Raw genomic sequence first — 115,343 nt, forward strand, 5'->3', positions numbered from 1 at the left:
ATTTGCCTTTATACTTTTTGGTAAGGCGACCGGATTTGGTTAAAATATCATCGCGGTAGCTGCCATCAATATCATTTAAAAAGTCGAGGTTTTTTTTGATGAACTCCATAAATACGGTTTGCTTATCGCCAATAAAATAGCCTCGCACCGCATCCAAGTAAGGTAGCTGTTTGCCCTTGCTATCCTTTTCCCAGTACTTTTCATTTTTCAGCAGTACAACCACTTCGCCTTCTTTCCAGTATTTAAACTTGAACGGACCGGTACCAACGGGGTGACTGCGAAAATCTTTCCCATAAAACTCAACCACTTCTTTAGGCACAACCGAGCAATAGGGCGCAGTTAGCATACTTAAAAACGGCGCAAAAGGTTGTTTAAGCTGTATCCGAAAAGTGCTATCATTAACCGCAATAAAATCCTGCTTTCCGTTTACTTTATCACTAAATATCCATGAGCCGGATGAGGCTACTTTAGGGTCGATCAGCCTGCCAAAACTATATACAAAATCACTTGCTACGGCTTTGCGGCCTATGCCGTTTTTAAAGTGCGCTTCGTCCTGGAAATAAACATCATTGCGTAAATGGAAAGTGTAGGTTCTTCCATCGGGGGATATATCCCAACTTTTAGCAACGCAAGGGATCACTTTCAGGCTATCATCAATCTGCACCAAACCGTTATAGATTTGATTATCCATCAGGATAGTATTTTTATTACGGCAAAATGCGGGATCAAGGGAGGTAAGGCCCTCATCGAGGTTTAAATTGAAGGTGGTTTTTTTGGAGGTAGATTTATCGGAATTGCAGGAAATGAATAAAGTAACACCAATTAAAAATAAGTAGCTGACCAGTTTATTCATCAACTAAATATAGCCAATTATTAAAATAGTAAATAAAAGTACTATTGAATATTGCGTTTGAATTATGTTTATTATATTGCCTTATAAACCAATGTCATGATTTCTAAAGAAAGTCTTCAAGAAAAATATTCAACAATGTCTGCCGAAGAACTGATGAATATTATAGATAATAAATTTGATTATACTGATCTTGCTGTTACTGTAGCGATTGAAGAACTCGCGAAAAGAAAACCTACTGAAGAAGACATTAAAAATTATAAGGATAATATAATAGCGACGGTTGACACATTTATTTCAAAAAACATTGAAGTTGATCTGAACAACTTCCAAAAGCTTTTATTTTACATTATTTGGATTCCGATAATAACCTATCCTTTCAAAGCAAATTATAGCGACGACGGTTACGAGTTAAAGCTAAGACAATCAAATTATTACTCATTAGCAGGATTTATCTTTTTTATGGTAGCAGGCATATTATCTGTACCGTTAGATGCTTCGAATTTGCTGAGTTTTATTATGTGGTTTGCCGGCTTTATTCCTGCTTATTTATTCGACGAATACTTTAACAGGCAGCGACAAATAACAAAACTCAGAAGATTATTTAATGTAGACGACGCCAATGAAGATGAACAGAATATGAATTAAAACCGCTCCTTCAAAAACTTACCGGTATAGCTATTCTTTTCTTTTATCAGATCTTCAGGCATGCCTTCAAATACTACTTTACCGCCCCTGTCGCCACCTTCGGGACCAATATCAATTACCCAGTCGGCACATTTGATGACGTCCATATTGTGTTCAATTACAATGATGGTATTGCCATGATCCAGTAGGGCCTCAAATGACTTTAACAGCTTTTTAATATCCGCAAAGTGCAGACCCGTTGTTGGCTCATCAAAAATAAACAGCGTTTTAGCCGTGTTATTCCCTTTAACCAGGAACGATGCCAGTTTGATACGCTGCGCCTCGCCACCGGATAAGGTGTTGGATGATTGCCCCAACTGCACATATCCCAACCCTACATCAACCAACGGTTTTATTTTGGCGATGATCTTAGGCTCTTTGGCAAAAAACTCCAGTGCTTCGTCAATAGTTAAATGCAATACCTCGGCTACGTTTTTTTCATTATAGGTTACATCCAGTATATGCTGTTTAAAGCGCTGGCCGTTACAAGCCTCGCAGGTCAAAAAGATATCTGCCATAAACTGCATTTCTATTTTCACTTCGCCCTCGCCCTGGCAAACATCGCAACGGCCACCCTCCACGTTAAACGAGAATGCCGATGGCTTTAATCCTGCCGCTTTTGATGCAGGTTGTGTTGCATACAGGTTACGTATCTCGTCCCAGGCTTTTACATAAGTAACCGGGTTGGAGCGTGACGAACGGCCAATAGGGTTTTGATCCACCATCTCTACCTGCTCAATTTTTTGATAATCGCCATCAATGCTATCGTAGCTGCCGGTTTGTTCGCCATTGTAGTTGCCCAACGCCTTTTGCAATGCCGGGGCCAGTATGCGTTTTACCAAACTGGTTTTTCCAGAACCCGACACCCCTGTAACTACGCTCAACACACCCAATGGGAACTTTGCCGTAACATGCTGCAGGTTATTTTCGCGCGCACCTTTAATTTCAATAAAGTCGTGCCATTTGCGGCGGGAGGTGGGTATAGCTATTTCTTCCTCGCCGCTTAAATATTTACCGGTAAGGCTGTTTTTATCTTTTATAATTTCGTTGTAGGTGCCAGAGAATATTAACTCACCCCCATGCGTACCTGCTGCCGGGCCAATATCAATAATATGATCGGCAGCTTTCATGATCTCTTCTTCGTGTTCCACCACCAAAACGGTATTGCCCACATCGCGTAATGATTTCAATACGCCAATTAAACGTTGCGTATCACGCGGGTGCAAACCAATGCTCGGCTCATCCAATACATAAATAGACCCCACTAAACTACTACCCAATGAAGTTGCCAAATTAATACGCTGCGACTCGCCACCTGATAGGGTGTTTGACAAACGGTTTAAGGTCAAATAACTTAACCCCACATCATTTAAAAACACTAAACGGTTGGTTATTTCCATCAGCAGGCGCTTGCCTACTTTGGTATCGTTTTCGTTTAGTTCAATGGTATTAAAAAACTCCAGCGCCTTATCTAATGGCATTAATACTACATCGGTGATTGACTTACCATCAATTTTAACATAGCTGGCATCCTGGCGCAGGCGGCTGCCTTTACAATCAGGACAAGTAGTTTTACCGCGGTAGCGGGACAGCATTACCCTGTATTGAATTTTATAGGTTTGCGCCTCCATCTCCTTAAAAAACTCATCCAGCCCGCGGAAGTATTTATTACCCGTCCATAATAAACGCTGCTCCTTTTCGGTCAGCTGGTTATATTGGCGATGTATAGGGAAATCAAATTTTAAGGAGTTTTTTACCAGTTCATCGTTCCATTCGCGCATTTTTTCGCCGCGCCATGGGGCAATGGCTCCCTCGTAAACGGTTTTACTTTTATCGGGGATAACCAGATCCTCGTCAATACCGATAACTTTTCCGTAGCCCTCACAGCGTTTACACGCACCGTACGGGTTATTAAAGCTGAAGAAATTAGGCGTGGGCTCTTCAAATTTGATATCATCTAACTCAAACCTATCGCAAAAAAAGTGCTCCTTTTCTTCTTCCCCGTCAATATAGCGCACATAGCAATCGCCTTTGCCTTCAAAAAATGCGGTTTGTATCGAGTCGCCTAAACGGCTTATGGTTTCGTCTTCGTTATTTTTCGTAACACGGTCAACCACAATTTTTATAGATTGATCTTCATTGGCCTTTTTGCTTTCGCCTTTAACCTTTAAGCTTTCATCTATACTCGCATCTTCCAATACAGATTCAATACGCTCAATTTTACCATGAAACTCAACCCTCACAAAACCTTTCTGCATTAATACCGCCAGCTCTTCTTTTAAACTACGGTCGTTATGCGGATGTAAAGGAGCTAATATGGTAACCTGTGTTTCGTCAGGCATAGCCATAATAAAATTGATCACATCGGTAACCGAATCTTTCTTCACCACGCCACCCGAAACCGGCGAATAGGTTTTGCCTATACGCGAGTAAAGCAGCTTCAGGTAATCATAAATTTCGGTTGAGGTGCCTACCGTGGAGCGCGGGTTGGATGTAATTACTTTTTGCTCGATAGCAATAGCGGGAGCAATACCTTTTATATAATCCACATCGGGCTTATTCATGCGGCCCAAAAACTGGCGTGCGTATGATGATAAACTTTCAACGTAGCGGCGCTGGCCCTCGGCATACAAAGTATCAAAAGCCAGGGATGATTTTCCTGAACCCGACATACCTGTAACTACAACCAACTGGTTTTTGGGGATGGCCACATCCATATTTTTTAGGTTGTGTACCCGGGCCCCTTTTATGATAATATTTTTTTGTGGATCTTTTTCTGATTCTGCGCTCATTCTTTAGCTAATGGTTGATAGATCATGGTTCATAGTAATAGCAAATTTTGCCATGAACTATGATCTATCAACCATGAACCGTTCCAAAATGCAAAAATCCTAAAATATTTAGCCTTATCCAAATGAGTTTTACATTTAGGCAGTTGGTTTTTACCAATAATTCAAGAGGTTACATTACACTGACGCAGCGCTGATTAAACCTTTAAATGTTTTAACACTCAAAATGTTAAAATAAGTTAAATTTAGGCATAGGACAAGCTAAAAGGGATAACAGAATTTGGTTATTCGCTTAAAATTCGCTTAATTTGAGTTATAACAATTATAAACCCAATAAGGAGACAGACTATAGATAAAACTCTACTTTAAAATAAATATTGTACTAACACAAATATTAACAAGTAGTTTCTATGGATTTTCAATTGCAAAGTGATCAGGATCTAATCCATCTATACATCAACGGTAATGAGGGCGGGCTTGTGGAGTTACTCCGCCGTTACCAGTCAAAAATTTACACTTCTATATACCTGTTGGTAAAGGATGAAGACCTGGCCGAAGATATTTTTCAGGATACTTTTATTAAAGTAATTAATACCCTTAAAGCAAAAAAGTATAACGAGGAGGGCAAGTTTTTACCCTGGGTTAGCCGTATTGCACACAATTTGGTGATTGACCATTTCCGCCGCGAAAAACGTGCGCCGATGATCAATAACGGCGACGATTTTGATATTTTTGAAGTGCTGGGTAACTATGATGAAAGCATGGAGGACCGCCTGGTAAGGGAACAAACCCATAAAGACCTTAAAATACTTATCCAGAAATTACCATCCGAGCAAAAAGAAGTATTGCTAATGCGCCACTTTGGCGACATGAGCTTTAAAGACATTGCAGATATTACCGGTGTAAGCATTAACACCGCACTGGGCCGCATGCGTTACGCCCTAAATAACCTGCGTAAAATGATGCAAAGCAAAGAACTGAGTTTGAAGAATTAGCTTTTACAACTGTTAACTTAAAGGTTATCGTCACTTAAAAATTTAGTTTTTACTTAAAATAAATTTCTTAATAAATAATTTGAAATTATTTTTAGTTTAATAAAATATTCTAAATTAGTGTGCGTTATTACTTTACAAATTAACTGAAAAAGCTTATGGGTGAAACCTCTACAAAAAATGAGCTCACTAACCCAAACGAAGTGATGAAACCAGATGTTGTACAAAATTTGGAAGGAGACGACTTGATATTTTATCATTCTCTCCGGGCAGAATTGGATTCTTTAACGAAAAAACCACAACTGCAAACCATACACGCTATTTTGGACCACTCTAAAAGTCTGCGTTAAGTAACGAGCTACAAAAAAGCCGGAGTAAGCAATTACCCCGGCTTTTTTATGTTTTATATCTTCTGTTAATTTCTAACCAATCCTTCTAAAGCATCTATAAACATGGGCGAATCGTTCAAACTTTCTACCAATTGAACATGCTCGCCGCCTAATTCGCGGAACTCGGCACCGTATTCTTCCGTTACTTCATAAACAGTTTCTAAACAATCTGCTACAAATGCAGGGCAAAATACCAGCAGGCGTTTTTTACCCTCGTGGGCCATTTTGGCTATAATTTCGCTGGTATAGGGCTGTACCCAGGGGTCGTTACCTAAACGCGATTGAAAGCAAACTGTATATTTTTCTTTAGGGATATCCAGCTTTTCGGCAATCAAGCTTGCGGTATCGTATGATTGTGCCGAGTAGCAAAATTTGTTGGTATCATTCAGTGTATTACAGCAGCCATCAACTTTTAGGCAATAGCTGTTAGTATGATCGCATTTAATTAACTGCCTTTGCGGCAAGCCGTGAAAGCTGAATAATATATGGTCATAAGTTTCGGGCTGATACTTTTTAGCGTTATCAGCAAAAGTTTGTATCATCAAATCGTTGTCATGAAACGAATTGATAAAAGAGATATTTGGCGGGGTTTGCCATTCTTTAACCAAAACCATCACCTTTTCGTAAACCGAGCCTGTACTGGCCGAGGCATATTGCGGAAACAAAGGGATAACTTTGATCTCGCTTACCAATGCATCCTTTAAACGCTGCAATGCCGATTCGATAGACGGGCTTTGATAGCGCATGGCCAGCTCTACCTGGTACTCATTGCCCAAACGTTGTTGCAATGCCTGGTGTTGTAACTTGCTGTAGTGCAATAGTGGCGACCCTGTTTCATCGCTCCATATTTTTTGATACAATTTAGCCGATTTGGGCGCTCGGAAAGGAACAATTATCCCCTTGACCAAAAGGGTGCGTAATACCGGGTTAACATCAATAACCCGCCCATCCATTAAAAACTCGTTCAAATACTTGCGTACATCAGCCGTTTGCGGGCTATCCGGTGTACCTAAGTTGACTAATAAAACACCTTTTTTTGCCATAATATAGGGCGCAAAAGTAATATAAAACCAGCTAATGCCCTAAAGGGGAAATACTTATTACATAAAAATTAGATTATTTGTCTGAACCATGATCTTTAGGACTTGATGATTGCCATGACCGGATAGGTAATCGGAGAATCCTTAAATCATGCGAATCATGGTTAAGCCTTCTTCCACAACAGCCACCAAGGTGTACCGGGCGAATCATGGTGCTCATAGTGATAGCCAAAAAAGTAACAGCTAAAAAAGGCTATTATATGGTTTTTGCTTTGACTGCGCGAATGGTGCAGATTATCATGCTCGCCTTTATGTGGCAGATAGGTGCCGAAATAAAATAATTGCAGCGTACTTAGTAACGATGGGGCTACCCAAAACAACAGCAGGTTAGCCTGCGGCAGCCATAATTTTAAAACATTAAACAATACGGCCATTGCTACTACCTGCCATATAGAAAGATAGTTGCGTATAAACCTGACATACCAGCTCCAAAAGCCTCCTTCATGATAATCAGGATCTTCAGCACTATGTACATGGTTGTGGTGCTGATGGTGTTTGGTATATAGTTTAGGATACCAAAACAAGGCGTAAAAAAACGTGCACACCTGACCTACAAAATTATTTATAAATCTATTGGATGATATGGTGCCGTGCATGGCATCGTGCGCGGTAATAAATAACCCGGTATACAAATGCATTTGTACCAATACCATTAAATAAACCAACGGATTTGTATAGTCAAATTGCCATTGCATCAACAAAATGGTTGATGTAACCCAGCAACCCAATACAATTAGGGCAATTAATAAGCCGATAGGGGATACTCTTTTTTGCATGATCACGGCTTTATATAGCAAATACCGTGCTGCTAATATTTTTCCAGCTCGGCTTTTACATTTTCCATTAGCCACATGGGGGTAGATGTGGCACCTGCTATACCTACGGTATCGCCCGGTGAAAACATTTCGGGCTTTAATTCGCCGGGCGAAGAAATAAAATAGGTATTGGGGTTATGCTTGCGGCAAACCTCAAATAAAACTTTCCCGTTAGATGATTTAATGCCTGATACAAATACTATTTTATCAAAGCGACGGGCAAACTCAGGCAAGTCCTTATCCCGGTTTGATACCTGGCGGCAAATAGTGTCATTAGCATCCAGTTCATAGCCACGGGCTATTAGTTCATCCTTTACACCATAAAACTTCTCCATGCTTTTGGTGGTCTGGCTGTAAAGTGTAATATTATGTGGCAACTCCACATTATCTAGCTCGGCTAGGTCCTGAAAAACGATAGCCTCACCATTGGTTTGCCCCTGTAAGCCAATCACCTCAGCGTGACCGTGTTTACCGAATATTAATATTTTTTCCTTTTTGTCGAAAGATGTCTTTATCCGGTTTTGTAGTTTTAATACCACCGGGCATGAAGCATCTATTAAAGTGATGTTATTTTCTAACGCAGTACGATAAGTTTCGGGGGCTTCGCCATGGGCACGTATTAATACCTTTTCGTTTTTTAACGTTTTCAACGCCTCATGCTCAATGATACGCAGGCCTTTGGCTTTTAATCGCTCTACCTCCTCATCGTTATGCACAATATCGCCCAGGCAATACAGGTAGCCATCATCCGCTAATATCTCTTCGGCCATATCAATAGCATATACTACTCCGAAGCAAAAGCCCGAATCCTTGTCAATAGTAACCTGTAACCGCTTTTCTCCCATTTCAACTACAAATTTACAGCAAAAAGATGAATAACAGACAAATAACCTAAAGGTTGGTTATTTCAACAAATGCAGCGCGGCAAAAAACATAAATTGTGCGGCCAGTAATACAATACCTACTATGCTTTGCTTTTTGAATCTGAAAATTTCAAATATGAACAGCATGAAAACACTAAGGAAAAACCAGCAGATGTAATTTTTATCGGGGATGATATTTTTAGCCCAGTGCCAGTAATCAAACCTAACCGCTATGGGTTCTATCAGTTTATCCAGTGCTACTAAGATTCCCGCTCCTAATATAACACGGATAAGCACATATTTAATACGGCTATACTGCATCAAAACACCGGTGCTATATATTAACAGGAACCAAACAACACCAATAGTTAAAGGAATGCCGTCTAATTTTGTGCCTAAAGTTTCGCCGTAAGTATAGCTGCCAAATAACCAGCCTTTATGCACCCCCACCCATTCGACGGCAAAGCCAATAATAAACATCATACCGGCAAAAACCCAAAAATCCTGGTTCATAGTACGGTGCGAATAACCAATAATAACCAACATTACTAATAAATGCCAGGGAACCAACTGGTAAAACAAGGGTTGTAACAATGGGCTATAAAAGCCTATTAGTCCTATTAAATGAAACAGAAAAACAAATAAAATCGCTTTACGAATGCGTGGATTTGCGTTTATATCTTTCGTCCTTTCCATATAGTGGTTTTGGTTAGGTGTTTTTGTATAGCTGTAAATGCAATTAATGTTAAGCTAAACATTTGTACCGGATGCAAAAATACATTATATAATGCATTTTGCATCGATGATAAAGATATCATAATACGGGTAAGAATTATTAACCCAATCATAAAAAATATCAATTGAAAATCAAATGTCATTATTACCAGCATAGGGCCTGATATAACCAGCAAAATATATATCAAAAAACCTATAACATTATAATTAAACGCGGCCAAAAAGTTTTTACCAAACCCATTTACCGCCTCGCTATAATTTTTATACATACGGCAGCTTACCATGCCATTGGCCAATAGCGCTTCGCCGTTATAGCCCGAACCCTTTACTGCCTTCATGATCTCCACATCCTCCACTATCTTATGTTTAACTTGTTCATGCCACTGGTTTTCCAGATAGTTTTCCCCGTCAAACAACATAAATTGCCCGCTGGCGGCTGCTACAGATGATTGTTTGACTAAGTACACCAGTTGAAGCGGCAATAGGTTTAATAGGATATAATGCATTAAAGGCACTACCAATTTTTCTCCTGCAGTTTGCATTTCCTGGTTGGCAAAAAGGCTTAACAAGCTTAGATTGCGCAAGTACATCCGATGCACGGCACTATTAATTAGCCCATTGTGCACTTTTTCATCAGCATCTAAAAATAAAAAAAAATCGCCTTTAGCCTGTTGGGCCAACTGGTAGCAGGCAAAGTTTTTCCCCAGCCAGCCTGCAGGCAGGTCATCGCCTTTTATTACTTTAAATTTGGAATGTTCTTTGGCAAAATCAGCGCATAGCTGGTAGGTATTGTCTGATGAGCCATCGTCTAAAACAATAACTTCATAATAAGGATAATCCTGTTGATGGATAGATTGCAGGAGCGTTAAAATGCTATCGCCTTCATCGCGCGCCGGAATTAATAGAGAAACCTTATCGGTGTATTGCCTGGCTATACGATGAAGCTTTGGGTTTGATATAAAGTTAAACAGCGTTACCGTGAAGCGAAGTATAATAAAAAAGAATATGATGGATAATATAATGATCACTTATAAAACTATTTGGGTTTGTTGTTGGTGCGCGGCATTATAATGCTGCTGATAAATATCATTTAATTCGGTTATATTTTCAAATTTAGTATGAGGTATGTTTTGTAAATAAATGTTGACACGGGGTTTTTGATGCTCAAAATTCTCAATAAAAGTAACTCCTGTTACCAATTGAAATTTATTATCTGCCTGTTTTATGATCTTTATCACCCCTTTTTCAAAATTTACTTTGGTAATAAAATTAGAGTACAATTTGCCTTGCGGAAATATCACCACCAAACTTTGGGGGTCATTTAAAAGTTGTGCGGCGTAAGTCAATGTCTGCATTACTGTGCGCGAGTTTTTAATGACAGAAAATGCCCCCAGGTATTTAAAAAATTTAACTTGCTGCATGGTTTCTTCTAAAACCATAATATGAAATTTCTTCTTTAACAATTTGGCATTAAGATAGTAGAGTATAAACCCGTCCCACCAACTAAAATGATTGGCCAACAGCAGTACTGATTTTTGTGGGTCTACTTCAATCCTGTTAAAATTTACAGCGTGAAAATTATGCCTGATAAGCCGTTTAATATACCGGCCAAAAAACCAGCGAAGAAACTTATTATTCCTGGGATAAGTCATTGCAAAAATTAATAATAGCAGCAGTAGCCCCCACATGCTGCTGTACATATACTTTTATTTGCTTACTGGCATAGGCATAAAGCTTTTCATCATGTACCAGGGCATCAACAGCACATTTTAGTTCTGTTGCATTGCTTATACTAAAGCCGGCTTTTATAGTTATGATATCCTTAGCCTCTCTAAATTTAGCATAATTGGGGCCAAATATTACCGGTAACCCAAACGCCGCAGCCTCTAAAGTATTATGTATGCCTGCACCAAACCCACCCCCAATATAAGCAATATGTCCATATTGGTATAATGAGGACAGCATGCCAATGTTGTCGATAATCAAGACATGAGAAGTGAGATTTGAGATTTGAGATGATAGTTGGGAATATCTAATAGCTGAATTTTCAGGCAGCAAATCAATCAGTTCATTTATTTTGGTCTCACTTATTTCATGTGGTGCAAAAATAAATTTCCAGTCGGTGTGATCTTTAACCAATTCGGCAAGCAGTTTTTCATCCTCGGGCCAGGTACTGCCGGCAATAAATGTTTTTTGGCCATTGGTGAAGGTTTCAATTTCCGGTAGTTGTTTTGGCTGCTGTGCATTGGCCCATACACGGTCAAACCGGGTATCGCCGCTAATAGTTATGTTGGTTATGCCAATATTGTAAAGCAGTTGTTTTGATTCTTCATCCTGCACAAAAAAATGCGAAACATAGGTTAACATTTTGCGGTGCAGGCTGCCATACCATTTAAAAAACACCTGCCGCGGCCTGAATATGCCTGATATGATATATAAAGGGATGCTTCGCTGATTTAGTTCATTAAAAAAATGATACCAATACTCATACTTGGTAAATATGGCCATAGTTGGGTTTATGGTTGCTATAAACCGGTGGGCATTTTTAGCAGTATCCAATGGCAAATAATAAACATAGTCAGCTAATGGAGTGCTTTTCCTGATCTCGTATCCCGAAGGAGAAAAAAAAGTAATTACAATTTTTAACGATGGGTGCAACTGCCGCATTTGCTCTAAAACCGGGCGGCCCTGCTCAAACTCGCCCAACGATGCAAAGTGGAACCAAATACTTTTACCGTTAACGGGCGTTATTGCTATTTTCCGGCCATTTATCCATAACCTTGCTTTGCTGTTAAAAAAAGAAGCGATATATATTGCCAGATAGTATAGAGTTACGCCGGCATTGTATAGTAACAGCATTTGGGATATAAATTATTATTATCTTCGTCGCTATAAAAGTAGTAACAATAATTATATAAATTATTTATGAAGATTGCCGTTGTTGGAACAGGATATGTGGGTTTGGTTACCGGAACTTGTTTAGCCGAAACCGGCAATCAGGTTACCTGTGTTGATATTAATGAACAAAAGGTAAAAATGATGCAGGATGGCCAATTGCCAATTTATGAGCCAGGGCTTGAATTACTTTTTCATCGAAATATTGATCAGGGCAGATTGCATTTTACCAGTAAACTGGCAGATGCGATTACGGATGCCAAGATCATATTCCTGGCATTGCCTACCCCGCCGGGTGGTGATGGTGCCGCCGACATGAGCTATGTTTTAGGTGCCGCAAAGGATATTGCCAAGATAATAACCGAATATAAGGTTATAGTAACCAAATCAACCGTGCCGGTAGGTACTGCTGATAAGATAACTGCCGTGCTTAATGAGCATACCAATGTTGAATTTGCCGTAGTATCAAACCCTGAGTTTTTACGTGAAGGCGTAGCGGTAGATGATTTTATGAAACCGGACCGTATTGTGGTAGGAACGCTTGACGAAAGAGCCCGTAAACTTATGGGCGAATTATATGCGCCTTATGTGCGCCAGGGTAATCCAATTATTTATATGGATCAACGCTCGTCTGAACTAACTAAATACGCGGCTAATTCATTTTTAGCTACCAAAATATCTTTCATGAACGAAATAGCCAACCTTTGCGAACTGGTTGATGCCGATGTAGATATGGTAAGGCGTGGTATTGGTGCCGATGAGCGTATCGGCAAGCGTTTCTTATTCTCTGGCATTGGTTACGGCGGTAGTTGTTTTCCAAAGGATGTACAGGCATTGGCCAGATCGGCTGGCGATTACAGCTATGACTTTAAGATACTAAATGCAGTAATGGATGTAAACTATATTCAGAAAAAAGTACTGGTTGAAAAAGTAAAAAAATATTATAAAGGAGATATTAAAGGTAAAAAGTTTGCTGTATGGGGATTAGCCTTTAAGCCCGAAACTGATGATATACGCGAAGCTCCCGCTTTATACATCATTGAAGATTTATTAGCTGCAGGGGCAACTATTACTGTGTTTGACCCTGAGGCAATTAATAATGTTAAAGGTGTTTTTGGCGATAAAATTGCTTATGCTGCTAATCAGTATGAAGCGCTAAAAGAGGCTGATGCTTTATTGATATTAACAGAATGGTCGGTATTCAGGACCCCTGATTTTGATCAGATGGAACAGTTATTAAAAGCTAAGGTGATTTTTGATGGGCGTAATTTATACGACCTGGAAAAAATGATAGATTGCGGCTACTACTACAATAGTATTGGAAGGAAACTGGTAAACTAATGGCGCGTAAACGTATATTGATAACCGGTGCTGCCGGATTTTTAGGATCGCATTTATGCGACAGGTTTATTAAAGAAGATTACCATGTAATTGGAATGGATAACCTGATAACCGGCGACCTGCGCAATATTGAACATTTATTTAAACTGGAAAATTTTGAGTTTTATAATCATGATGTTTCCAAGTTTGTGTATGTACCAGGCGAGTTAAATTATATACTGCACTTTGCATCACCGGCCAGCCCTATAGACTATTTAAAAATACCTATCCAAACCTTAAAAGTAGGCTCATTAGGTACACATAATTTATTAGGATTAGCGCGTTCAAAGAATGCCAGGATGCTTATAGCCTCTACCTCTGAAGTTTATGGCGACCCAAATGTTAACCCGCAACCAGAAGAGTACTGGGGCAACGTTAACCCTGTTGGCCCACGTGGGGTGTATGATGAAGCTAAACGTTTCCAGGAAGCTATAACTATGGCTTACCACACTTTTCATGGCCTGGAAACCCGTATAGTGCGCATATTTAACACTTATGGACCACGCATGAGGTTAAATGATGGCCGCGTACTACCGGCATTTATTGGCCAGGCCTTACGTGGCGAATCATTAACGATGTTTGGAGATGGTTCACAAACGCGCTCGTTTTGTTATGTAGATGATTTGATAGAAGGTATTTATAGATTACTACATAGTGATTATACCCAACCAATGAATATTGGCAATCCTGACGAGATCACCATTCGGCAGTTTGGCGAAGAGATCATCAAGTTAACAGGCACCGATCAGCAATTGATAAGCTTGCCATTGCCTACTGATGATCCGAAGCAACGCCGTCCGGATATTACCAAAGCTAAAGCAATTTTGGGTTGGGAGCCCAAAATATCGCGCAGCGAAGGTTTAAAAATCACTTACGAGTATTTTAAATCATTGCCCGAAAAAGAAATTCAGCATAAAGACTTTACCTATTATAATAAACATTAATGGCTAAAATATTAGTAACCGGGGGTTTAGGTTTTATTGGTTCGCACACCGTAGTTGAACTGGTAAATGCAGGTTATGAGCCAATTATTGTTGATGACCTATCAAACTCACACCCTAAAATATTAGACCAGCTTACTAAAATTATAGGCTACACCCCTCCTTTTTACCAGCTTGACCTTTCTGTTGAACAAGCAGTAAAAGATTTTGCGGCCAACGAGTCGGATATTGCGGGCATTATTCATTTCGCTGCATTTAAAGCCGTAGGCGAATCGGTACAGCAGCCATTAAAATATTATCGCAATAACTTTTACTCCTTATTTAATATTTTAAGTGCCTATGAAGGCAAGGCCGTTAACCTGGTTTTTTCATCAAGCTGTACGGTTTATGGGCAACCCGATGTTTTACCGGTAACAGAAAGCGCGCCGGTTAAACCTGCAGAATCACCTTATGGCAACACCAAACAAATTGCCGAAGAGGTATTGAAAGATATTATTGCAGCAGGCAGTAAATACAAAATAATATCGCTAAGATATTTTAATCCCGTTGGCGCGCATAAATCTGCTTTAATTGGCGAATTACCTATTGGCGTACCACAAAACCTGGTGCCTTTTATTACACAAACAGCCATTGGAAAACGCGAAAAAATAACTGTATTTGGTAATGATTATAACACGCCCGATGGTAGTTGCCTGCGCGATTATATTCACGTGGTTGACCTGGCCAAAGCACATGTAGCCGCGTTTAAGTTAATGGCTAATGATAATTTTACAGGGTATGATGTTTTTAACATTGGCACCGGCAATGCAAATTCAGTACTGGAAATTATTAATGCTTTTGAGCAAACAACGGGCGTTAAATTAAATTATGAAATAGGCCCGCGCCGGGCAGGAGATATAGAAAAAATTTGGGGCGATGTAACCAAATCAAAAAATAAATTGAACTGGCAAACAGAATTAGATATAAATACCATGATGGCCTCCGCCTGGGCATGGGAAAAATATATTGCCGAAAATCCGTTGTAATAACAATGAAAAAAATAATAATTACCGGTGGAGCAGGGTTTATAGGATCGCATGTAGTGCGCCGTTTTGTACGACACTATCCCGAATACGATATTATAAATTTAGATAAATTGACCTATGCAGGTAACCTGGCTAATTTAAAAGATATTGAAGACGCTCCAAACTATAAATTTATAAAGGGCGACATTGTTGATATGGCTTTTATAAACCGGCTTTTTGCTGATGAGCAGCCTGATGCCGTGATACATTTGGCGGCTGAATCGCACGTTGACCGTTCCATAACCAATCCGCTGGAATTTGTAATGACCAATGTGGTAGGAACGGTAAATTTATTAAATGCAGCCCGCGCCAATTGGAAGGGGAAATATGATAAAACCCGGTTTTATCATGTATCAACAGACGAGGTTTATGGTTCATTAGGCGAGGATGGTATGTTTACAGAAACAACTGCCTATGATCCTCATTCTCCTTACTCGGCATCAAAAGCTAGTTCTGATCATTTTGTAAGGGCATACCAGGATACTTATGGCATGGATACCGTAATTTCAAACTGTTCAAATAACTATGGTTCCTATCATTTTCCTGAAAAATTAATTCCATTAGCTATACATAATATACAACAAAATAAGCCGGTTCCCGTATACGGAAAGGGTGAAAATATTCGTGATTGGTTATGGGTAGAGGATCATGCACGTGCCATTGACCTGATATTTCATAAAGCTAAAGCCGGCACAACTTATAACATCGGTGGCCATAACGAATGGAAAAATATTGATCTAATTAAATTATTGTGTACTATATTAGATAAAAAATTAAACCGGCCGGAAGGCGAATCGGCCAAATTAATAACCTATGTTACTGATAGGGCCGGCCATGACCTGCGTTATGCTATTGATTCATCCAAACTGCAAAACGAGTTGGGTTGGGTACCAAGCATAACATTTGAACAAGGGTTAGAAAAAACGGTAGACTGGTACCTGGCTAATGAAGAATGGTTAAATGATGTAACATCGGGCCATTACCAGGAGTATTATACAAAACAATATAATGATCGATAAAATACTTTCTTTTTTTAAAGGAGAGCCTTCCAAACCGGCACTTAATTATAGTTCACTAGTGGTTGATATGCATTCGCATATTTTACCGGGGATAGACGATGGTGCAAAAACCCCCGCAGATTCCATTGCATTAATAAGAAGCATGATGGCACTGGGCATTAAAAAGATAATTGCCACACCTCATATAATGGCTGATTTTTATAAAAACACTCCCGAAACCATTAATGCATCATTAGAAATATTGAGGGCCGAATTAAAAAAGCAGGGAATTGATATTGTAGTAGAAGCTGCTGCCGAACATTACTTTGATGAAACCTTTGAACCTATGATCAATAAACGCAGTTTAATGACCATGGGCGATAATTACGCACTTTTTGAATACCCTTTTATGAGCCCACCGCCTAATGCTTTTACGGTGATTCAAAAAATGATAGAGTGGGGCGAATATAAACCCATACTGGCCCATCCTGAAAGGTATGGCTATATGAATTTGGAAGCTATTGCCGATGTGCGTAGCTGGGGTTGCAGCATACAAATGAATACCATAGCTTTAACAGGCTACTATGGCAATTCCATTAAAAAAAAGGCTGAAGCGATGATAGATGAAAGCCTGGTTGATTTTATCTCAAGCGATATGCACCACTTAAAACATGCGGCGGCTTTTCGCGATGCGTTAAAAACACCTTATATGGAGAAATTGCTTAGCGGCGAATATCCGTTGAAGAATATTATGCTGAAATAATGTGCAGATAGCTAAATTCGATCTCTAATAAATTTCATCCGCATATCTGCACATCAAAAATCTACTCGTATCTCAACGCCTCCACCGGATCAAGCTTCGATGCCTTTTTTGCGGGATAAAATCCTGATGCCAGCCCAATACCTGTACATAACACAATAGCACCAAATAACCATAGCCACGGTACTATAAATTGCCCGCTAATTTGTACAGCAATCAAATTACCAATAGCCATACCTAAAATAATACCACTAACCCCGCCTATTAAGCATATTACAATAGCCTCAATTAAAAATTGGCGCCGTATAACGGTAGGTGTAGCACCAATAGCTTTACGTATACCAATTTCGCGGGTACGCTCGGTAACTGATACCAGCATAATATTCATTAACCCTATAGCGGCGCCAATAAGGGTAATGGCCCCTATAGCAAATCCGGCAATTGTAATATTGGTTGATAGCTCTGCCAATTGCTGCTGTGCAGAATCACTTCGGGTAATTTCAAAATTATCATCCTTGCCAATTGGTAAACCACGTATGTTTCTCATTAAAGCTGTCGCTTCGCCGACACTGGCATCTAATATATTGGCGCCCCCTACCATTACGGTAATAGCAAAGGATGGATTTGAGGTGGTAGCAATTTGTTTGGCTTTAAGTATGGGTATTAAACAAAACCTGTCTCCGGCACCGGCACTTGAGCCTTTTGGAGCAAATACACCTATTATATTGTATTTATTATTTCCTATAAATATCGATTTATTAATAGGATCCTGGTTTTTAAATAGTTTGGTTTTAATTTCATTGCCTATAATTACTACCCCGGCACCATGTTCCAATTCGGAAGCAGAAAAATTACGGCCAAGCGCTATTTTGTACCCATTGGTAACCACGTAATTTTCATTACTGCCCGATATAGTAATATTTGGATTGGTTTTTTCGCTGGCATATTTGGCAACTGCGGTACCTGACACCCTTAAATTTATAGATATTAAAGCCGGTAGCTTAAATTTCTCTTTAAACCGCGCGGCTTGGTCATACCGTATTGGCGGGTATACTTTACGACGGCCGCCATTGCCAAAGTTTATACCGGTGCCCCGGTTTTGTATATTAAATGAGTTTGCCCCCAGGCTTGAAAAAGCTTCGTTTGTTGATTGCTTGATGCCTTCAATAGCTGTTAAAATGCCTACTAAAGCCATAATACCAATAGCAATAATTAATGCTGTAAGCGAAGTGCGCAGTTTATTTCCCCCTAATGATTGTAAGGCGATAGAGACATTCTCTTTTAAGGTGGTATTTATAGGCATGTATAAATATAATAAAACTTTAAAGGTAAGACTAAAAACCCTACCGGTTTGTTACAAGTACAATATATTGTCAAACCACTACAACAAAAAAGCCTCCAAAGGGAGGCTTATATAGTTTATCAAACTGTTTAGTTATACCGAAAATGAAGTACCGCAACCGCAGGTACTGGCCGCATTAGGATTGTTAAAAGTAAACCCGCGTGCATTTAACCCATCCTGGAAATTGATCTCCATTCCCATTAAATACAAGCCATGCGCTTTGTGCATAAATACCCTCAAGCCGTTTATTAAAAACTCCTGATCGCCATCTTTCTTTTGATCAAAACCCAGCACATAACTCATGCCCGAGCAGCCGCCGCCTTCAACGCCAATGCGCAAACCAAAATCATCACTTAACTCTTGCTGATCTCTTAATTTAAACAATTCTTTAACCGCTCCTTCTGTAAAGGTTACCGGTGCAGGTGCCGTATCAATAACAGTGCTCATCTTATTTTTAATTAACTACACAAATATAAGGTAAAATGCGGATTTTTGTTCAGAGGCAACTATTTATGACCTCTGTTTAACATTCTGAAACTATGAACCTTGATTATTTATTAGATATTTTAAAATACACCATTGCAGGCATTGGCGTAGTATATATAGCGTTTTATCTATTTAAGCCTTACCTGGATAGGTCAGAAAGCTTGCAGATGCTAGATTATAAAAAAGCTATAAGCAGCCAAACTTTGCCATTAAAGTTGCAGGCGTATGAACGTATTGTATTATTTATTGAGCGCATTAACCCGGCCAATATGCTTATTCGTTTAAATGGACCCGATTATACGGCAGCCGAATTACATAGCCTGATAGTTGCCGAGATACGTAATGAGTTTCAGCATAATATTTCACAACAAATTTATGTGAGCCATACCGCCTGGGATGTGGTAAGACGATTAAAAGACGATACGTTAAGTATTACTACCAACGCGATTAAAGCCTTGCCCGAAACCGCAACGGGTTTAGAGTTAAGCAAAACTATTTTGGCCCATTTAAGCAAGTTAAATGATAACCCTTATGATATGGGCACCACCCTTATCAGGAAGGACCTGGAGCAAATATTTTAATATCTCATCAGTTAAATTGGGATTTGGGCAGAATCAGAGCGTTTGAAGCTTTAAAACAGGATGCTACCTGTTCCGCTGCATAATAACAGTTGTAGTAAATGATGACAATTATTATAAATATGGTAAAAATTCATTCGATTTTTAATATTGATACCCTACCCCCTGATGCTACATTTTGTACCGGGTATGCTATATTATTTATAAATATCCATAAATTAATATAGATGCGGTCTTTTTAAAAATTCAGGAAAAATATTTACTGGCTTATATCAGCGAGTATTAAAGGCAATAAAAATGCCTCTACGTATTAAAAAAGCAATATTGGCACATCTTCATGCGAAATATAATATTTTACATTGAATTTATATAAACTTTACGTGTTTTTTTGATGAAATATATTTTCAGAAAAAGTGAAAAATTAATTTTTTAATTCGCTTTTTTTCTGAATATTCGATGTTCCGTAGCAGCCCCAAAAAATGCTTCTTTGGGGCTTGTAAATCAAGATACTATTAAAATAATATATGGAAAAAACTTGTACTACCGTTTGGAATAGCTGCCTTCAAATCATAAAAGACAATATCCCTGCACAAAGCTTTAAAACCTGGTTTGAACCAATAAAAGCATTGCGCATGGAAGGAAGCGTTTTGACGATACAAGTGCCAAGTTTATTTTTTTACGAATGGCTGGAAGAACATTATGTTGGCCTATTACGTAAAACCATAAAGAAACAATTGGGCGATGACGGACGTTTAGAATACAACATTGTTGTTGAACAAGCATCCAGCAAACCATACACTACTAATATGCCTTCAAACGGAAACGGCGCTGAGTCAAAAAATCAGTCAATGCCTATCCCTATTTCAATAAATAAGGATATTAAGAACCCGTTTGTAATTCCCGGCCTTAAAAAGCTGATTGTTGATCCACAGCTTAACCGTAACTATACTTTTGAAAACTTTGTAGAAGGTGATTGTAACCGTTTAGCCCGCTCGGCAGGATATGCTGTTGCTGCTAAACCCGGTGGCACGTCATTTAACCCGTTAATGATATATGGTGGCGTAGGCTTAGGTAAAACCCACCTGGCACAAGCCATTGGTAACGAAATCAAACGTTCATTACCTGATAAGCTGGTACTATATGTATCATGCGAGAAATTTACCCAACAGTTTGTTGACGCGTTAAAGCATAATAATATTAATGATTTTGTGAATTTTTACCAGGCTATTGATGTGCTGATCATGGATGATGTGCACAACTTTGCCGGTAAAGAAAAAACACAGGATTTCTTTTTCCATATCTTCAATCACCTGCACCAGTCTGGTAAGCAGTTGATCATTACCTCTGATAAAGCGCCAAAGGATCTGGCCGGTTTAGAGGAGCGTTTACTATCACGATTTAAATGGGGCCTTTCTGCCGATCTGCAAATACCTGATCTGGAAACCAGGATGGCTATCCTTAAAAATAAAACTTACCAGGATGGTATAGACCTTGGTGACGATGTTATTGAGTATGTTGCGCACAACATTGATAATAACGTACGTGAGCTGGAAGGTGCCATGGTTTCATTATTGGCACAGTCAACCTTAAACCGTAAGGAGATCGATCTTAACCTGGCTAAGCAAATGCTGAAGAATTTTGTAAAAAATTCTTCAAAAGAAATTTCAATGGAATATATTCAAAACCTGGTTTGCGAATATTTTGAAGTACCTATTGAAATGGTAAAATCACAAACCCGCAAACGCGAGATTGTACAGGCCCGTCAAATATCTATGTACCTGGCCAAGGCACATACCAAAAGCTCATTAAAATCAATAGGCCATTTCTTTGGCGGCCGTGATCACTCTACCGTGATATATGCCTGCCAAACTGTTGAGGACCTCATTGATACCGATAAAAAATTCAAAGGCTATGTTGCCGATATTCAGAAGAAGCTGAAGATGTCGTAATTGACATAAGCTTAAAACAAAGAAAGCCTTGCATTTATGCAGGGCTTTCTTTTTACATCCTTATCACCACTACGTCATTGCGAGCGCTAGCGTGGCAATCTCTACATAGGACAGAGGATGCTTTTCTTAACGTAAATTCAAACAACATTTTTCTTTTGATTTGCATTTGAAGAGATTGCTTCGTTCCTCGCAATGACGCTTTTATAATAAAAAAGGCTCACCAAATTGGTGAGCCTTTTTACTATATAATCAATTAACTTAACTTTCTATTCTTCAACTTCGGCTAAATGCTCGCCGGTAACGTTTTCTTTTATCTTGGCTTCCAGTTCGTCCATTAATTCCGGGTTATCCAAAATTAATTGTTTAACCGCATCGCGACCCTGGCCCAAACGGGTATCGCCATAGCTAAACCATGATCCTGCTTTTTTAATGATGTTGTGTTCAACACCCAGGTCAATGATCTCGCCTGCTTTTGAAATACCTTCGCCAAACATAATGTCAAACTCGGCAATACGGAACGGCGGGGCCACTTTATTTTTAACGATCTTAACCTTTACACGGTTACCTGATACTTCGTCGGTATCTTTTATTTGTGATATACGGCGCACATCTAAACGTACCGAGGCGTAAAACTTCAAGGCATTACCACCGGTAGTAGTTTCGGGGTTACCAAACATAACACCAATTTTATCGCGCAGCTGATTAATAAATATACAGCAACAACCTGTTTTGCTAATAGTACCGGTTAGCTTACGCAAGGCCTGCGACATTAAACGGGCGTGTAATCCCATTTTTGAATCGCCCATTTCGCCTTCTATCTCTGCCTTTGGCACTAATGCCGCAACCGAGTCAATAACCAATATATCAATAGCGCCTGAACGGATCAGGTTATCAGCGATCTCTAAAGCCTGCTCTCCATTATCAGGTTGTGATATCAAAAGGTTCTCTACATCAACGCCTAATTTTTTGGCGTAAAAACGATCGAACGCGTGCTCGGCATCAATAAATGCGGCAATGCCACCTTTCTTTTGCGACTCGGCAATGGCATGAATAGCCAAAGTAGTTTTACCTGATGATTCCGGGCCATATATTTCAATAACACGTCCTTTAGGCAAACCACCAACACCCAGGGCAATATCCAACCCTAATGACCCGGTTGATATAACTTCGGTTTGTTCAATTACAGAATCGCCCAACTTCATGATGGTACCTTTTCCGTATGATTTTTCCAACTTATCCAGTGTAAGTTGTAGTGCCTTTAATTTTTCTGCGTTGCTCATCTTAAAAATATCTTACAACAAATATAAATATAGTTTTTATAATTACTAATTTTTTTAGCAATTTATTTTTGATTCCCATTGTCATCTCGAACGGCAGTGAGAGATTTATACATATTCTAGAAGTACATGTGTATAGATTTCTCGCTAAACTCGAAATGACAATTGAAGATAATCAAGTAGTTAACAACAATCAAATATTCTTATCCACACTCCTCTTTTTCAGTTCTTTACTGATGTTATTCAATGCCTTTTTCTTTTTGGCATCTTTAGCTTTTTTAATTTTTGCGGCTTCAGCTTTCAGCAAAGCCGTTTCTGTATTAGCCTGCTCATAGTAGCGGCAAAACCAGGTAAGCGGGCAAATCTCGCACTTAGGGCTGCGGGCCACACAAATGTATCGGCCATGTAATATGAGCCAATGGTGGGCAATAGCGAGGGTATCTTGGGGCAGGTGCTGTACTAATTGTTTTTCAACCGCCAGCGGAGTACGTGCGTTATTGGTTAACCCAATTCGGTTTGCTACCCTAAACACGTGCGTATCTACAGCTATGGCCGGTGCATCAAACACTACCGATGCAATTACATTGGCGGTTTTACGGCCCACGCCGGGCATTTTTTGCAGGTCGTTGATATCTGACGGCACTTCGCCGTTAAAAACATTAACCAGTATCTGCGCCATACCCACCAAATGTTTGGCTTTATTGTTTGGGTAGCTCACACTGCGTATATAGGTAAAAACTTCTTCGGGGGTAGATGCCGCCAAACTCTCGGGAGTTGGGAAGCGCTCAAAAAGTGCCGGGGTAATTTGGTTGATGCGCTTATCGGTACATTGTGCCGATAGGATAACCGCTATCAGTAATTCAAACGGAGACCCATAATTTAACTCGGTAACGGCGTTAGGCTGCTGCTTTGAAAAATATTCAACAAAGTGGCGGTAACGGTCTTTTTTAAGCATGGCTAAAAATAGCAAGTCTTTAGGCGGAAAACAATATGGCGGGTTATATCAAAGTAAACAAAACCAACTGCCATTTGTAATTTAATTATGAAAGTTATAACCCTGCATACCCCCATCATACCCGACGAATTGCTACAGCATTTGCGTAACCGTTTGAATACCCTATTCCGCGAGCAGCGACAGGTAGACTTTGATCTGACCATTGAAAAAAATGGCAACGCGGTTGAAATAGCACAACCGCAAATGTACGAGGGCGTTTTATTTAAACTGGAACCAAAAGGATCTGAACTTTACATAACCCGCAATGAACATTATGTAGATGATGTAAACTCGCTAACCATAGAGTCGATATTAAATAGCTTGTTTGAGGACCTGACCGATGATATCCGCGGAGTTGATTTGGTGACAGAGGGATAATGCTTACACCGCCGCTTTGCGGGATATCTTTTTCGACACTAAAGTCAAAAACGCCAAAACGACCAATACCAAAACGATCCATTTGGTATAATCGGCAGCATCAAGTACAAATGCACTTATCATATTGGGCTTTGAGGTGACGCGTTCAGCTATCCATCCTATCGCTGCAACACCCGCTAATACCGCGCCTACTATACGCACATAAGTGTAAATAGCGATCGACCTGCTCAAAATAATTAACCACGGAATAGTTACCGCAACTACCAATAACTGCATTAACTCAATCCCCAGGTTAAAGCCAAATATACTTAGCGCCATTCGCCCGGCATCTAAATTCAAATCAACTAAGGTGGTGGCAAAAGCCATCCCGTGTATTAACCCAAAACCTGCTGCAATAAACATTTCCCTGCCGGGGAAAATGGGTTTAATGGCATGTATGGCTGAAATCAAAATACTTACCGCTATTAATACCTCAATCGGCTGCGCCGGAAAATCAGTTATACCCGTAGCACCCAATAATAAAGTAATAGAATGCCCGATAGTAAAAGCTGTTACAATTTTGATGATACGGACCAAACTGTAACGGGTGGTTCCCGCTTCGGCCCAGCGCTTGCGATTAACTAAAAGCGGCGCGGGTAATAATAAGGCAAGCAGGAATAGCAAATGGTCGGTGCCCGCAGCAATATGTTCAACCCCCAAATCCACCATGCTGGTAAATCCCCGCCATAAACCGCCCTCTTGTATATTAATAGCTAATGGTGGTATAGTATTACTTTTTACATCCAGGCCAATAACGCCAACTTCGTAAGGATGCTCCGGGTTTAAACCGTTATCCCAATCCTGTCTGACAGATACCAGCGCATAATGCGACACCACCTGGTGGATGATAGCATCATAATTTAAATTAAACTGTCGAGTATTAGCATTTACCGGAGGCACCATACTTATATGCACTGTTAATTCCTGGTATGGGCCGCTTGCGCTTTCCTGTACGGGCTGTACTATCATATTGTCTATAGCTACCACCCAAGGCTTTCCGTCTGGCGCAAATATTTTTATATGCTCTAATAGATATGCTGTGAGTTGCGGACCAAGCCTTTTTATTAAATTATTTGAATTACGATTGACATCATGCCCAAAAGCCAATTCCAGTTCATTTAATGGCAGTTGTATTTCTGCAGAAACCTTATCAGATCTGATATCCAATAAAATTAGGGTATTAGGCATAGGGTGCGCTTCTACCCTTGAAATATCAGCAAAAACAAAAATCAGGAACAAAAAAAACAGCCGCCCATACAACATGAAACGGCTATTAATTTTTTTAGAACGATGAGGCATTAATTTTAGAAAGTAAAGTTATTGCCGTAATCTTTTTTATGGTCGCGCCATACAGTATGGTAGTGTACTTGCCCGGTACCAACAACAGCTGCCTGGCAGGCAAACTCCAGCCAGATGCCCGGGCCGTCAATACGCGCATAATCGGCAGGCCGGTCAAATTTGCCTGAGCCCGAAAAGGCTATGTAGGTATTATTTAATTCTTTAGTATAAGCGGCTATAATATCTGCTGCTGTTACATCATCTACATCCAAAACCCAGCGTTTAATGGCGTTCATTATTAACGTTTTTTGCTTAGCGTTTAATGAACTAACGGGTAAACCCACTTTGGTATCAGGGAACTGCCCATTAGCACGCGGACCCATTATTACATCATTAAACCTTCTGGGTAATTTAGCTGCAGTTAATTGCGCGGTGTCTAACCCACCTATCATTGCCGCAATAGCAATTTGCTCGTCTCCTATCGGAGTTAATGTTTTTCCTTCTGATACGAATGATTGCGGTTCTACTCCTTCAAAATAAGGGGTTGAACCGGTTACTTTTCCACCGTTATACGTTTGATTGACCGCTAAATGGTGCCCTCCAAACTGTAATTGCCAGGTATCAGTGGCACTTGGTATGCCTAAAAACGCTATGTAATAATTACCCGATGAATAAGAATTACGGGCAGCAGCAGGCGTAGTTTTCATGATATCATCAGCAGCCATAATTTGAGTTATTTCGCTAAAGCCCTCATTTGCGGTTTTACCGGAAGCAATGGCTACTAAAGCCAACGCAGCGGCACGTTGCTTATCCGTAAGCGAACTAAATTTAAGTCCAATATGGCAAGCATCCACACAAGGCAGGTTTGACCATTTTATAGCACTTTCTTTTTCGTATTTGAATTGTACTGCGGCCAGTTGCTCGGGCGTTAAGGTTGCCTCAAAATCCTGCACCGCGCATAATATTTTACCCACAGGTGTTTTTGCGGTACTACAACCCGCAAATTTTACACGCGTAACATTTGCTATGGGTTTTATTTCGGTTGATGCACTAATAACTGTTTGCTTTTTGGCAGCTATAAAGCTTACGGCGCCTACGGCTATCACGATAGCATATAAGCTTAACATCCATTTTTTCATAATTGGTTATTGGTTGCGCCCTTGCGGGCATAGCATAAAGATACACAAAGTGTTGGTATTCAAATAATATGTAGCAATGATGTGGCAAAAGCAACTTTGACAAACCGTAGCAGTGGGCAGCACCTAGGGAGCTGGAACAAAACTTTACTTTTTCTACAAATAGGTAGCCCCGATGGGGCATCAGTTTTTATTAAAACACCCTGATCATGTGCCGTAGGTACAAAACCTTTGTAGAAAATATACAAAATAACAACGCATGCCGTAGGTACGCAACATAGTTAAATAGTTATTTTATATTGATCGCTATCTTGTCAGCCTTTAATCCATCGCCACGCGCTTGCAAAACAACCTGTCCAGCTTTTCCGTTCGGCCTGATCACTACCAGGCATTTGCCCCTGAATGTACGGTGTTCGGGCTTTTTAAAACTTTGCATATCCTTAGGGTCGGCGCTGGCAACAGCGGTAATTTCGCCATCGCCGGTAACATCAAATTGCAGTGTAGCGTTAGCATCGCTCACCAAACGGCCCTGCTCATCAACAATCTCGGCAGTTATATAACTAAGGTCATTAGTGCTTTTTTTTATGCTACTGCGATCCGCAGTTAATCTGATTTTATAGGCTTTACCGGGTGTGGTCAGTATTTGGGTGTCTGCAACTTTACCATTGTCATCTAAAGCAACTGCTTTTAATGTACCCGGTTGATACTCCAACTCAAAGTTTGCGGTCAGGTTATCTGCTGTTACCTTTTTCTGGCCAATTACTTTACCGTTAAGTTCAAGGCGCACTTCGGGATAGCGCGTATATACATTTACAGTTATAATTTTTCCTTCACTACCAGGCAAATTATAATAGGGCAGTTCATCGGGCCAGCCCCATTGACTCACCGTTTCTTTACTACCGGCAGGTATTGGCGAATGTACCAACACGTTCATTTTGCTATTGCGCCAAACCACATCGCGGTAATACATCTGTGGCTTTTTATCGCCTATCAGGTCAATATCACCACACCATCCGTTAAACCATGGGTATGGCATCAACTGTGGCGACCTTGCCTGTAAACTGGTATGGCCAAGCCCTGTCTCGCCCAGGTAATCCATCGCGGTCCATACAAAATCGCCTATAACATAAGGGTGTTTCTCTACCAGGTCCCAGTTGGTCAACGCCTCGCGCGGGTATGATTCTGTACCCATCATTATCCTGTCAGGATGTTTTACATGGTCCGATTCATATTCCTTGCGCATATAATTATATGAGCCTACATCAAGCATGGCAAAAGCTGCAGCAGTAGTATCCCACTTAAAGCCTGGATGATCATAAAAGCTGCAAATAGCTTCAGTTACCGGGCGTGTTTTATCTAACCGTTTTACCTCGTCAATTAATTTTCTTTCTATAGCTAAGCCTGATGGTTCAACACGTTCATTAATTTCATTGCCAATGCTCCAGAAAACTATTGAAGGATGGTTACGGTCGCGGTTAATTATGGCATCCAAATCTTTTTTCCACCAGTCATTAAAATACAAATGGTAATCCTGCGCATTTTTTTGCCGCTCCCACATATCAAAGGCTTCGTCAATAACAACAAGACCCAATCTATCGCAAGCGTCTAAAAACTGTTCTGATGGCGGGTTGTGCGATGTGCGCACAGCATTAAAGCCATTCTTTTTAAGTAGTTCAACCTTACGTTCCTCGGCACGGTCAACGGTAGACCCTCCAAGCGGACCATTATCATTATGTACGCATCCGCCTTTTAACAACGTTTTTTTGCCGTTTAACAGGAAACCTTTTTCGGCACTAAATTCAATCGATCTTATACCAAATGTATTAGTTACATGGTCAATAACTTTATTCCCTTTTTTAACTTCAGAAACTGCACGATATAGATAAGGAGAAGAAGGCGACCACAACATAGGCGAATTGATAGTAATATTTTGGCCTGTACTATTACCTGTAACCGTTTTTTCTGTTTTGGCTACCACACGGTTTTTAGCATCCAATATGGTAGTTGACACTTTAATTGGCGTATTACCAATGTTGGCAACCAAATTGGTTTGAACATTTACTGTGGCAGATTTTGTAGTCACACGGGGAGTAGTTATAGTTATGCCCCATTGGTCAATGTGGGTATCATCGGTAATGATCAATTTTACATGCCTGTAAATACCCGACCCACTGTACCAGCGGGAGGTTTTGCCCTCATTACGTACGCGCACTGCAATCACATTTTTTTTAGCAGATGATACATACGGCGTTATATCATAAAAAAACGGGCTATAACCATAGGGGTGATTACCCAAATGCTGTCCGTTTACCCAAACATCACTGTTCATGTACACACCATCAAAGTAGATAGCTACTTTTTTACCGGCAGTGTTATTCAAATTAAAGCCCTTACGATACCAGCCTGTTCCGCCAATAGTATAACCTGTAGCAGTGCCACCAATACTTTTTCTGTAAAAGGGCCCTATAATGGTATCCGATTGGCCGGGCAGGTCTTCTATACTCCAATCGTGAGGCGCGGTTACTGTCCGCCAGTCCTTATCATTAAATGAAGGTTCTTCTGCTCCTTTAACATCACCCCGATTAAAAGTCCAGCCGGCATCAAATGTCATCACGTTACGGCTTTGAGCGCTGCCTTGCGTTATGACCGCAATAAGGATCAATAATGTAAATAAAGTCTTTCTCATTGGTGTATAGCGTTCAGGAAACATTATAACTGGTTCAAAACAAATATATAAAGCAGAAGCGATACATTAACAAATGTTTTAACCAATAAAAAAGCCCCTTAAATTTAAGGGGCTTTAAATTTTTAGACAGATTATTGCTTACCCGTGTATCCAACTGAATTTATATTCCAATGACGGGTTTTGCATCCTTTCGGCAACACGTAATAAACGGTTAGGCAGCGCCATTATATAATCGCGCGCTTTCTCGCCCGACTCGTTAAGGCCGCCCATATTGCCAATATGCCAATCTTCTATCAGTTCCTTTAATATATCTACGTAATCAATAGCAGTATAAACTCCAAGGCGTTGTGCCGCATCGGTAAAATGCCCAAAAGTTTGGCCTATTTTTAGGCCCACCTCGCGTAAAAAGTGTGCAGGCATTACAATTTTTTTGCGCATCATGTCCTCAAAAGCCAACATAGCTTCGTTAGGATCAACTTCAAAAATTTTCTCTATAAAGTATTTGTAGGCTTTTGCGTGGCGCATCTCGTCTGACGCGATAACACCACACATTTTTGATAACAAGTTATCACCATCCTTTTTAGCTAACGATGCCACCCTGCGGTGCGATACATTAGTTGCCAATTCCTGGAAAGAGGTATATATAAAGTTACGGTATGGGTCATGGCCGGTACCAATATCAAAACCATCGGCAATTAAATACTGGGTTGATACTTCCATCATACGCATATTTACACGGCCAGATAGATATAGGTATTTGTTAAGCAGGTCGCCATGACGGTTTTCCTCGGCTGTCCATTGCCTGGTCCATTTCATCCATCCACCTTCTTCGTTTCTTGATACACCCTCAACCATGGTTAACCATGATTCGTAAGTAGGTAATGCTTCCTCGGTAATGGTATCGCCAATTAAAACCGCAACAAGGTCGTATGATAAACCCTGTGCGCTTTCCTGCATATCCTTAATATCATTATGAAAAGTATCTTTTGAAGAATCAGGCAAAAAGTCTGACGGCTGCCAAATGGTATCTATAGGTTTTAAATACTCGGTCATCTTTTCCAACATAAATTTCTCAATGTGGCTCATCACCTCTTTACGTTTCTCTTCAAAAAAATGCATCTGTATTTAGTTTAATAAGTAAGTATAACTACTATAAGCAGCGTTTGTTGCAAATGTAATGAATTAAATAGAAAATAATATTGACCTATAGGCTTAATAGATAGTGATTGTTATCACATTTTTATTCAAAAAAAAACATCCGCCAAGTACTTGACGGATGTTTTCACACGATATTATAAGTATAGTTTATTAGCTTACTTTAACATTTACCGCATTTAAACCTTTTTTGCCTTGCTCTACTTCGTAGGTAACGCTATCGTTTTCACGAATAGTGTCAATTAGGCCTGAGGCGTGTACAAATACTTCGCTGCTACCATCTGCTGGTATAATGAATCCGAAGCCTTTGCTTTCATTGAAAAATTTTACTGTTCCTTGCATTATATTAATTATTAATTTCATAAAGATAGTTAAATATTCATAAATGCATTATTTATCAAAAAATAAATTTTTATACGCATTTAACTATTAACCTGCAATTAAGCGCTATAGCCCTGTTTTTTTGCCATAAGCAATACAGCATACATTGCAATAATTGCAAATTTCGCAATAATTTGATGTTTTACCTTTACGCTATTTTATCTGGGTAGCGGTGGTGGCACCGGACGGGGCGGCAAGGTTACCCGAACAGCCGCACGGCGTTTTACAACCCTTTTACGGGCACGCACAACAGGCACCGGCGGTTTTTTTAAATGCAATGGGTTAGGTGGGCGCGGTGGAGGCGGCGGTAATTTGACTTGAGCACTTGCCTCTGCAAAGGTGCAGGCAGCAACGGCGGCAATTAATAATACTTTAATGGTTTTCATTGTAGTTGGTTTTAATTATATACGTATAACTCAAATTGCGCCTAAGAGTTTAATCTATAATGGTTTATTTTATAATTAAAACTACCAGACGTTTATATACGTTAGTGATATACATACTTATTAATATCCTATGAAGATAATTTGGTGTTGTTTATTATTGTTTAGCGCGTCATCCGTTATGGCACAATCGCAACAGAAAAGAGAAGAGATTATTATTGACGGCATGGAGCGTGCGTTTGTAAGCTATGTGCCTGCGGGAGTAAAAGAAAAAATGCCGGTGGTGATATCCTTACATGGCGGTTTTGCCAGCCCGAAAGGAATGTTGCGCCTGGCAGACTTCAGGCCATTAGCTGATCAGGATAAATTTATTTTGGTTTGCCCGGCATCAAAAAAGCTTTGGCATGACGGGGCAGATAATAAAGGTATTGATGATGTGAAGTTTATTGATGAGCTCATCACCTATATATTAAAAACTTATAACGGCGATGCCTCAATGGTATATGTTACCGGGGTATCTAATGGTGGTTTTATGACCTCGCGACTGGCGGCTCAACTACATACACGCATTGCCGCAATTGCTGTTGTTGCTGCTACTTTAAATATCAATGAGGGTTACGATTTGGAAAAGCCGATGCCCGTAATGTATATTCATGGCACTAAAGATCCTATTATACCCTACAATGGCGGCAAAAAATTTGGCCGGGAAATGTACTCGCATGACGAGATCATCAAAAAATGGGTAACACTAAATGATTGCAACCCGATACCGGTAGTTACCCAAATCCCCGATAATGCCGACGACGGTACTACAGTAATTAAAGAAGAATACAGCAATCCAAACGGTTTAAAGGTAGTGGGCTATACCATAAATAACGGCGGGCATACCTGGCCGGGCGGCAGGCAATACCTGCCTGCGTTTATTATAGGCAAAACCACGCATAACCTAAATGCCTGCCAGGTAATTTGGGACTTTTTTAAATCCTATCAATTAAAAGCAGCTATTTAAAGGCTGTAGCTTATATTCGTACCTTAAATGAGTTTAACCGCATCTACCATACCCAATACCATTAAATTAATGCAGGAACAAAAACTGCAGGAACTATTGGTACATATCAATACAAATTCGCCGTTTTACAAAGAGCTTTTCGGTAAAAACGGAGTGGATATCGCTTCTATAAAAACATTAGAAGATCTGACCAAACTGCCCGCTACTACCAAAGAGGACCTGCAGCAACGTAATGATGATTTTTTATGTGTGCCTAAAAATCAAATTATTGAATATGCCTCCACATCAGGAACTTTAGGCAGCCCGGTTACTATAGCCTTGACCGATAATGATATGAACCGCTTAACTATAAACGAGTACAATTCTTTTTTATGTGCCGATGGTTCGCCGGAAGATATTTACCAGTTGATGCTGACATTGGACAGGCAGTTTATGGCGGGGATAGCCTATTATTCGGGTTTGCGTAAATTGGGTGCAGGCATCATCAGGTTGGGCCCGGGTGTGCCGGCTATGCAGTTAGAAACTATTTTGCGTTTAAAGCCAACAGCTATAGTTGCCGTACCATCGTTTATTTTAAAGCTGATACAGGCCGCCAATGATGCGGGCATCGACCTAAATAAAACCTCTGTAAAAAAAGCAGTGTGCATTGGTGAAAATATTAGAAATACTGATTTTTCATTAAATATATTAGGACGTAAGATTACCGAGAATTGGGATATACAATTGTACTCTACTTACGCATCTACTGAAATGCAAACCGCTTTTACAGAGTGCGCTGTAGGCAGGGGCGGGCACTTGCAGCCGGAGTTGGTTATAGTTGAATTATTAGATGAAAACAACCAACCCGTAGCACCACATGAACCGGGCGAAGTTACCATCACTACTTTAGGCGTAGAAGGCATGCCGTTACTGCGCTATAAAACCGGGGATATTTGCCAGTTTGATGACGCGCCCTGTGCCTGCGGAAGAACAAGTTTGCGCCTATCACCTATCATTGGTCGTAAAAAGCAAATGATCAAGTTTAAAGGGACCACGCTTTACCCGCCTGCCTTATTTGATCTGCTGAATGAAATGGATGAGGTGTTGGATTTTGTGGTGGAGGTATATAGCAATGAAATTGGCATGGACGAGGTATTATTACACCTGCTGCCTGCCGACGATAGCAAGGCTTGCGACAATAAAATACGCGCCTATTTACAGGCCAGACTAAGGGTTAGTCCGCATGTTAAATATATATCTGCCGAAGAAATTAAAAAGATTCAATTCCCCGAAGCCAGTAGGAAAGCTATTAAGTTTATTGATAGAAGAGTTTAAAGATTAGTTATGATTAAAGATTGGTTGGTTCCATATTACACTAATCTTCAATCTCTAATACCTAAATCCTATATTTGGCAATTAAGCTATAAAAAACACAAGATGAAATGCGCATTGGTAACCGGCGGATCAAGAGGGATAGGCAGAGCAATTTGCGCTAAGCTTTCGGCTATGGGGTATTATGTGCTCATTAATTATAAAAGCAATACCGAAGAAGCCAACAACACCCTACAACAAATAGGTGGCAATGGTGAGTTACTGCAATTTGATGTGGCCGATAAAAAAGACATCAATAAAGTCCTAGGCGATTGGATATCTGCAAACGAAGATAAAGTTATTGAAGTGCTGGTTAACAATGCCGGCATCCGCGAGGATAGCTTAATGGCCTGGCTGAAAGATGAGCAATGGGAAAGCGTAATAAAAACGAGTTTAGACAGTTTCTTTTATGTTACCCGTTTGGTTTTAGAGGGTATGATGATGAACCGTTATGGCCGTATAGTGAATATTGTTTCATTATCAGGCTTAAAAGGGCATGCCGGGCAAACCAATTACTCGGCGGCAAAAGCCGGAGTTATCGGCGCGACAAAAGCATTAGCGCAAGAAGTTGGCCGCAGTGGCATAACTGTTAACGCGGTAGCTCCGGGTTTTATAAAATCTGATATGACCGAGGGTTTGGACGAAAAGGAATTAAAAAAACAAATACCTGTAAACCGTTTTGGTTTATCCGAGGAGGTGGCACACGCGGTAGGCTTTTTAGCCTCAAAAGAAGCGGGCTATATTACTGCCGAGGTGTTGTCCATAAACGGCGGGTTGTATTCATAGTTGACTCACCCCGACATCGTTTCACTCGTCGACCCTCTCTTCCGCATGCGGTAAATAGGGTTGTAAAAATAGAAAAATAAAACCCCTCTTTCCGCCGAAGGCGAAGAGAGGGTGGTCAAGCGAAGCGCCGACCGGGTGAGTTGATAGCCCCGCTGAATTATTTGAAGATTATATGTTCACAGAAGATATTTTATCCTTAATTCCACAAAAACCACCATTTGTTATGGTTGATGAGTTATTGTTTTCTGACGATGACCATACTAAAACAAGCTTTACCGTTACTGAAGGCAATGTTTTTGTAATTAACGGCGTTTTTACCGAAGCCGGGTTAATGGAAAACATGGCGCAAACCTCCGCTGCTGGCGCAGGTAATATGGCCCGCATTGAAAACCGCCCTATTGATATTGGCTACATTGGCGCGGTAAAAAATTTAGAAATTTTTGAGCTGCCAGTAATTGGCGATGAATTAATTACAGAAGTTAAAGTAGAAACCCGCCTGTTAAACATTGCTGTAGTTACCGGCAAAGTGTGGCGCAAGGATACGTTTATAGCACAGTGCGAAATGAAAATATTTATTAATAAAATTAATGAGTAACGTTTTTATTGCCGCTGATAATATCATCTCTCCCATCGGCTTTACTACAGCGGATAATTTTGCGCAGCTAAAAAAAGGAGTTTCGGGCATTAAACAACATACGGATAAAGCCATAACTGACGAGCCATTTTACGCCGCTTTATTTAGCCCGAGCCAATTTATTACCAATAACCAACAAACCAAGTATGAGCAATTGCTGATAGCTTCTATTACCGATGCTTTAGCTAATTGCCATATTGATCCAACGGATAAAAAAACCGGGTTAATTGTATCTACCACCAAGGGCAACATAAGCCTGCTGGAGACCGAAGAGAATAATGAAGCGTTGCAAAAACGTATTGCTTTACCAACATCGGCTAAGTTAGTGGCTAACCATTTTGGGTTTGTAAATGAGCCAATCACGGTATCTAATGCCTGTATCTCGGGCATTATGGCTGTATTGACCGGGATGCGGTTAATACAATCCGGACAATATGAAAATGTGGTTGTTGCCGGGGCCGATGTGATAACCAAATTTGTGTTATCAGGTTTTCAATCGTTCCAGGCTATAAGTGCCGAGCCCTGCAAACCTTTTGATGCGGATAGAACGGGCATCACTTTAGGTGAAGGTGCGGCAACAGTTATTTTATCATCCAATACCAAGTATCCAGATAAAGTTCAAGTGCTAAGCGGCGCGGTCAGCAATGATGCCAACCATATTTCTGCACCATCACGTACCGGGGAAGAATTGGCGTTCGCCATCAACAAAACTTTAAAACAAGCCGGGCTTGGTACTAAAGATGTAGATTTTATATCAGCCCACGGCACCGCAACCAGTTATAATGATGAGATGGAAGCCAAAGCCATTAACCTGGCGGGATTGCAAAATATTCCGGCCAACAGTTTAAAAGGTTTTTATGGCCATACTTTAGGTGCGGCCGGATTGATTGAGTCGATAGTGTCTATCCAATCATTAAAAGAAAATGTAGTTTTGCCCACCATCGGTTTTGCCAATATGGGGGTAAGTACACCCATAAATATTTGTACACGTTTACTGCCGGGGAATTATAAAACCTTCCTGAAAACCGCTTCAGGTTTTGGGGGTTGTAACGCGGCGGTTTTGTTTAGAAAATAATAAATTATTCCTCCTGTCATTTCGACGAGGAACGAGGAGAAATCCATACATAGATAGTTTGATATCTGAATATGTATAGATTTCTCACTATGTTCGAAATGACAAATGGTTTTTTAATAAAAATTGAGCACCAACAACTATATAACATCCAGCTGCGTCATCAGCAATAACACCGTGTATAAAAACGGGGCGGTTGTCTTTGAAAATAAGTCGACAGATCTGTCGACTTTTCTATTATCGGTATACCAGCATTTTCAGCTCAACTATTCGCGGTTTTATAAGATGGATAATCTGAGCAAACTGGGTTGGTTAACCTCTGAAATCTTATTAAAGGATATTTTTCAAAAAGAAAAATATCAACCCGAAGATGTAGGGCTAATATTAGCCAATTCTAATGCCAGTTTAGACAGCGACCAGAAGTATTTAAAAAGTGTGGAGGACATTGCCAGTCCGGCGCTGTTTGTATACACACTGCCCAACATCATGACGGGCGAGATTTGTATCCGTAACAATTTTAAAGGCGAGGACGCGTTTTTTGTAGCTGATAAATTTGATGTTAATTTTACGGCTAATTACGTTAACAATTTATTAAACGATAATACCCTGCAAGCATGTATTTGCGGATGGGTTGATGTACTTGACGAGGACTATAAAGCGGCCCTGTTTTTAGTTGAAAAACAACCCGGCACAAACGCTACCCTTTTTAATGCGGACAATATGAATGAGCTTTTTAAAAGCGAGATAAAACATACAAAACCTACTGCCCCCGATGTATTTATAGCGGGAATTGGCGCTATTACAGCTATTGGCAACAATGTGGCCGAATGCCTGGCCTCATTTGAAAAAGAGCAGGCAGGTATGGGCGAGATCACCCACATGCAAACTATTCACCAAAACGTATTGCCTGTTGCCGAAGTGAAACTCACTAACGAAGAACTGGCAGGGATGACAGGGCTTTCTGTTGATGTAAGCCGCACTGCCATGTTAAGTTTAGCGGCGGCGAGAGAAGCGTTAAAGGATGCTGATATTCCCAATCTATCAGAATTACGCACCGGTTTTGTTTCTGCAAACTCGGTAGGCGGTATGGATAAAAGCGAGGATTTCTTCGTTGAGTTTTTAAAGGACAACAGCAAGGGCAAGCTAAAAAACGTGTTCGATCACGAATGCGGAAGTGTTACTGAAGTAGTTGCAGACAAACTGGGCATTACTGATTACATGACCACTATTAGTACGGCTTGTTCATCATCGGCTAACGCTATATTTTATGGGGCACGGTTAATTAAAAATGGGTTGCTGGATGTAGTTGTAGTGGGCGGAACAGATGCCCTAACCAAATTTACTCTAAATGGATTTAATACCCTGATGATCGTCGACCAGGAGTATTGCAAACCGTTTGACGAGAACCGTAAAGGATTGAATTTGGGCGAGGGTGCGGGCTATGTGGTGCTGGTATCGGCCGAGGTTGAAAAAGTGCTTCATAAGCCTTTATATTGCAAATTAAGCGGATATAATAACAGTAATGATGCCTACCATCAAACAGCCTCATCGCCTGATGGCACAGGATCATATATGGCTATGCAAGGTGCGTTGGCCAAAGCCGGATTAAGCACAACCGACATTAGTTATATCAACCTGCATGGTACCGGCACACCCAATAATGACAGCGCCGAAGGCACAGCTATTAAACGTTTGTTCGAAAAAAATTTCCCGCCAATGAGTTCTACTAAATCATTTACCGGGCATACTTTAGGAGCAAGCGGGGCAATTGAGGCGGTATTTTCTGTATTAGCTATAAGTAAAAGGATCATTTACCCTAACCTGCGGTTTGAAACACCAATGAGCGAAGTGCCTTTTACACCCGAAACCAAATTTTTAACCGGGCAAAATATTAAGCACGTCATGTCCAACTCTTTTGGGTTTGGTGGTAATTGCACATCTTTAATATTTTCGGAGATATAACATGAGGACCTATATACGCGCTGCATCCAGTATATCGCCGCAAAATACTTTTGGGGACAATGGTTTCTTGACCGAAGTTGTCGAATCTACCGGCACACGCTTAAAAGCTATTGAGCCGGATTATAAACAATATATCGACCCAAAGTTAATACGCCGCATGAGCCATGTGATCAAGATGGGCGTATCAGCAGCTAAAGATTGTTTGAATCGCGCTAATGTGGAAATGCCGGGCGCTATAATTACCGGAACCGCTTTTGGGTGCATGGAAGATACCGTGGCTTTTTTAACCCGCATTGTGGAATTAAACGAGGAGATGCTACCGCCAACATCGTTTATACAGTCTACCCATAATACCGTAGCCGCGCAGATCGCACTCATGCTGCAATGCCATAGCTATAACAATACGTTTGTACATAAAGGCCTGTCGTTTGAGCATGCTTTGATTGATGCCTTAATGCTTTTAAAAGAAGGCGAAGCAAATGATATTTTAGTCGGCGGCACGGAGGAAATGATCGATGTAAGCTTTATCGTTTTAACCCGCTTAGGTTTATATAAACGCCGGCCCATATCCAATCTGGATCTATATAAAGAAGAATCCAAAGGCACCATCGGCGGCGAAGGCGCTTCATTTTTCTTGCTAAACGACAAACCCTCCGCAGATAATTTAGCGGAACTGATAGGGCTAAAAACGCTTTATAAACCCAATGATATTGAGCAAAATATAACCACCTTTTTAAAGGGGCATGATTTAAATATTGGCGATATCGACCTGGTGATTACCGGGCGCAACGGCGATATTAAAAATGATAAGATATATAATGATTTAGGGCAGTCGCTTTTTACAAATAGTACATTAGTTAACTACAAACACTTGTGTGGTGAATATCCAACCTCTTCATCATTCGCGTTATGGCTGGCAGCTAATATCATTAAAACGGGTACAGTTCCGGCCATAGTGGCTGATGTAACCATCGCACCTAAAAAAGTATTAATTTACAATCATTACCAGGGCAATTATCATTCTTTAATGTTGTTATCCGCATGCTAACCGATCCTATTTTTAAAATCCTATCTATCAACAGTACCGAAGGGTTAATTAGTGCTGCTTTAGAAGTAAACGTTAACCATGAGATATTTAATGGACACTTCCCTGAGCAACCCGTAGTGCCCGGGGCCTGCATGGTGCAATTGGTAAAGGATGTTTTAGAGAAAAGATTAAACGCAACTCTACAATTAAAAATTGCCAATAATTTAAAATTCCTGGAATTAATTGCCCCCCAACTAACAACCCATTTACAACTGAAATTAGCCTATACCATAGAAGATGAATTGGTAAAAGTACACGGCGATTTAGTGGCCGAGGATGTGATTTATTTTAAGTTTCAGGGGATGTATAGCCTGCTATCATTGTAAAAAAACGGCTACAAAGACTACTATTTTAAACCACAGCGAAAAAACTTGTCTAACAGCTATCTACTTAATTACAAAAATTTTATAATTTTAGTTAGTTAAACCTATTACAATGATGCCCCTAAAATCAACCACTATGAAAACTGCTTTTGTTTTAATGCTTGCAGGTTTAAGCATATCTGCTTATGCACAAAAATTAACCAATGTACAGGAAGCCGCTGTTTGGGCACCTGAAAACATTAAAATTGATGGTAAACTAACTGAATGGAACGATACTTTCCAGTCAATGAATAAAACCACGCAGCTTTATTATACTTTGTCGAACGATGACAAGTACCTATACCTGGTTATTAAGTCTGCAAAAAGCTTTTCGGCCAATAAATTGGTGGCAGGCGGGCTTAATTTAACTATTAACGCTACCGGTAAAAAAAATGAAGACAACGCAGTAGTAATTACTTTCCCAACTTCAAACATCGCCAGCTTAAGTAGTTTGGTAGCACCAACGGTTAGGCAAGAGGGGTATAACGGCCGACCACAAGAAGAGCTTGACCCCGCGCTGGTTGCTGAAGTACACCGAACAGCCATAGAAGCCGCTAAAGAGATCAAATTAAAGGGTATAAAGGAAGTAAAGGATAGTGTAATTTCTATTTATAATGAGTATGGCTTTAAAGGGCTTATCAATTATGATGATAAAGGCAATTTAACTTATGAGCTGGCTGTGCCATTAAAATATTTGCACCTTACGGATGGAACTGCATTTGCCTATAATGTTAAACTCAATGGCATCGGAGGCAATAGCCTTAATCCAATACCAACTCCGCTTGGAGGCGGCGGTAGTGGAATACCTCAACCAACGCCAAATGAATATACAAGGGATGCCCGGGTTGTTTCCGTAGCCGGTAATATTGGTGGAAGCGGCGGTTTTTCTGCCGGCCCAGGCAGCACCAGGCCTGCTGATGCGATCAATTTGCAGGACATGATGTTCCCAACCGATTTTTGGGGTAAGTATACGCTTGCTAAGAAATAATTACTTCCTATTTGCTTCAATATAAGCAGCCATTGTATTTACGTCTGTTAAGGCTTTGCGGCCCTCTTTAGGGTCGTTAATGCTAATGCCGTATTCCTTTTTTAGCAATACGATCAATTCTAATGAGTCAATAGAATCCAGCCCTAAGCCATCGCCAAATAATGGCTCATCATCTTTTATATCAGCAGGGGTTAAATCAGTAAGGTTTAAAAACTGTATGATCTGCTTTTTCAGTTGCTCTTTTAATTCGGCTGTTTCCATTTTATATTAAATTCTTTCTTTTTAGTCCTAACCAGGTAATAAATTGTATCACTAAAGTAATAGCAAACAAAGGTATCAAGTTGTTCATAACATCGGCTAATTTTCCGCCCTGTAAAAACAACGAGTAATAAGCCTCCAAACACCAATGCATTGGCGACAGGTTTGCTGCTGATCTGAATGTTCCCTGCATGGCAAAACTCGGCACCATTAAACCACCCACAGCTGCCAGTATCACTATAGATACCGCACCAAAGCCATTGGCCTGCTCCTGCGTTTGCGAAAATACGCCTACACAAATAGCATAACTTACCGCGCACCAGCCACAAATTATGGTGGTTATTATCAATGCCGATAGATCAGCAGGTAAATTTAACGCGGGTAACCCCAAAAAAGGGAACAGCCAAATACCTATACCAAATATTACCAGTGCCTGTAGCATGGTTACGCCCAAATACGTTAGCTGTTTGGATAATAAACCCACGGCGTAATTAGTGGGTAATGTTTTTAAACGGATAAAACTGCCGCTCACTTTTTCCCTTACCACGCTACCACCTAACGACATAATGACGAAGAACATGGCAAATATGGTCCATGCAGGTACATTGTGTTGGGTAGCATTTGGTGTTTGGAGTGTGCCATCTTTTGATACCGGTTCTTCATTAATAACCGTGCGGTTATCCAGCATATCTTTTTCCATATCCGCCGGTAATTCTGTTTCATTCAGCGCGAAGTATAGGGTACGTAAAGTTTCGCGGCTCTCCACCATTTGTAAGGCACTTTGCAACGCTCCTTTAACTGATAAGCGTAATGATTCCTGTAAAATTGGGTTATAATATAATGTCAATGGCTCAACATTGCCTACGGTCTTTTTAGTCGTATCTCCCTCTAATCCAAAACTGGTTAATGCCCTACCCGATACATTGTCTGCCTTCTCCTTTACTTTTGCCGAAAAATTAGCCGGGATAGTAATACCCAGCATAGCATCCTGCCTATGCATGGCATCTGCAATTGCTTTTGGGTTGCTATTTTTAGGTAGCTCCGTTACTTTAAACATACCTATTTCGCCAATAGCAGTTAGCAGTTGTTTGCTTGATTGGCCGGTATCCTGGTTAGCTATTAATATGGGCAGCCTGTTTTTATTTACTAACTGAAAAGTGCTGTTTTGTATGCTCGTTACTACTACCACCAAAATAATAGGCATCACAAACATTAATGATATTCCTACCTTATCACGTAGCAATATCCTAACATCCTTTTTTATGGTGGCCCAAAGTTTAAACATTAGTCGCGGTAGGCTTTGCCTGTTAGGTTGATAAATAGTTGCTCTAACGATTCCTGGCTATGCTCCTTTAATACGTCATCAATATTCCCCTGGGTGATGATCTGCCCGTCATCTATCATAGCTATGTGCTCGCACAGGTCCTCCGCCTCACTTAACTGGTGCGAAGTATATATTAGTGTAGTGCCGTTATCGTTCAGCATGCGCAGGTAATTCATTATAGCATGTCGGGTTTGTACATCTACCCCAACAGTAGGCTCGTCTAAAAATAAAACCTGTGGATTATGTATTACGCCAATAGCTAAATTAACCCGGCGTTTCATCCCACCCGAAAATTTTTCTACCGCTTTATCCCGCACATCTGCCAAACCTAAAATGGTCAACAATTCATCTGTACGTTGCTGTATTTGTTGCTGATCCATTCCGGCCCAGGCACCAAAAAATTCCAGGTTCTCCGCAGGAGATAGTTCCTGGTAAAATGAAAAATCCTGCGGTACAAATCCGAAAAGCTTATTCACTTCCTTTTTTTGATGACCGACCTGATGACTCAACAAAGTTATACTGCCTTCGTCAGCCTGCAATACCCCGGTCATTAAATTCATTAGCGTGGTTTTACCCGCGCCGTTGGGACCAAACAGCCCAAAGCGTTCGCCCTTTTTTACTTGAAGATTAAGCTTAGTAAAAGACACCTCCGCGTTACCGGGATAACGGAAACCCAAATTTTGTATGTCAACAGCAAAGGTATCTATTACCGCCATTTTAAGTTTTTTAACTGAGTGAACGCGTTTTTCTCAATTTCGGCAATTTCCAGCAAATAATCGCCCATTTGGTTAAAATCTTCCTGGCTGCCTAAACGGCCCTTATAAATACCTGCGGCTTGTACTGCGGATGTTCGCCATAAGTCGCCCGACTGTGTAAACAAGTTTGACACCTCTAATAACTCGTCCATTTGACAATAAGTATGCGCCTCCTGCAAAAACGCGCCATAAATATAACGGAAGCCACCGCCACCTGTGCCAATTTCTTCCTGCATACGTACCAGTTGGGCGAGGTATAAACCGGCTTCTTTTAAGCCCAGTTTATCACGCCATTTTTTTATTCTGCCGGCCGTAAACCTGATACCGCTTACTCCAGTAATTGGCCCTGCAAAGGTTAACATGCTTCGTACATTTTTTTCAATGCCGTCTTTTATGCCTCGTTTAATTTGCTCGTCAGTTACCGGGCGGCCCTCTAACGGGTAATATAATTGCCCTTTTGGAGCTAATGCCCCTTTGGCAAAACGTACGCGCTCCAATTCGTAACTGGTTAGCGTAGTTGGTGTTTCCATCACCGGGTCGCTTATCAGGTAGTTATCTTCCTCTTTGCCGTATACGATAAGGTTATGCGCGTTAAAATGAAAGCGATATTCTTTTGGGAAATAGGTTAAATAATAAACCCCAACCTGGCAGCCCACCGGGCGGCCCTCTTTCAACTGCTCCTGTAAAAAAGCTTCCGCCTTTTCGCGCGAGCTAAACTTTTTGCGCACCACCGGTATACCCAATGCTTTGCAGGTACGGTTAAATATATTCCCCGGCAGCGTGCGGAACGCAATTACAGGCCCGTTATTTATTTTAATGATAGGGATATAAACAAAGAATAAACCAGCCCCAATACCAAAGGCCAGTGGCTCGGTAATTTGATGAACACCAATATTTTTTAACAAGCTGGTAGTAACACCATTTTCGCAGTGCGCGGCTTGTATATGGTTAAAATTAAGCTCCATTAAATAAATACGACGCCTCCTAATCGCTCGCATATTTTACTCACCCGGTCTTTGCTTCGCTCGACCACCCTCTCTTCGCCTTTGGCGTAAAGAGGGGATTTAAATACGCTAAAGTTATCTACCATTGAAACACCCTCTTTCCGCGCAGCGAAGAGAGGGTCGACGAGCGTCTTAGCGATGTCGGGGTGAGTCACCCCGACGCAAAGAAGGGATTTATATGTATTAAGCTCCATTCACCTTCATGTTTTTCAGATCATCCACACTTACGTTAAACACCTCGGCGTAACGCTGCAGCTTTTTATCAGATAGTTTATTGAATACACTCGGCTTTAAATGGCGTTTAATTTGCCATCGCCAAAACCCGGTATAATCTGCCAAAAGGCTAATATCCATTATCCCCTGTTCAATAAAAAACAATAGCGGACTAGCTTCTCCTTTTAACACTTTTTGACGGGCTGCTTCAATGCGCTGATCAATATCTTCCCATGCTTTATCCAACGCGGTAATTTTAACATCCCAGCCTTTACTCAATTCGGTAACGTATTTTCCCTCACTATCCGTAGCATAGCAAACCTCTTTGGTAATTTTACCCAAGGCGCTTACATCCTGCGGAACATCTTCCTTTTTCATTTTTACGGGGATGGATTAACAAACCGTCAGCAACGCGTACATGTACGAGAAGCGCGAGCTTTCAGGAACCAGCAATAATATTTTCTCGCCTTTTTTCAAGCGGCCGCTATGGAACAGTTCATCTATCATTAAATAAACAGATGCCGCGCCTACGTTACCTACAGTATACAGGTTAATAAACCATTTATCGTAAGGTATGCCACCACCGTATATCTCAACCAGCTCGTAAATTTTACTGCGGAAGAAGTCGCTGGATATATGCGGTAAAAAGTGGTCAATATCTTTTGCTGTAAGCCCTTTGCGGTCAAATATTTCTTTTATTTTTTTTCCGCCAAGCGGGACGATGTTATCGCTTAATAAACCAATATCCTGCTTAACGCTAAATATGGATCTGGTCATCACCTCTTCAGGTGTATAATCCATAAATCCTTTTAAGGTACCGTCTTTTTGTTTATCGGCTCCCATATACATGCAGGCTTCCATCTCGTTGGCGTAGGATACGCCTTCTATCCATTCCAACCGCAAACTTATACCATCGGTATTGGGTTGGTCAGAAAGTAAAAAAGCCGAAGCTCCGTCGCTCAACATCCACCTTAAAAAATCTTTGTGAAAAGCTATGTAGGGGTTTTCTGTAAGCTCTTTTAGTTTTTGAGCTTCTTCTTCAAAAACATCTGATACCAGTAAACCCGAAAACCTTTCAGAGCCGGTAGCTACTGCCAGTTTAGCATCTCCGGTTTTAATGGCCATGTAGGCATATTTTAAAGCATGCATTCCTGCACAGCATACGCCCGATGGTGATACTACTTCAATAGCTTCTGCCTCGGTCAGCCAGCCGTGGGTCATTACCCCATGCGATGGCATCATTTGGTCGGGCGATGAAGTTCCGCATGATAACAGGTCAATTGTTTTTATTTGCTCCGGATCGTCCTTAAATAAATTGCGTACTGCTTCGGCAGTCATTTGCGCATTAGTATGCGTAGGCTTGCCACCTTTGGTTAAAGCATAATAGCGTTGCTTTATGGCATTATTACGCAGTACAATATTTTTTGATTTGGATGGCTTATCGTTTATATAGCCCAGGTAAAGTTCCATATCATCATTAGGAACCGGCTCATTAGGTAAAAATTTCGATGTCTTGTTAATATAAACAGGCATACTTAGTTTAAATTTAAAAAATGTTGTTTACGCGCCTTAATTCGTTTTGGCGAAGTAAACCTGAACAATATCGCATCAATTGTAACCACAATAGGGGCGCCTACAAAAAAAGCAATTAATAAATAATATTTAAATGCCCTTATCCAGGGTAATTTATTTTTCTTTTTAGATATAATATTGGCCCAAACCCTGAATATCTTACTCGCTACGCCTTCAATCACCATCAGGTTATAATTTAGCACGACCGCTTTCTGGCTATCCAGTTTATCCTGCAAACCTTGCCAGTTATTACTTTGCAAATGCGGTACTACGGTTTCGCCAAATACTTTGGTATTCTTAACATCCGAATCAGCAACACCCGGAGGGGGGAAAATGTTTAGATATCTGTCTTTTTTTCCGTGCAGCATCCAATGAAATATGGTAACAAAGCTAACCGGGTTAGGGTGTTTATCTACCAAAGCAATATTTCCTACGTGATTTGCCCCTGCATTTTGTATCAGTTTTTTAACGCGTACAAAGGCGTTTAGCCACATATTGCGGGCGCCGGTTGCGGTAATTACAGGCGTGTCCTTTAATACAGTTTTTAGTTCCTCGTTTTGCATTAAAGAGTTAAAAGGTATACTCGGCGACAGGAACCAGGCCTGGTAACCCAGTACCACCAGGTCGTATTTTTTTTCCTTTAGTTCAAAGGGCTGTAGTTCGGCAGGCACATCCAACTGGCAATCGGGCATCACACTAAAAAAAGTATCTGCTGTCCATGGAAAGTTGGGTTCATTTACCAACCGCACGCGCACTTTTTCTACCGTTGCTCCGGCGGCCTCCAGTGGCGCGGTAAAATTGTCAATGATCTCGCCCAACTGGCCCGACTGGGAATAGTAAATGGCTAATACTTTCTTATTCATCGGGGTGTTAAAAATCCTGCGATTTTAAAATTTTTGAACTTTTTGCATAGTCAGCAATGGCGTTCTGTACCACTGCAGGCAGGTTTTTATATTCTTTGGCAACTATTTGCCTGTCGGCTTCCAGATCTTTATTATACTTTACAATTTTAGGTGCCTTTTCCTCAATGATCAATCTTAAAAAATGATACTCGGCATTGGTGTTATCATGTAACAAAGCGGTTTCCAGTTTAATGCGCCCTGCTTTAAAAAGCTTTAACTTTTCTGCGGGACGGGCGGTAATGCCTGCTTTTCGCATCAATAAAAAACCCTCATAAGCCGTTTTCTCTAAGATATCTGACGAAGCTAATAATGCCAATTGTTCATCAATACCTTCCTTGTCACCACTTTTGACAACCTCATAAAACCGTGCCTTGTCAAACCTGGCAGCCATTTTACCAAAAGCAACCATCCCAGACAAGAAAAGCACAAGGGCGAAAAATATTTTTATTCTCATAGTAGCTTCAAATGGTATGTACACAAATATAAATATTTATAGCGAGCAGCCTAATTTTGCCCGCTAACTGTTGGACAGGAAAGTATAGCAGTGGTTTATTCCATAGTGATAGGTTTAAAATCCATTACGATGTATGAATGAGTAAATCCCCAACATTTCGTTTACTTTTGCCGCTATAGTTTTATATAAACAATATGTTTTTTTATATATTACCTGATAAATAATATCGAGTGCAAAATAACAAACAAATGTTCTCTGGCCAATGGGCCATTATTTTAGGCGGGTCAAGCGGGTTTGGCCTGGCAACAGCCGAAAAACTGGCGGCCCACGGGATGAATATAGCGGTACTTTACCGGGAAACTGCAACAGCCGAAAGATCGCTTAAAGAACAGCTTTCGCAATTGGCTAAAACCAATAATGTAATTATTGAACCTTATAATATTAACGCGCTGGATGCCACGGCGCGAGCCTCATTTATCGAGCACTTTGCCAAAGGGAAAAGCAATAGCGTAAAGCTACTATTACACTCCATAGCCCGGGGAAACCTGAAGCCTTTAGCTCCAACCGAAAACAATAATGATACTTTAAGTGTTGCGGATATTCAGCTAACTACCTATGCCATGGCTACCAGTTTACTGGATTGGACAAGGGAATTGTTGGCAGCAGGTGTTTTTGGCAAAGACGCCCGTATAATAGGGCTAACCAGCGAAGGATCGCACAAGTATTGGGATGGCTATGCGGCAGTATCTATTGCCAAGGCATCTTTGGAGAGTTTGGTTACTTACATGGCGGTTGAACTGGCTAAATATGGCTTGAAAACTAATTTAATACAGGCAGGTATAACGGCTACACCATCATTAAAGCGGATACCCGGCAGTGAAAAATTGTTAGCAGTTACCGCCGACAGAAATCCACTGGGCCGTATGACCGAACCAAAGGATGTAGCTAACGTGATATACTTGTTATGCACACCGGAAGCCGCGTGGATAAACGGCACGGTGATACATGTAGATGGCGGGGAGCATTGTAGGTAGGTTAGTGATTGGTGATTAGAGAATAGTGATTAGTAATCTGATGAACGACATATTAAACTATTTACCCTATAAATCGTCTTTCCTGTTTGTTGATAACATCATCGAACTAAATGGAGATGGCGTAGTTGGCGATTATACCCTTAAAAAGGAATCCTTTTTTTACGAGGACCATTTTCCGGGTAACCCGGTTACACCGGGGGTAATAATTACCGAAATAATGGCACAGATTGGTTTGGTAGTTTTGGGTATACATTTAATGTTAAACAATAGACATGAGGGTGCCGTTATGGATGAGGGATCATTCCCCTTATTAACCTCAACCAATGTTGAGTTTTATAAGATGGTATTACCCGAAGAAAAAGTTATAGTAAGTTCAAAAAAACAATATTTTCGTTTTGGAAAATTGAAATGTTTGGTACAAATGCACAATACGGAAGGCGAATTAATAGCCAAAGGCACATTTGCAGGTGTTATCAAAAACGCCGTTTTAATGGAGAAGGGAACAAATGGGTAACCGTGTTGTAATTACAGGAATAGGCGTAGTTGCCCCTAACGGCATTGGTGTGCCCGATTTTTTAAATGCTATACAAAACGGCGTATCGGGTATAAGGTTTGTCCCTGAATTTGAGGAACTAAAATTTAATTGCCAGGTAGGCGGTTTCCCTGAGTTTGAGATAGCCCAGCTAAGCGGTTACATTACCGAAACATCATTATATGGTTTAAAAGGTAAAGGAATTGCCTTTGGTATACGCGCTGCTTTAGATGCCTGGGTTGATGCCGGTAACGAAATAGCAGGCGAAGATACCCTTTGGGATACCGGCTGTGTTTTTGGCAGCAGTGTTGCCGATACTGATGTAATAAAAATGGCCATTACCCGTGTGGATGCTAAAGAGTCGAAAAAACTGGGCTCGCGCGTGGTGGAACAGATCATGAACAGCGGTATTACAGCATACATATCCGGCCGTTTAGGGTTGGGTAATAAGATCATTAATAACTCGGCCGCTTGTGCCACAGGTACACAATCCATTTTAATGGGTTATGAATACATTAAATACGGCATGGCCAAACGCATGGTAGTTGGCAGCTGCGAGTTTGTTGACCGTTATGTTTTTGGCGGGTTCGACTCTATGCGGGTGTTATCACGTAAATATAATGATGAGCCCGAGCGCGCTTCGCGTCCAATGAGCGCCAGCGCTGGTGGCTTTGTACCGGGATCGGGCGCGGGTGCTTTAATTTTAGAGGACCTGGATTATGCTTTAGCCCGTGGAGCTAAAATATATGGCGAGGTGCTGGGCGGATCGACCAACTCGGGCGGACAACGTAATGGCGGCAGCATGACGGCACCCGGAGAAGAAGGCGTGGTTAGATGTATACAGGATGCTATTGCTGATGCAGGGATCACACCGGATGCTATTGACCTGGTAAGCGGACATTTAACCGCTACCATTGCTGACAGGCTGGAAATTCAAAACTGGGTAACGGCTTTGGGCCGGAAAGGCGACGACTTCCCGCTGGTTAATTCATTAAAGTCAATGGTGGGCCATTCGCTAAGCGCGGCAGGCTCCATTGAAATGGTTGCTGCAGTATTGCAACTAAAATATAACTTTGCGCACGCTAATTTAAACCTGGAAGATCCGATACCGGAGATCGTGGATATGATTGGTGCAAACAATTTGCCAACAAAAAAGGTAGACAGAGAGATTAATACCATTGCAAAAGCTAACTTTGGCTTTGGCGATGTTAACAGCTGTTTAATAATTTCAAAATACAACGCATAACAATGGATAGAATAGCTATATTAAATGAGCTGAAAAAGGTACTTGCCCCATACACGGAAGATAAAGCGATTTTAGAGCGTATAAATGAAGATACGGACTTAATAAAGGATCTGAAAATAAACTCGGCTAACCTGGTTGACATTATTATTGATGCCGAATCGCAATATAATATTGAGATAGATTTTGATGCCGCGGAGAAGATGTATAACGTGGGCAACTGTATTGATGTAATTGCCGAAAAATTAAACTCGGCCGCGTGAAAAGCGCGGGTAACGATATTGTAGCCTTAAACGCTATTGATATCCAACGTACCCGCGACGCCCGATTTTACTCCAAATTTATTACCGATAGCGAGCTGGCTATTTATCAGCACCTATCACTACCCTTACCTTTCGAAATTTTTGTTTGGTTGCTATGGTCGGTTAAAGAGTCGGCTTATAAATACTTGCAACGGCACGATGCCGGGTTACAATTTTCTCCCATCAAATTTATTGTTGAGCAGTTAAACATCCCTGCTGATTTTAATTTAAACCCATTTACCGGCATTGATTGGGATAACGAAGAAACTCCTGCCAACTATCTAACAGGATCGGTTTCTTGTGGTAATACTCATCTATACTTCCGTTCGCATATAACTCATGATTTTATCACCTCAGTTGTTGATGCCAACGAACAATTTGAAAATGTTTATTGGGGAATTAAGTCCATTGAACACGCGGACCATCAACACCAATCACAAGAGGTGCGGAATTTTGTCCTTATCAAAATAAAAGCACTATTGGCTATTGAAGACCTCCGTATAGTAAAAAGCGAGATTGGTTACCCTGTGGTAATGGAAGGCGGCACTCCATTGGAAGTCGACCTGTCCTTTACACATCATGATAGGTGGGTGGGGTACTCGTTCGTATTGTAAAATCATGGTTTACACAACTTAACACATTTTGACTTGTTTTTTACACAACTATCTGAAAATCAAACAATTATAATTTTTGAAGTCAAAAAAGTGTAAACCATGATTTATGCACTAAATCAGGCCATCCAAATTACTTTTATAATTATCTCCAACCGGAATATCTTCATCACCAATTTTTATGGCAGACCGGTGTATTGCGTCTATATAGTTTTTATTGACCAAGTATGATCTATGCACCCGGATAAAGGTATCAGCTGGTAATAATTCGCACAGGAACTTCATGGTCATGTGGGTAAGGTGATTTTTCTGGCGGGTACAAAGCTGTATATAGTCTTTTACAGAATGCGCATACAACAAATCAGCATGCAATATTTTTATCAACTTTCCAGATACCTTAAAATAGCTGTAATTCCTGTTATGCTGCTGCTCTATTGTTTGGATCTTTAAAAACTTATTGATGCTTTTTTGAAAACGCTCAAAAGTTATCGGCTTTAAAAGATAATCTACAGCATCCAATTCAAATCCCTCAATAGCGTGGTTAGCAAATGCAGTAGTAAAAATTACTGCCGGTGGGTTTTTTAATGCCCGCAGAAAATCAAGCCCGTTTACACCCGGCATTTTTATATCTAAAAACATCAAATCAATTTGTTCCTGTTGTAATATAGTAAAGGCATCTAAAGCATTTTTGCAAGCTCCAACATACTCCAATTCCGTAAACCGATCAATATAATTGATCAGCACTTCCTGCGCTAATGGTTCATCGTCTATCACTAAACAGCGTATCATGCTAATTGCAGGGTTAAAGTTACTTGGTAGGTGTCAGGTTCATTCTTCACCTCTAACTGATGCTTATCTGGATATAACAATTCTAATCGTTTTGATACATTTTGCAATCCAATTCCGGTTACCAAATTTTGCTGTTGCGGCTTGCTATTGGTTATTTCCAGGGTGAGTTCGTTATCAATAACGCAAAGTATAATGATTACAAAACCTTTCTCCGTTTCCTGTTCCAGGCCATGCTTAAAAGCATTTTCAATAAATGGCAGCATTAACAATGGCTCAATATATAAAGCTTCATTAACCCCTTGCACATCAAATTTTATGGTGTTTTGCTGATGTCTTATCTGCTCTACTTCTACATAATTGCTTAAAAAGCCTATCTCTTTTTTTAACGAAACTTTGGGTTGATCGGCCTCATATAAAATATACCGCATCATATCAGCCAGTTTGGCCACCACCGGTGCCGTATCTTTTGATTGCTTTAGCGCCAGCGAATAAATATTATTCATCGTATTAAAAAAGAAATGCGGATGTAATTGAGCCTTCAAATAATTAAGTTCTGACAGTAGCTGCTGCTCTTTTAATACCTTCATTTGGTCCTCCAGCTGTAATGAACGGATAAGGAAAGTAAATCCAATAAGAGGTACGGCGTCGCGTGTCAGTGGATAATTTATAGTAAACCACAAATGGGCGTCCTTCAAAATACGTACAGCGTTCGCTTTAACATCTGTTGAAAATATCGGCAGTGAAATTATTACCCAGTTAGCGAGATATGCTGTTAGTAAATGTTGCAAAAAGAGAAAGACTGCCATACCCAATACAACGGATACTGTCTTTTTATTAAACACAGCAGTTTTAAAAAAAACCCAGTAAAAAATACTATAAGCTACTAAATGAAAAGTGCCAAATGTTGTATAGTACTCAATGTTTTTAGTGAAGTTGGCAGTACCGTGTTCCATATAATAATTATATTCCAAATCACCTATAAACGAAATGCCGTACGACAAGTAAATAAAAAAACACAATTCTATACGAAAGTATTTCCATTCTATTTTGTTGCGCTTTCCAAACATACTGCAAGGTAATATATTTTGTAGCAGGCGCTTTTCAGGGCAGCGGATTTTCGACAAAACAGCTTGTTTTTTAGACTAAAGCGGTTTAAGGCAGATTGGTCTAATTAAACCAACGATCGGTCTAATTGGAGTTTCATGAAGCACTTAGACATCCTACCTTCACTGCATAAAACAACCCACAATTATGAAAAAAATCATTTTATATTCATTTTTCTTCGGCTATTTCATTACCGCCGCAAATGCCCAAACCCCCCAAGTGCCCGATGCCTGGAAGGCAATGACAGATAAATTAGCTTCCTTAAAATATGTTACATACAATTATGAAGGCGCGATAAATAACAGCAAAAACAACTACAAATATTATTTAGCTTTCAACTTTGATGACAAACAAACAGTATCGCAATTCAGATTGGAATCAGATAATTATATATCTATTTATAACGGTACAGAATTTTTTGCTTTGAACAAGGCGGACAAAACTTACACCTTAACTGAGCAAGCCAGCCAAAAAAAGTTCTCAAATTATACCCCCTTTCTTAATTCTTTACAAACGCTACGGTACGCCTCAAAGGAAATATCGGCTAACGACAGCATTCTTAAGCACCAGCGAGATACCCTTATTGGAGGGAAAACTTATAAGCTGGTACAACTTGACATGTTCAAAAAAACACTTTACTACGCTGAAAATTACATGCATTTTACAAAATATATAACCGCTTACTACAAGGTAATTATTGATCCGGCTACATGGTTACCTTACCAGGTTTTGGCAAGTAATAGTTTAGATAAGGAATACAGCGAAAGAGCCGTCTTTACTGATATAAACACCGATCCGGTTAAACCTGACGAGTATTCCTGGTTTTACAGTACGTATCAAAACGAATATAAACCAGAGAAGAAGGAAGTACACAACCCTTTAATTGCACCCGGCGCATTTATGCCTTTTGATTGGAGTTTACCGGAGTATAGTGCAAAAGATAGCCCCACTTTTCAAAGCAACGGCATAAAGGGTAAATTAATACTGCTTGATTTTTGGATAAATAACTGCGGATGGTGCAGGGAATCTTTGCCGGCACTTAAACAATTGCAAGCCAAATACGGCAGCGATAAATTTCAGTTGATTAGTATAAATGCCTACGACAAAAAGCCCGAAATAGAGTCTTTTTACAAGCGTGAAAAACCTAATTATAAGGTGCTGTATAACGGAGCCACATTTGCTAAAAGTTTAGGAATATATGCCTATCCAACCGTAATCCTAATTGATGGCACAGGTAAGGTTTTATACTCACACGATAGTTTTGATCACGCAAAGATTGAAAGCCTGATAAAAGCTAATCTTTAACTGACGCTAATTGCCCTTAAACTCGTCATCGCTAAAAACGTTCGAGGTAAAGCTTTGGAAGACAAGTTAAAGGAGTTATTTCCTTAAGAGGTTTGGCTAAAGCCCTTGATTTACTTCTTTATTATTCGCCCCTTAAAAGGGACGGCAATGAAAAGTGCCAATCATAAAGATCCAGATGGCCAAAAGAAATATTCATTGCCGTTGGCTTCAGCCAACGGATAGTAAGTTAAGCAGGAATAGCTTTAGGCAAATTCACCACCACAAAATCCTCCTTCGGTGAATCACAGGTTGGGCAGCAATATTCTGTCAAACTTTCAAACGGTGTACCCGGGGCAATGCCATTGAAATCATCACCATAAACATCATCATAAATACCCAGGCAATTTTTGCATTGGTAAACTTCGTGTGTGGCAATACTTTGCTCAACTACTTCCGGCTCATCTGCGCTGGCAATGGTAACATTGCTTTTTTGGCTATAAAACCAGTTACAAAGCTCTATCAGGTGTTTACTCAGGTCGCTTTTAGCAATATCCTGGCGGTAAACAATGTAGTCTTTAGAGTTAGGGTTAAAATCGCGGGTATGCAGTATTTCAAAAAACTCGCCTTCCTGCTTCTTCAAAACTATTGAACCACATAAGCCTGTTTTGGGTTGTTTTTTTATAGCGAATGATAAGCGGTAGGTGCGCAGGTCGGCATCTTCAAAATCACGAACCAATTGCTTTTTAAGGTCCAGGCAGTAATCGCAGGCATCTTCTATCTGCCAGTTCAATTCGTTAGCAGCATGGCGCACGTTGATGCGGTATTTATTCAGGATAATTCCCCAATGGTCCCTATCCGTATGTTCAATACCTTTTATTAATAATGATTTCCAGGGGGTAGTGTACAATTGCCCTACCCTTGTTTGCATACACAACGCGCAAATATCTTTCAAAAAATCAATCGCATACAATTCTTCCCTGCGGTAAATACCCAGCCATTGCTTGTTACCGTAGCGGTTAAAGCCTTCATAATAGGGTAGCTGAAAATCGGGTACTTTTAGCGGCTGTACAATAGGCTGCATTACAAAATTACCCTTGCTGGTAACCAGCTTGTGCAAAAACGCCGAGTTTATTTTAGGCTGATCGTAAAAGAATTCCTTATTGGCAAATATGGTTTCCTCAATGGCTTTACTTATTCCGCCAATATCATCTGTATAAACCAAAGTTGGCCAGCAATACAAAACATTAGTTTTAGGGAAACGGATATACAAGTACCAGTAATTGCTGATATCCGAAGAGATAAAATTCAAATTACCGGTAAAGAATGGCGCAAAAGTTTGGTTACTATCCACCACATTTATTTTAAGGGTAGGCTTATGGTTAAAACCATCAAAAACATCTTTATAAACACCCTCCTTTACCCAGTTATCGTAATTAAAAACGGTATCGGTAACGTACGAGCTTAATATATTGGGATAATTATCTGCATCCACCTCGTAGGCTATTTCGGCGCTTAGCATATCATTTTCCAGGTCCTCCAGAAACTCGGCGCCTATGGTAAAATACATTTGCTGGCGGTTGCCTAAGCGGATATGTTTGGCTTCGGCTTTTTCGGCAATGATCAAAATCTCGTACAAGTCACCCGCGGATATTACACCGCCGGGCAGGTTGATCTTGATCAGATGTTGGCTCTTGTTTCCCATCGCTTCCCTAATTTACCTTTTCTAATAATACTTTGGTTAATGCTTCGTCCAGCAGGCGTTTAACTTCGGGTTTGCATGAACCGCACCCTGTACCGGCCCCGGTAGTATTGCACACATCATTTAATGTGGTGCAACCCTCGGCTACCTTTTTGCGGATATTATCGGCACCAACATTATTACAGCTGCATACCAATTTACCCAATACAGGCTCGGCTTGTTTGCCACTGCGTAATAACGACAAGCGTTTTTCGCTTAACTCAGTTTTATTGGCTATCAGTTCCCTAAACTCCTGGAACTCGCTTTTATCGCCAATTAAAATGGTACCCACCAGCCTGTCCTGGTGAATGATACATTTTTTATAGTAACGTTTGGCTTTATCAATAAAAACAATCTCTTCGTAATTTGTATCATCCGGACTTTCAGACAAGCCGATGCTACACAGATCAAACCCATGAATTTTAATGATATTCATAAACAGGCTGCCTTTATAGTAGCTGGCAATATCGCCGCTGATGTAGCGGGCCATTACTTCGGCTTGTTGCTCGGCAGCGGCGGTTATACCATATAGCGTGCCCTGAAACTCGGCTATCTCGCCAATCGCGAAAATATCCGGGTCGCTGGTTTGCATACGTTCGTTTACAATAACACCACGTTTACATACCAATCCGCAATCGCGGGCTATCTCTAAATTAGGCGTGGTACCAATAGCCAATATCATGGCATCGCAATTAATTTTGCGACCACTCTTCAGTCCTACCCCTGTTAGTTTTGATCTGCCATAAAATAACTGCACTTCGTCGTCATAATAAATATCACAGCCCTGGTCAACCATTTCTTCGTGCAGCAGGCGGCTTCCCAACTCATCTAACTGGCGGTTTAAAAAGCGCGAAACCCGTTGTACAATAGTGATCTTGATGCCAATTTCGCGTAGCGAAGCGGCCATCTCCAATCCCAGCAAACCACCGCCTACTATAACCACATGCCCGTTTGGCGAGATATGCTTTTTAAAGTTATCGGCATCGGCACGGTTACGCATGGTAAAAATGCCCGGCAAAGCAGGTACATTTTTAGGCACCGATGCACGGCTGCCCGTTGCCATCAGCAATACATCATAAGTGGTTTTTATCCCCCTTGAGTCGATAACAAATTTATTTTCACGGTCAATTTTATCAACCGTAACCCCACGATACATTTTGATGTTGTACTCTGGCTCTTCCTCGTCGGTCATTTTTACCAACTGCTCCCATTTTTGCTCACCGCTAATATAATCGGGCAGCATAACACGGTTGTAGAATGGGTAGTTTTCTTTGCTGAAGATGATGATCTCATCGTCTTTATTCAACTCGCGGTAGCTTTTTACAAAGCCGAATGCGCCGGCGCCTGCACCTACCACCACTACACGTTGAGCAGGCTTTTTATATTTAACCACACTAACCGCGCAGAATTTAAAATCAGGCTCTTTGGATAACGGGTCCAACCTATCGCTGGTTACGTTATTAGCACGGTTCAGGTCGTTGTTTAATATCTTGCTCCAGTGCATGGGCAAAAACACCACGCCCTTTTTTATAGTGGCTGATATTTTAGCTTTAACCCTTACATCACCCCTGCGCGAAGAGATAACCGCCAAATCGCCCTCATTTAGGTTAAGGCTTTGCGCGTCCTCAGGATTTATCTCTAAAAACGCTTCCTTTATGTGCTGGTTCAGCTTGTTTACCTTTCCCGTTTTACTCATGGTATGCCAATGGTCGCGGATGCGGCCGGTGGTTAGTATGAACGGAAAATCTTTGCTCGGCAACTCGCTGGTCAGCGTATCCGCAACCGGACTGATGATAGCTTTTTGCGATGGCGTATAAAACTGCTTGTCGGTAAACAAACGCGGCGTACCTTTAACCGGACCACGTTTTCTATACGGCCATTGTACCGTTTTTAATTCTTTAAGTATATCATAATTTAAGCCGCTAATGTCGATATTGGTTTTGGCGGTCAATTTAGCGTGCTCGGCATATATCTCTGCCGGTCCTTCAAAATCAAACCCTTTATAACCCATTTTTTGCGCAAAGCGACAAATAATTTCGGCATCAGGTAAGGCCTCGCCGGGAGGTTCAATTATTTTATTGAGATAGCTTATACGACGCTCGGAATTGGTCATGGTGCCTTCTTTTTCGGCCCATCCTGCGGCAGGTAATATCACATCCGCATAAGGCAAAGTTTCCGACTTATTGCTTATCTCCTGCACAACAACAAATTTGGCTTTCTTTAACCCTTCCTCCACCAGTCTTGAATTTGGCAAGCTGGTTACCGGGTTGGTGCATAGTATCCATATAGCTTTTAAACGGCCATCATTTAATGCCTCAAACATTTCGGTAGCTGTTAAGCCCGGTTTGGGGTTAATGGTGGTGCCGCCCCAAAATTTTTCTACTTCGGCACGGTGGTCCGGGTTGGCCAGGTTGCGATGTGCCGGTAATAAGTTCGATAATCCTCCAACCTCGCGGCCACCCATAGCGTTGGGTTGACCTGTTAATGAAAAAGGACCCGAACCCGGTTTGCCTATATGCCCGGTAATTAAATTCAGGTTGATCAAACTCAGGTTTTTATTTACACCGATGCTGCTTTGGTTCAACCCCATCGTCCACATGCTAATAAATCCTTTGGCATCGCCGATATATTTTGCCGCCAGGCGGATATCAGCCTCGCTTACGCCACAGATCTCTGCCGAATCGGTTAACGTTCTTTCAAAAACCAATTTGCTGTAGGCATCAAAACCTTCGGCATGGTTGGATACAAAATCAAGGTCAATATCACCGTTCTCTATCAGCACACGGCCAATAGCATGGTTCAAGGTAATATCTGTACCCGGGTTTAATTGCAGGTGCAGGTCGGCTATGGAGCAGCTATCCGTAACCCGTGGATCAACTATAATTATTTTGGTGTCGGGATTGGCTGCCTTATGCGCCTCTACCCTGCGCCATAAAATAGGATGGCACCAGGCGGGGTTGGCCCCGGTAACATAAAAACAATCTGCCAGTTCAATATCATCATAGCACCCGGGTACGCTGTCTTCGCCCAATGCCATTTTATAGCCCACAACCGCGCTGCTCATGCAAAGGCGCGAGTTGGTATCAATATTATTGCTGCCGATAAACCCTTTTATCAGCTTATTAATTACATAATACTCCTCGGTTAAGCATTGGCCCGAAGCATAAAACGCCACCGAATCGGGACCGTATTTATTGATGAATGTTTTAAAAACAGCGGCAGCCCTATCCAAAGCCTCATCCCAGCCTACACGCTGCATGGGCATGCTTTTATTATAACGCATTTGCGGGTACAGCAGCCTGTCGCTTTTATCATTAACGGTATAATGCAGGTTCATGCCCTTACTGCAAAGCATGCCTTTATTTACAGGGTGGTCCTTATCCCCCTCAAGGGTGATGGTATCATTTTTATCGGGACCAATAAGCACACCACAACCAACCCCGCAGTAACTGCAGGTGCTGGTTTTTTGAGTGGACGAATGCTTAGATACAGACATAGCTATAGGTATTTAATTAGCTGCAACAGCTACGCTTGTGTCAGTTTGCTCTTCTGTTTCTGATTTGCTTACAAAGCGGGTTATCAATACAATTACCGATACCGCTATAACCGTATAACCGATATAGGTAAATGCCTCTACATAGGTGATGGTTGTTGATTTAAACAGGAAGCCAAATAGCATCCCGCCCAGGTTACCACCAGCCCCAACTATGCCGCTTACCAGGCCTACATTTTTGGTGTTCACAAAAGGCACTATACCATAGGTTGCCCCGTTAGACATTTTAAGGAACAGCGCGAATGTTAGCATAGATATGATGGCGATGAATAACGAACCGGCTTGCGCAAATAATAACAAGCCACAGCCTTCTAATAATAAAACACCGGCCAGTAATAAACCTTTGCCCTTCATGCCGAATTTAACACCTACTTTATCAGAAGCTATGCCCCCTAATGCACGGGCAAAAATATTCATCATGCCAAATATACCCGCCCAAAACCCGGCCGAGCTTTGCGATAGATGGAAAGTGTCTACAAAGTGTAGAGAGGCTACGTTATCAAAAGTAAGCTCCATACCAAAGCACATGGCATAAGCTATGGTAAGCGCCCAAATTCTCCAGTCTGCTAAAACCGACCAATCTGTTTTGCCGCCGGCTTTAGCCTTATGGCCAATTTCATCAAAGTTCCCGTTGGGCGTATCTTTAGTGTATTTACTGTATAAATAAGCCATACCCAACATCATCAGGCCCGGTACTATCATGGCATAGCGCCATGCTTCGGCTTTGGTATAGCCAAAACCAACAATGGCTGCAAATATCAATGGCATTATAATATTGGTAACACCTCCGCCCAAATTACCCCAGCCGCCTGTTACCGCGTTTGCTGTACCTTTAATATTAGGCGCAAACATTTGCGAAGTGTGGAACTGTGTAATAACAAACGATGCACCTATAACGCCAATAGCTAAGCGGAACAATAAAAACGTTGTATAATCATGCGCCAGACCTACCAAAAACACCGGGATACAGCCCACCAGCAATAACCTTACCGCTGCCTTACGCGGGCCCCAGGTATCGCATAAGCGGCCTATAAATAAACGGGCTATAATAGTTGCCGCAACCGATGCGATGATGGTGTTACCTACCTGGGCCTTGCTTAATCCCAGATCTTCACGAATGGTAGGCATTAGCGGGGCTAATCCAAACCATCCAAAAAAACACACAAAAAACATCATCCAGGTAATGTGGAAAGTTTTCATTTGTATGCCCTGCAGGCTAAAAATTTTTAACTGTTTTAATTGTTTTCCTTGGTTGCTCATATCGTATTGGTTTATATTTATTTAATGTTCGTCATTAATTGAAAATTTGTCTATCAACAAGCCCAAAAGCCTGTCGTGTATCTCCATGTATTTAGGATCATGCACTATATCCTTTTTATTCCGTGGGCGGGCTAATGGCACATCCACAATTTCTTTAATAGTTGCAGCAGGGCCATTATTCATCACTACTACCCTGTCTGACAAAAAGATGGCTTCTTCAATATCATGCGTTACCATTACAATTGTTTTTTCGCGGTTATCCAGATTCCACAATTTAAGCAACTCAATATGCATGTAGCTTTTGGTTAGCGCGTCTAAAGCGCCAAATGGCTCATCAAGCAATAATATTTTGGGATTGATAGAAAACGCGCGTGCAATAGCTACCCGTTGTTTCATACCGCCCGATAGGTGGCCGGGCAGCTTGTCTTTATGCTCCCACAGGTTTACCATTTTCAGGTTTTTCTCTACCAGCGCTATTTTCTCTGCCGTAGTTAATTCCGGCAAAGCCGAATCAACTGCTACCAATATGTTTTTATAAACCGTAAGCCATGGTAGCAATGAATAGTTTTGAAAAACAATACCCCTATCCGGTCCGGGTGCGGTTATTTTTTTGCCATTGGCAATTACTTCGCCCTGTGTAGCCTTAACCATGCCACTTATAGTACCCATCAAGGTTGATTTGCCGCAACCCGAATGCCCAATTAATGCTACAATTTCGCCTTTTTGAACGGTTAAATTAATATCCTTAATAGCGGTATAAGTACCCGTTGGCGTTTTAAAGCTTACCGTTATATTATTAACATCAATACTTACATCCTCGGCGGCTTGTTTTAAAAGCGCTTCGGCCGCAGCTTCCACTTTCTCGTCTTTTGTTATGGTTGATACACTCATGATCGATAAAATTTGAGGTTAGGCCGCGTATGAAAAGCGTTGCTGTAACCAGGTGAAACATTTGTCCAATAAAGAACCTACTAAACCAATTATGATAATGGCTACTAATATTTTTGCGGTACTGCCACCGTTAAAGCCTTCTTCCCAAACAAAATTGCCCAGGCCTGTGCCGCCTGACAGCATTTCGCCGGCAACAATTACCATCCAGGCAACCCCAATAGAAAGGCGCAGGCCGGTTATAATATGTGGCAAGCTATAGGGCAATAATACTTTGGTAAAATATTTCCAGGTTGAGAAGCCAAATGCACGGCTCACGTTTTTATGATCCTGCGGTACATTGCCAGCCCCAAATGCCGCGTTAATTAATGTTGGCCATAGGCAGCAAATAAATATCATAAATACACTTGCCTTTGGCGAATCCTGGAAAATAGCCAGCCCCAACGGGAACCAAGCTAAGGGTGATACCGGGCGTAGTATTTGCACTATGGGATTGGTTATTTTAGTAACTATTTTACTGCTGCCCATTAATAAGCCAATAGGTATGGCCACTAAACTCCCCAAACCAAATCCTATTGCAACCCGGCCTAATGAGCTTAATAATTTAATGCCGATACCTTTATAATCAGGATCGTTTAGGAATGGCTGATCCATTACTTCCTTAAAAACTCCCCAGGTATCTCCGGGGCTTGGTATTTCGTTTTTGGTAAGCAGGGATATACCTTGCCATATACCGCCCATTATAAACATCCCCGCACAGAAGTACAGTATGGAGTATGCTGTTTTTACTGAAAAGAGATTTTTCATAATTGTATCTTTTTAATGTTTAAATAAGTCCCCGGCAACTTGCGCCACCGGGAACCCCACTTATCAATCAATTTACTTTTTAGCAGCGGCTATATATGCCGCCGGATTTGCCGGGTCAAATGTTACCGTTTCCAAATTCGTTTTAAATGGTTTCATGTCCGGCTGTATGGGCACATTCATGCTTTTAGCAACCTCTTCATATAAGTCGCTCATGATCAATTTATCGGCAACAGCTTTATAGTTTGGCGCGCTGTTAAGCATACCAAAACGCATATACTGCGCCATGAACCATATACCATATGATATTTTTGGTGTGTTTACCGCGCCATTGTTATAAAACAACATGTAATCGTCTTTATATTTTTTCACGCCAAGGTCACACCCAATATCTGTTGAGCCCATTATGCGGGCCTCAATAACCTGCACCGCGGCATTCACATAATTGGGTTTGCTTAAAAACAAGGCTGCTTTTTTACGGTTACCCATCACATCCAACCATTTGCAGGCTTCAATAATGGCCTTCATAACGTTTTTCAGGTCTTCTTTATCGGTCTCAGAAAATGCTTTGTTTACAACCAATGCTTTTTCGGGGTGATCTTTCCAGATATCCTGGCTGGCAATATGGGTAAAGCCAATGTTTTGCGACGCCGCAACACCATTCCATGGCTCACCAACAGAAAAGCCTTCCATGTTATCTACCTTCATGTTGGCTACCATTTGCGGCGGCGGGATAGTGATTATACCCACTGATTTTGAATTAACACCTGCTGCCGCTAACCAGTTGCGCAGCCATATATCATGGGTACCGCCGGGGAAGGTCATGGCAAAGGTTACTTCTTTTTTGGTCTGAACCTGTTTAATTGCAGCCGCTACGCGCTTTAGGTCATTATACCCAACAATTCCGCAAAAGTCTTTTGACAGCGTGATGCCCTGCCCGTTGTTACTAATGGTCATGGCTATACGCATTTCTGACCCGGCTTTTCCGCCTACGCCTGTGTAAACAGAGAATGGCATGGAGAACAGGCAATGTGCGCCATCAAGTTCGCCGTTTAGTATTTTGTCGCGAACGACGGCCCATGAGGTTTCTTTTGATAATTGTACGTCTACGCCGTACTTTGCGAAAAAGCCCATTTCCTTTGCTATTACCAGAGGGGCACAATCCGTTAAGGGTATAAACCCCAGTTTAATTACCCTTTTTGGCGGATTACCCGCTATTGAGCTAAAAAAGGTAAACAGTAATACTACTGCTAAAAATGCTTTTGATTTTCTGTTGATATGTCGAGTCATGATCTTTAGTTTTAGGGTGATTATTTAAGTGCAACCGGTTTAGCATAAAAGAAATCAGGCGTAAACTTTAACATTACGTATGCCCAGCTGGCTGTTTTATTAAATGTAGCCGCTGCCACATCGGTAGTAGCCTGGCCTTTGGCAAAAGGCATACTATCGGTAGCTTTCATCATAGATAGGCCCATCTCAATATTGGTAAACTTGTTCATGTTGTAGTTCATCTGCAAGTCAACCTCGGTTCCCAGGCGCTTGTTAATTAATGTCCCATCTGCTTTTTTCATATCCTTATCTAAAGCAAATGAGTGTACATCCAACCCTAATGAAACTATGCTGGTTGCGTATTTAAATTTCAAGTAGGAGTTAGCCAAGCCCCCGGCCGGCGAACTTGTACCCGCGTAGAAATAATCCATATACCCCCAAAACTTATGCGGTGTGCCATATAGCGGATCAAAACGGTTGTCTTTGCCCGATGGGCTTACCGCATTATTACCTGATAGTAAGTCATAACCCGGTGTAATGCTGAAGTTTCCTTTTTGATAAGTTAAAGCAACAGTATAATGGTAAGCATCTAAAGCTACATTATCACGGCTGGCACCAGATTGTTTGTAATAAGCAGCCTGCAAGGCAAACTTGCCAAAGTCAGACGCGTTCCCCATAGTGTGATTAACCATTGCACCATAGGTATAACGGTGAATGGGTGAGTAATCAAAATTATCGGCTGCCCCTGCACTAACAAAACGGCGGCCATATACATAGCCCGTAGCTAAAGTACCTACCGAGTCAATTTTGTATTTGCCAAAGTTGTCGTTAAAAAACAAACCTGACACTTTGGTCTGGTTGAATTTTTTGCTGATATATAAGCTGGTGAATGATTTATAGTTCTGTGTAGCTGCATTGGTGCCTGGCGGGTTAGCAAAAACAGGCGTACCGGTTTTTGAACTATTATTTGCAGCGCTACCACCCGGCGCCAATGGAACAAACCCGGCCGGAACAGGCATTACAGCCCCCAATGAGTTTTTAACAGTTAAAGGCACATTGGCGGGTACGTAACTGGTATTGGTATAACCAAAGGCGTCCGTATTTTGATTATAAGCAAACCCCAGATCAACTTGCCAGCCATGATGTACAGCCTTTAATAAAGCCATGTCATGACGGCGGCCCTGTTGTAGCCAATCTAAATTGCCTATTAGCCTTGAGTCGTCATATATTAACTCTTGCCTGCCTATTTTAAAGGTTAACATATCTAATAGCTTAAACTTTAAGGTAGTATCTGTTTTATTGGCAAGGGTTAATTCGGCCCATGCTTCATGTAGCTGTAACCGGTTATCGGCATTTGATATGGTTGATGCATCGGCACCCCAAACACGTACATCCTGTATGCTTGTACCTATGGTTAACCTATCCCATTTATAACCAAATATTAACCGGGTACGTTGTGATATGAAATCTGCATTTTTAGTGCCGGTGGGAACCAGGTTGCCAACTCCGTTCCTGCTTTCGAACCGTGGGCGTATTTGACCGGTTAGTGTTATCTGAGCCATACTATTTAAAGTTTGGCAACAGGCTGTTATTACTATTATTGTGAAAAGCCTGTAATGTTTGAGTACATTTTTATACATTTGATATGGTTTTTAAGTTGTTAAAGCTGAGAACTATTTGCCCTGTCCGGGAATGCGACCTCCCGACAGGGTTTTTTTATATATTAGTATTTTTTTTCTCCATATTATTCCTTTTTTTAAGTAAATACTCATTTTGTTGTTATAAATATATCCAGTTTAAGGATATAAACCTAACTTTTTGCTCATTTTGCTAATTTTTATAACTTAAATCACATTTGTTATTGAATTTTATAAATATTTTAAATTGATATTAAGATTTTTAGGTCAAAATATTAATTTGATAAAAAAATTATCTCTAATTATTTCAAATTCATTTAAAAAATTGACAATAATTTCAATAATTAAGTCAAATTATGCGCAAAATCATCTAATTGTTAGATAAATTTTACAAAAAGCGTCGCTTTTCATTGCATTTGTTGTCAAATTTTGGTTATTATTGTGAAAAAGTAATATATTTTACAATGAAACTTAAAAAAAGTGCCTCATTACTCAATCCGAATGATTGTTATTTATGCAAAAACTGTATAAAAGAGTGGATTCCGGCCATCTTAGCCAACAAAAAAACCTTTAAAGTAAAAAAAGGCGAAACCATTTTAAAAGAAGGCGATCCCGTTAAAGGAATATTCGTAATTGATTCGGGTTATGTAAAAGTTCATAAAAGATGGGATGCAGATAAGGAACTAATTGTTCGTTTTGCAAAAGCGGGCTCCATATTAGGCCATAGGGGTATGGGTACAAAAGCTATTTACCCGATATCGGCAACTGCTTTACAACCGGGTATAGTAGGTTTTTTTGATACGGAGTTTTTTGAAGCAACACTAAAAGTAAATCCTGACTTCATGTACAGGCTGTTGATATTTTTTGCCGATGAGCTACGCGAATCAGAAAGAAAAATGCGCAACCTGGCACACATGTCGGTAAAAGGCCGCGTTGCCGAATCGCTTATTATATTAATGGAGCAATTTGGTGTTACCGAAGAAGGGAATATTAATATAGAACTGAGCCGCCAGGATCTGGCATCGTTTGCAGGGGCAACTTACGAAACTGTATTTAGGGTGATCAACGAGCTGGTAAATGATAAAATGCTGGTACTGACAGGAAAAAGCATTTCGATAGCGAACTATGAAATGCTTGTTAAATTAACACAAGATTAAAAACACACATTACCGGCAGCTTAAGCGCCGGTAATACCTACATATACTTTCCCGTCTTCTACCTTTACAGGGTAAGTTTTAATTTTATAATCTTCGCCGCTTAAACATTCGCCGCTTAATAGCGAAAATGTCTTTTTATGGAACGGGCAGGCTACCTTAGGCTCGCAGTCGGTCCCCGCGCTACCAATCATCCCTCTTGATAATGCCATTTGCTGTTTATGCGGGCATAGGTTTTGTGTGGCATACCATTCGCTACGGCGCTTAAAATTATATATGGCAATTTGCTCATGCTCATGCTTCATGCAAACACCACCATTTTCGGGCACATCATCGGTATAGCAAGCCAGTACCCATTTAATTGTTTCAACTGTTGTTTCCATAATTTCTAATGTTTTAGTGTTTTATACTCCTTGTCATTTCGAACGTAGTGAGAAATCTATACATAGGTTCGATTAGCTTGTGTATAGATTTCTCCTCGTTCCTCGTCGAAATGACATTCCTATTTTATAATATTTTCCTTACCAACTTGCTTTAACCTGCTCGCGCATGGGTTGAAACTTAATATTCGGGTCCTTTTCTTGGGGCGCGTTTACAAAATGCGAGAAACGTTTACGCAATTCAGGACTTTCCACTACCTCTTTCCACTCACAGTGGTAGGTATCAACCAATGCCTGCATTTCTTCATCTAACTGTTCGGCAATACCCAGGCTATCATTGATCACTACATTTTTAAGGTAGTCAATACCGCCTTCCATTTTATTTAACCAGGTTGCAGTACGTGTAAGCGGGTCGGCGGTTTTGATATAAAACATCAGGAACCTGTCTATATATTTTATACAAGTAGCGCTGTCAATATCAGTAGCCAGCACTTGTGCATGCTGTGGTTTTGAACCACCGTTACCGCATACATATAAGTTCCAGCCTTTTTCGGTAGCTATAACTCCAAAATCTTTGGCCTGTGCTTCGGCACACTCGCGTATGCAACCGCTAACGCCGCCTTTTAATTTATGCGGAGAGCGTATGCCTTTATATCTTTCTTCAATTTCAATAGCAAATGATACACTATCATGCAAGCCAAACCTGCACCAGGTACTGCCAACACAACTTTTTACTGTACGTAATGATTTACCGTAAGCGTGCCCGCTTTCAAAACCGGCATCAATTAACTCTTCCCAAATATTTGGCAGGTCGCTCACATGCGCGCCAAATAGATCAATACGTTGACCACCGGTAATTTTGGTGTACAAACCATACTTTTTGGCAACATGCCCCAGTATGATCAATTTATCAGGAGTAATTTCGCCGCCCGGTATACGCGGAACAACAGAATATGTCCCGCCTTTTTGTATGTTGGCCAGGTAACGGTCGTTACTATCCTGTATGGTATCTTGTTTTACTATAAGGTCATTCCAAAGACTTGATAGGATGCTGGCCACTACCGGCTTACACACTTCGCAGCCATCGCCCTTACCGTAATGATCTAATACCAGGTCGTAATTTTTTAATTTATTGATCTTAACCAGATCAAACAGCTCCTGGCGCGAGTAGTCAAAATGCTCGCATATCACATTTTTAATATACTGACCATTGGCTTTCATGGTGCCATTTACCAGATCTTTCACCAACGGAACACAACCACCGCACCCCGTACCGGCTTTGGTGCATTTTTTAACACCATCCAGGTCTGTACATCCGCCATCGGTAACTGCAGAACATATATCAGCTTTACTTACCGCCTCGCATGAACATATTAAGGCATCATCCGGCAAACTCATTACACCGGCACCGGCGTTACTTTCGCCACCGCGAGAACCTAATATTAAATCCTCCGGATCGGGCGGAAGTACTATTTTATTATTAACCGTTTGCAGTAATATATTATATGCTGCAGCGTCGCCAATTAAAATACCGCCCAATAAGTATTTACCATCGTTGGTGATATTGATGCGTTTATAGGTTCCCTTGTGGGTATCTTCAAAAACAATGGTGCGGCAATCAGGCTCGGTAATAAAGGCATCGCCAAAGCTAGCTACATCAACACCTATCAGCTTCAACTTGGTGCTCATGTCAAATCCGTAGAAAGATTTATCACCTTCGGTAATACAAGCCACAACCGTATCAGCCATTTCATAACCCGGCGCTACCAGGCCATATATCATATTATCATATAAAGCGCACTCGCCAATGGCAAAAATGCTGGCATCGCTGGTTTGCATTTTTTCGTTAACTACAATGCCTCCGCGCGTACCCACTTCCAGTCCCGATAATTTAGCCAGCTCGTCGCGCGGGCGGATACCTGCAGATATGACCATCATATCAACCGGCAGCGTAGTATCATCATTAAAGCGTAGCGCTTCAATTTTATGTTCGCCTTCAAAGCAGGCGGTACTTTTATTTAAATGGATATTTAATCCTAATGCTTTTAATTTGCTTTGCAGCATGGCGCTACCTGCCGAATCAATTTGCCTTGGCATTAAGCGCGGGGCAAACTCAATTACATGGGTTTCCTGAATGCCTAGATCCATTAACGCCTTGGCTGCTTCTAATCCTAATAAGCCCCCGCCCATAACCGCGCCTACTTTTGCGGTAGCAGCATAGCTTTTAATAAGTTCAAGGTCCTCAATGGTACGATATACAAACACCCCCTCTTTTTCAACACCCGGAATATCAGGCACAAAAGCTGACGAACCGGTGGCTAAAACCAGGTAATCATATTTTAATTTTAGGCCGCTTAAAGCATGAACGGTTTTTTCGGTGCGGTTTATTTCCTGTATCGGATCGCCAAGATGTAGCGTGATGTTGTTTTCGGCATACCATTCCTGTGTTGACATGGAAAGATCGTCGGCAGATTTGCCATTAAAATATTCGCTTAAATGCACACGATCGTATGCCCTGCGGGGTTCTTCCCCAAAAACAACTATATTGAACCGGGATGATTTAGATACAAGTTTTTCGCAAAACTTGTATCCTACCATTCCATTGCCAACTACTATAATGTTTAGTTGCGACATATTTATAATTTTTAAGTGTTAAAGCCAATTGAACAAGTAAAATGCTACCTAATTGCGACCTGGTTACATTTACTTTAACAATATTAAAGATTAAATCAATTTGTTGCAATTTTTTGAGCAATTTTTTAATAAAAAATGGTAATTTTTATTAAATTGGATATAAAAATGAGTATTTTTGAACATTGTTTTAATAAAATGCATGATATTAATTAAAAAATTATGCAATTATTAATTTAATAATCTAAAATTTAATTAAATAGATCAAATTTTAGTCTGTGTTTAGCATTATATTAGATTAAATGACAAAAAAAGAAGTAAATTTTCCAGAATTGTACGTAATTGGTGCCGGACCGGGCGATCCTGAACTAATAACAGTAAAGGCTTATAAGGTTTTACAGGCTGCCGACGTGATTTTGTATGATAATTTGGCAAATAAAGAGTTATTAAGCCTTGCAAAGCCCGAATGTGATCAAATTTATGTGGGTAAACAGCCTTATGGTGACTATACCTCGCAGGAAAAGATATTGGAAATGATAAAACACTTTGCTTTTACCAAAGGCACGGTGGTACGCCTTAAAGGCGGCGACCCATTTATTTTTGGGCGCGGTTTTGAAGAAATTTTATTTGCCCGCGAAAACGGTATAAAAACACATTTTATCCCCGGTATATCAAGCATGCAGGCGGTGGGGCTGGAAGACATTCCATTAACGCACCGTTCGGTAAGCGAAGGTATTTGGGTGGTTACCGGTACCAAAAAGGACGGCACCCTATCCGGCGATTTACGGCTGGCTATGCAAAGCAACTCGACCGTGGTTATATATATGGGTATGAAACAACTTGACTCGATTGCGGCTACCTATATAGAAGCAGGGAATGGCGATATGCCCGCGGCAATTATTCAACACGCATCATTGCCCAAACAAAAAATGGTAAAGGGTTTAGTGAAAGACCTGGCCCAACTGGCTCAAAGCAAACAGTTAACCCACCCGGCTATTATTATAATAGGCCCGGTTGTTGATTTATATCATAATCTATAAAAGAGCATATTATGAAGATCAGGATAAAAGGCAACTCGCTGCGTTACAGGTTAACCCGTACCGATGTGGATACATTTACCAAAACCGGTTACCTGGAAGAGCAAACCAACTTTGGCGGCAATACCTTAGTATATGCTATACAAAGCAGCGATGCCGATACCTTAACATCGACCTTTAAAAACAATAAGATCGCCGTGCTGATGCCGACAGCAATGGTTAAGGAGTGGGCCGAAACCGAGCGCGTAGGATTTGAAAACCGAACAACTGACTTTTTCCTGCTGGTTGAAAAGGATTTTAAATGTTTGGATAATGTAGAGGAGGACCAAAGCGATAATTACCCTAATCCGCTGGCGAAGAAATAACCTATTAATGGGTAGGTGTATCCGGGCCTGTAAGGTTAAAAAAAAACTTTGCAGGCTTTCTGTTTTAAAAAAAAGTGAAAATAATCCTTGACTCTTACCTTACGTCATAGCCTACCTTTGCATCATGAATACAAATTATACAGTTAAGCAACTGGCAAAAATGGCGGGCATTAGTGTGCGCACATTGCATTTGTACGACAAGATGAAGCTGCTGCGCCCGGCAATACGCACCCGTGCAGGCTACCGCCTATATAGCGAAGCTGAACTGCTGCGATTGCAACAGATACTATTTTACAAGGAGCTTGATTTTGCTTTAAAAGATATTAAGCAGATTTTAGATGAACCTGATTTTGATGTTAGTAAAGCATTGGAAAGCCATAAAAAAGCACTCGGCCTAAAAAAATCCCGAATTAACACCTTGTTAAAAACTATAGATAATACATTACACAACCTAAAAAATAAAACCATGATGAACGCAGATGAATTATATGATGGACTATCGCCACAACAAGCTGCCGCATACCGCAAGGAAGCAATTGAAACTTACGGAAAAGAGGTGGTTGAACATGCCGAAACCCATTTAAAAAAGTTGGACAAGGCTGCCATGCAGGCATTAGTTGCTAAACAAAAAGACCTTGCCCAAGCTCTTTATTTACTATATGAACAAGATCCAACATCACCACAGGTGCAAGAATTGATCAGCCGGCATTATATGAATACCCGCAAACTTTGGGGAACAGAACATGCCGCCGATAAACAGGCCGAAGCCTATAAGGGATTGGGCAATTTATACTTAACCGACGAGCGCTTTAATTTAACCGGCGATGAAAATTACTTAAAATTTGCAGCATTTATTAAAGCAGGAATGGCGTATTTTGCAGATCATCAGTTAAGTTGATATTAGCCTGGCAGGTTATAAAAAAACTCTTCGGCAACAATTTTACCATCCTTTACTTCATATACGCATAGTTCAGTAAAAGCAACCCGTCCATGTTCTTTATATGTTGCGTCAAAATACATGCTAACGCTAAAAAAATTACCGGCTATTAAGGGGTCGGATATTTCCTCGCTATGTATTTCTTGTAGTGAATTAACCCATTCCTCATTCTTAGAGATTACGTCCGCCTTCCCATTGGTTAGTTCCCTGTGACTGCCCTTGGGCTCCTTGCTTACAATATCATCGCTGTAAAGTTCATTAACAGCATCTATATTTTTGTTTTCGCGGCATAATTGTACCAGCCTGGTAGCTATTTGCAGTGTTTCCATAATGGTCTACTATTAAGTTAATGACGTATAATATTTATTAATAATCATTAACTTTTAAAATTGTTTAACCAAATTAATATATGTTATTATTTAAAAAAAATATAGCTATTAAGAATATGGCCTAAATTATTGGGTTACATATATGTTACAAGTTATAATATATACTTATATTTGTTTGGCGTAGTATATAACATAGGCAAACTATGTATAGGTATTATGCGTTAAAAAAATACTAATTGATTAAAGTGAACCCAATACATACATTTAAAATAATATTTTCAGGTGTTATTATTTTAATGCTTTGCAGCAAAGTTGGTTTTGGTCAAAATGCTTTTGAATATTTATTAGAAAAAAAATTGGATTCGCTGGCTAAAGCCAAACCATCAAATTTAACCAATGAACTATCACCAAATGATGCAATGAAAAGCGTAATGACACCTACAGGATTTGGCGGATTTGGCACCTATGTATTTGGTGGTATAGGCGGGGTATATCCTGCTGTTTATACCAATAGGGGCGATATGATCAGCTCGGTGGGTTTTTGCATAGGCAATTCTGAAAAGATAGTGAATTTTGCTACCAGCGCAAATATTACCAAGGTTACCAGCTTAAGTGATGTGTCGGCGAATTTTATTTTAAGCAAAAAAATATTTACAGGAACAAGCATAGCAGTTGGTGCATTGCAAATATTTGCACATTCTGTACAATCTGATGCACCGGGAGGCACCTATTATGCAGCTATTAGTCATGCGGTACAAACAGTTCGGTCAAAAACCCAGGGATATTCGGCACTTACCTATACCATAGGATATGGCAATGGTCGTTTTATACAGAAAAGCCCTTTTGATGTTGCCGCAGGCAGGGGATCAAAAGGCACGGGGATATTTGGTAATATATCATACGAGTTATTTAAACGTGTAAACATAATGGCTGAATGGACGGGCTTAAATTTAGGGTTTTCAACCGGGCTGCGCCCTTTAAAAAATAGTCCTTTTTCAATAGGAATAGGTGTTTCAGACTTAACAAGATTTTCGTCTGATAAGCCTTCAATGATGTTTTCAATGGGGTATCCACTTTCATTAACCAGAAGAATATGAAGAAATTAATTTATATATTATTAATGGGCATTGCGGTGTTTGCCGCTAAACCGGCTAGTGCACAAAGTGGCGTAAACAACAATTCAGATTTTCACGTACCACCGCAAGTACCGGCTATTCCGCCTGCGCCAACTGTGGCTACCATTGTAGCGCCTGTTGCTGCACCGGCAGTAACCGTATCGCCTGTTACTACCGTAGCCAACACCAGTTTATTACCTACTACAGTAAATACACCTGCTATGCCTGCTGTACCGGCACAAATAATAGCCACTAATAATGTTGCGGCTGCGCCTGCAACCGCGCCTGCAACCGCACCGGCAGCAGCACCGGCAGCAGCAACAAACACAACAGCCCCAGCTGGAAATACAGTAGCTGAAGTGGCAGCTCCTGCCGCTGCCCCGGCAGCAACAAATACACCCACAACTGCACCAGCGGGAGGTGTTAATAATAATACAACAGTGGCCGCACCAACAGTAAATGCTATTACCGTAACACAACCAATACCTACACTGCCACCAGTGCCACCGGTACCACCGATACCTGAATTGCAACTAAATTTATAACATTCATCATTATCAACCACCAAAAATGAACTCTATACAAAAGCAAGGGTTTATGCTTAATAAAAGATCGATCGTCTTAACTACGCTCCTTCTTTTGGGTGGTTATATATGCAGCGCGCAAAAGCGTGTTTTCACATTTACACCGGGTGATGAGTTTGAAAAACAAAGCGTTTTAAAGTCAACATCCAACATTCAACGGGGCGATCAAAGACTTACTGTAAGTTCATCCTCAAATATCACTAAGTTATTTAAAGTAACAGATGTAGATACTGCTGCAAAATTTGATGTCACCATCACAAAAATGGATAATATAATAAGTGCGCTTGGGCAGTTATTGCATTATGATTCAGAAAAAGGTGCCGATACTACTTCTAAAATACAGAAATCGCTCAGTTCAATGTTGAACAAGCCGGTAACTGTATTCGTTAATAAAAATGGCAAAATTATATCATCTGATGAGTCTGCTTTACAAACCATTAATGATAGTTTGATTGTTTTTGCAGGCATACAGTCTGAACCTTTTACCAAAGGAACCCAATTTAGTTTAACGCCAAATTTTACGGTAAACGACGACCGTATTAAACCCGGCTACACCTGGATGGATACCCTAAAAAGCGATCAGCAGCAAATGGTAACCAGGTTTTGGATAGACGATATTACTTTTGACAATACCGTTATAAAGTTTCAAAGCAAACTTACCGGCACTTACATGAATAGTAATACTACCGGAACTTATGTATTAGACAATTATTCGGGAATGGTAATACAACGTTTGGTACAAAGCATTTCTAACGGCTACCAGGTTATGAATTCATTGGTATATGTTACAAGCCGAAGTATCAGTTTGTCCGAAGAGGTAGCTATGCGGCCCGTTAAGGGCCGCGGACCCACGCCAATAGACCCGAACATGACCGTTAAAGCAAATTAGTTGCTCTACAATTAGCGTGTCGCAGCCAATGCGTTTTCGCTTATTAAACCATCTTTAACCATTTGGTCCTGTATTGATTTTACGTAGCCTTTTAAAAAACTCTCCAAGTTAACCGGGTCATATGTTTTTGACTGTGCGGCCCATATCAACTGCTCGGTACGCGCATCAAACAAGTTAGTTTCAAGGTAATACACTTTTTGCTCATCATAGTACCCGGGCGAGTAAATATAGGGGTACCAGTTATTATAGTATCCCCAAAAAGTACCGTAGTAACCGTAACTCATAGGGTTCCACATACCCGCGCGGCTGCCTACAAAGTGCGTCTCTGTATCTTCCTTTAACAATGCTATAGTTAATATCCCGTCGGCACCGGTGCCTTTTATTTTATCAATTATCAATTCGTGCCGCTGCCCGGTTACTGTACTAAACTCAGGCGGAAAAACATCTGTACTTTTTGATACGGTTAACCCTTTTTCTTGTAATAGTTGTTTAAGGCCCTCTTCTACCCTTTGTTTAACCGGTATATTATTACTAATGGCTGCTATAAAAATATTACGATAGCCGCTGGCTGTAGCATTGGGCTTGCGCCACGAACTGGTGATCATGGTGCTGGTGCCGCAAGCCGCCATTAAAAACAGCAATCCGGCACACAAGTATTTAATTTGATTTTTCATGGTGTTGTTTTTTTATTATCTCATTCATTGCCACCATTTTAATGATGGTATTAAATATTACATTTCCCATTCAGAAATGTTTTTCATAATTAATTATAAATTACAATTAATTACTTAAACAACTTATTGATAACTCCCTTGAAAGTTTAGCATTTGTTGCTAAAAGCAGTTCCTTATAATTCATGATTGATTATTATGAGTAAATCACTAATTTTATAAAAACCCTTTATTATGAGCCAGATAAAAAAAGAAGATATTAAACAGGAAGTATTTGACCTGTATGATGATTATGCCCATAACCGATTAGACAGGCGCGATTTTGTGCAAAAACTATCGCTTTACGCTGTTGGTGGCCTAACTGTACCCTCGTTAATGAGCTTTTTAATGCCCGATTATAAAGAGAAGATACAAGTAAAGGCAGATGATCCGCGGTTGCAGTCGGGGTATATCAATTATTCGTCGCCAAAAGGTGGTGGCAACATTAAGGGTTTGCTGTCAAAACCTATAGATGCCAAAGGCAAATTGGGTGGCATTATTGTAGTGCATGAAAACCGCGGACTAAACCCTTATATTGAAGATGTGGGCCGCCGTGCGGCATTGGCTGGTTTTATATCATTAGCGCCCGATGCTTTAACGCCTCTTGGTGGTTACCCCGGCAATGACGACGAGGGCCGTACCATGCAAAGCAAACGCAACCCTAAAGAAATGGAGGAGGACTTTATAGCCGCTTATGAGTACCTTAAAAACCATAAAGATTGCAATGGCAAAGTTGGCGTAGTTGGTTTTTGTTATGGCGGAGGAATAGCTAATACCTTAGCCGTACGCATACCTGATTTAAAGGCAGCAGTACCTTTTTACGGCAGCCAGCCGGCTGCTGCAGATGTGCCTAAAATAAACGCGCCATTAATGATACATAATGCTTCGTTAGATACCCGCATAATGGCCGGCTCGGCTGCTTACGAAGCGGCACTAAAAGAGAACGGTAAAAAATACCAGGCATTTGTATATGAAGGCGTCAACCATGGTTTTCATAATGATACCACACCACGTTATGATAAAACCGCTGCCGAACTGGCCTGGAAACGTACGGTTGATTTTTTTAAGGAGAATTTGAAGTAGTATAGATAAACTGAATATAACCGACTATTTTATCGCAACATGTATTACTTGCACCCTTAAACCGGGAATGTTACAATTAGCTGGTTGGTATTTTTATCAATTATGTTAAATACCACTTGTGATTTATGATAGTCAAGCACACGCTTTACTATGCTTAATCCAACGCCACTACCCTGTGTTTGAGCCGCGTTACTTCCTCTTGTAAAAGTGGTAAATAACGTGGCTGTATCATCTACTTCAGGGGTGCTGCCTGTATTGGTTATAAATAACTGTATTTGTTGTTCCTGTTGTCGTATCAGGCACTCAAATAATTGATTATCTGAATATATGTAAGCGTTTTTAAATAGATTTAACAGGGCTATTTTTAATAAGGTTTCGTCTCCTGATATTTCAAGTTCGGTTTCTTTTGATGTGGTGTTTTCAATTTCAAACTTTAATTTAAAATCAGGATATATTTTTACCAATGCCGCGGCAGTACTAAAAACAAGTTCGTCCAATCGTAGTTTTTCAAAAGAAAAATTATGCTCCCTGTTATTAATATCTGCAAGCAAAACCAGCGAACTGATAACATCCGAAAGCTTAAAAGCATCGTCAAAAATGCTTTTTAAATTGGCTTTTATCTGCAGATCAACCCCTTCCCGATGCAACAAATTTTCCAGTTGGGCAGTTATTCGTGCAACCGGCGTACGTAGTTCATGCGATGCATTTCCGGTAAATTCCTTTTGACGGTTGTAGGCATTGTCAATCCTGTCCATCATTTGATTAAAAGAGCCTGCCAGGGCATTTATTTCATCTTCCCCACCTGCTGTAGCCAATCGTATTTTTAAATTACTATCCGTTATCTCCTGAATATTTTTCCTGAAATTATCTAATGGCTCAAGCGCTTTTTTACTTAAACTAAATGATAGTACCCATACCACTATAGTTCCTGCTACAAATACTATTAATAAAATATATTTTAAGCTGGTTAGCTTACTATTGTCATAAGTTTTATCTGCAGAAATCAGTATGTAATATGGTTCGTTATCAATAATATTATATAAGCCTAACACTACGTATTGATCTTCCTTTTTAAATACTTGACGGTCTTTTTTTAAACGCCCAAATTCAGCGTTCGTCCATTGTATGGTAGGTGTATCTGTGCTGCTATAAATTAATTTTTTATTGGCGTTATAAATTTGGGCCTTTTCATAATACAGTTTATTAAAGCTGTTCTTGTCAATGATCTTTTGCATATCATAGTCAATCTCTTTAACCTGTATAAGCAACCTTGCTGTTGTTTGCGCCTTTTCTGTTAATTCTTCTATTAATTCTGTTTGCCTTAAGCCGGCAAATACATAATATATAGTTAGCATAACCGTAGCCAAAACCACAGAAAAAAGGCAACTGAAAATAAAAGAAAAGCGCTGTTTTAAATTCATTTGAGGTAATATCCAAATCCGGCGCGGGTGTGTACCAGTGCCCTTTGGTGGCCTTTGTCTATTTTATTACGTAAATAGTTTATGTATACTTCAATGGTGTTAGTGCCTGTTTCAAAATTTATTCCCCAAACTTTAACAGCTATGGTTTGCTTTGAAACGGGCTTTCCCTCCTCGGTTGCCAGTAATTCAATTAGTTTGTATTCTTTGGGGGTAAGTGCAATTTCTTTGCCGGCACGAATCACCCTCATATCTTCGGTATATATTACCAGGTCATCAACCGTAATAATGCGCCTGCTTTTTTCAGGGCCCGGATAGCCCCTTCTAAGCAATGCTTTTATACGTATCTCCAGTTCCTCCAAATGGAAAGGCTTTACCAGGTAATCATCTGCACCGCAATCAAACGCTATAACCTTGTTTTCTATGTCGCTATAAGCCGTTAGCATCAATATGGGCTTTGATTTATCGGTAAGCCGTATTTTTTTACATACCTCTATCCCGTTAAAAAGCGGCACATTAATATCCAGTATATACAGATGATAATTTTCTAATTGAAGCTGCTTAAAAAACAGCGCGCCATCATATACTACATCACATAAAAGCTCATGACTTTGCAAGAATATCTTTATTTCGTTGGATACCTTGTAGTCATCTTCTAAAAGCAGAATTTTATACATTGTAATGTGATGAATAAATATTAGTAAATTTAAACAATAAAGCCCCTACTTTTATCAAGCAGAGGCTCTCTGAGATGCGTAAAATCGTACCAAGGAAAAAAAGCTTCTCAAAGGTTTTTAAGATGTTTATCTTGTTTTAATATTACCGCTGCTTAAGCAAGCGGTAATATTAAAAGGCATCAAATTAATCAACGTATCCAACTACCCCCATTTCAGGCATATCCAAACCGGCCACTTCATCCTCAGTTTTAACCCTGATAGGTGTAATTTTATTGGATACTTTAAAGAATATGTACATTACTACAAATACAAACACAAAGCAGGTTAATACGCCTATGCATTGCGCGCCCAACTGGCTGGCATCACCGTAAAAAGCACCTTTTACCGTACCTGTTACACCATTCCATCCGTCGCCGTATGAGCCATCGGCAAATAAACCTAACGCAATTACGCCCCATGCACCATTAACGCCATGTACCGCAAATGCACCAACCGGATCGTCAATTTTTAATTTGTAATCCATAATGTAAATGGTAAATACAACCAATAAACCGGCAATGGCACCAATTATTACTGATGAGATTGAGTTTACAAAAGCGCAAGGGGCAGTAATGGCAACCAAACCGGCTAACATGCCGTTTGCCAACATGCCCGGATCAGGTTTTTTACCTTGTATATAAAGTATGATCAATACGGCCAGTGTCCCGGCAGTACCGGCCATCATGGTATTTACAGCAACTATTGCTATGCGGAAATCGCCGCCGGCTAATGTTGAACCGGGGTTAAAACCAAACCAGCCCAAAGCAAGAATAAAAGTACCTAATAACGCCATTGGTATGTTATGGCCGGGGATGGTGTTAGGAGAGCCGTCGGCATTAAATTTGCCAATACGCGGACCAATAACAATAGCACCTGCCAAAGCAGCAGCACCACCTACTAAATGCACCACAGACGAACCTGCAAAATCAACCACACCATGACCTAAACCAAAGTTAGCGCCTAACTGTGATAACCAGCCACCGCCCCAAACCCAATTACCATATAATGGGTAAACAAACATGGAAATAAAGAATCCAAATATCAGGAATGATTTAAATGACCATCTTTCGGCCATTGAACCGGTAGGTATAGTGGCGGTAGTATCCATAAATACCATTTGAAACAGGAATAAAGTAAATACGCCTACATCATAAACATCGCTGTTTAAGAAGAACCCTACCGAACCTGCTAAACCAAAATCATGGCCAAACATATGTACAATATATTCGTGGCTTGCTACACCGGGAGCACCACCAATTGTTGCCATATTTAACGCCCCGCCAAACATAAAAGCAAAACCGCAAACCCAAAACCCAAACATACCAACCGCATATACCATAAAATTCATTCCCATGGTGTGGGCCACGTTTTTCTTTTGTGTAAAACCGGTTTCAACCAATGCAAAACCTGCCTGCATAAACATAACCAGGAAACCGGCAAGCAGTGTCCACATAATGTTAATGGCTATTTTGTTGTGACCAACCGCATCGCCAATTTCGCCCATTGTAGGTGCACCGGCCTTAGCAGCAGTTACATCGCTAATGGTTCCGGTTTTTGCCCCGGTTGGGTCTTGTGCCAATGATCGCAATGGCTCAAACAACACCAGTGCCGTTAATAAAATCATACCTAACACCAGGTATGAAGGGATTTTTTTGTGTAAAATTTTGATCTTCATGTTGATTTGGATAAGTGAGTTATAAATTTTGATTTTTAAGATTATTATTGAGTAAATAACTTTCCTTTTTTAATTTACAATCCAAAACTACCCATACGAAGAGATAAAAAGATTAAAAAAACCTTAGAATTTGATTAATACATCAAATTTTTATCGATTTAAATAATAATTTCACAATTAAATTTCATTTTTTGTATAAAATATACAATAAAATACACCAAAACGATCTAAAATGCGCATTTTAAATAAAAAACTTATCCTAAATAGAATTTATTTTATAAATAATTTAATAAACATTACCAATTTCATTAAATATCTCCCCATTTAGATAAAATTTTTATTGTTTAATGCAATTATGGCATTTTTTGAACCCAATTAATATAATTGCACCAATGGAAGCTGAATCACAGAGGATATAGCGTTTATTAATCGTTGTGATGGTGCCTATGAAATAAACTGAAAAACACTGACAAATTACCGCCACCATTCTTCAATTTATAAATCCCGACATTTGATGGTACCGCAGGTTTGGATGGATATTCAAATGCTTTAAAGGTTGCCTGCGCGATAAGTTTTTGAAATTTTAAATTTTAACCCCCGCTATTCGAAGCCTCTGACTTCGAACTAATAGGCTGCATTTTGCAACTACAGTAACCTGCTGAACGATTTTATTTTTTGCTCTTATTAATGATCTTATAAATATCCAATCTCCTGTCTTTAAGGTTGCGTACGGCACCAAAGCTGTGCAGTTCTTTTAGCAGATCCAGATCAACATCGGCAATTAAGGTGGTTTCGGTATTGGGAGTGGCTTCCGCTTTTATGCCGTTAGTTGGAAATGAAAAATCTGAAGGTGTAAATACCGCGGATTGCGCGTACTGAATATCCATGTTGTGTACTTTGGGCAGGTTGCCCACGCTGCCGGCTATGGCTACATAGCATTCGTTTTCAATGGCCCTGGCCTGTGCACAGCTACGCACCCTGGTATAGCCATTTTGCGTATCGGTCATGAAAGGTACAAACAAAATGGACATACCCTGCTCGGCCAATAAACGTGGTAATTCGGGGAACTCTACATCGTAACATATCAGGATGCCTATCTTGCCGCAATCCGTATCAAAAGTGGTAATTTGATCGCCCCCCGTCATACCCCAGTCGCTTTGTTCGGCAGGTGTTAAGTGAATTTTGCGGTACATTTCAAAGCTGCCATCGCGCCGGCAAAGGTAGCCTATGTTTTGCAGCACTCCGTCCTCTAAAAACGGCATACTGCCGGTAATGATGTTAATATTATAACTAATGGCGTACTCTATAAATTTATCCCTAAGTGGTACAGTGTACTTGGCAATTTCGCGAATGGCCCCGGCGCCACTCATGTGGTTATAGGCCGTCATTAATGGGGCGTTAAACAACTCGGGGAACAAAACAAAATCGCTTTGATAATCGCTTATTACATCAACAAAAAATTCAATTTGCTCGCATAACGATTCCATACTTTCAAACGGACGCATTTGCCATTGTACTAACCCAATGCGTACAACGGATTTATTGGAATTGATGTGTGTGGCTTCTTCATTATAATATATATTGTTCCACTCCAAAAGCGAAGCATATTCCAACGATTGTGTATCTCCGGGCAAATAGCCTTTTAATATCTTCCTTACGTGAAAATCATTAGATAATTGAAAAGATAGGGTAGGGTCATGAATTTCTTTACCTTTTACTTTTTCCAGGTAGGCTTTAGGGGTTAGCCGGTCCGCATAATCTTTATATTTTGGTATGCGCCCCCCGGCAATAATTGCCCTCAGGTTATGCCGTTCACAAATTTCTTTACGGGCATCATATAATCTTCTTCCAATTCGCATCCCACGATGATCCGGGTGCACAAAAAAGTCAATACCATAAAGCACATCGCCATCCTCGTCATGGGTATTGAAGGTATAATTGCCGGTGATTTGTGTATAAGTATGATTGTCGCCAAATTTGTCATAATCAACTATTAATGATAAGGCACAACCCGCAATGGCGCCGTTTACCAGGATACATATCTGCCCTTCAGGAAATATTTTAACCAGTTTGGTGATGTGCGTTTCATCCCAATAGGATGCGCCTTCCCACTCAGCATAAGCTTCAATCATTGATGATTTTAAACCCAAATAATCATCCTTGGTAAGCGTGCGTAATTCTATAATATGGTCTTCGTTCTTTGTTTCTTTTTCCGGCTTCATAGTATATCAACAAATTTTTAAGAGCGATGTTCTGAGTTTCAGATCAGTCGTTATGGAAGTGTCTTAGTAAAAATACAATTAAATTGCAGGCTCTTGCTTAAATATCTGGCTTAATTGCTCGTATAACTCCGGGTGTTTTTCCTGGAATTTTTCGGGCTTTTCAAAAAAGTATTCGGCCGCTACGGCAAAAAATTCGGCTTCGTTGGTGAGGGCGTAGGGGTTAATATCCGAATGGCCCTCTTGTATGCGGTGCATTTCGCGGTGCATCAGGCTTAACCAGGGTTGGGCATAGTCGGGTGGTACCAAATGTTCCGGCACGCCATCGGTAGCCCCGTCAGCGCCATCCAGCAGGTGCACAAACTCATGTATAGCTACATTGCTTTTACCAGATTCAGAAGAAAATCCTTTCATTAAAGCTGATCGTGATAGTAACATTTGCCCGGTAAGGTGCCTGTTACCCACCATCCCAAAAAAACCGCGGTTCTCGCCCTCATATTGGTATTCCTCGTTAAACGCATCGGGGTATAGTATTACATTGGTAAGGTTGTTGTATTGCCAGTCGCCCAGACCAAAAATGGGTATAATGGCGCTGCTGGCTATCAATACGCGGTCAAGGTCGGTAATTTCAGTTCCCACTCCCTCAATGTTGGTGTTTTGCAAAAACCGATTTACCTGCGCTTCAAAACGCTTGCGAGCCTTTTTATCCAGGTTATGGTAATAATCTACGTGGGCGTCTAACAATAGGCGGTAGGCGGCATTAACATCCACCTCGTCAACAACAACAGGTGCGACAGCGGTTGGCTTTACAGGTTTACGAAACAGGTACCAGGCCAGTAAAACAATCAGTATAGCACAAACTACAAAATACATAGGGTTTGGATTAGTGTAGTAATATAAGAGTAAATGGGGCAAAATGTTCTTAGGATTTGGAAGCTACTTGCATTTATTAAATAAAATAAATAGTTTTAGTAACCAAATCTCATCACTATTTTCATGAAAAACCTATACGTATTACTTGTTACTTTATTAATATTAACTTCCTGTACAGTAACCAAGCCTTTAACATCATCAGTTAGTGTTGCTGACGTAACTGATATACAGCTTTTTGAACCTGTATCTATGATTTCATTGATTGAAACCGGCAATAAAGGCAAATACAATGATTCTACTTCGCAGATTTCAAAAGCATTACTTACTACTACTTTAAAGTCCTTTCCTCAAAACATACCTATTACCGGCGAAATAACATCGACAGATAACGCAGTCAAAATAAAGCTGACAAATGATATAGAATATTTGTGTGGATCGGCCGATAAAGAAAAGAGTATAAGCAATTTAAAAATCACACCTACTCTTGATTCGTTGCTAGAAGCCACGGGTAAACGCTTTGGGCTTATCGCTGTATCCACTGGTTTTACCCGTCGTAAAGGCAATTATGGCGGGCAAATTGCTAAAGGTATCCTTACAGGTGTATTAACTATGGGTATGTATTATACAACGCCTGTAAAATCATATTCGACGGTATACGTAATGATAGTTGATGCCAAAGAAAACAATATCGCTTTTTTCAGAAAATCATTCCTGCAGGATAAGGACCCATTGGACGAAGGCGTGTTGAGTAAACAGGTCCAAAAAGCATTTGAAGGTTATTTCTGGGCAGCGGGAAGTATGTAAATTTTATGGGATATCACAAAGGTCTTTTATGTTTTTTTACATTACTGCAAGGCAATCTATTATTTGCCCAACATATCCCGTTTGAAAAAGGATATTGGATGCCTGAAAAATTCGTCAAAGAATGGAAAAGTAACAAAAATCATAATTTACAAACAAATCAAATACTCAAAGCTGCGTTAAAACCAATTGAACTGATTTATGTAGGTAAAAACGAAATAAAAGTTCACGGCTATAGAGGTAAATATACAAGCGGATATAGAAGTATAAATAAAGAATCAGTTGAATTAATAAGTGTAATGATCAATTTTGCAGCAAATGGGAAGATCAACTCGGATAAAAGTCTTTCAAAATATCGAGAGGATGTAAGATATTTTTTGCATCATCATGACCCCAACACCATGTATTTGATTGTCAAAAGTAAATTATCATTGGATACCATATCATTTACCCAAGTGCCTAAACCCTTAATAAATATAGGCGGGTAAAATACCCCTAGATAAACCACCAATCGCAATAAAAAAAGGCCCGAGAGAAAACTCCCCGGGCCTGATTCCAATTGTTCTTTATTTCGAAAGATCTTATTCGCCGCCGCTGGTGCCGTGGTCGTGCACTTTTTCCTCGCGGAAAAGTTTGGCACTAAAAAAGTCGTTATTCATGCGCGATATGTTCATCAGGCTGATCTCTTTAGGGCATTCTGCTTCGCAGGCACCGGTATTGGTACAGTTACCAAAGCCTTCTTCGTCCATTTGGGCAACCATGGCTTGTACACGGCTCCAACGCTCGGGCTGACCCTGCGGCAACATACCTAATTGCGATACTTTAGCCGATACAAACAACATAGCCGAAGCATTTTTACAAGCCGCAACACAAGCACCGCAACCAATACAGGTGGCAGAGTTGAAAGCCTCATCAGCAATTACTTTTGGTATTGGGGTGCTGTTAGCATCGGGCACGCCACCGGTATTTACCGATACGAAACCACCTGATTGCTGTATACGGTCAAACGCCGAACGATCAACCGCCAGGTCCTTTATAACCGGGAATGCACCCGCGCGCCAAGGCTCAATAGTAATGGTCTCGCCATCGTTAAAGCTGCGCATGTGCAACTGGCAGGTAGTAATGGCGCGTTTTGGTCCGTGCGGGCGGCCATTAATATATAATGAACACATACCGCAAATACCCTCGCGGCAATCATGGTCAAAATGTATTGGCTCGTCGCCTTTATGGATTAAAGTTTCATTTACTACGTCAAGCATTTCCAAAAATGACATATCAGGCGAAATATTATTTGCCGGATAACTTACCATTTTACCGCTGCTATTTGCGTCTTTTTGTCTCCACACCTTAAGTGTAAGATTCATATTTCCGTCGCTCATCTTTCTTTATTTTGAGATGTGTGATTTTAATTATTTATAACTACGCTGAGACGGATGAACAAATTCAAAGTTCAACGCTTCTTTATGTAATTCTTCCGGTTGATTATCGCCTTTATACTCCCATGCGCCCACGAACGAGAAGTTTGCATCGTCACGCATAGCTTCACCTTCCGGAGTTTGTGATTCCAAACGGAAGTGGCCGCCGCATGATTCGGCACGCATTAAAGCATCATCAACCATTAATTCCCCAAGTTCTAAAAAGTCAGCCACACGGCCGGCTCTTTCTAAACAGGCGTTAACCTCTTCGTTTTGGCCAACTACAATAGCGTTTTTCCAGAAATCGGCACGTAACTCCTGTATCATACCTTTTGCCTTAGTTAACCCTTCGGCAGTACGGGCCATACCGCAATATTCCCACATAATGTGGCCCAAATCGCGGTGATATTCGTTAACGGTTTTGGTTCCCTTTAGCGACAATAATTTGTTTACACGATCCACAACCTCTTGTTTGGTTTGCGCAAACGCCGGGTGGTTTGTATCTACCGGTTTTGGGCCAATGGTAGCCAGGTAATCGCCTAAAGTGTACGGTATTACAAAGTAACCATCAGATAAACCCTGCATTAATGCAGATGCACCTAAACGGTTTGCACCGTGGTCGCTAAAGTTACACTCGCCCAACGCATATAGCCCCGGCACATTGGTACTTAAATTATAATCAACCCAAAGGCCACCCATGGTATAGTGTACCGCAGGGTAAATACGCATTGGTTGGGTGTAAGGGTCCTCGTTGGTAATTTGATAGTACATATCAAACAGGTTACCATATTTAGCCGATACAGCATCTTTGCCTAAGCGTTTAATAGCATCAGCAAAATCAAGGAACACGGCAATGCCCGATCCGCCTACACCGCGGCCATCATCAACCATTTCCTTAGCGTTACGTGAAGCCACGTCGCGCGGAACAAGGTTACCAAATGATGGATATTTTCTTTCCAGGAAGTAATCGCGGTCCTCTTCGGCCACTTGCGCGGCTGTTATTTGTTTGGTGCGCAACTTCTCGGCAGTTTCCTGTGTTTTTGGTGCCCAAACACGTCCGTCGTTACGTAACGACTCAGACATCAATGTTAGTTTTGATTGATGATCGCCACTTACCGGGATACAAGTTGGGTGAATTTGTGTATAGCAAGGGTTAGCAAATAATGCCCCTCTTTTATGCGCTCTCCACGCAGCAGTAACGTTTGAGCCAATAGCATTGGTTGACAAGTAAAATACATTACCATAACCACCGGTACATAATAATACCGCGTGTCCGCTATGGGTTTCAATGTTACCGTTTATCAGGTTACGGGTTACAATACCTTTGGTATGGCCGTCAATATTAACCACGTCCAGCATTTCGGTACGGGTATACATTTTAACTTTGCCCAGGTGTATTTGGCGGTTTAAAGCCGAATAAGCACCTAATAATAATTGTTGCCCTGTTTGGCCACGTGCATAAAACGTACGTGATACCTGTGAACCACCGAATGAACGGTTATCCAGCAAACCACCGTACTCGCGGGCAAAAGGTACACCCTGCGCCACACACTGGTCAATAATATTTACTGATACTTCGGCTAAGCGATAAACGTTGCCTTCGCGGGCACGGTAATCGCCACCTTTAATGGTATCATAAAACAAGCGATAAACGCTATCGCCATCATTTTGATAATTTTTGGCCGCATTAATACCACCTTGCGCAGCAATGGAGTGCGCACGGCGCGGGCTATCCTGGAAACAAAATGCCTTAACATTATAACCTAACTCGGCCAATGATGCCGCGGCTGATGCGCCAGCCAAACCTGTACCTACAACTATTATATCGTACTTACGTTTGTTGGCCGGGTTAACCAGCTTTAAGTTAAATTTATGCTTGCTCCATTTTTCGGCTAATGGGCCCTGCGGAATTTTAGCATCTAAATTCATATATACTATTTAGCTAAACTCTTTAAATAATAAACTATCGGCATCAGGGCAAAACCTAATGGAATGATCACCCCAAAAAACCAGGTGCCAATAAACTTAACAATAGGGGTGTATTTGCGGTGGCGCCATCCCAATGTTTGGAAAGCACTTTGAAAACCATGCAATAAGTGAAAGGCAACCGCGCCCATGGCAATAACATAAATTGCATCATACCATAACAGGCCAAAGCTTTCTTGCACTTTTGCATGCAGATCTTTAACCCTTACAATCTCTATATCACCTTCGCTGGTAGCTGAGTGTTCAAAAGCAGGATCAGCAGGAACAAAATCAGCTACTGTAGTTTCGTTAGTTAATACATTGGTGCGGTACTCTTTATAGCCTACAGTATGGGTAAATTTGTATTTATACCAAAAATCGCCCATGTGTATCACAATAAACAATAAAAGTATAGAACCCAGCAACCCCATGTTTTTTGATGACCATGAAGCAGGCGCGTCATTATGTGCAGCATAAGCTACGGGGCGAGCTTTTTTATTGTTAATAGTTAAAATTAGCGCATATAAAGCATGCACTATGATAGACAGGTACAGAATATATGCTATTACTTCAATAGGCGGAAAGTGCGTTAAGAAGTTGGCATATAGGTTAAAGCTGTATCCTTGGTCGTCACAAAACAACAGGAGGTTACCACCTAAGTGTACAATTAAAAACGTACACAAAAACAACCCTGTTAAAGCCATTATAAGCTTTTTGCCCAGCGATGAGTTAAAGGTTTGTTTGATTTCGCTCATTATAATGTAAAAATTTATTTTGGCAAAAGTATTTATTAAATGCCAAAAGATAGAAATGGAAACGGCTTATTATGGCCCAAATAGTTATTTAGAAACAATCTAAAATGGATAAATTATGATTTAAATAATATAACTATTAAATTAGTGCACCAATAACCTAAACCACATGAAATACTTCTATTTTGTTTTATTAGCATTTATACTATCAGGCTGCGAATACAGGAACATTGAAATTACCGGAACAGCCCCCGGCATGGATGGCGCAACAATTATCATAGGAGCTCCAGGTAAAACACTCTTCGGCGAAAATATACAAAACGGCAAATTTCATGTGGGCCAGCAATTATTAGAGCACCCCGGGTATTATAATTTAAGTATAAGTACGCCCGGTAAAATGCCCCATGCATTTGAAGTTTACCTTGAACCGGGCAAATATGATATTGCTATATCAGATAAAAACCCAGGTCGATATCCAAAAATCAAATCACCATCAGCAATACAAAATGGTTTATCAGCTTATCACTTAATTAGAGATAGTTTAGACGGTTATGCAAATAGCCAGTACCGTATGTGGCTAAAAAAACTGGATGACCCTATGGCCAGTACATGGCCGCAAAAGGTTTATGACAACGTATTAAACAATGTAAATTCATGGCGAGACAGCGTTGACAATACGCAGCTAACTATATTTAAAACCTTAGTAAAAAAACAACCGGACAACCCGGCAATTCCGCATATTTTAAATAAATTAAGCATCACCAAAAACCCATTAGCATTTTATAAAGCCTTTGGAGAGGTTAGTTCAAGCGTGAGAAACTCTCCGGAAGGAAAAACTATCGGCGAAAGATTAAATATTTATGCAAAATTGGTTACGGGAGCCATTGCACCTGAAATAGAAGGCCTAACCCCTGATGGTAAAAAAATAAACATTAAGGCCCTGCATCAAAAAGCGGTAATAATAGCGTTCTGGCGATCGGGGTGGTCTATTATAAAAGATGACCAGTTTGCAATAGTTAACACATTAATACCATCGCTGAAAGGCAAAGCAGTTTCTGTTATAGGAGTATCTTTTGATACTGACAGAAGCAAATGGTTGGAAACTATAAAAGAACGGGGATTAAATTTCACACAGATATCAGATCTTAAAGGTGACGATTCGCCAAATGCGAAAAATTGGAATACAACAGTACTGCCCAATTATTTTATATTGGACGGCGAAGGAAAAATATTGTATAAGGATCTCTCGTACGCCGCTTTAACACTTTCTATTGAAGAGTATTTAGCCAAACATTAATCAATAGCTATAACCTTATCTTTTACTACCGCAAAAATGCGGTCGGTTTGGCTGTTGCAAATAGATATCCGCCCGGTAAATTTCCCGAATGACGGCAAAATAGCCTGCTTATCGCCAAAGGCAAAGCATGATAAAGTAAGCGCCTGCCTGCCCTTACCCACCAAACTTATCCCCGGGTGGATGTGGCCGCAAAATGCATAGGCCGGGCCTTGTTCTATTTGTTGTGGTGTTAAAGGATGGTGCAACATTAAAAAGGGCCCTACCAAAAGCTCAGGGTATATGGAAATATTAAGTTCGCGATAGTGACGCTCATCAATAATATCATGGTTGCCTTTAATTAATATCATTTCCAGTTTGGGAAATTGCTGCCGCCATAGCTTAAACCATTCCCAATCGGCATTCATATCGCTGTGAAAAAGGTCACCCAAAAAAATAATTTTTTCGGGTTTATATTCAGCTATCAGGTCAGATAATCCGGCCAAATCGTCCTGCTCCATATCCAGGGGTACAGCAATACCCGCTTTACGAAAATGGCCAACCTTGCCCAGGTGCACATCTGCCGCAATTAACGCTTTGTGCTGCTGCCAGTAAATAGCTTTTTGTGGTAATAGTAAAAGATCTTGATTTAATAACTTAAAAGGAAGGCCGGCACCCATTGTCATGCCGCAAAGATAAAAAATAAAAAAGGGCCGAAATACTCTCGCAGTTTTTCGACCCTACATCTACCTATGAAAAACACCCCTTTAGAAAGGGTAATTATGTTTTTATTAAGTCAAACGAAATGCCAATTCGTAATTACGCTTAAAAAGGGCATCGGCCTGAACTATTGGGTAATTAGGCTATTATATTTGTGGAAACAATTCCCATTTTGAGGCATTAATTTGCACAGGTAATAAAATTATGAAACCATAAGCTAATAGTGTTGTTTACAACATATATGGACCACAATGTATATCTATTAGTAACAGACCCGCACAACCCCTGCAGAGATGTAATACACTCGCGGGACACGGGTTTGAAAATTAAAGTATTTTGCCTGGATAAGGAGCGTTTTAGCCCCAACAGTAACGAAATACAACTATACGGATATGCCCATTCAAAACTATACGCTTTTGAAACTATTGATATAAAAGCCGAAGACGCGCTTGATGTGGTAGGCGCGATACAATGGTATGCCGACTATATTGAATACCCCGAAATGGAAATTTTACCAGAAGACCCCCGCCCGGGTCAAAATTTGGCGGTTTAATAACCTGATATTTTAAGCAGTCGCAATTTTTTCATATTTATTTTGATGAGTTGTTGCATAATTCTATATTTGCAATCCCAAAACGAAGGGAGTTTAGCTCAGCTGGTTCAGAGCATTCCGATTTAAATCGGAAGAATCACTGGCTGAGAGAAATAAAAAAGGGAGTTTAGCTCAGCTGGTTCAGAGCATCTGCCTTACAAGCAGAGGGTCACTGGTTCGAACCCAGTAACTCCCACACAAAGCCTGATAGAAATATCAGGCTTTTTTGTTTACTTTTAAGTATGTATTGCACATATATACTTTATTCAGCTACCAGAAATAAATACTATGTTGGGTCATGTGAAGACATAGCTCAACGAGTAATCAAACACAACACTAACCATTCAGGATTTACAGGCAAAACTGGAGACTGGATATTAAAATGGCATGAAAATTATCAACAAAAGAGTGATGCTCTTAAACGTGAAAAGCAGATTAAAAACTGGAAAAGCCGTAAAATGATTGATAAGCTTATTAATGAATAGCTGGTTCAGGGCATCCCGATTTTACATCGGGAGGGTCACTGGTTCGAACCCAGTAACTCCCACGTAAAGCCTGATAGAAATATCAGGCTTTTTTTGTTTTAGACTCTTGGCAAATCTTCTATATTTGTTTCTATGACCGGTTTTTTACTGCGCTCGGATAATGACTTGGTGATAAGGTTTAATTATTACACAGAAGAAGCCCCTCAAACTTGTGAGGCTTTTGCCGCGCTATTGCCTTTTAAACGCATTTTTTTTCATGCCAGGGTTTCAGGCCAAGAGATATGGATGGATAATGCTCCTGTTATGGATATTATACAGGAAAATGCTTCTGTTTTCACCGAGTTGGGCGAAGTTGTTTATGGTCCCTTGCGGCCTAAACGAACTAAGACATCCAATTGTATGGGGATTTATTATGGGGAAGGCAAGGGACTAGATTGCTGTAATATTTTTGCTTGTGTCTTTGATGAAGATAGGGCACTGTTGGCTTCACTTGGCAATGATATCTGGCAGCATGGTAAAAAAGAGCTTACGTTCGAACCCTTAGCGGCATCAACGCAAAATAAATAGGGGTCACTGGGTTTGAACCCAGTAACTCCCACATTATCGAAAGCCTTTAGATTAAGTTCTAAGGGCTTTTTTGTTTTATACATAGTAAGGTGTAATAAACTCAATAACCAGCTAAAACAAAAACCATCCTTGGTACTTATTACGTATACTATAAAAACACAACCATGAAAAAATTTATAAAACCATTGCTATTTGCCGTAGGCATTGTGATGACAGCTACTGTTACTAATGCGCAAAGCATGATGAGTAAAGATATCTCAGGAACCATGCAGCTACAGGGGATGTACCGCCAAAGTAAGCTGGGCCAGCTTAACGGCAATTTAAATGCTAATGGCATATCATCGTTACCTGATAATAATTACTGGCTAAACCTATCCATGAACCATATGCATAAAAGTTGGATAATGGAGGATGGTATTGGAGCCAGTTTTACTTCCACATCGGCACCCAACACGGTTAACGGAATATATGCCAAATACAACCAGTTTCAGGTTTATGGCCGTATGGGCTATAATGTGGTAAAGGACGAAAATATGCGCCTGTTCCCTTTTGCAGGCATCAACCTTTCAAACGCCATGTTACGTATACGTGATGACAGGCGCATGCAAAGCACTTCAGATTTTTCGGCTGAATTATTAAACTCCACCTCCAGCAAAACGCTTTGGAACCCTCGCTTTGGTTTAGAGTTTGGTGGCGGGTTTGATTATTTGATTGGAGTAAAGGATAAAAAAGTAGATAATTACACCATTCACCGTTATATTCCTATTGGTGTTAGGGTGGGCTACTACCTGCAAACATCTAACAGCAACTGGAAAGTTGATGACAATTACAATTTAAATAACGGGCCCAATAATAAACAAAGCAATATATTTATTAATATTAATATTGGCTTGGGTTATAAGGTCCAACGCCCTTAACTAAATTGAGATAAAAAAGCATGCATAAACAAAAAATGCCGGTTAATACCGGCATTTTTTTAACTTAATTATTAAATTTACTGAAACCTAAATCCCCTTGTAGCCACAGGTTCGGGTTTGTAAGGAAGTTTCTCGTTGGCCCATTTAATAAACCATTTCATATTAGCCTGGTCCTGGTGGCCCTGGTCATGCTGGCGCCATGCTAACTGGCCGTCTAACATGGGCGTATTTACAGGAGGCATTTTTTCTGTTTTATAATCATTAGATACGCCAAGGTCCTTCGCGCCTAATAATTTATATACACTACCTGCAGCAACGGTAGCCATATAGCTGCCTTGCTGATCCAACCATTTAGCGTCCCCTTTTTCGGGTATACCATAGCTTATAAAGGCTAAGCGAGGTGCGCACAAAGCAATTAATTCATGTGCATCTACGGGTATGTCATTAGCTGTTTTAGCACCAAATTTAGCGTCGGCAGCGCCGTATTTCAAAAAGTTTCCGGCCATCCAATGGTACTCGCCGGTTCCGGTTAAATTCTCAACGGCTTCGCCAAAATTACGGCGGTGCAGTTTCGCGCCGCCCTCGCCTGATGAGCCTACCAACGCCATAGCAAAGCGCTCTTCAAAAGCTAAAGTCACTAACGCAGCTTTACCATAACGAGATACGCCTTCTATGCCTACTTTTTTGGCATCAACGGTAGGCTCGTTCGCTTCTAAATAATCTAACGCCCTGGCTGCACCCCATGCCCATGCACGTAATGAACCCCAATCATCCGGTTTGCGCGGCTGGCCCTTGTTTACTAAACCAATAATACCTTTTGTTAAGCCTGCACCATTATCAGCTTGTATGCTTCCGGGATTAATGGTCATATATCCCCAACCTGCGGCTAATAGCTGCTCGTTCGACGGTGGATCGTTATTTACCCCCGGTACGCCCGGAACATCCGGCGTTGCAGCACGGGCCGGAGCCGCAGCGGGGCCAAATCCAAAACCTCCAGCGGCTGCCGGTGGTGCAAATGGCTGCCATGCAGGATGCACATCTAAAATTGCTTGTATTGATGGATCAGCACCAACTAATAGTTTTTTTAATGCATCGTTTATTTTTTCAGCTTCGGCAGCTGTTGGCTGGCTTGGTGCAGGTAAACGGCTGCCACCACCAAACATCATTAATACCGGCACCGGGCCTTTTACATTGGTAGGCAAAACTAACATCGCGTCTATATCAACACTAATATCAGGATATGCCGAATTATCAACGTGCCCAACCAGTTGTTTTACTATAATAGGCACCCGGTTAAACACCTCTCTGTCGGTCAGCTTTACTTTCCAGGTTACAGCAGGTACATTTTTTGGTACGCGGCCTATAACTTCGCGCTCAAAATCTTCTTTAATTTCAGCACGGCGCTGTTTCCACATTTCCGGGGTTGTTACTTTTTTGCCGTTGTTTAAAGTTAGTAGCTCGGGCAAATTTGGATACGGATTGGCTAAGGCCTCATCATAATTTGCATGATTGGGCGCAGTTTCAGTACCGCTTGGGCCGGGACGCAACGCCTTAATACCCAATTGTTCCATCATATTTTTATGGTTGGGGTCAACAGCGGCTGCCGGAGGGCCTTGTGCCAAAGCACCAGACGATGCCAATAAAAGCACACTTAAAATTTTCTTCATTGTTGGTTTATTTAATTGATTTTGGTCGTTAACTTACTGTAGTACAATATATATATAGGATATCTTTTTTTAATAACAAATTTTAAAAATTAGATATCTGATTATCAGATACTTAATAAATGTAATATGTACATTAATTAAGCAAACAATGCCCAAAAAGCTATTGGGCAATAAATTATTGACATCGATTGCAATTTTTATAGTAAGCTTGTAATGATTATCCGTTTAATATATATTCCCCACTTTTTTTATCCGATAAAAAACAAAAAGCATATAAATTAAGTTGCTATGATTATTTGACGATGCCCACTGAACCCTTAATTAATTATTAGTTTGACAACTCTATACCTTTTAAAAAAACATCTGCTTAATACTTTGCTGCGAAGGGGCACTATTTGTCTATTCTTTTTAATTTTTTGTACGGATGCTTTTGCACAGCAAATGCCAATGCCTTACACAGAAGCCATTCCTGATACGCCCGCAAGTGTTTTACGCAGGTTAAACCGGCAAAACCGTCGGTTATTTGTGCAACAGAATCCTACTCCAAAAAATTCTACACGTGCATTTGTTGAGTTAGCGGGGATGGAAGTTGGGGTTTATTCATTTAATCAATGGGTGCGTCATGCCGACTTTACCAGAATAACCTGGGAAACCACAAAACGCAACATAAACCCAACTAACTGGTGGTGGGACAAAGACGAATTTCAAACTAACCAGTTTGGACACCCTTTTCATGGGTCATTGTTTTACAATTCTTTTCGCAGCAACGGCTATAGCTTTTGGCAGTCGGCTCCGGCAGCGGTTGCCGGCAGTTATTTGTGGGAAACTTTTGCCGAAAACGAACCCCCTTCTATAAATGATTTTATCAACACCAGTTTTGGGGGAATTGTATTAGGCGAGATGACCCACCGCTTAGCCAATAAAATAATTAACAATCGTGATCGTGGGTTTAAAAGGCAAATTAGCGAAGTTGCAGGGTTTATTATTAACCCTATGAATGGTTTAAACCGGATAATGGATGGCAAATGGGGTAAATATAGCGCTAACGGAGCTGACAGGGATTCATCAAAGCTAAGTGCCGAATTGGATATCGGGCTGCGGAGGTTTGGCGCCGGAAGTATTAACCCATTTAAAGGTGGTGGCTTTGGTTGGTATGGCAGGGCAAGGATGTTATATGGAACACCTTACCTTGATTACAGAAAGCCTTTTAGTAACATTTCCGTATTGATGGAAGTGGGCAAGGACGACAGCACATTGGTGAATAACTTAGCCGTATATGGATCAATAGCGGGCTGGCCTATCAAGTCTAAAGGGCAGTTTCAGCATTTAGCTATACTATCTGCAAACTATGATTATATACGTAATTCATCTTTTTTTTATGGCGGGCAAAGTGTTCAAATTAACCTTTACTCAAAGGTTGAGCTCCATGAAAAAGTAAAGATAAATACGGCCATAGGTGCCGGTCCTATACTATTATCAGCCATACCCAGCTATCATCCTACTACCGGGCGCAATTATGATTATGGCCCGGGCTTAGCTTTTGATGCCTATGGAGGCATAACCATCCTTGATAAATTCAATTATACCCTTAGCTATCGGGGTGCAGTAACCAGGACGGTAAATGGGGCTGCTTCCAATTATTTTTTACATGCACTTACCAATGAGGTGAGTTACAAATTTCATAATAACCTGGCGCTGGCGGCAGAATCGGGCTATTTTGTTTTGAGCCGTAATTATACTGATCTGCCTGACGATACTAACCGTTATCCTTACCTGCGATTTTCTCTCAGGTACATTATTAACCCGTAAAGTGTTAATAACCACAAGGATATTGATAAATACTATATGTTAAAATACGTTAAAAATTATGCTATTAACTCTATAGGCTTTATATTTGTCTTGTTATATTATCGAACTAACCAATTGTTCTTTATGATAAATAATAAGTCAGTTAATTAAAAAAGGAGGTTTGCAAAAGCCTCCTTTTTTATTACATGCTAAAATTTATCAATTAAATAAACATCCCGCTGTTTATAGTGTTATTATTAAAAACACTAAGCCATGATTGATAAGGAAGATATTACCCCTGCTGATAAAGACGGAAAATACGAGTTTAAAATGTTTTACTCGGAACGCGAAGTAACCTGCAAAGTAGAAAAAGAACAAAATATTTTACACGTAACTATAGACAACGGTATAAATGCCACACTTAAAATTAATGCCGATGGTTCATTAACCCAAACCGAAGGAAACGACCTCCCCGACTCGAGCATTGAGTTTATTAAAAAACAAATTTTAGGGTAATTAACTCAATACTTCTTCCAATACCTCATGCGATTTAATATTGCCAAAACCTTCAATATGCAGTGCATAATACTCTAATAGTTTTGCTAATAAATAGCGCCGTTCATCGTTGCTAAATTTTAAAGCCGGCAGGGTTTCAAATGTACACTGCAGCAGTAAACTAAAGTTTTGCGTATGTGGTGGCGATAAGTATGAAGTTTGCGGTTTGTAACGGGTAAAATTACCATTCTTCATATCAAAATATTCGGCCTCGCCGGTTGGGTATTTATCCGGGTAAAAACCCAGGTAACGGGTTAATCGGGTTAAAAAAAGCAGATGGAAATTAGCTAACCCCGTAGTTTGATGGTCCAGCCATTCTATCGCGTTAAAAACAAAATCAAACAAGCTTTCTTCTGCCGTTTGCTGTTTTACCGATTTATGCAGCACCTCGTTTAAAAATATGACCAAACAACTTTTTATAACATCATAGGGTATCGTTTGCAATAACGGCGAGTTTTTAAGCTCTGCCATACGCTGTACATTGCCTGTAGCTTTATGATAAACTACCATATCCAGCAAATGCAGGGGCTGCAGCATATTACGACTTATTTTCGCCTTTGGTTTTTTTACCGCGTTAATGATATAGGATTGCAGCCCAAACTTTTCGGTAAATATTTGCACAATAACACTGCTTTCGCCGTAATCAGTAGTTTTAAATACAATGCCCCGGGTTTTATGCAACATATTAAATAAGCGCTATTAGTTTAGGTAAAAAAATAATGCTGCCGCTTATCAGCGCAAAAAAGCATGCAATAAGAACCGCCCCTGAGCTTACATCTTTAACACGACCCGCCAGTTCATTGTATCCAGGCGATACCAGGTCGGTTAAAAACTCAATAGCAGTGTTAAACAATTCGGCTATTAACACCAGCACAATGTTCAACATTACCCATTGCCATTCGTTAACTGAAATATGCAGGATAAAGCCAAGGCATACAGACAGGGCGGCTGTTACCAGTTCCACGCGGAAATTAAGTTGCGTTTTTGCGGCATAGCTAATGCCTTTAAATGCGTAGCCAAAACTGTGTATAAGTTTTTTCATATCGTGATAACAAAAATCAGTTTTATATTCTACACATTGCATAAATTTAAAAAATCTCTTGTCATTTCGAACGGAGTGAGAAAACTATACACAGGCCTTTCCATCTAAATGTGTATGGATTTCTCCTCATTCTTCGTCGAAATGACAACACGAAAAAAATATGGATCTTAAACTCACCAATAAAGTAGCCGTTGTATTAGCCGCCAGTAAAGGTTTAGGCAGGGCCATAGCCACCACCCTATCTGCCGAAGGCGCAAAAGTTATTATTGGCTCGCGCGATGAAAAGGAGCTGAGCCAAACCGCTCGCGAGATACAACAGCTTACCGGCAACGAAGTTATGGCCATCCCTGTTGATGTGACTAATGCGAAGCAAATGGAAAGCTTTATGGAAAAAGCTGCAGCTACCTTTGGCAGGATAGATATTTTACTAAACAATGCCGGCGGGCCACCATTTGATAAATTTGAAAACTTTGATGATACCGACTGGCAAAAAGCATTTGAACTGAATTTATTAAGCGTGGCTCGTGCAAGTCGTTTAGCATTGCCGCATCTGCGTAAAAGCGGTAGCGGGCGTATTATTAATGTGATAAGCGTATCGGTAAAATCAGTATTGGCGGGCTCGGTGCTATCCACCAGTATGCGCATGGGCGTAATAGGTTTAGCCAAAATGATGGCCGATGAATTTGCCCCTTACCATATTACCGTTAATAATGTAGCGCCGGGCACCATGCTTACCGAGCGGATTACCAAAACAGTTTCACCGGGTATTGATCCGGAAGAGAACTTAAAGCAACGCGCAAAAAATATCCCATTGGGCCGAATTGGAAAGCCAGAAGAGTTGGCCGCGACTGTGGCTTTTCTGGCGTCAGAACACGCCGCTTATATTACCGGGGCCACCATTCCGGTTGATGGCGGGGCAAGCAGGGCTATTTATTAATGTTAACAAGGTGTCCAATAGTCCATTTGCACCAGTTTTCCGTCTTTAAAAAATAGTGCCCATGCATCTTCCGCGCGCGTTTTACCAGTATTTACACTAATTGATATAACTTCTCCAAAAGTGTCTATCACCACAGTTGATTTATCTTTAACGGACTTTGGAAAAACTTTACCGAGGTCTGCAAGCGTAGTATTTCCACTTAAAACGAGTTTTCCGGCCGTCAGGGTTATGCCTGATTGTTTAAAATTTATTGTGCTAATTACGGCTGTATCCCCATATAATTCAAAACTACTACCTTTAAAATAAGCAGTTTTAAAAGGCTTATCATAAAAAGAAACGCATTCCACATTCGGAGTAATTATACTATCCGGATTGCCTAAAGTTTTATACAACAATTTAGTTGTACTAATCGGTGGAAGCACGTCATTTATACGCACACTGTCCCAATCAATATATTCGTCGCTATTATTTAAGAAAGCCGCCGTATCAGTCGTAGATGTTACGCTATTATTAGATACACCTATAAGTGTATCGATAATTTTTTCTTCATGGCGCGCTTTACTATTACAAGCATACAGCAGCACTATACAAAATAAACCCGAGATAGAAATATAAAAGGTTTTCATGGGTGTTGTGATTTAGGTTGTTTAAAGATAGTTTTTTGATGGCTATTCAACAAGTTAAATATGAACCCATAAATATGATAATTTTAGTATTTTTGCAACCTCTAAAAATTGAGGTGAGGTAAATATTAATGTACAAGGAATATAAGCAGTTAAACTTATCGCAAACAGGTAAAGAAATACTGGAGTTTTGGAAGAAGAATAACATCTTCGAAAAAAGCATCAGCAGCCGCCCGGAAGATAACCCGTATACATTTTACGAAGGTCCGCCAAGTGCTAATGGTATGCCAGGCATACACCACGTAATGGCGCGAGCTATTAAAGATATTTTTTGCCGTTATAAAACCTTAAAAGGTTACCGTGTTGAGCGTAAAGGCGGGTGGGATACCCACGGACTGCCTATTGAGTTGGCGGTTGAAAAGGCATTAGGTATCACCAAAGATGACATCGGCAAAAAAATTACGGTTAAAGAGTACAACGATGCCTGCCGCAAGGAGGTAATGCGCTATACCGATGTTTGGAACGACCTGACCGAAAAAATGGGTTATTGGGTTGACCTTGCAGATCCGTACATTACTTATAAAAACGAATACATTGAATCGCTTTGGTGGATATTAAAGCAATTGCATAACAAAGGCTTTTTATATAAGGGCTATACCATACAGCCCTACTCGCCAAAATCAGGTACCGGCCTAAGCTCGCACGAGCTGAACCAGCCCGGCACTTATAAAATGGTGAAGGATACTACCATTACCGCCCAGTTTAAGGTTAAAAGGGATAACGATTCGGCCTTTTTATTTGAAGGAATAGATACTGATGTATTTATTTTAGCCTGGACAACTACCCCATGGACCTTGCCTTCAAACAGTGCGTTAGCCGTTGGCGAAAAAATAGACTACGTTAAAGTAAGCACCTTTAACCCTTATACCTTTACACCTATTACGGTTGTATTGGCTAAGGACCTTGTTGGCAAATTTTTTAAAGCCGATGGAGAAAATGCTTCGTTTGAAGATTATAAACCAGGCGATAAAGTTATCCCCTGGGCAATAAAAGGCACTTATAAAGGATCTCAATTAGTTGGCATCCATTACGAGCAACTATTGCCGTATGTAACTAATGCCGATTTGGAAAAGAATGCTTTCCGCGTTATCCCCGGAGATTTTGTTACTACAGAGGACGGCACCGGTATAGTACATATTGCCCCAACTTTTGGTGCGGATGACTTTAGGGCGGCCAAGGAAGCGGGCGTGCCTGCTGTTTTGGTTAAAGACGAAGCCGGAAAAGATGCCCCTTTAGTTGATAAGCAGGGCCGCTTTGTAGCCGAGGTTACCGACTTTGCAGGTTATTACGTTAAAGAAGAATATTATAGTGATGCTGAACGTGCCGTAGAAGGTTTTAAACCTACTGATGTTTTGATCTCTATCAAACTAAAAACAGAGAATAAGGCGTTCGACGTAAAGAAATATGAGCACAGCTATCCGCACTCGTGGCGAAGCGATGAGCCTATATTATATTATCCACTGGATAGCTGGTTTGTAAAAACCACCGCCGTTAAGGATAAAATGGTGGAGCTGAACAAAACCATCAACTGGAAACCTGAATCAACCGGGACTGGCCGTTTTGGCAACTGGCTGGAAAATCTGGTTGACTGGAACCTTTCGCGCTCCCGTTTTTGGGGCACACCGCTACCTATATGGCGCGAAGAAGATGGCACCGAAGAAATTTGCATTGGCTCGATAGAGGAATTAGAAATAGAGATAGGCAAATCAATAGCCAAAGGTTTTATGTCGAAAGATTTTGACATTGTTGATCTGCACCGCCCTTATGTTGATGATATAATATTAGTATCATCAACCGGCAAAAAAATGTACCGCGAGCCTGATTTGATAGATGTTTGGTTTGATAGCGGCGCCATGCCTTACGCGCAATGGCACTTCCCTTTTGAAAACGAGGACAAATTTAAAAAAGCCTACCCGGCAGATTTTATAGCCGAAGGCGTTGACCAAACCCGTGGCTGGTTTTTTACCCTGCATGCCATAGCTGTAATGTTGAGCGAGGCCAGCGACGATATCAAAAAAATCAACACCCAAATTGGCAACAAAGGCATCGCCTTTAAAAATGTTATATCAAACGGTTTGGTGCTTGATAAAAACGGCAATAAAATGTCAAAACGTTTAGGTAATGGTGTTGATCCGTTTGAAACCATTGAACAGTTTGGTGCCGATGCCCCGCGCTGGTATATGATAAGCAATGCCGCACCATGGGATAATTTAAAGTTTAATCCCGAAGGTATAGATGAGGTGCGCCGCAAGTTCTTCGGTACACTGCACAATACCTATACATTCTTTGTAATGTATGCCAATATTGATCAGTTTAAATATAGCGAGGCTGAAGTTGATTTAGCCAGACGCCCTGAAATTGACCAATGGATCATATCTTTATTAAATACCTTAAGCCGCGAGGTGGATGGTTTTTATGCCGATTTTGAACCTACCAAAGCAGCCCGTGCTATACAGGATTTTGTTGACGCGCATTTAAGTAACTGGTATGTACGCTTAAGCCGTCGCCGTTTTTGGAAGTCGGACAACTCTGACGATAAGTTATCTGCTTACCAAACATTATATACCTGTTTAGTCACTGTTTCCAAACTAATGTCGCCTATTGCGCCATTTTTTGCAGATCGTTTATATAATGATCTGAACAGCATTACCGGTAAAGAGCCATTTGAATCAGTACACCTGGCGGCATTCCCGGCTTACGATGATAAACTGGTGAACAAAGCTTTAGAAGAACGTATGCAAATGGCGCAGGATATATCGTCACTGGTATTATCATTACGTAAAAAAGTAAGCATTAATGTGCGCCAGCCATTAAGCAAAATATTATTGCCTATACTGGATAAAAACTTTAAAACCCAGGTTGAGCAGGTTAAAGAGCTGATACTATCTGAAACTAATATTAAGGACATTGAGTATATAACCGATACTGCCGGCTTCATCAAAAAGAAAATTAAGCCAAACTTTAAAGTTTTAGGTGCTAAGGTGGGTAAGGATATGAAGGACGTGGCCAATGCTATTAATAATTTCGGCCAGGATGATATTGCCAAATTGGAAACAGAAGGTAGTGTGCCGGTTTTAGATAATAAGTACCAAATATTAGATACAGACGTTGAGATAATAGCGGAGGACGTTCCCGGATGGCAAGTTGCAAATTTAGGTAAACTAACCGTGGCTTTAGATGTTACGATAACCAACGAATTGAAACAGGAGGGTATATCCCGCGAGTTGATAAACAGGATTCAGAACTTACGCAAAACAAAAGAGTTTGAGGTTACCGACAGGATAAACGTAAAGTTAACTAACGTGCCTTTTATAACCGAAGCACTAAATAATAATTTATCTTATATTTGCGCCGAAATTTTAGCTGACAGTATAACGGTTGATAATCAACTAAATGATGGCGAATCAAACACCATTGATGAACAAGAAATAATTATTGCTATTAATAAAATATAAATGAAAGTAGAAAACGAAAAAACCCGGTATAGCGATTCTGAGCTAAAAGAATTCAAAGACCTGTTGCTGGAAAAATTAAGCAGTGCAAAAGAAGAGTTAAATGCGCTGGCAACTTCTTTAAGTTCGCCAAATGCTAATGGTACAGATGATACTGCAGGAACTTATAAAACCTTAGAAGACGGATCGGCTACGCTGGAGAAAGAGCAGATCAATCAATTAGCGGCTCGTCAAAAAAAGTTTATTGAGCAATTAGAAGCTGCATTGGTACGTATTGAAAACAAAACTTATGGTATTTGCCGCGAAACCGGTAAGCTAATACCAAAAGAGCGTTTACGCGCGGTACCACATACCACTTTAACCATGGAAGCTAAATTAAAGCAATAAATGAAGGCTGCTTATACAAAACCTTTTATTACTGCTTTAATAATCATAATAATTGACCAGGTTGTAAAAACCTGGGTGCGTACCCACATGATCCTTGGCGAAGAAATTAAGTTCATGGGCGATCGTGGTATGTTGCATTATACCGAAAACAATGGCATGGCTTTCGGCATGGAGTTAGGGGGCGAGTTTGGCAAGCTTTTACTTACTCTTTTCCGCATTGTTGCAGTTTGTGGTATTGGGTATGGCTTATTTTATTTAATAAAACATAAATATCACCGTGGCTTGATTATGAATGTGTCGTTAATATTTGCCGGCGCATTGGGTAATATTATTGATTCAACCTTTTATGGTATAATTTATCAGCACGAGCCTCTTTTTCATGGCCGAGTAGTTGATATGTTCTACTTTCCCCTGCTATCAGGTAATTTTCCAACGTGGCTGCCATTTTTTGGAGGCGAAGACTTTATATTCTTCCGCCCGGTATTTAATGTGGCCGATTCTGCCATATCTATTGGGGTAATTATGATATTACTTTTCCAAAAACACTATTTTAAGCACGAAGTTGAGGAGACCAACCATCCCAACAGCGAAATTGTTGAAGAATAGCTTATAAAAAATTAAAAAAGCTAAAAAATCCGCCATTGTGCGGATTTTTTGCATTTAAGCTGTTTTGTTTCTAAAAAAACCACCCACACTTCGTCATTTATAAAATCTAATTAGTTGATTTTATTAAAAAGCCATTTTTATACAGAAAAAGGTATATTTTACTTAATTTAAATTGCATTTTTTATCAATTATTGATTTTTTTAGCTTATTTGAATAAATATTTTCATTTTTATTATGAATTTAATAAAATGTTAGTAATTTTAGACATGCAAATGCAAAAAAAATCATCACACTTAATGTCATTAGCACTAATTGCCGTGTCAAATACAGGAAAAAACATGTCCAATGTATATGATGTTCGTTTAAATATTAACAACTACTTTATTTTCTTTAAATATTATTATCTAAAGAGGTTTTTTATTAAGTCTGTTGTTTTATCGGGCGGCTTTTATTTCCGAATTATAGATTCGGGTAACTACTATCTAATCAAATCACCATTATCTAATTTAATTATATCAATCAACTAAAAAGTTTAAAACATGAAAAAAATCGTACCATTTGGCATTCTCATCATTGTAGTTATCCTGGCTTTAATGTACCCGGGTAATTCTGCAGCACCGCCACCGGCGACACCGGTAATTGACAAAGCCGACACCGCATGGTTACTTATCTCAACCGCATTAGTATTATTAATGACACCAGGCTTAGCCTTCTTTTATGGCGGTATGGTTAGAAAGAAAAACGTTATCTCAACAATGCTTCAAAGCTTTGTATGTATGGGTTTGATCACTATCATATGGGTAGTATTTGGATTCAGCATGGCGTTTGGTGAAGACGTTGGAGGACTTGGCTTTATTGGCAACCCTGCCTCATTCTTCATGATGCAAAATACTTTAGGTGTTGCCTGGGGCACTATACCGGTAATATTATTTGCTATGTTTCAATTAAAGTTCGCGGTTATTACGCCGGCATTGATCACCGGGGCTTTTGCCGAGCGTATCCGCTTTAACTCGTATCTGATCTTCATATCATTATTTATAGTTGTAATCTACATTCCTTTAGCTCACGCTACCTGGCATGCAGATGGTTTCTTTTATAAAATGGGTGTGCTGGATTTTGCAGGTGGCACCGTGGTACACATGTCTGCAGGTTGGGCTGCTTTAGCTTCTGCTTTATACCTCAAAAAGCGTACTGAAGAATCTCATACTCCTGCGCGTATCAGCTATGTAATATTAGGTACAGGATTACTATGGTTCGGTTGGTTTGGCTTCAATGCAGGCTCTGCGTTAGGTTCCGGCGAATTAGCATCAACTGCTTTGGCAACTACAACAACAGCTTCAGCTGCTGCTGCCATGTCGTGGATATTCTTTGATATACTTAGAGGCAAAAAACCATCTGCATTAGGTGCTTGTATTGGTGCGGTTGTAGGTTTAGTTGCTATAACTCCCGCTGCAGGTTTTGTTACTGTATCAAGCTCATTGGTGATAGGTATAGTAGCTGCTGTAGTTAGTAACCTGGTAGTTATCTGGAGAAGCAAAACCAACATTGATGATACCCTGGATGTATTCCCTTGCCATGGTGTAGGTGGTATGGTTGGTATGTTAATGACCGGTGTATTTGCTACAACTTCTGTTAACGCTGCCGGTGCTGAAGGTTTAATTTACGGCGAAACTACGTTATTTGTTAAACACCTTATAGCCTTAGTTGCTGTGTCTGCTTTTGCATTTTTAGGTTCATTTGTGCTACTTAAAATCACTGACTTAATTAGTCCATTACGTGTAACTCCCGAAGAGGAACGTGCAGGTCTTGACGTTAGTCAGCACGACGAAGAATTATAATCTTCCTATAAAAACAAAAAACCCTGCCTGGATACACCAAGCAGGGTTTTTTATTGCCATAATTGGGCTAAAACTATAAAACGTTTAACCTTTTATTTGTTTTAATAAATAAGTTACAATAGCACCATCTATGTTACTAAACCTTTTTATTTATTATTATCTTTAATTATTAATTGATCTTTTACCATAAAGCTATGAGCACAGTAAATATTCCACGCCTCGACCTAAATACTTATATAAATGGTGACGCTGCCGCACGCAAAAAATTTTCGGACGATATTGGCAAAGCCTTCAATGAAACCGGTTTTGTTACTATTACCAATCATGGTTTATCAAAGGAGTTAATTGACGATCTGTATACACAAGTTAAAGCCCTATTTGCCTTGCCTGATAGTGTTAAAAGTAAATATGAAATACCAGAACTGGCGGGCCAGCGAGGCTATACCGGCAAAGGAAAAGAAACAGCTAAAGGTTTTAAAACGCCCGATTTAAAAGAGTTTTGGCAAATTGGCCAAACCGTAACCGATGGCGACGTGGTTAAAGAAGATTACCCGGATAACCTGGTAGTTGAGGAACTGCCCGCTTTTAATACCACTACGCTTGATGTATACAAAAAACTGGAAGCCGCAGGCAAGATTTTACTACGGGCCATAGCGGTTTATTTAAAACTTGACGAACATTACTTTGATGATAAAGTGCATAATGGAAACTCCATATTACGCACGTTACATTATTTCCCTATTGAAGACCCCGATTCGGTGCCTGCTGATGCGGTACGCGCCGGTGCACACGAGGACATTAACCTGATAACGTTATTAATTGGTGCCAGTGCCGATGGCTTAGAGCTGCTTACGCGCGATAACCAATGGTTCCCGGTTAAAGCCCATGGCGAGGATTTGGTAGTCAACGTAGGCGATATGCTGCAACGTTTAACTAATAATAAGCTTAAATCAACTACGCACAGGGTGGTGAACCCACCGCGCGAACTGATGAAAAACTCGCGCTACTCTGTCCCATTCTTTCTGCACCCGGTGTCAAACATGGATCTCACTTCGTTGCCATCAACTATTGATGCCGAGCACCCAAAAAAATATACAGATATAACTGCAGGAGAATACCTGGATGAACGTTTACGTGAAATTGGATTGAAGAAATAACAATAGATTGCGGCAGGAGATGAAATTACTTAGCTTTCATTTCCTGCTGTATAGCCTGCAAAAACTCGTCAGGGTGGCGCGAGCCGATGATATAAACCAGCCCATCCCTGTCAGTTAAATGAATAGCTTCCCTGCCTGAGGCATAAAACCTTATGGTGCCCCGGCTATGCAGGTTATAAACCGGGTTATTAAATAAATAGCGGCTATATAAACCCTTCTCGGCCTTTACAATACTATTAATGTCTATTTTAACCAGGCGGGTAGTCCATAAACCGTCAAGCATAATGCTTTTATTAAGTACGCGGGTACTAAAATGAAGCATAAACCTTAATATTATGGATATTACAATAATAGCTATACCAACTACCAGCAATAAGTTGCCGCTTGATTCGCGCTCGTCCGTAAAAAAATAAATCGCGAAGCAAAACGCTGCCAGCATTATGCGTATGGTAGCGGGTATAAACTCCCTGCCCAGATATTGTTTTTCGGTAAAAATTGGTTTGTTGCTCATTATACTTTAAACAATTCGAATATAGTTACTTTTTTGGTGTTATCGCTTACTTTATAACGCTCATCGGGCTGATAACCACCAATCCACACAATATCGCCATTACCATTAACTAATATAGGTATTTCGGCCTTTTGATGCAGGGCCACTTTACGGTTAATAAAAAAATCGCTTAGCTTCTTGCGTGTTTTCATCCCCAGCGGGTAAAAAAAATCGCTTTGCCGCCATGGGCGAACCATTAATGGGTATACGAGCAGATCGGCATCAATTGCTACAGCAAATGGATTATTTTTTATAATTAACGGACTATCATCATGTAAAAGAGTAAGCCTATACCCGCCATAAGTAACGCTATGGTCAGCCTCATTGATCAGTATCGGCTGCCGGTTATTATTTGCTTTTTTTGCCAGGATAAGTTTATCCCTGTCTAATACTAATTGGTATCCTGCCGACTCAAAAACCCTGCCCGAATGTTTATCTAAACTTGAAATAACATCATCAATAGTGGTTTCATTAAATCCATAATCCTGCAATAATTTATAAAGCAACAGGCGCTGTGGGTTTAACTTCTTTAGCCTGGATATAGGCAGATATATCTCATCACCCTCACACACTAAAAACTCTTTTTTTATTTCGGCTATTTTAAGTTCAAGCAATTGCTCCAGGTCCCTAAAATGCTTTAAATTATTCTCAAAAGTGTTTTCCAGGTTAGGGTTTAACGCTTTTAAATGCGGTATTACCTCCAGCCTGATCTTATTACGCGCATATTTTACGGATGAGTTGGAGCTATCCTCTACATAATCAAAACCATTCTCAGTAATAAGAGATTGTATCTCCTCTCGCTTTAAAAACATTAACGGCCTTACCAGCGCTCCGTTTTTTGGCAATATCCCGTGCATGCCGGCAATACCTGTGCCCCGGGTAAGGTTTAACAATATTGTTTCAATACTATCGTTTTGATGGTGGGCCAATGCAATAACATCATAATCATGCTGTTGCCTTAGCTGCTCAAACCATTGGTAGCGCATATCGCGGGCGGCCATTTGGATAGATACTTTTTGGCCGGCAGCATATTGTTGGGTGTCAAACTTTATAACATGAAATAAAACACCTGCATCATGGGCTAATTTTTTGCAAAATGCTTCGTCGGCATCAGATTCATTGCCACGCAATTGAAAATTACAGTGGGCAATATCAAAATTAAACCCGGCAGCTTTTAATAAATGAACCATTAAAACAGAATCCATACCCCCGCTTACAGCAGCTAATACTTTGCTGTCAGTGGTAAACAAGCTGTTTTGTTCAATAAAATCAATTAAACCTTTAATGGGTAGCATTCATCAAAATTATAATTTAATAACCCCCAACAAAAAACTAATTTTGCCATTGTGAATAAATACGTCCTAAGTTTGTTTTTATTGCTGACTTTTAGCGCAGTTGTAGCGCAAAGAGCGCCTGGTAAAAAAACTAAGGTAGATCTGGTACAATCTGTTAGGGACCACTCTACAAAAACCCCCGATGGAAAATTGATAAGCAGGGTGTATAAGGGAGTGTTTAAGCAAGACTACTCCACCCTAAGTTCAGACAGTGCTATATTTTACCGTGACGAGAACAGGTTTGAAGCTTTTGGGCACGTAAACATTAACCAGGGCGATACGCTTAATATTTTTGCAGATAAACTGGACTACAACGGAAATACCAAAATAGCCATATTAACCAATAACGTTAAAATGGTTGATAAGGATGCCACCTTAACTACCAACTATTTTGTGTACAATACTGCTACCCGTTATGGCACCTATACCGGCGGGGGTAAATTGGTAAACAAGGATAATACTTTAACCAGTAAAAACGGTTATTATTTTGCCAACTCACGTGATGCTTATTTTAGGCACGATGTGGTAGGTAACACTCCCGAAGCCATTATTAAAACAGATACCATGCGCTATAACTCGGGAACGCGTATAACCTATTTTTATGGGCCAAGCAATATTTATGGCAAAAAAGATAAGGATACCTTGTATACCGAAAATGGTTATTATAATACCGTTAATGACCAGGCTTTATTTGGCAAGAACAACTTATACAAACAGGGCTCAAAATCATTAAAGGGTGATAGTTTATTTTATGATCGGGTTAAGGGCTACGGCTTGGCTACCCGCAATGTTGTTTTTACCGATAATGAGCAAAAAGTAGCCATATACGGCCATAAAGGCGAATATTTTAAAGCCGATGAACGGGCTCAAATAACCATAAACCCCTATATGGTTTTTGTTACCGAAGAAAAAGATACTACAAAAACCAGCCTGTTAATTAAACCCGATTCGCTTAATAAAGAAGGCACAAAAATAATTGCTGATTCAGTTACCCGTAAGTTATCTGCATCCAAAAACACCATGCCGGTAATTACTAAAAATGCTCCTACAGACGCAAAATCCCTCACTAACAACCCGGTTTTAATAGCCAATACTACCGAACCCATAAAAAGAGACAGCCTGTTTATGGTGGCTGATACTCTAGAAACAAGGGTTATAACGCTAAAAGAATATAAGGATATGCAGTTTGAGCAATGGCTAATAAATAATAAAGATCCTTCTATAAAAATAACGCCGCCATATAAAACACCGCCTAAGGTGCTAACCATTAGGCCGCCTAAAATGCCGGTTGATTCCAGCTTTTACCATCGCGATATTTTTGGTAACCCCAAGTCTGTAGCCCCAAAAAAGCCGGTGGCAACTAAGCCGGTGGCACTCAAACTAACAGCTAAAGATTCGCTTATAATGAAGCAAAAGGCCGATTCGTTAGAGCTTAAAAAGAATAATGGGTTACGAGATACTTCGAAAATACGGATAGTAAGTGGCTTCAAACACGCTAAACTGTATAAATCTGACTTGCAGGCCGTTGCCGACTCCATGTTTTACAGCAGCAGCGACTCGACTATACGGAGTTACGGAAATCCTATGATATGGACCCAGGGCTCGCAATTATCAGGTGATACCATCCACTTACAAATGAAGAATAAGAAGATAGACAATATTGACCTTTTTCCATCAGGGTTTATAGTTAATATAGAAAAAGCTGACTCGTTGCATTTTAACCAGGTGTCCGGCAAAAAAATACATGGCGTTTTTAAAGACAATAAACTTTCTTTATTGCTGGTTACAGGCAATGCCGAAACTATATATTTTTTGCGGGATAGTGTAACCAATGAGGCAACCGATATGTCCCACACCATAAGTGCCGCGCTTAGAGCTAATTTTAAAAACGGCAAAGCCGATGTTGTGTCCCTTATATCAAGTAATACAACTACCACGCTACCTTTAAAGGATGTAAAGGATGAAGATAAATTATTAAAAGGTTTTTTATGGAAGCCAAAAGACAGGCCGGTATCTAAAGAATCCATTTTGCCTTCAATGGCAACCTCAGCTCCAATAAAGGCTACACCTTCAAAATCGCCGGCTGCTAAAAAGGCCTCTGCCAAAACTGCTGAAAAGAAAGTTCCGGCTAAACCGGGTAAGAGTACAGCTATCCCAAAAACTGTTAAAGTCAGTACGGCAAGGGATGGCACGATTGTAACACAACCTGCAACTATTAAGAAAGATACGGTATTAAAAAAGCCGTAAACTGCTACTCAATTGTGTTCAAAAAATCCAATAACTTTTCCATTGCTTTTGCGCGATGGCTGATAGTGTTTTTTTCTTCCAGGCTCATTTCGGCAAACGTTTTGGTATAGCCATCTGGTTGAAATATGGGATCATAACCAAAACCCGCGGCACCACTTAATTCATGGCGGATGCTTCCCTCAACCGTTCCTTCAAAAAAATGCTCTTCACCGTTCCATATCAATGATATCACTGTACGGAAACGTGCCTTACGATTAGTGGCTGAACTTAGCTTATGCAGCACCTTCTGGTTATTAGCCGCATGATTGCCATGCTCACCCGCATAGCGGGCAGAGTACACCCCCGGTTCACCTCCAAGTGCATCAATCTCTAAGCCGCTATCATCGCCAAAACAGTTTAAATGGTATTTATTGTATATATAATGGCTTTTTATAGATGCATTTTGACTAAATGTTGTACCGGTTTCCTCAATATCGTCATGGCACCCAATGTCATTAAGGCTTGCTAATTGTATACTGCCTTTAATTTTAGCAGCAACTTCTTCCAGCTTATGGATATTGTTAGTGGTAAATACTAATTGCTGCATATACTATAAATTTTTTACCTGATCCCAAAAAGCCTTTTTATTAGGTGTATTATCCATCATCTCGTCAAAACTAAAAGTATATAGGGCCGGGTAACCGTTTATATTTTGGGGTTGATTGATTGTTAAAGCCGGTAAATTTGCAGGCAACGCATTTTTTCCCAGTAGCAATAATTTACGGGGGTTAAAATAGGTTTGCAGCTGTTCAAAATCAACGTCAGGATAAGTAAACCGGTTAAATATGGCTACGTCATCCAAACCATACTCTTTACGCTTTAATATACTCTCTAATGCGGCCATATGCTCTGCTGCCATATACGCTTCATTAGCATAATGCGCAACTATCAGGAACCCCTTTTTATACTTTCCTAAATAATTAAGATCGGTAATTTGCGTTGTTATAACAGGCTGTTCAATTACTATAGGTTGTTCAGTTTTATCAGCTGCTAAAAGGTAAATATCTTCCTGCATTATATAGCGAAAAGCAGCCGGGTTTTCTATTTTCATTTAAATGATATCTTTAACAAAATTTAACCAAAAATAGTTAAACTGTTTGACGGTTTATTGCCATATTCGCATAATATATAATATGCAGGTTTGTAATGTGTTAATTACATAAACTATTATATAATATTTTTTAACGAAGTTTGAATTTAGGGCTGCGCGCCCGCATTAAGAGTAGTACATGAGAAAAGTTGGAGTTGCCTTATTAATTGTTTTTTTATTTATAACATCGGCTAATGCCCAAAAAAAGGTATTAGACAAAATTGTTGCCGTGGTTGGCGGCAATATCATATTACAATCAGACGTTGAAACAAGCTACGCTCAATATTTATACAACGGCAACCCACCTAACCCTGCTATTAAATGCGATATTGCCTATAATTTATTATCATCTAAGTTGCTTATACAGCAAGCCGTTATTGACAGTATTGCAGTAACCGACGCGGATGTTGATGATGAGGTTGACCGCCGTATGCGCCAATCAATACAAAGAGCCGGTGGCGAGGATAAGCTGGAACAGTTTTTAGGTAAGTCCGTACTACAATATAAAGATGAGATACGCCCAGATGTTAAAGACTTGCTGATATCAGAAAGAATGCGTGCCAAGATCACCGAAAAAATAAACACTACTCCGCAGGATGTAAAAAAATATTTTGATTCTTTCCCTAAAGATAGTTTGCCGATGGTAAGTAAAGAAGTAGAAGTGAGCCAGATAGTATTTGACCCTAAGCTAAGCAAAGAAGAAAAAGACTATTACCGTGAAAAAGCCGAGAATTTATTAAAAAGGGTAAAAGACGGGGAGGATTTTGCCACACTTGCTACTGCTTATTCACAAGATCCCGGGTCTGCCCAGGAAGGTGGCGATGTGCCTTGGGGAGATCGTAATGCATTTGCTAAAGAATATACCGCCAATGCCTTTAAATTAAAGGCAGGTGAATTATCGCCAGTTTTTGAAAGTCAATTTGGCTATCACTTTTTACAGGTTATTGAGCGCCGGGGCGAACAGGTGCATACACGCCATATTTTGATTATCCCTCCTCCTACACCTGCCAGTTTGGAAAGAGCTAAACAAAAGGCCGATAGCATTTACAAAGTAATTTTAAAAGCTAAATCAACTGCTACCTCAACCGATTATTTTGCCAGCGCGGCCGCCTATTATTCGGACGACAAGGAAACTAAATTTAACGGGGGTGTTATATTAAACGCCCAAAATACACAAATCCGGACTTCTTTAATTCCGACAGAAAGCCTTGATCCTCAAATTGCGTTAGTTATTGATACTATGAAAACCGGAGAAATATCATCTCCACAATTATATACTGATCAAACAGGAAAACAAAGCTATAGGATTTATCTTTTAAATTCAGTTACCGACGCACATAGAGCAAATTTGGATCAGGACTTTCCTAAATTAAAAAATGCCGCACAACAGGAAAAACTTAACCGCGCGATTAGCGAGTGGTTTGAAAAAAAGCGTAAACAAACTTTTATTAAAATTGACCCTGAATATAAATCATGCCCAATTTTAAAAGATTGGGCCACCCCTTCAATAACCCAAGCTAAACTTTAAAAAACTATGCAACACCGTTCTGAAGTAGAAGCCGCTGACGCGCTAAAACAAACCTATCAACAAATACGTGCCGAAATAGGCAAAGTGATCATTGGACAGGACGAGGTTGTTAAATTTGTATTGATATCCATTTTTAGTAATGGACACTGCTTACTGGTAGGCGTACCAGGGTTGGCTAAAACCTTATTGGTGCAAACTGTTGCCCAGGTGCTTGACCTTGATTTTAACCGCATACAATTTACACCCGATCTGATGCCGTCTGATATTATCGGTTCAGAAATATTAGGCGAGGACAGGAACTTTAAATTTATACCGGGCCCGGTTTTCTCAAACATCATATTAGCTGATGAGATAAACCGTACACCACCTAAAACCCAAGCCGCGTTATTAGAGGCCATGCAGGAAAAAGCGGTTACTGCTGCCGGGGTTACACATATATTGGCAAAACCATTTTTTGTATTAGCCACCCAAAATCCAATTGAACAAGAAGGTACCTATCCGTTACCGGAAGCACAACTTGACCGTTTTATGTTTAAGGTTAGTTTAAACTACCCTTCATTTGCTGAGGAAATGCAGGTTGTTAAAAACACTACGGGGTCATTAACACAAGAAGTTGCCAAACAGCTAAATGCCGAGCAGATCATTTATTTTCAGCAATTGGTAAGAAATATACCTGTGGCCGATAACGTGCTGGAGTATGCTGTTAAGTTAGTGTCAAAAACACGCCCTGACGGTGAATTTTCATCGCCTGAAGTAAAACGTTTACTAAACTGGGGCGCTGGCCCAAGGGCATCGCAATATTTAATTTTAGGCGCTAAATGCCATGCTGTGATCAATGGCAAATACTCGCCCGATATTGAAGATGTACAAGCTGTTGCTAAACCTATTTTGAGCCACCGTATTGTACGCAGCTACCATGCCGAAGCGGAGGGACTATCAACCGATGACATCATTGAGCGGTTGTTTTAGTGTAGTGATTGGTTATTAGTGATCAGAGATTAGTAAAATTCTCGTATATAAGAAGAGCGCCGTTGTAATATAACGGCGCTCTCTTTTTAAAATATTTTTATCGGTGAAGTATATATTACTAATCACTGATGTCTAATCTCTGATTAACTAACCCCTAATTCTCAATTGCAGAGAATACTTCCAATAAAATATTCCATTTAAAGCTATTATCTAACTCCCATATACGCACATAGTTAAAATTGCTTACTATTTTACCTTTTGTAATACGAGCCTTGCCATAAGTATATGCCAGGTCATTACTGCTTGAACGGCCCCCGTTTACGGTTTCGGCAGATATACTTACTGCGTTGCTTGCTATAAAGTTAAGCACTTTATCGGTGCCAATAATTGGTTCAAAACCAGGGAAGTAATAACGGCTCTCGGGGCTTAAAAATTCTTTATACGCTACCATAGCTGATTTACTTACAAACTGGTTAAAGGTTTTATCGGTATTTAATATTAATGCCTTTCCGCTAAAAGGGTCATTGGTTGCCGATACCTTTTTATTAGGATCGGGGTCCTTAAAATCGATATTGGCTTGTTGCTGTGGTTCGGGGTGTTGCATTCCCAAATCGATCAATAGTTTCAATTTGTCGTCTGCATCACTCCGCCAAATAGATACATATTCGCCATACACCTTATCGTCTTCCGTTTTTCCGTTTTGAAAAACATACGGACCGGCAGTAAATGCCAGATCTCCGCCTTTTGATATACGGGCGAACTTGGGTTCCCA

109 protein-coding genes and 1 tRNA gene (2 of these 110 only partly in view) are annotated in these 115,343 nt (G+C 40.4%); 52 read left to right on the forward strand and 58 right to left on the reverse strand.

The features are described from left to right. Positions 1 to 691, reverse strand: the start of a protein-coding gene (locus ACYVJ6_RS14165; RefSeq protein ID WP_460694745.1) for an ABC transporter substrate-binding protein. The gene continues 785 nt to the left of window position 1, outside the view; the window shows 691 of its 1,476 coding nt (coding positions 1-691); its start codon is at positions 689 to 691; its stop codon lies beyond the left edge, outside the window. 297 nt (positions 692 to 988) lie between these two features. On the opposite strand from ACYVJ6_RS14165, the gene ACYVJ6_RS14170 reads away from it, so the two are divergent. Beyond that, a complete protein-coding gene (locus ACYVJ6_RS14170) occupies positions 989 to 1,498 on the forward strand; it encodes a hypothetical protein (RefSeq protein WP_460694746.1) in 510 nt (169 codons plus the stop codon). Here the strand turns inward: ACYVJ6_RS14170 and uvrA are convergent. Next, positions 1,495 to 4,329, reverse strand: coding sequence for an excinuclease ABC subunit UvrA (gene uvrA / locus ACYVJ6_RS14175; RefSeq protein WP_460694747.1), 2,835 nt, complete (start codon positions 4,327 to 4,329; stop codon positions 1,495 to 1,497). The genes ACYVJ6_RS14170 and uvrA overlap by 4 nt on opposite strands. A gap of 407 nt (positions 4,330 to 4,736) precedes the next feature. Between uvrA and ACYVJ6_RS14180 the strand changes: the two genes are divergently transcribed. Next, positions 4,737 to 5,321 (forward strand): RNA polymerase sigma factor, encoded by a 585-nt coding sequence (locus tag ACYVJ6_RS14180; protein WP_460694748.1) that lies wholly within the window; start codon positions 4,737 to 4,739, stop codon positions 5,319 to 5,321. Between the two features lie 412 nt (positions 5,322 to 5,733). Here the strand turns inward: ACYVJ6_RS14180 and hemH are convergent, their stop codons facing one another. From hemH to ACYVJ6_RS14215, 7 genes are all read right to left on the reverse strand, one after another. Continuing rightward, positions 5,734 to 6,750 (reverse strand): ferrochelatase, encoded by a 1,017-nt coding sequence (gene hemH / locus ACYVJ6_RS14185; RefSeq protein WP_460694749.1) that lies wholly within the window; start codon positions 6,748 to 6,750, stop codon positions 5,734 to 5,736. Positions 6,751 to 6,911: 161 nt separating this feature from the next. Continuing rightward, the gene (locus tag ACYVJ6_RS14190) at positions 6,912 to 7,583 is read right to left on the reverse strand and encodes a fatty acid desaturase (protein ID WP_460694750.1); all 672 of its coding nucleotides are present in this window, start codon (positions 7,581 to 7,583) and stop codon (positions 6,912 to 6,914) included. Positions 7,584 to 7,615: 32 nt separating this feature from the next. Further along, positions 7,616 to 8,467 carry a 4-hydroxy-3-methylbut-2-enyl diphosphate reductase gene (locus ACYVJ6_RS14195; protein ID WP_460694751.1) on the reverse strand — a complete coding sequence of 284 codons (852 nt, stop codon included), beginning with the start codon at positions 8,465 to 8,467 and terminating at the stop codon, positions 7,616 to 7,618. Between the two features lie 57 nt (positions 8,468 to 8,524). Next, positions 8,525 to 9,181 (reverse strand): carotenoid biosynthesis protein, encoded by a 657-nt coding sequence (locus ACYVJ6_RS14200; RefSeq protein WP_460694752.1) that lies wholly within the window; start codon positions 9,179 to 9,181, stop codon positions 8,525 to 8,527. Beyond that, positions 9,160 to 10,248 carry a glycosyltransferase family 2 protein gene (locus ACYVJ6_RS14205; protein WP_460694753.1) on the reverse strand — a complete coding sequence of 363 codons (1,089 nt, stop codon included), beginning with the start codon at positions 10,246 to 10,248 and terminating at the stop codon, positions 9,160 to 9,162. Before ACYVJ6_RS14205 ends, ACYVJ6_RS14200 begins: the two co-directional genes overlap by 22 nt. Continuing rightward, a complete protein-coding gene (locus tag ACYVJ6_RS14210; protein WP_460694754.1) occupies positions 10,249 to 10,872 on the reverse strand; it encodes a lysophospholipid acyltransferase family protein in 624 nt (207 codons plus the stop codon). Beyond that, positions 10,853 to 12,079: a 3-deoxy-D-manno-octulosonic acid transferase gene (locus ACYVJ6_RS14215; protein ID WP_460694755.1), complete on the reverse strand. Its 1,227-nt coding sequence runs from the start codon at positions 12,077 to 12,079 to the stop codon at positions 10,853 to 10,855. The genes ACYVJ6_RS14210 and ACYVJ6_RS14215 overlap by 20 nt, the downstream gene beginning before the upstream one ends. A 66-nt stretch (positions 12,080 to 12,145) precedes the next feature. Between ACYVJ6_RS14215 and ACYVJ6_RS14220 the strand changes: the two genes are divergently transcribed. From ACYVJ6_RS14220 to ACYVJ6_RS14240, 5 genes are read left to right on the forward strand one after another with little or no spacing between them, the layout of a single operon-like run. Beyond that, on the forward strand, positions 12,146 to 13,456 hold the full coding sequence (locus tag ACYVJ6_RS14220; protein ID WP_460694756.1) for a UDP-glucose dehydrogenase family protein: 1,311 nt from the start codon (positions 12,146 to 12,148) through the stop codon (positions 13,454 to 13,456). Beyond that, positions 13,456 to 14,439 (forward strand): UDP-glucuronic acid decarboxylase family protein, encoded by a 984-nt coding sequence (locus ACYVJ6_RS14225; RefSeq protein ID WP_460694757.1) that lies wholly within the window; start codon positions 13,456 to 13,458, stop codon positions 14,437 to 14,439. The genes ACYVJ6_RS14220 and ACYVJ6_RS14225 overlap by 1 nt, the downstream gene beginning before the upstream one ends. Next, positions 14,439 to 15,461: a UDP-glucose 4-epimerase GalE gene (gene galE, locus ACYVJ6_RS14230; protein WP_460694758.1), complete on the forward strand. Its 1,023-nt coding sequence runs from the start codon at positions 14,439 to 14,441 to the stop codon at positions 15,459 to 15,461. The genes ACYVJ6_RS14225 and galE overlap by 1 nt, the downstream gene beginning before the upstream one ends. Positions 15,462 to 15,466: 5 nt before the next feature. After that, positions 15,467 to 16,519 carry a dTDP-glucose 4,6-dehydratase gene (gene rfbB / locus ACYVJ6_RS14235; RefSeq protein WP_460694759.1) on the forward strand — a complete coding sequence of 351 codons (1,053 nt, stop codon included), beginning with the start codon at positions 15,467 to 15,469 and terminating at the stop codon, positions 16,517 to 16,519. Then, positions 16,509 to 17,261, forward strand: a complete 753-nt coding sequence (locus tag ACYVJ6_RS14240; RefSeq protein ID WP_460694760.1) for a tyrosine-protein phosphatase — start codon at positions 16,509 to 16,511, stop codon at positions 17,259 to 17,261. The genes rfbB and ACYVJ6_RS14240 overlap by 11 nt, the downstream gene beginning before the upstream one ends. Positions 17,262 to 17,322: 61 nt before the next feature. Here ACYVJ6_RS14240 and ACYVJ6_RS14245 read toward each other — a convergent pair whose 3' ends face one another. After that, positions 17,323 to 18,561: an ABC transporter permease gene (locus ACYVJ6_RS14245; RefSeq protein WP_460694761.1), complete on the reverse strand. Its 1,239-nt coding sequence runs from the start codon at positions 18,559 to 18,561 to the stop codon at positions 17,323 to 17,325. Positions 18,562 to 18,693: 132 nt separating this feature from the next. Further along, complete coding sequence (locus ACYVJ6_RS14250) at positions 18,694 to 19,047, reverse strand: HesB/IscA family protein (protein ID WP_460694762.1); 354 nt, start codon at positions 19,045 to 19,047, stop codon at positions 18,694 to 18,696. A 92-nt stretch (positions 19,048 to 19,139) separates the two neighbouring features. Here ACYVJ6_RS14250 and ACYVJ6_RS14255 point away from each other — a divergent pair, with 92 nt between their 5' ends. Together ACYVJ6_RS14255 and dnaA are read left to right on the forward strand one after the other, a co-directional pair. Then, positions 19,140 to 19,667, forward strand: a complete 528-nt coding sequence (locus tag ACYVJ6_RS14255) for a DUF7935 family protein (protein ID WP_460694763.1) — start codon at positions 19,140 to 19,142, stop codon at positions 19,665 to 19,667. 521 nt (positions 19,668 to 20,188) lie between these two features. Beyond that, positions 20,189 to 21,613 carry a chromosomal replication initiator protein DnaA gene (gene dnaA, locus ACYVJ6_RS14260; RefSeq protein WP_460694764.1) on the forward strand — a complete coding sequence of 475 codons (1,425 nt, stop codon included), beginning with the start codon at positions 20,189 to 20,191 and terminating at the stop codon, positions 21,611 to 21,613. A gap of 266 nt (positions 21,614 to 21,879) precedes the next feature. Here dnaA and recA read toward each other — a convergent pair whose 3' ends face one another. Both recA and nth read right to left on the reverse strand, forming a co-directional pair. Further along, positions 21,880 to 22,893 (reverse strand): recombinase RecA, encoded by a 1,014-nt coding sequence (gene recA / locus ACYVJ6_RS14265; protein ID WP_460694765.1) that lies wholly within the window; start codon positions 22,891 to 22,893, stop codon positions 21,880 to 21,882. Between the two features lie 190 nt (positions 22,894 to 23,083). Continuing rightward, complete coding sequence (gene nth / locus ACYVJ6_RS14270; protein WP_460694766.1) at positions 23,084 to 23,845, reverse strand: endonuclease III; 762 nt, start codon at positions 23,843 to 23,845, stop codon at positions 23,084 to 23,086. Between the two features lie 87 nt (positions 23,846 to 23,932). Here nth and ACYVJ6_RS14275 point away from each other — a divergent pair, with 87 nt between their 5' ends. Then, on the forward strand, positions 23,933 to 24,262 hold the full coding sequence (locus ACYVJ6_RS14275; RefSeq protein ID WP_460694767.1) for a hypothetical protein: 330 nt from the start codon (positions 23,933 to 23,935) through the stop codon (positions 24,260 to 24,262). Positions 24,263 to 24,265: 3 nt separating this feature from the next. Here the strand turns inward: ACYVJ6_RS14275 and ACYVJ6_RS14280 are convergent, their stop codons facing one another. The 6 genes from ACYVJ6_RS14280 to ACYVJ6_RS14305 form a co-directional block, all read right to left on the reverse strand. Next, positions 24,266 to 25,600: a HupE/UreJ family protein gene (locus ACYVJ6_RS14280; protein WP_460694768.1), complete on the reverse strand. Its 1,335-nt coding sequence runs from the start codon at positions 25,598 to 25,600 to the stop codon at positions 24,266 to 24,268. A gap of 5 nt (positions 25,601 to 25,605) precedes the next feature. Then, positions 25,606 to 26,718 carry a DUF3500 domain-containing protein gene (locus tag ACYVJ6_RS14285; protein ID WP_460694769.1) on the reverse strand — a complete coding sequence of 371 codons (1,113 nt, stop codon included), beginning with the start codon at positions 26,716 to 26,718 and terminating at the stop codon, positions 25,606 to 25,608. Between the two features lie 286 nt (positions 26,719 to 27,004). Beyond that, positions 27,005 to 29,401: a glycoside hydrolase family 2 TIM barrel-domain containing protein gene (locus ACYVJ6_RS14290; RefSeq protein WP_460694770.1), complete on the reverse strand. Its 2,397-nt coding sequence runs from the start codon at positions 29,399 to 29,401 to the stop codon at positions 27,005 to 27,007. Positions 29,402 to 29,539: 138 nt separating this feature from the next. Further along, the gene (locus tag ACYVJ6_RS14295) at positions 29,540 to 30,520 is read right to left on the reverse strand and encodes an acyl-ACP desaturase (RefSeq protein ID WP_460694771.1); all 981 of its coding nucleotides are present in this window, start codon (positions 30,518 to 30,520) and stop codon (positions 29,540 to 29,542) included. A 189-nt stretch (positions 30,521 to 30,709) separates the two neighbouring features. Beyond that, positions 30,710 to 30,901 carry a cold-shock protein gene (locus tag ACYVJ6_RS14300; protein WP_460694861.1) on the reverse strand — a complete coding sequence of 64 codons (192 nt, stop codon included), beginning with the start codon at positions 30,899 to 30,901 and terminating at the stop codon, positions 30,710 to 30,712. 194 nt (positions 30,902 to 31,095) lie between these two features. Further along, the gene (locus ACYVJ6_RS14305; protein WP_460694772.1) at positions 31,096 to 31,323 is read right to left on the reverse strand and encodes a hypothetical protein; all 228 of its coding nucleotides are present in this window, start codon (positions 31,321 to 31,323) and stop codon (positions 31,096 to 31,098) included. A 130-nt stretch (positions 31,324 to 31,453) separates the two neighbouring features. Between ACYVJ6_RS14305 and ACYVJ6_RS14310 the strand changes: the two genes are divergently transcribed. From ACYVJ6_RS14310 to ACYVJ6_RS14350, 9 genes are all read left to right on the forward strand, one after another. Next, a complete protein-coding gene (locus tag ACYVJ6_RS14310; protein ID WP_460694773.1) occupies positions 31,454 to 32,329 on the forward strand; it encodes a CE1 family esterase in 876 nt (291 codons plus the stop codon). Between the two features lie 27 nt (positions 32,330 to 32,356). Further along, complete coding sequence (locus ACYVJ6_RS14315; protein WP_460694774.1) at positions 32,357 to 33,643, forward strand: phenylacetate--CoA ligase family protein; 1,287 nt, start codon at positions 32,357 to 32,359, stop codon at positions 33,641 to 33,643. A 102-nt stretch (positions 33,644 to 33,745) separates the two neighbouring features. Continuing rightward, positions 33,746 to 34,465 carry a 3-oxoacyl-ACP reductase FabG gene (gene fabG, locus ACYVJ6_RS14320; RefSeq protein WP_460694775.1) on the forward strand — a complete coding sequence of 240 codons (720 nt, stop codon included), beginning with the start codon at positions 33,746 to 33,748 and terminating at the stop codon, positions 34,463 to 34,465. A 172-nt stretch (positions 34,466 to 34,637) separates the two neighbouring features. Continuing rightward, complete coding sequence (locus ACYVJ6_RS14325) at positions 34,638 to 35,060, forward strand: 3-hydroxyacyl-ACP dehydratase (RefSeq protein WP_460694776.1); 423 nt, start codon at positions 34,638 to 34,640, stop codon at positions 35,058 to 35,060. Continuing rightward, positions 35,053 to 36,174, forward strand: a complete 1,122-nt coding sequence (locus ACYVJ6_RS14330; RefSeq protein ID WP_460694777.1) for a beta-ketoacyl-[acyl-carrier-protein] synthase family protein — start codon at positions 35,053 to 35,055, stop codon at positions 36,172 to 36,174. Before ACYVJ6_RS14325 ends, ACYVJ6_RS14330 begins: the two co-directional genes overlap by 8 nt. 282 nt (positions 36,175 to 36,456) lie before the next feature. Beyond that, positions 36,457 to 38,133: a beta-ketoacyl-[acyl-carrier-protein] synthase family protein gene (locus tag ACYVJ6_RS14335; protein ID WP_460694778.1), complete on the forward strand. Its 1,677-nt coding sequence runs from the start codon at positions 36,457 to 36,459 to the stop codon at positions 38,131 to 38,133. Between the two features lies 1 nt (position 38,134). Then, a complete protein-coding gene (locus tag ACYVJ6_RS14340) occupies positions 38,135 to 39,181 on the forward strand; it encodes a beta-ketoacyl synthase chain length factor (protein ID WP_460694779.1) in 1,047 nt (348 codons plus the stop codon). Further along, positions 39,175 to 39,546: a hypothetical protein gene (locus ACYVJ6_RS14345; protein WP_460694780.1), complete on the forward strand. Its 372-nt coding sequence runs from the start codon at positions 39,175 to 39,177 to the stop codon at positions 39,544 to 39,546. The genes ACYVJ6_RS14340 and ACYVJ6_RS14345 overlap by 7 nt, the downstream gene beginning before the upstream one ends. Positions 39,547 to 39,679: 133 nt before the next feature. Next, positions 39,680 to 40,570: a hypothetical protein gene (locus ACYVJ6_RS14350; RefSeq protein ID WP_460694781.1), complete on the forward strand. Its 891-nt coding sequence runs from the start codon at positions 39,680 to 39,682 to the stop codon at positions 40,568 to 40,570. Here ACYVJ6_RS14350 and ACYVJ6_RS14355 read toward each other — a convergent pair whose 3' ends face one another. From ACYVJ6_RS14355 to ACYVJ6_RS14390, 8 genes are all read right to left on the reverse strand, one after another. After that, complete coding sequence (locus tag ACYVJ6_RS14355; protein ID WP_460694782.1) at positions 40,571 to 40,831, reverse strand: phosphopantetheine-binding protein; 261 nt, start codon at positions 40,829 to 40,831, stop codon at positions 40,571 to 40,573. Position 40,832: 1 nt separating this feature from the next. After that, positions 40,833 to 42,113, reverse strand: coding sequence for an ABC transporter permease (locus tag ACYVJ6_RS14360; protein ID WP_460694783.1), 1,281 nt, complete (start codon positions 42,111 to 42,113; stop codon positions 40,833 to 40,835). Then, positions 42,113 to 42,868 carry an ABC transporter ATP-binding protein gene (locus ACYVJ6_RS14365; RefSeq protein ID WP_460694784.1) on the reverse strand — a complete coding sequence of 252 codons (756 nt, stop codon included), beginning with the start codon at positions 42,866 to 42,868 and terminating at the stop codon, positions 42,113 to 42,115. The genes ACYVJ6_RS14360 and ACYVJ6_RS14365 overlap by 1 nt, the downstream gene beginning before the upstream one ends. Further along, positions 42,859 to 43,872: a BtrH N-terminal domain-containing protein gene (locus ACYVJ6_RS14370; RefSeq protein WP_460694785.1), complete on the reverse strand. Its 1,014-nt coding sequence runs from the start codon at positions 43,870 to 43,872 to the stop codon at positions 42,859 to 42,861. Before ACYVJ6_RS14370 ends, ACYVJ6_RS14365 begins: the two co-directional genes overlap by 10 nt. Positions 43,873 to 44,094: 222 nt before the next feature. Then, positions 44,095 to 44,502: a hypothetical protein gene (locus ACYVJ6_RS14375; protein WP_460694786.1), complete on the reverse strand. Its 408-nt coding sequence runs from the start codon at positions 44,500 to 44,502 to the stop codon at positions 44,095 to 44,097. Between the two features lie 15 nt (positions 44,503 to 44,517). Then, complete coding sequence (locus ACYVJ6_RS14380) at positions 44,518 to 45,657, reverse strand: beta-ketoacyl-ACP synthase III (RefSeq protein WP_460694787.1); 1,140 nt, start codon at positions 45,655 to 45,657, stop codon at positions 44,518 to 44,520. Positions 45,658 to 45,659: 2 nt separating this feature from the next. After that, positions 45,660 to 46,559, reverse strand: a complete 900-nt coding sequence (locus ACYVJ6_RS14385; RefSeq protein WP_460694788.1) for a hypothetical protein — start codon at positions 46,557 to 46,559, stop codon at positions 45,660 to 45,662. Between the two features lie 7 nt (positions 46,560 to 46,566). Next, entirely contained in the window at positions 46,567 to 47,052 is a 486-nt protein-coding gene (locus tag ACYVJ6_RS14390; protein WP_460694789.1) for a hypothetical protein, read from the reverse strand. Between the two features lie 230 nt (positions 47,053 to 47,282). On the opposite strand from ACYVJ6_RS14390, the gene ACYVJ6_RS14395 reads away from it, so the two are divergent. Genes ACYVJ6_RS14395 through ACYVJ6_RS14415 form a run of 5 tightly spaced genes read left to right on the forward strand, consistent with a single transcriptional unit; the run spans position 47,283 to position 50,777 of the window. Next, the gene (locus tag ACYVJ6_RS14395; protein ID WP_460694790.1) at positions 47,283 to 48,086 is read left to right on the forward strand and encodes an SDR family oxidoreductase; all 804 of its coding nucleotides are present in this window, start codon (positions 47,283 to 47,285) and stop codon (positions 48,084 to 48,086) included. A gap of 40 nt (positions 48,087 to 48,126) precedes the next feature. Beyond that, positions 48,127 to 48,600: a 3-hydroxyacyl-ACP dehydratase FabZ family protein gene (locus ACYVJ6_RS14400; RefSeq protein ID WP_460694791.1), complete on the forward strand. Its 474-nt coding sequence runs from the start codon at positions 48,127 to 48,129 to the stop codon at positions 48,598 to 48,600. Next, the gene (locus ACYVJ6_RS14405; protein ID WP_460694792.1) at positions 48,593 to 49,864 is read left to right on the forward strand and encodes a beta-ketoacyl-[acyl-carrier-protein] synthase family protein; all 1,272 of its coding nucleotides are present in this window, start codon (positions 48,593 to 48,595) and stop codon (positions 49,862 to 49,864) included. Before ACYVJ6_RS14400 ends, ACYVJ6_RS14405 begins: the two co-directional genes overlap by 8 nt. A gap of 2 nt (positions 49,865 to 49,866) precedes the next feature. After that, positions 49,867 to 50,124, forward strand: a complete 258-nt coding sequence (locus tag ACYVJ6_RS14410; protein ID WP_460694793.1) for an acyl carrier protein — start codon at positions 49,867 to 49,869, stop codon at positions 50,122 to 50,124. Then, on the forward strand, positions 50,121 to 50,777 hold the full coding sequence (locus ACYVJ6_RS14415; protein ID WP_460694794.1) for a 4'-phosphopantetheinyl transferase family protein: 657 nt from the start codon (positions 50,121 to 50,123) through the stop codon (positions 50,775 to 50,777). The genes ACYVJ6_RS14410 and ACYVJ6_RS14415 overlap by 4 nt, the downstream gene beginning before the upstream one ends. A 111-nt stretch (positions 50,778 to 50,888) precedes the next feature. On the opposite strand, the gene ACYVJ6_RS14420 is transcribed toward ACYVJ6_RS14415, so the two are convergent. After that, on the reverse strand, positions 50,889 to 51,563 hold the full coding sequence (locus ACYVJ6_RS14420; RefSeq protein ID WP_460694795.1) for a LytR/AlgR family response regulator transcription factor: 675 nt from the start codon (positions 51,561 to 51,563) through the stop codon (positions 50,889 to 50,891). Beyond that, entirely contained in the window at positions 51,560 to 52,516 is a 957-nt protein-coding gene (locus ACYVJ6_RS14425; protein WP_460694796.1) for a sensor histidine kinase, read from the reverse strand. The genes ACYVJ6_RS14420 and ACYVJ6_RS14425 overlap by 4 nt, the downstream gene beginning before the upstream one ends. Positions 52,517 to 52,814: 298 nt before the next feature. Here ACYVJ6_RS14425 and ACYVJ6_RS14430 point away from each other — a divergent pair, with 298 nt between their 5' ends. Next, complete coding sequence (locus ACYVJ6_RS14430; protein WP_460694797.1) at positions 52,815 to 53,972, forward strand: TlpA family protein disulfide reductase; 1,158 nt, start codon at positions 52,815 to 52,817, stop codon at positions 53,970 to 53,972. Positions 53,973 to 54,198: 226 nt separating this feature from the next. Here ACYVJ6_RS14430 and ACYVJ6_RS14435 read toward each other — a convergent pair whose 3' ends face one another. The 7 genes from ACYVJ6_RS14435 to ACYVJ6_RS14465 all read right to left on the reverse strand — a co-directional run bounded on the left by ACYVJ6_RS14435 (position 54,199) and on the right by ACYVJ6_RS14465 (position 65,025). Next, complete coding sequence (locus ACYVJ6_RS14435; protein ID WP_460694798.1) at positions 54,199 to 55,653, reverse strand: rubredoxin; 1,455 nt, start codon at positions 55,651 to 55,653, stop codon at positions 54,199 to 54,201. Positions 55,654 to 55,660: 7 nt separating this feature from the next. Continuing rightward, positions 55,661 to 59,185: a molybdopterin-dependent oxidoreductase gene (locus ACYVJ6_RS14440; protein WP_460694799.1), complete on the reverse strand. Its 3,525-nt coding sequence runs from the start codon at positions 59,183 to 59,185 to the stop codon at positions 55,661 to 55,663. A gap of 12 nt (positions 59,186 to 59,197) precedes the next feature. Continuing rightward, the gene (locus tag ACYVJ6_RS14445) at positions 59,198 to 60,502 is read right to left on the reverse strand and encodes an MFS transporter (protein WP_460694800.1); all 1,305 of its coding nucleotides are present in this window, start codon (positions 60,500 to 60,502) and stop codon (positions 59,198 to 59,200) included. Positions 60,503 to 60,523: 21 nt separating this feature from the next. Beyond that, a complete protein-coding gene (locus ACYVJ6_RS14450) occupies positions 60,524 to 61,393 on the reverse strand; it encodes an ABC transporter ATP-binding protein (protein WP_460694801.1) in 870 nt (289 codons plus the stop codon). 18 nt (positions 61,394 to 61,411) lie between these two features. After that, positions 61,412 to 62,197 carry a nitrate ABC transporter permease gene (gene ntrB, locus ACYVJ6_RS14455; protein WP_460694802.1) on the reverse strand — a complete coding sequence of 262 codons (786 nt, stop codon included), beginning with the start codon at positions 62,195 to 62,197 and terminating at the stop codon, positions 61,412 to 61,414. A 72-nt stretch (positions 62,198 to 62,269) separates the two neighbouring features. Beyond that, on the reverse strand, positions 62,270 to 63,484 hold the full coding sequence (locus tag ACYVJ6_RS14460; protein ID WP_460694803.1) for a CmpA/NrtA family ABC transporter substrate-binding protein: 1,215 nt from the start codon (positions 63,482 to 63,484) through the stop codon (positions 62,270 to 62,272). Positions 63,485 to 63,504: 20 nt separating this feature from the next. Further along, on the reverse strand, positions 63,505 to 65,025 hold the full coding sequence (locus ACYVJ6_RS14465) for an alginate export family protein (RefSeq protein WP_460694804.1): 1,521 nt from the start codon (positions 65,023 to 65,025) through the stop codon (positions 63,505 to 63,507). A gap of 539 nt (positions 65,026 to 65,564) precedes the next feature. On the opposite strand from ACYVJ6_RS14465, the gene ACYVJ6_RS14470 reads away from it, so the two are divergent. Next, positions 65,565 to 66,257 (forward strand): Crp/Fnr family transcriptional regulator, encoded by a 693-nt coding sequence (locus ACYVJ6_RS14470; RefSeq protein WP_460694805.1) that lies wholly within the window; start codon positions 65,565 to 65,567, stop codon positions 66,255 to 66,257. Between the two features lie 20 nt (positions 66,258 to 66,277). Here ACYVJ6_RS14470 and nirD read toward each other — a convergent pair whose 3' ends face one another. Further along, entirely contained in the window at positions 66,278 to 66,637 is a 360-nt protein-coding gene (gene nirD, locus ACYVJ6_RS14475; RefSeq protein WP_460694806.1) for a nitrite reductase small subunit NirD, read from the reverse strand. A gap of 138 nt (positions 66,638 to 66,775) precedes the next feature. Further along, positions 66,776 to 69,268 (reverse strand): nitrite reductase large subunit NirB, encoded by a 2,493-nt coding sequence (gene nirB, locus ACYVJ6_RS14480; protein WP_460694807.1) that lies wholly within the window; start codon positions 69,266 to 69,268, stop codon positions 66,776 to 66,778. Positions 69,269 to 69,567: 299 nt separating this feature from the next. Here nirB and cobA point away from each other — a divergent pair, with 299 nt between their 5' ends. The 3 genes from cobA (at position 69,568) to ACYVJ6_RS14495 (ending at position 71,565) form a co-directional block, all read left to right on the forward strand. Continuing rightward, positions 69,568 to 70,305 carry a uroporphyrinogen-III C-methyltransferase gene (gene cobA, locus ACYVJ6_RS14485; RefSeq protein WP_460694808.1) on the forward strand — a complete coding sequence of 246 codons (738 nt, stop codon included), beginning with the start codon at positions 69,568 to 69,570 and terminating at the stop codon, positions 70,303 to 70,305. 11 nt (positions 70,306 to 70,316) lie between these two features. Beyond that, positions 70,317 to 70,667: a DUF7009 family protein gene (locus ACYVJ6_RS14490; protein ID WP_460694809.1), complete on the forward strand. Its 351-nt coding sequence runs from the start codon at positions 70,317 to 70,319 to the stop codon at positions 70,665 to 70,667. A gap of 124 nt (positions 70,668 to 70,791) precedes the next feature. Next, on the forward strand, positions 70,792 to 71,565 hold the full coding sequence (locus ACYVJ6_RS14495; protein ID WP_460694810.1) for a MerR family transcriptional regulator: 774 nt from the start codon (positions 70,792 to 70,794) through the stop codon (positions 71,563 to 71,565). Positions 71,566 to 71,567: 2 nt separating this feature from the next. On the opposite strand, the gene ACYVJ6_RS14500 is transcribed toward ACYVJ6_RS14495, so the two are convergent. Further along, positions 71,568 to 71,933, reverse strand: a complete 366-nt coding sequence (locus tag ACYVJ6_RS14500) for a SnoaL-like domain-containing protein (RefSeq protein WP_460694811.1) — start codon at positions 71,931 to 71,933, stop codon at positions 71,568 to 71,570. Between the two features lie 245 nt (positions 71,934 to 72,178). Here ACYVJ6_RS14500 and ACYVJ6_RS14505 point away from each other — a divergent pair, with 245 nt between their 5' ends. Genes ACYVJ6_RS14505 through ACYVJ6_RS14515 form a run of 3 tightly spaced genes read left to right on the forward strand, consistent with a single transcriptional unit; the run spans position 72,179 to position 74,521 of the window. Beyond that, the gene (locus ACYVJ6_RS14505) at positions 72,179 to 73,030 is read left to right on the forward strand and encodes a hypothetical protein (protein WP_460694812.1); all 852 of its coding nucleotides are present in this window, start codon (positions 72,179 to 72,181) and stop codon (positions 73,028 to 73,030) included. Next, positions 73,027 to 73,593, forward strand: coding sequence for a hypothetical protein (locus ACYVJ6_RS14510; protein ID WP_460694813.1), 567 nt, complete (start codon positions 73,027 to 73,029; stop codon positions 73,591 to 73,593). Before ACYVJ6_RS14505 ends, ACYVJ6_RS14510 begins: the two co-directional genes overlap by 4 nt. Before the next feature lie 25 nt (positions 73,594 to 73,618). Further along, the gene (locus ACYVJ6_RS14515) at positions 73,619 to 74,521 is read left to right on the forward strand and encodes a DUF6263 family protein (RefSeq protein ID WP_460694814.1); all 903 of its coding nucleotides are present in this window, start codon (positions 73,619 to 73,621) and stop codon (positions 74,519 to 74,521) included. A gap of 11 nt (positions 74,522 to 74,532) precedes the next feature. On the opposite strand, the gene ACYVJ6_RS14520 is transcribed toward ACYVJ6_RS14515, so the two are convergent. Further along, positions 74,533 to 75,195 (reverse strand): DUF4136 domain-containing protein, encoded by a 663-nt coding sequence (locus ACYVJ6_RS14520; RefSeq protein WP_460694815.1) that lies wholly within the window; start codon positions 75,193 to 75,195, stop codon positions 74,533 to 74,535. A gap of 231 nt (positions 75,196 to 75,426) precedes the next feature. Here ACYVJ6_RS14520 and ACYVJ6_RS14525 point away from each other — a divergent pair, with 231 nt between their 5' ends. Next, positions 75,427 to 76,314, forward strand: coding sequence for a dienelactone hydrolase family protein (locus ACYVJ6_RS14525; RefSeq protein ID WP_460694816.1), 888 nt, complete (start codon positions 75,427 to 75,429; stop codon positions 76,312 to 76,314). A 56-nt stretch (positions 76,315 to 76,370) separates the two neighbouring features. Here the strand turns inward: ACYVJ6_RS14525 and ACYVJ6_RS14530 are convergent, their stop codons facing one another. The 5 genes from ACYVJ6_RS14530 to ACYVJ6_RS14550 all read right to left on the reverse strand — a co-directional run bounded on the left by ACYVJ6_RS14530 (position 76,371) and on the right by ACYVJ6_RS14550 (position 83,215). Next, positions 76,371 to 77,735 (reverse strand): ATP-binding protein, encoded by a 1,365-nt coding sequence (locus tag ACYVJ6_RS14530; RefSeq protein ID WP_460694817.1) that lies wholly within the window; start codon positions 77,733 to 77,735, stop codon positions 76,371 to 76,373. Next, complete coding sequence (locus ACYVJ6_RS14535; RefSeq protein WP_460694818.1) at positions 77,732 to 78,409, reverse strand: response regulator transcription factor; 678 nt, start codon at positions 78,407 to 78,409, stop codon at positions 77,732 to 77,734. Before ACYVJ6_RS14535 ends, ACYVJ6_RS14530 begins: the two co-directional genes overlap by 4 nt. Positions 78,410 to 78,593: 184 nt before the next feature. Next, entirely contained in the window at positions 78,594 to 80,123 is a 1,530-nt protein-coding gene (locus ACYVJ6_RS14540; protein ID WP_460694819.1) for an ammonium transporter, read from the reverse strand. 668 nt (positions 80,124 to 80,791) lie between these two features. Next, a complete protein-coding gene (locus ACYVJ6_RS14545; RefSeq protein ID WP_460694820.1) occupies positions 80,792 to 82,345 on the reverse strand; it encodes a GNAT family N-acetyltransferase in 1,554 nt (517 codons plus the stop codon). 78 nt (positions 82,346 to 82,423) lie between these two features. Further along, a complete protein-coding gene (locus tag ACYVJ6_RS14550) occupies positions 82,424 to 83,215 on the reverse strand; it encodes a M90 family metallopeptidase (protein WP_460694821.1) in 792 nt (263 codons plus the stop codon). Positions 83,216 to 83,338: 123 nt separating this feature from the next. On the opposite strand from ACYVJ6_RS14550, the gene ACYVJ6_RS14555 reads away from it, so the two are divergent. Next, entirely contained in the window at positions 83,339 to 84,019 is a 681-nt protein-coding gene (locus ACYVJ6_RS14555; RefSeq protein ID WP_460694822.1) for a hypothetical protein, read from the forward strand. A 98-nt stretch (positions 84,020 to 84,117) separates the two neighbouring features. Beyond that, the gene (locus ACYVJ6_RS14560) at positions 84,118 to 84,504 is read left to right on the forward strand and encodes a hypothetical protein (RefSeq protein WP_460694823.1); all 387 of its coding nucleotides are present in this window, start codon (positions 84,118 to 84,120) and stop codon (positions 84,502 to 84,504) included. Positions 84,505 to 84,597: 93 nt separating this feature from the next. Here ACYVJ6_RS14560 and ACYVJ6_RS14565 read toward each other — a convergent pair whose 3' ends face one another. The 3 genes from ACYVJ6_RS14565 to ACYVJ6_RS14575 are packed head-to-tail and all read right to left on the reverse strand — an operon-like array spanning position 84,598 to position 88,151. After that, positions 84,598 to 85,395, reverse strand: a complete 798-nt coding sequence (locus ACYVJ6_RS14565; protein ID WP_460694824.1) for a succinate dehydrogenase/fumarate reductase iron-sulfur subunit — start codon at positions 85,393 to 85,395, stop codon at positions 84,598 to 84,600. A 30-nt stretch (positions 85,396 to 85,425) separates the two neighbouring features. Continuing rightward, on the reverse strand, positions 85,426 to 87,360 hold the full coding sequence (locus tag ACYVJ6_RS14570) for a fumarate reductase/succinate dehydrogenase flavoprotein subunit (RefSeq protein WP_460694825.1): 1,935 nt from the start codon (positions 87,358 to 87,360) through the stop codon (positions 85,426 to 85,428). A 5-nt stretch (positions 87,361 to 87,365) separates the two neighbouring features. Continuing rightward, a complete protein-coding gene (locus ACYVJ6_RS14575; protein WP_460694826.1) occupies positions 87,366 to 88,151 on the reverse strand; it encodes a succinate dehydrogenase cytochrome b subunit in 786 nt (261 codons plus the stop codon). 166 nt (positions 88,152 to 88,317) lie between these two features. On the opposite strand from ACYVJ6_RS14575, the gene ACYVJ6_RS14580 reads away from it, so the two are divergent. Beyond that, positions 88,318 to 89,445: a peroxiredoxin family protein gene (locus ACYVJ6_RS14580; protein WP_460694827.1), complete on the forward strand. Its 1,128-nt coding sequence runs from the start codon at positions 88,318 to 88,320 to the stop codon at positions 89,443 to 89,445. On the opposite strand, the gene pdeM is transcribed toward ACYVJ6_RS14580, so the two are convergent. Further along, positions 89,442 to 90,107: a ligase-associated DNA damage response endonuclease PdeM gene (gene pdeM, locus ACYVJ6_RS14585; protein WP_460694828.1), complete on the reverse strand. Its 666-nt coding sequence runs from the start codon at positions 90,105 to 90,107 to the stop codon at positions 89,442 to 89,444. The genes ACYVJ6_RS14580 and pdeM overlap by 4 nt on opposite strands. A 353-nt stretch (positions 90,108 to 90,460) precedes the next feature. On the opposite strand from pdeM, the gene ACYVJ6_RS14590 reads away from it, so the two are divergent. The 5 genes from ACYVJ6_RS14590 to ACYVJ6_RS14610 all read left to right on the forward strand — a co-directional run bounded on the left by ACYVJ6_RS14590 (position 90,461) and on the right by ACYVJ6_RS14610 (position 92,702). Next, positions 90,461 to 90,694: a hypothetical protein gene (locus ACYVJ6_RS14590; RefSeq protein WP_460694829.1), complete on the forward strand. Its 234-nt coding sequence runs from the start codon at positions 90,461 to 90,463 to the stop codon at positions 90,692 to 90,694. A gap of 160 nt (positions 90,695 to 90,854) precedes the next feature. Beyond that, positions 90,855 to 90,929, forward strand: a tRNA-Val gene (locus tag ACYVJ6_RS14595). A 46-nt stretch (positions 90,930 to 90,975) separates the two neighbouring features. Next, on the forward strand, positions 90,976 to 91,218 hold the full coding sequence (locus tag ACYVJ6_RS14600) for a GIY-YIG nuclease family protein (RefSeq protein ID WP_460694830.1): 243 nt from the start codon (positions 90,976 to 90,978) through the stop codon (positions 91,216 to 91,218). A gap of 132 nt (positions 91,219 to 91,350) precedes the next feature. Next, positions 91,351 to 91,785, forward strand: coding sequence for a DUF3830 family protein (locus ACYVJ6_RS14605; protein ID WP_460694831.1), 435 nt, complete (start codon positions 91,351 to 91,353; stop codon positions 91,783 to 91,785). A 164-nt stretch (positions 91,786 to 91,949) separates the two neighbouring features. Next, positions 91,950 to 92,702: a hypothetical protein gene (locus ACYVJ6_RS14610; protein WP_460694832.1), complete on the forward strand. Its 753-nt coding sequence runs from the start codon at positions 91,950 to 91,952 to the stop codon at positions 92,700 to 92,702. Between the two features lie 77 nt (positions 92,703 to 92,779). Here the strand turns inward: ACYVJ6_RS14610 and ACYVJ6_RS14615 are convergent, their stop codons facing one another. Next, complete coding sequence (locus ACYVJ6_RS14615; protein ID WP_460694833.1) at positions 92,780 to 94,369, reverse strand: glucuronyl esterase domain-containing protein; 1,590 nt, start codon at positions 94,367 to 94,369, stop codon at positions 92,780 to 92,782. 447 nt (positions 94,370 to 94,816) lie between these two features. Between ACYVJ6_RS14615 and ACYVJ6_RS14620 the strand changes: the two genes are divergently transcribed. Beyond that, entirely contained in the window at positions 94,817 to 96,178 is a 1,362-nt protein-coding gene (locus ACYVJ6_RS14620) for a DUF3943 domain-containing protein (protein ID WP_460694834.1), read from the forward strand. A gap of 252 nt (positions 96,179 to 96,430) precedes the next feature. Further along, positions 96,431 to 96,673, forward strand: a complete 243-nt coding sequence (locus tag ACYVJ6_RS14625; RefSeq protein WP_460694835.1) for a hypothetical protein — start codon at positions 96,431 to 96,433, stop codon at positions 96,671 to 96,673. On the opposite strand, the gene recO is transcribed toward ACYVJ6_RS14625, so the two are convergent. After that, positions 96,674 to 97,396 carry a DNA repair protein RecO gene (gene recO, locus ACYVJ6_RS14630; RefSeq protein ID WP_460694836.1) on the reverse strand — a complete coding sequence of 241 codons (723 nt, stop codon included), beginning with the start codon at positions 97,394 to 97,396 and terminating at the stop codon, positions 96,674 to 96,676. A 1-nt stretch (position 97,397) separates the two neighbouring features. Next, entirely contained in the window at positions 97,398 to 97,754 is a 357-nt protein-coding gene (locus ACYVJ6_RS14635) for a diacylglycerol kinase (RefSeq protein WP_460694837.1), read from the reverse strand. A gap of 160 nt (positions 97,755 to 97,914) precedes the next feature. Here ACYVJ6_RS14635 and ACYVJ6_RS14640 point away from each other — a divergent pair, with 160 nt between their 5' ends. Further along, positions 97,915 to 98,691, forward strand: coding sequence for an SDR family NAD(P)-dependent oxidoreductase (locus ACYVJ6_RS14640; protein WP_460694838.1), 777 nt, complete (start codon positions 97,915 to 97,917; stop codon positions 98,689 to 98,691). A gap of 2 nt (positions 98,692 to 98,693) precedes the next feature. Here ACYVJ6_RS14640 and ACYVJ6_RS14645 read toward each other — a convergent pair whose 3' ends face one another. Beyond that, a complete protein-coding gene (locus tag ACYVJ6_RS14645; protein WP_460694839.1) occupies positions 98,694 to 99,317 on the reverse strand; it encodes a hypothetical protein in 624 nt (207 codons plus the stop codon). 128 nt (positions 99,318 to 99,445) lie between these two features. On the opposite strand from ACYVJ6_RS14645, the gene ileS reads away from it, so the two are divergent. The 5 genes from ileS (at position 99,446) to ACYVJ6_RS14670 (ending at position 106,814) form a co-directional block, all read left to right on the forward strand. Further along, positions 99,446 to 102,829 (forward strand): isoleucine--tRNA ligase, encoded by a 3,384-nt coding sequence (ileS, locus tag ACYVJ6_RS14650; protein ID WP_460694840.1) that lies wholly within the window; start codon positions 99,446 to 99,448, stop codon positions 102,827 to 102,829. Further along, positions 102,830 to 103,213 (forward strand): TraR/DksA family transcriptional regulator, encoded by a 384-nt coding sequence (locus ACYVJ6_RS14655; RefSeq protein ID WP_460694841.1) that lies wholly within the window; start codon positions 102,830 to 102,832, stop codon positions 103,211 to 103,213. After that, positions 103,214 to 103,819 carry a lipoprotein signal peptidase gene (locus ACYVJ6_RS14660; protein ID WP_460694842.1) on the forward strand — a complete coding sequence of 202 codons (606 nt, stop codon included), beginning with the start codon at positions 103,214 to 103,216 and terminating at the stop codon, positions 103,817 to 103,819. A gap of 539 nt (positions 103,820 to 104,358) precedes the next feature. Continuing rightward, the gene (locus ACYVJ6_RS14665; RefSeq protein WP_460694843.1) at positions 104,359 to 105,657 is read left to right on the forward strand and encodes an ammonium transporter; all 1,299 of its coding nucleotides are present in this window, start codon (positions 104,359 to 104,361) and stop codon (positions 105,655 to 105,657) included. Positions 105,658 to 105,851: 194 nt separating this feature from the next. Beyond that, entirely contained in the window at positions 105,852 to 106,814 is a 963-nt protein-coding gene (locus ACYVJ6_RS14670) for an isopenicillin N synthase family dioxygenase (protein ID WP_460694844.1), read from the forward strand. A gap of 25 nt (positions 106,815 to 106,839) precedes the next feature. Here the strand turns inward: ACYVJ6_RS14670 and ACYVJ6_RS14675 are convergent, their stop codons facing one another. Continuing rightward, positions 106,840 to 107,325: a hypothetical protein gene (locus tag ACYVJ6_RS14675; protein ID WP_460694845.1), complete on the reverse strand. Its 486-nt coding sequence runs from the start codon at positions 107,323 to 107,325 to the stop codon at positions 106,840 to 106,842. Beyond that, the gene (gene tilS / locus ACYVJ6_RS14680; protein ID WP_460694846.1) at positions 107,325 to 108,659 is read right to left on the reverse strand and encodes a tRNA lysidine(34) synthetase TilS; all 1,335 of its coding nucleotides are present in this window, start codon (positions 108,657 to 108,659) and stop codon (positions 107,325 to 107,327) included. Before tilS ends, ACYVJ6_RS14675 begins: the two co-directional genes overlap by 1 nt. Before the next feature lie 51 nt (positions 108,660 to 108,710). Here tilS and ACYVJ6_RS14685 point away from each other — a divergent pair, with 51 nt between their 5' ends. Continuing rightward, positions 108,711 to 110,945, forward strand: a complete 2,235-nt coding sequence (locus tag ACYVJ6_RS14685; RefSeq protein ID WP_460694847.1) for an OstA-like protein — start codon at positions 108,711 to 108,713, stop codon at positions 110,943 to 110,945. 4 nt (positions 110,946 to 110,949) lie between these two features. Here the strand turns inward: ACYVJ6_RS14685 and ACYVJ6_RS14690 are convergent, their stop codons facing one another. Both ACYVJ6_RS14690 and ACYVJ6_RS14695 read right to left on the reverse strand, forming a co-directional pair. Further along, positions 110,950 to 111,531, reverse strand: coding sequence for a non-canonical purine NTP diphosphatase (locus tag ACYVJ6_RS14690; protein ID WP_460694848.1), 582 nt, complete (start codon positions 111,529 to 111,531; stop codon positions 110,950 to 110,952). A gap of 3 nt (positions 111,532 to 111,534) precedes the next feature. Then, a complete protein-coding gene (locus ACYVJ6_RS14695; RefSeq protein ID WP_460694849.1) occupies positions 111,535 to 112,035 on the reverse strand; it encodes a hypothetical protein in 501 nt (166 codons plus the stop codon). Between the two features lie 178 nt (positions 112,036 to 112,213). Here ACYVJ6_RS14695 and ACYVJ6_RS14700 point away from each other — a divergent pair, with 178 nt between their 5' ends. Both ACYVJ6_RS14700 and ACYVJ6_RS14705 read left to right on the forward strand, forming a co-directional pair. Then, positions 112,214 to 113,602: a peptidylprolyl isomerase gene (locus ACYVJ6_RS14700; protein ID WP_460694850.1), complete on the forward strand. Its 1,389-nt coding sequence runs from the start codon at positions 112,214 to 112,216 to the stop codon at positions 113,600 to 113,602. Positions 113,603 to 113,608: 6 nt separating this feature from the next. Continuing rightward, on the forward strand, positions 113,609 to 114,571 hold the full coding sequence (locus ACYVJ6_RS14705; RefSeq protein WP_460694851.1) for an AAA family ATPase: 963 nt from the start codon (positions 113,609 to 113,611) through the stop codon (positions 114,569 to 114,571). Positions 114,572 to 114,725: 154 nt separating this feature from the next. Here the strand turns inward: ACYVJ6_RS14705 and ACYVJ6_RS14710 are convergent, their stop codons facing one another. Further along, positions 114,726 to 115,343, reverse strand: the 3' portion of a protein-coding gene (locus ACYVJ6_RS14710; RefSeq protein ID WP_460694852.1) for a Cif family virulence factor. 249 nt of this gene lie beyond the right edge of the window; the window shows 618 of its 867 coding nt (coding positions 250-867); its start codon lies off the right edge, out of view; it ends in the stop codon at positions 114,726 to 114,728.

The organism is Mucilaginibacter puniceus (assembly GCF_054783175.1).

Excerpts from the sequence above, each read along its gene's own strand:
- ACYVJ6_RS14170 (WP_460694746.1), top strand. The coding sequence starts at position 989 with ATGTCTGCCGAAGAACTGATGAATATTATAGATAATAAATTTGATTAT.
- uvrA (WP_460694747.1), bottom strand. The coding sequence starts at position 4,329 with ATGAGCGCAGAATCAGAAAAAGATCCACAAAAAAATATTATCATAAAA.
- ACYVJ6_RS14180 (WP_460694748.1), top strand. The coding sequence starts at position 4,737 with ATGGATTTTCAATTGCAAAGTGATCAGGATCTAATCCATCTATACATC.
- hemH (WP_460694749.1), bottom strand. The coding sequence starts at position 6,750 with ATGGCAAAAAAAGGTGTTTTATTAGTCAACTTAGGTACACCGGATAGC.
- ACYVJ6_RS14190 (WP_460694750.1), bottom strand. The coding sequence starts at position 7,583 with ATGCAAAAAAGAGTATCCCCTATCGGCTTATTAATTGCCCTAATTGTA.
- ACYVJ6_RS14195 (WP_460694751.1), bottom strand. The coding sequence starts at position 8,467 with ATGGGAGAAAAGCGGTTACAGGTTACTATTGACAAGGATTCGGGCTTT.
- ACYVJ6_RS14200 (WP_460694752.1), bottom strand. The coding sequence starts at position 9,181 with ATGGAAAGGACGAAAGATATAAACGCAAATCCACGCATTCGTAAAGCG.
- ACYVJ6_RS14210 (WP_460694754.1), bottom strand. The coding sequence starts at position 10,872 with ATGACTTATCCCAGGAATAATAAGTTTCTTCGCTGGTTTTTTGGCCGG.
- ACYVJ6_RS14215 (WP_460694755.1), bottom strand. The coding sequence starts at position 12,079 with ATGCTGTTACTATACAATGCCGGCGTAACTCTATACTATCTGGCAATA.
- ACYVJ6_RS14220 (WP_460694756.1), top strand. The coding sequence starts at position 12,146 with ATGAAGATTGCCGTTGTTGGAACAGGATATGTGGGTTTGGTTACCGGA.
- ACYVJ6_RS14225 (WP_460694757.1), top strand. The coding sequence starts at position 13,456 with ATGGCGCGTAAACGTATATTGATAACCGGTGCTGCCGGATTTTTAGGA.
- galE (WP_460694758.1), top strand. The coding sequence starts at position 14,439 with ATGGCTAAAATATTAGTAACCGGGGGTTTAGGTTTTATTGGTTCGCAC.
- rfbB (WP_460694759.1), top strand. The coding sequence starts at position 15,467 with ATGAAAAAAATAATAATTACCGGTGGAGCAGGGTTTATAGGATCGCAT.
- ACYVJ6_RS14240 (WP_460694760.1), top strand. The coding sequence starts at position 16,509 with ATGATCGATAAAATACTTTCTTTTTTTAAAGGAGAGCCTTCCAAACCG.
- ACYVJ6_RS14245 (WP_460694761.1), bottom strand. The coding sequence starts at position 18,561 with ATGCCTATAAATACCACCTTAAAAGAGAATGTCTCTATCGCCTTACAA.
- ACYVJ6_RS14250 (WP_460694762.1), bottom strand. The coding sequence starts at position 19,047 with ATGAGCACTGTTATTGATACGGCACCTGCACCGGTAACCTTTACAGAA.
- ACYVJ6_RS14255 (WP_460694763.1), top strand. The coding sequence starts at position 19,140 with ATGAACCTTGATTATTTATTAGATATTTTAAAATACACCATTGCAGGC.
- dnaA (WP_460694764.1), top strand. The coding sequence starts at position 20,189 with ATGGAAAAAACTTGTACTACCGTTTGGAATAGCTGCCTTCAAATCATA.
- recA (WP_460694765.1), bottom strand. The coding sequence starts at position 22,893 with ATGAGCAACGCAGAAAAATTAAAGGCACTACAACTTACACTGGATAAG.
- nth (WP_460694766.1), bottom strand. The coding sequence starts at position 23,845 with ATGCTTAAAAAAGACCGTTACCGCCACTTTGTTGAATATTTTTCAAAG.
- ACYVJ6_RS14275 (WP_460694767.1), top strand. The coding sequence starts at position 23,933 with ATGAAAGTTATAACCCTGCATACCCCCATCATACCCGACGAATTGCTA.
- ACYVJ6_RS14280 (WP_460694768.1), bottom strand. The coding sequence starts at position 25,600 with ATGCCTCATCGTTCTAAAAAAATTAATAGCCGTTTCATGTTGTATGGG.
- ACYVJ6_RS14285 (WP_460694769.1), bottom strand. The coding sequence starts at position 26,718 with ATGAAAAAATGGATGTTAAGCTTATATGCTATCGTGATAGCCGTAGGC.
- ACYVJ6_RS14290 (WP_460694770.1), bottom strand. The coding sequence starts at position 29,401 with ATGAGAAAGACTTTATTTACATTATTGATCCTTATTGCGGTCATAACG.
- ACYVJ6_RS14295 (WP_460694771.1), bottom strand. The coding sequence starts at position 30,520 with ATGCATTTTTTTGAAGAGAAACGTAAAGAGGTGATGAGCCACATTGAG.
- ACYVJ6_RS14305 (WP_460694772.1), bottom strand. The coding sequence starts at position 31,323 with ATGAAAACCATTAAAGTATTATTAATTGCCGCCGTTGCTGCCTGCACC.
- ACYVJ6_RS14310 (WP_460694773.1), top strand. The coding sequence starts at position 31,454 with ATGAAGATAATTTGGTGTTGTTTATTATTGTTTAGCGCGTCATCCGTT.
- ACYVJ6_RS14315 (WP_460694774.1), top strand. The coding sequence starts at position 32,357 with ATGAGTTTAACCGCATCTACCATACCCAATACCATTAAATTAATGCAG.
- fabG (WP_460694775.1), top strand. The coding sequence starts at position 33,746 with ATGAAATGCGCATTGGTAACCGGCGGATCAAGAGGGATAGGCAGAGCA.
- ACYVJ6_RS14325 (WP_460694776.1), top strand. The coding sequence starts at position 34,638 with ATGTTCACAGAAGATATTTTATCCTTAATTCCACAAAAACCACCATTT.
- ACYVJ6_RS14330 (WP_460694777.1), top strand. The coding sequence starts at position 35,053 with ATGAGTAACGTTTTTATTGCCGCTGATAATATCATCTCTCCCATCGGC.
- ACYVJ6_RS14335 (WP_460694778.1), top strand. The coding sequence starts at position 36,457 with ATGGATAATCTGAGCAAACTGGGTTGGTTAACCTCTGAAATCTTATTA.
- ACYVJ6_RS14340 (WP_460694779.1), top strand. The coding sequence starts at position 38,135 with ATGAGGACCTATATACGCGCTGCATCCAGTATATCGCCGCAAAATACT.
- ACYVJ6_RS14345 (WP_460694780.1), top strand. The coding sequence starts at position 39,175 with ATGCTAACCGATCCTATTTTTAAAATCCTATCTATCAACAGTACCGAA.
- ACYVJ6_RS14350 (WP_460694781.1), top strand. The coding sequence starts at position 39,680 with ATGAAAACTGCTTTTGTTTTAATGCTTGCAGGTTTAAGCATATCTGCT.
- ACYVJ6_RS14355 (WP_460694782.1), bottom strand. The coding sequence starts at position 40,831 with ATGGAAACAGCCGAATTAAAAGAGCAACTGAAAAAGCAGATCATACAG.
- ACYVJ6_RS14360 (WP_460694783.1), bottom strand. The coding sequence starts at position 42,113 with ATGTTTAAACTTTGGGCCACCATAAAAAAGGATGTTAGGATATTGCTA.
- ACYVJ6_RS14365 (WP_460694784.1), bottom strand. The coding sequence starts at position 42,868 with ATGGCGGTAATAGATACCTTTGCTGTTGACATACAAAATTTGGGTTTC.
- ACYVJ6_RS14370 (WP_460694785.1), bottom strand. The coding sequence starts at position 43,872 with ATGGAGCTTAATTTTAACCATATACAAGCCGCGCACTGCGAAAATGGT.
- ACYVJ6_RS14375 (WP_460694786.1), bottom strand. The coding sequence starts at position 44,502 with ATGAAAAAGGAAGATGTTCCGCAGGATGTAAGCGCCTTGGGTAAAATT.
- ACYVJ6_RS14380 (WP_460694787.1), bottom strand. The coding sequence starts at position 45,657 with ATGCCTGTTTATATTAACAAGACATCGAAATTTTTACCTAATGAGCCG.
- ACYVJ6_RS14385 (WP_460694788.1), bottom strand. The coding sequence starts at position 46,559 with ATGAATAAGAAAGTATTAGCCATTTACTATTCCCAGTCGGGCCAGTTG.
- ACYVJ6_RS14390 (WP_460694789.1), bottom strand. The coding sequence starts at position 47,052 with ATGAGAATAAAAATATTTTTCGCCCTTGTGCTTTTCTTGTCTGGGATG.
- ACYVJ6_RS14400 (WP_460694791.1), top strand. The coding sequence starts at position 48,127 with ATGAACGACATATTAAACTATTTACCCTATAAATCGTCTTTCCTGTTT.
- ACYVJ6_RS14405 (WP_460694792.1), top strand. The coding sequence starts at position 48,593 with ATGGGTAACCGTGTTGTAATTACAGGAATAGGCGTAGTTGCCCCTAAC.
- ACYVJ6_RS14410 (WP_460694793.1), top strand. The coding sequence starts at position 49,867 with ATGGATAGAATAGCTATATTAAATGAGCTGAAAAAGGTACTTGCCCCA.
- ACYVJ6_RS14420 (WP_460694795.1), bottom strand. The coding sequence starts at position 51,563 with ATGATACGCTGTTTAGTGATAGACGATGAACCATTAGCGCAGGAAGTG.
- ACYVJ6_RS14425 (WP_460694796.1), bottom strand. The coding sequence starts at position 52,516 with ATGGAACACGGTACTGCCAACTTCACTAAAAACATTGAGTACTATACA.
- ACYVJ6_RS14430 (WP_460694797.1), top strand. The coding sequence starts at position 52,815 with ATGAAAAAAATCATTTTATATTCATTTTTCTTCGGCTATTTCATTACC.
- ACYVJ6_RS14435 (WP_460694798.1), bottom strand. The coding sequence starts at position 55,653 with ATGGGAAACAAGAGCCAACATCTGATCAAGATCAACCTGCCCGGCGGT.
- ACYVJ6_RS14440 (WP_460694799.1), bottom strand. The coding sequence starts at position 59,185 with ATGTCTGTATCTAAGCATTCGTCCACTCAAAAAACCAGCACCTGCAGT.
- ACYVJ6_RS14445 (WP_460694800.1), bottom strand. The coding sequence starts at position 60,502 with ATGAGCAACCAAGGAAAACAATTAAAACAGTTAAAAATTTTTAGCCTG.
- ACYVJ6_RS14450 (WP_460694801.1), bottom strand. The coding sequence starts at position 61,393 with ATGAGTGTATCAACCATAACAAAAGACGAGAAAGTGGAAGCTGCGGCC.
- ntrB (WP_460694802.1), bottom strand. The coding sequence starts at position 62,197 with ATGAAAAATCTCTTTTCAGTAAAAACAGCATACTCCATACTGTACTTC.
- ACYVJ6_RS14460 (WP_460694803.1), bottom strand. The coding sequence starts at position 63,484 with ATGACTCGACATATCAACAGAAAATCAAAAGCATTTTTAGCAGTAGTA.
- ACYVJ6_RS14465 (WP_460694804.1), bottom strand. The coding sequence starts at position 65,025 with ATGGCTCAGATAACACTAACCGGTCAAATACGCCCACGGTTCGAAAGC.
- ACYVJ6_RS14470 (WP_460694805.1), top strand. The coding sequence starts at position 65,565 with ATGAAACTTAAAAAAAGTGCCTCATTACTCAATCCGAATGATTGTTAT.
- nirD (WP_460694806.1), bottom strand. The coding sequence starts at position 66,637 with ATGGAAACAACAGTTGAAACAATTAAATGGGTACTGGCTTGCTATACC.
- nirB (WP_460694807.1), bottom strand. The coding sequence starts at position 69,268 with ATGTCGCAACTAAACATTATAGTAGTTGGCAATGGAATGGTAGGATAC.
- cobA (WP_460694808.1), top strand. The coding sequence starts at position 69,568 with ATGACAAAAAAAGAAGTAAATTTTCCAGAATTGTACGTAATTGGTGCC.
- ACYVJ6_RS14490 (WP_460694809.1), top strand. The coding sequence starts at position 70,317 with ATGAAGATCAGGATAAAAGGCAACTCGCTGCGTTACAGGTTAACCCGT.
- ACYVJ6_RS14495 (WP_460694810.1), top strand. The coding sequence starts at position 70,792 with ATGAATACAAATTATACAGTTAAGCAACTGGCAAAAATGGCGGGCATT.
- ACYVJ6_RS14500 (WP_460694811.1), bottom strand. The coding sequence starts at position 71,933 with ATGGAAACACTGCAAATAGCTACCAGGCTGGTACAATTATGCCGCGAA.
- ACYVJ6_RS14510 (WP_460694813.1), top strand. The coding sequence starts at position 73,027 with ATGAAGAAATTAATTTATATATTATTAATGGGCATTGCGGTGTTTGCC.
- ACYVJ6_RS14515 (WP_460694814.1), top strand. The coding sequence starts at position 73,619 with ATGAACTCTATACAAAAGCAAGGGTTTATGCTTAATAAAAGATCGATC.
- ACYVJ6_RS14520 (WP_460694815.1), bottom strand. The coding sequence starts at position 75,195 with ATGAAAAATCAAATTAAATACTTGTGTGCCGGATTGCTGTTTTTAATG.
- ACYVJ6_RS14525 (WP_460694816.1), top strand. The coding sequence starts at position 75,427 with ATGAGCCAGATAAAAAAAGAAGATATTAAACAGGAAGTATTTGACCTG.
- ACYVJ6_RS14530 (WP_460694817.1), bottom strand. The coding sequence starts at position 77,735 with ATGAATTTAAAACAGCGCTTTTCTTTTATTTTCAGTTGCCTTTTTTCT.
- ACYVJ6_RS14535 (WP_460694818.1), bottom strand. The coding sequence starts at position 78,409 with ATGTATAAAATTCTGCTTTTAGAAGATGACTACAAGGTATCCAACGAA.
- ACYVJ6_RS14540 (WP_460694819.1), bottom strand. The coding sequence starts at position 80,123 with ATGAAGATCAAAATTTTACACAAAAAAATCCCTTCATACCTGGTGTTA.
- ACYVJ6_RS14545 (WP_460694820.1), bottom strand. The coding sequence starts at position 82,345 with ATGAAGCCGGAAAAAGAAACAAAGAACGAAGACCATATTATAGAATTA.
- ACYVJ6_RS14550 (WP_460694821.1), bottom strand. The coding sequence starts at position 83,215 with ATGTATTTTGTAGTTTGTGCTATACTGATTGTTTTACTGGCCTGGTAC.
- ACYVJ6_RS14555 (WP_460694822.1), top strand. The coding sequence starts at position 83,339 with ATGAAAAACCTATACGTATTACTTGTTACTTTATTAATATTAACTTCC.
- ACYVJ6_RS14560 (WP_460694823.1), top strand. The coding sequence starts at position 84,118 with ATGCCTGAAAAATTCGTCAAAGAATGGAAAAGTAACAAAAATCATAAT.
- ACYVJ6_RS14565 (WP_460694824.1), bottom strand. The coding sequence starts at position 85,395 with ATGAGCGACGGAAATATGAATCTTACACTTAAGGTGTGGAGACAAAAA.
- ACYVJ6_RS14570 (WP_460694825.1), bottom strand. The coding sequence starts at position 87,360 with ATGAATTTAGATGCTAAAATTCCGCAGGGCCCATTAGCCGAAAAATGG.
- ACYVJ6_RS14575 (WP_460694826.1), bottom strand. The coding sequence starts at position 88,151 with ATGAGCGAAATCAAACAAACCTTTAACTCATCGCTGGGCAAAAAGCTT.
- ACYVJ6_RS14580 (WP_460694827.1), top strand. The coding sequence starts at position 88,318 with ATGAAATACTTCTATTTTGTTTTATTAGCATTTATACTATCAGGCTGC.
- pdeM (WP_460694828.1), bottom strand. The coding sequence starts at position 90,107 with ATGACAATGGGTGCCGGCCTTCCTTTTAAGTTATTAAATCAAGATCTT.
- ACYVJ6_RS14600 (WP_460694830.1), top strand. The coding sequence starts at position 90,976 with ATGTATTGCACATATATACTTTATTCAGCTACCAGAAATAAATACTAT.
- ACYVJ6_RS14605 (WP_460694831.1), top strand. The coding sequence starts at position 91,351 with ATGACCGGTTTTTTACTGCGCTCGGATAATGACTTGGTGATAAGGTTT.
- ACYVJ6_RS14610 (WP_460694832.1), top strand. The coding sequence starts at position 91,950 with ATGAAAAAATTTATAAAACCATTGCTATTTGCCGTAGGCATTGTGATG.
- ACYVJ6_RS14615 (WP_460694833.1), bottom strand. The coding sequence starts at position 94,369 with ATGAAGAAAATTTTAAGTGTGCTTTTATTGGCATCGTCTGGTGCTTTG.
- ACYVJ6_RS14620 (WP_460694834.1), top strand. The coding sequence starts at position 94,817 with ATGCCTTACACAGAAGCCATTCCTGATACGCCCGCAAGTGTTTTACGC.
- ACYVJ6_RS14625 (WP_460694835.1), top strand. The coding sequence starts at position 96,431 with ATGATTGATAAGGAAGATATTACCCCTGCTGATAAAGACGGAAAATAC.
- recO (WP_460694836.1), bottom strand. The coding sequence starts at position 97,396 with ATGTTGCATAAAACCCGGGGCATTGTATTTAAAACTACTGATTACGGC.
- ACYVJ6_RS14635 (WP_460694837.1), bottom strand. The coding sequence starts at position 97,754 with ATGAAAAAACTTATACACAGTTTTGGCTACGCATTTAAAGGCATTAGC.
- ACYVJ6_RS14640 (WP_460694838.1), top strand. The coding sequence starts at position 97,915 with ATGGATCTTAAACTCACCAATAAAGTAGCCGTTGTATTAGCCGCCAGT.
- ACYVJ6_RS14645 (WP_460694839.1), bottom strand. The coding sequence starts at position 99,317 with ATGAAAACCTTTTATATTTCTATCTCGGGTTTATTTTGTATAGTGCTG.
- ileS (WP_460694840.1), top strand. The coding sequence starts at position 99,446 with ATGTACAAGGAATATAAGCAGTTAAACTTATCGCAAACAGGTAAAGAA.
- ACYVJ6_RS14655 (WP_460694841.1), top strand. The coding sequence starts at position 102,830 with ATGAAAGTAGAAAACGAAAAAACCCGGTATAGCGATTCTGAGCTAAAA.
- ACYVJ6_RS14660 (WP_460694842.1), top strand. The coding sequence starts at position 103,214 with ATGAAGGCTGCTTATACAAAACCTTTTATTACTGCTTTAATAATCATA.
- ACYVJ6_RS14665 (WP_460694843.1), top strand. The coding sequence starts at position 104,359 with ATGAAAAAAATCGTACCATTTGGCATTCTCATCATTGTAGTTATCCTG.
- ACYVJ6_RS14670 (WP_460694844.1), top strand. The coding sequence starts at position 105,852 with ATGAGCACAGTAAATATTCCACGCCTCGACCTAAATACTTATATAAAT.
- ACYVJ6_RS14675 (WP_460694845.1), bottom strand. The coding sequence starts at position 107,325 with ATGAGCAACAAACCAATTTTTACCGAAAAACAATATCTGGGCAGGGAG.
- tilS (WP_460694846.1), bottom strand. The coding sequence starts at position 108,659 with ATGCTACCCATTAAAGGTTTAATTGATTTTATTGAACAAAACAGCTTG.
- ACYVJ6_RS14690 (WP_460694848.1), bottom strand. The coding sequence starts at position 111,531 with ATGCAGCAATTAGTATTTACCACTAACAATATCCATAAGCTGGAAGAA.
- ACYVJ6_RS14695 (WP_460694849.1), bottom strand. The coding sequence starts at position 112,035 with ATGAAAATAGAAAACCCGGCTGCTTTTCGCTATATAATGCAGGAAGAT.
- ACYVJ6_RS14700 (WP_460694850.1), top strand. The coding sequence starts at position 112,214 with ATGAGAAAAGTTGGAGTTGCCTTATTAATTGTTTTTTTATTTATAACA.
- ACYVJ6_RS14705 (WP_460694851.1), top strand. The coding sequence starts at position 113,609 with ATGCAACACCGTTCTGAAGTAGAAGCCGCTGACGCGCTAAAACAAACC.